This window comes from Duganella sp. AC237 (genome assembly GCF_979254035.1).
In genome coordinates, this window is record NZ_CEEDEW010000003.1 from 1,599,728 (window position 1) to 1,714,090 (window position 114,363).

The window sequence follows — 114,363 nt, forward strand, 5'->3', positions numbered from 1 at the left end:
TGTCGACCTCGGAAGTGCGCGTACAAGTCGTGCACGCCGCAGTCGGCGGCATCACCGAGTCGGACGTCAACCTGGCGGTGGCCTCGAAAGCGGTCATCATCGGCTTCAACGCCCGTGCCGATGCACAGGCGCGCAAGCTGGCCGAGTCGAACGGCGTGGACATTCGCTACTACAACATCATTTACGATGCGATCGACGAGATCAAAGCGGCGTTGTCGGGCATGTTGGCGCCAGAGAAGCGCGAAACCGTTATCGGCCAGGTCGAGATTCGCCAGGTTATCCTGGTCTCGAAAGTCGGCGCGGTTGCCGGTTGCCTGGTCACCGATGGCGTGGTCAAGCGCGCTTCCTCGGTCCGCCTGCTGCGCAACAACATCGTGGTGTGGACCGGCGAGATCGACTCGCTCAAACGCTTCAAGGACGACGCGAAGGAAGTCCGCGCCGGTCTGGAGTGCGGCCTGTCGCTGAAGAACTACAACGACATCCAGGTTGGCGACACCCTGGAAGTGTTCGAAGTTCAGGAAATCGCCCGTACCTTGTAATCGTTACGGACAGTAGTAATAGACAGTAGTACTAGGTAAAGTGGACGGAAGCAGCAGCTCCCGTCCACTTGCCGTTTATGGAAAGCAGTACCGAATCATGGCAAAACACAGTAAAACCATCCCGCAGCGCGGTCAGCGCGTCGCGGACCAGATCCAGCGCGATCTGTCCGAAATCATCGCCTACGAGTTGAAAGACCCACGGGTCGGCATGATCACCATCACCGAAGTGCAGGTCACGCCGGACTATGCGCACGCGAAGATCTTCTTCACGATGCTCAAGGATAGCCCGGAGCAGGTCAAGCAGACCGTCGAAGGCCTGTCGGCCGCCGCCGGCTACATGCGCGGCCAGCTGGGCAAGCGTCTGCACATCCATACGCTGCCGGCGTTGCACTTCGTGCACGACACGTCCACCTCGCGCGGCATGGAATTGTCGCTGCTGATCGACCAGGCCAACGCCACGCGTTCGCTGGACGACGACCAGGCCAAGCCGGCCGACGAGAAAAAAGACGGCGCCGAATAAGCCGTTTTGGCTGCATCCATGAAGCAAAATCATCCTAAAAAAGTCCGCGACCTGGTCGACGGCGTGCTGCTGCTCGACAAGCCGGTTGGCTTCTCGAGCAACGATGCACTGATCAAAGCCAAGCGCGTGCTCAATGCTAAGAAGGCCGGCCATACCGGCACGCTCGACCCGTTCGCCACCGGCTTGCTGCCGCTGTGCTTTGGCGAGGCGACCAAGTTTTCGCAGGACTTGCTGGAAGCGGACAAGACCTACGACACCACGGTGCACCTGGGCCAGACCACCGACACCGGCGACACCGAAGGCGAAGTGATCGACACGCGCGACGTCGACGTCACGTTGGAGCAGATCCACGCGGTGCTGGAAAAATTCCGCGGCCCGATCGCGCAAGTGCCGCCGATGTATTCGGCGTTGAAGCGCGACGGCAAGCCGCTGTACGAATACGCGCGCGCCGGCATCACCCTGGAGCGCGAGGCGCGCAATGTCATCATCCACAAGCTGGAGCTGGTGTCGTACGAGGCGCCGTTCCTGAAATTGTCGGTCACGTGCAGCAAGGGCACGTACATTCGCGTGCTGGGCCAGGACATCGGCGAAGCGCTCGGCTGCGGCGCGCATTTGAACGCGCTGCGCCGCACGCAGGTCGGCCCGCTGACGATGGACAACATGATCACGCTGGAAGCGCTGATCGCGCACGCCGAACCGTTGAGTCTGCTGGCTCCGGTCGACGCCTTGCTGGCCAGTTTCCCGGCCGTGCAATTGAACGCCGAGCTGGCCAAGCGCTTCCTCAACGGCCAGCGCCTGGCGTTGGGCAAAGAGCCGATAAGTGTGCCGGCTGAGCAGGGCAGGGTGCGCGTCTACCTGGACGACAAGCTGCTCGGCACGGCAATGCTAGGCGAATACAGCATCCTCGCCCCGGAACGATTGATCGCTTTCACCGCGCCAGAGGCAGCGACCTAAACCCTCGGGGTCAAGTCTGTCATTCGGACACGGGCTTGACCGTAGAGGGGCTTTACTGCCGGGCTTGTGTCCGAATGACAGACTTGACCCCGGCGGGTTTGGAAAGCAACTCTTTGAAAATACTCGATTTTTTTAAGGAGTTGCAACGCACCATGCTATACTACGCGGTTCCAGAAATTGGCTAAGCAGTTGTAGCCCACGAACATCCCGGAATACCCCCCGTACAGTTTGTACGCACCCGCAGTTTTTCAGCAAATATAACGACCATGTCTACTACAAAACGCGCAATTCGCAACATCGCCATTATCGCCCACGTTGACCACGGCAAAACCACCCTCGTGGATCAGCTGCTGCGCCAGTCCGGCACCTTCCGTGAAAACCAAGCGGTCGATACTCGCATCATGGACTCGAACGACCTCGAAAAGGAACGCGGCATTACGATTCTGTCGAAGAACTGCGCGGTTGAGTACGAAGGCACCCACATCAACATCGTCGACACCCCAGGCCACGCCGACTTCGGCGGCGAAGTGGAACGTGTTCTGTCGATGGTCGACTCCGTTCTGCTGCTGATCGATGCGCAGGAAGGCCCGATGCCACAGACCCGCTTCGTGACCCGCAAGGCGCTGGCGCTGGGCCTGAAGCCTATCGTCGTCGTCAACAAGGTCGACCGTCCGGGCGCACGTCCTGAGTGGGCGATCAACCAGACCTTCGAACTGTTCGACAAGCTGGGCGCGAACGATGAGCAGCTGGACTTCCCTATCGTCTACGCCTCGGGCCTGAACGGCTACGCCGGCCTGACCGAAGATGTCCGCTCGGGCGACATGAAGCCGCTGTTCGACGCCATCCTGGAACACGTTCCAGTGCGCGACGACAATCCGGAAGGCCCGCTGCAGATGCAAATCACGTCGCTGGACTACTCGTCCTACGTCGGCAAGATCGGCATTGGCCGCGTCAATCGCGGCACCGTCAAGGTCGGCCAGGACGTTCTGGTCATCAACGGCCCAGGCGCCACCCCGATCAAGGGCCGCATCAACCAGGTGCTGAATTTCAAGGGCCTGGAGCGCGTGCTGGTCGACGAAGCTGTTGCCGGCGACATCTGCCTGATCAACGGTATCGATGAAATCGGTATCGGTTCGACGCTGTGCGCGCTGGACACCCCGGAACCGCTGCCGATGCTGACCGTCGACGAGCCGACGCTGACCATGAACTTCATGGTCAACAACTCGCCACTGGCCGGCCGCGAAGGCAAGTTCGTGACCTCGCGCCAGCTGCGCGACCGTCTGGACAAGGAACTGAAAGCCAACGTCGCGCTGCGCGTTGCACCAACCGACGACGACACGATCTTCGAAGTATCGGGCCGCGGCGAGCTGCACCTGACCATCCTGATCGAAAACATGCGTCGCGAAGGTTTCGAGATGGCCGTGTCGCGTCCACGCGTGGTGTTCAAAATGGTCGATGGCGTACGCCACGAGCCGTTCGAGCAACTGTCGGTCGACGTTGAAGAAGCCAACCAGGGCGGCGTCATGGAAGAACTGGGCCGTCGTCGTGGCGACCTGCAAAACATGGAATCGGACGGCAAAGGCCGTGTGCGTCTGGAATACCGTATTCCTGCGCGTGGCCTGATCGGCTTCCAGGGCGAGTTCATGACCCTGACCCGTGGTACCGGCCTGATGAGCCACGTGTTCGACGCGTACGCTCCGGTCGACAACACCAAGGGCGAACTGGGCGGCCGTCGCAACGGCGTGCTGATCTCGCAGGACGACGGCGCCGCCGTGGCCTACGCGATCTGGAAACTGCAGGATCGCGGCCGTATGTTCGTGGTCCACAACGACCCGGTGTACGAAGGCATGATCATCGGTATCCACTCGCGCGACAACGATCTGGTCGTCAACCCGATCAAGGGCAAGCAGCTGACCAACGTGCGTTCGTCGGGTACCGACGAAGCGGTGCGCCTGGTGCCGCCGGTTCAGATGTCGCTGGAATACGCGGTTGAATTCATCGACGACGACGAACTGGTGGAAATCACCCCGAAATCGATCCGTCTGCGCAAGCGCTTCCTGAAAGAGCACGAGCGTAAAAAAGCATCGCGCGAATCCTGATCGGTTTCGCCGCACGATAAAAAACCCCGACCTCCACGGAGCGCCGGGGTTTTTTTTTGCGGCAACGGATTCAATTGCCTTTTTACCAGTGCTGGAGTAATTTGACGCATGGCAGCATAAATCAGTATTGAGGAGCATCAAGGTGAGTGACGAAAAGTTGAATCCGTGGTCCGGTTGGCCGACCAATCCTTTCTCCCTCGCGCAGCAGGCGACCGACTATTGGGTCGATGCCTGCCAGCGCAGCGTGTTGTTCATGGATGTGCTGCGCCAGCGCGGCGACGAGCGCAACCTGCGTACCGAGGAGACCGCGCCGCACGTGCTCAGTTTTGCCTTCAAAGTCATCATGGACGGCCGCGACCTCGAGCGCCCGGTCAACTACGGCCTGTGCTACATCGCTCCGCCGGACGGCGTGACCCCCGACCCCACCAAGCGCCCATTCATCGTGTTCGATCCGCGCGCCGGCCACGGGCCAGGCATCGCCGGCATGAAACAGGATAGCGAGATCGGTGTCGTGCTCAAGGCCGGCCATCCGTGCTATTTCGTCGGCTTCCTGCCCAAGCCGGTGCCGGGCCAGACCATCGAAGACGTCTGCCGGGCCGAGGCGAAATTCATCGCCCATGTGGCCGAACTGCATCCGCAGGCTGACGGCAAGCCTGCGCTGATCGGCAATTGCCAGGCCGGTTGGCAAATCATGATGACGGCCGCGCTGCAGCCGGACCTGGTCGGTCCGCTGGTGCTGGCCGGGGCGCCGCTGTCGTATTGGGCCGGCGTGCGCGGCAAGAACCCGATGCGCTACCTGGGCGGCGCGCTCGGCGGGACGTGGACGACGTCGCTGGCGGGCGACCTGGGCAACGGCACTTTCGACGGCGCGCAGCTGGTCGAGAATTTCGAGAAAATGAACCCGGCGAACACGATGTGGAGCAAGAACTACAACGTGTATTCGAAGATCGACACCGAGGCGGCGCGCTTCCTGGAATTCGAACGCTGGTGGGGCAACCCGGTGCTGCTCAACGCCGGCGAGATGCAATACATCGCCGACTCGCTATTCGTCGGCAACAAGCTGAGCGCGGCCGAGCTGCTCGACAGCGAAGGCCACCGCATCGACCTGCGCAACATCAAGTCGCCGATCGTGGTGTTCTGCTCGTGGGGCGACGACATCACGCCGCCGCAGCAAGCGCTCGGCTGGGTGCTGGATTTGTACGAGGACGACGATGCGCTGGTCGCCGGCGGCCAGACCATCATCTACACCATGCACCAAAGCATAGGTCACCTGGGCATCTTCGTTTCGGCCTCCGTGGCCAACAAGGAGCACGAGGAATTCACGGCCGCCATGGACATGATCGACATCATGCCGCCTGGCTTGTACGAGGCGGTGTTCCTCGACAAGGACGAGGAAATGCTGCAGGCCGAGATCGCCGCAGGCGACATGATGGGCGGCGACTTCGTCATGCGTTTCGAGCGGCGCGGCCTGGATACGCTGCGCGCGCTGGGCGGCAACGACGCCGAGGACGAGCGCCGCTTTGCGACCGTGGCGCGGGTGTCGGAAATCAACCAGGGCCTGTACCGCCAGTTCGTCAGCCCGATCGTTAAAAGCATGGTGACGGAAGAGAGCGCCGAACGGCTGCGCGAATCGCACCCGCTGCGCTTGCGCTACACGGCGTTCTCCAGCAAAAACAAGCTGCTCGACGGCATCCCGGCGCTGGCCGAGAAGGTGCGCGTGCAGCGCCGTCCGGTCGATAAGAGCAACGTCTTCCTGCAGATGCAGGAGCACATGTCGAAGCAGATCGTCGCCACGCTGGATGCCTATCGCGATGCCCGCGACGAGGCGACGGAGAAGTTCTTCCTCAGCGTGTACGGTTCGCCGGTGTTGCAGGCGCTGGTGGGCTTGCGATCCGACGCCGGCGCGCCGCGCCGCATCGGCCGCGACCTGGCGCACGAGGCGGCGTTGAACGCGTTCCGCGCGGCGGCCGCTACCAAGACCGCCGAGGGCGGGGTGACGGAGGCGATTATCCGCGGCTTGCTCTACATCTATCGCAGTCCGGAGATGAGCGCGGCCGATGAGCGCGCGTTTGCGACGATACGCCAGCTGCGCCTGCGCACCTCGGACGACGAGGAGTTGAGCGTGACGCAGTTCAAGACCATCGTGCGCGACCAGTATCTGATGTTGCAGGTCGATGAAGAGGCGGCGATGCGCGACCTGCCGCTGCTGCTGCCGGAGGAGCCGGAAGCACGCGCGGCGGCTCTGGGCATCGTGCGGCAGGTGGCGGGCGCGACCGGTACCCTGGTCGGCGACGGCGCGGTGCGGCTCGAGCGCGTGGCCGAGATGTTCGGTCCGCAGGCGCCGAAGCTGGCGGTGGTGCGCAAGAAGAAAAAGGAAGCGTAAGGGAGGGCGGCGCCGATGAACGCAGCCCGATGAGACACGAAGAGACACGTAGGGCGGGTTAGCGGGCGAGGCCCGCTAACCCGCCCTGGGGGCCCATCGAAGAGGCGGCCTACTGCCGTAGGCCTTAAGAGGCGGAACGCCGTAATCCGCCAATGCATGCGCCCCCGCGACGCACACATTGGCGGATTACGCTGCGCTAATCCGCCCTACGTATTTGCGAGGTCCTTCCGCATGAACACACTCATTGGGTCCTCCGGATAATCGCCGAACGCACCGCAGCGCTGGAACCCATGCCGCTCATACAGCCCCATCGCCTCCGGCTGCGATGGCCCGGTCTCCAGCACCATCTGCGCGCAACCGGCTTCCACCGCCGCCGCTTCCAGCAAGCTCAGCAAGCCTCGCCCAGTGCCTTTGCCGCGTCCGGCGGGGTCCACATACAACCGCTTGATCTCGCCAAACTCCGGCGACAGTACGATCGCGCAGCAACCGACGATCTTGCCGGCGGCATCGCCTTCGCGCGCCACGGCAAACTTCACGTGCGGCGCCATCAACGACGGCAAATCCAGCGCATAGACGAGCTCCGGCGGATATAGCGACAGCTGATACGCATCGAGATCGGCGATCAGGGAAATGACTTCAGGCTGGTTCGGGGTTTCAAAGGTGATATGCATCATGGATGATCGGTCATTTTGTTGGATGGCAAATCCAGTATAATGGATGGCATGGATATAAACAAATTAATTGCAGGCCGCGTGCTGGCCTTGCGCGAAGCGCGCCAATTGTCGTTGACGGCTTTGGCGGAACTGAGCGGCGTCAGCCGTTCCAACATTTCGTTGATCGAAAGAGGCGAGAGCAGCGCCACCGCCACCGTGCTCGACAAGCTGGCCGGCGCCCTCGGCGTGACGTTGGCCTCGCTGTTCGAAGCCGACGAAAGCTCTGCCGCGCCGTCGCCGCTGCGCCGCGCGGCTGATCAGCAGGTATGGACCGACCCGGCCTCCGGCTACGTGCGGCGGCACTTGTCGCCGGCGGCGCGTTCTCCGCTGCAACTGGTCGAGGTGGTGTTCCCGCCCGGCCAGCGCGTTGTCTATGAGCGCATGGCGCGGGCGTCGGACATCCACCATCAGATGTGGATGCTCGAAGGCGTCATGGATATCTCGTGCGGCGACCAACAGTGGCGTCTGGAAGCCGGCGATTGCGTGGCGATGCGCGAAGATCAGCAGATCGTCTACGCCAATCCCGCCAGCGCCCCGGCGCGCTACCTGGTCGGTCTGGTGACCTTGCCGTTCGCTCCAGCGGAGCGGTCCGTTGGCCCGCTGCGGGGTTTGGCGATATAATGACGACCCTCATCCGTTTCCCGTAGCAACCGCCATGACCATCATCGACCAGCCAACCACCGATACAGCCGCAGCGCCTGGCATCAAGCCGAGCCGCCGCCTGTCGGTCGCGCCGATGATGGACTGGACCGATCGCCACTGCCGCGTGTTCCACCGCCACATCAGCCGCCACACGTGGCTGTACACGGAGATGGTCACCACCGGCGCGCTGGTCTACGGCGACGTCGAGCGCCACCTGCGCTTCAACGAGGAAGAGCACCCGGTTGCGCTGCAACTGGGCGGCAGCGACCCGACCGACCTGGCCACCAGCGCCAAACTGGGCGAAAAATGGGGCTACGATGAGATCAACCTGAACTGCGGTTGCCCGTCCGAGCGCGTGCAGAAGGGCGCTTTCGGCGCCTGCCTGATGGCCGAGCCGCAACTGGTGGCCGACTGCGTCAAGGCCATGCGCGATGCCGTCAGCATCGACGTCACCGTCAAGCACCGGATCGGCATCGACCAAACCGAAAGCTACGATTTCGTCCGCGATTTCGTCGGCACCGTGGCCGATGCCGGCTGCAAAACCTTCATCGTCCACGCCCGCAACGCCATCCTCAAGGGCCTGTCGCCGAAGGAAAACCGCGAGGTGCCGCCGCTGAAATACGATTACGCCTACCGCCTCAAGCGCGATTTTCCCGACTTCGAAATCATCATCAACGGCGGCATCAAGACCGAGGGCGAGATTGACGAGCACCTGCAACATCTGGACGGCGTCATGCTGGGCCGCGAGGCGTATCACAATCCGTTTGTGATGGCCACGTTCGACCAGCGCTACTATGGCGACGACAACGCCGTCGTCAAGTCGCGCGAGCAGGTGATCGAGGCGATGATTCCCTACATCCGTGCCCAGCTGGCACTGGGCGAGAAGAGCCTCAAGCTCAACAGCGTCACCCGCCACATGCTGGGCCTGATGACCGGCCTGCCTGGCGCCCGCCAGTTCCGCCAAGTGTTGTCCGATTCAAAAAAGCTCGCCGCCGGCGACGCCAATCTCCTCCTCGAAGCGGCCGCCCGGCTGCGTACCGCCGCTTAAGTCTTGCCTATCTGGCACTGATTTCACCAATGTGTTGGTATTTCCACGCAGAAATTCGAGATGCGTAAAATAGTGGCATTTTTTTCTTGCTTTGAGGAAAAATTTGCATCTATAATTCATCAAACACCACACATTTCCAACACCATTCATCGCATATTGCGGCGCAAAAACTACACCCAAGCCTCTGTGTAGCGCTTAATTTTGCATTCGCAGTCATTGTTTGCTAATGTCATGTTTTATTGATTCACGGCAATGAGCGTGCGGATAGTGTTCTCGTAGCAACGAGTCAGTCCAGGGCAAATTCTTATCAACAGTGTCACTTAAGAAGAAGACGAAATGAATTTAGCAAAAATGAAAGTCGGAACGCGCCTGGGCCTCGGATTCGCCCTGGTACTGGTGTTCCTGATCGCCGTGACCACGGTCGGCATCTTCCGCATGGCGCAGATCCAGGATCGCCTGGACCACGTCATCAGCGTCAACAACGTCGTCTCGCGCCTGGTGCTGGACATGCGCACCAACGTCAACGACCGTATCAGCTCGCTGCGCGTGCTGACCCTGATGACCGACCCGGCCGACATGGAACCGGAACTGAACCGCGTCAAGGAACTGGCCGGCAAATACACCGAAGCACAGAACAAGCTGGGCGCGCAATTCGCCATCGAAGCCACCCCTGAAGAGAAGGCCCTGCTGGCCACCATCAAGGAACAGGAAGGCCTGGCCATGCCGGCGATCGCCAAGGCGACCGAGCTGTGGTTGGCAAGCAATGCCGAAGGCGCGACCCGCGTGCTGATCAAGGAAATCCGTCCGGCCCAGAAAAAATGGATGGCCGCGCTCGATCAACTGGCCACGCTGGAAGACAAACTGAACGCGCAGATGCAGGTCGACGCCGCCAACGGCTTCTCCAGCGGCCGCAACTTCATGATCATCATGGGCCTGCTCGCGGTCGGTATCTCGATCGTCGCCGCGCTGATGATCACCCGTGGCCTGCTCAAGCAGCTGGGTGGCGAGCCGGACTACACCGCCTCGATCGCCAGCAGCATCGCCAACGGCGACCTGGCCGTGTCCATCGACACCACCGGCAACGACAAGGACAGCCTGCTGTTCGAAATGAAAGAAATGCGCAACAGCCTGGTGGACATCGTCGGCCAAGTCCGTTCGGGCACCGAAACCATCGGCACCGCCTCGCGCGAGATCGCAGCCGGCAATATCGACCTGTCGGCCCGTACCGAAATGCAAGCGAGCTCGCTGGAAAAAACCGCCTCGGCGATGGAAGAGTTGACCTCGACCGTGAAACAGAACGCCGACAACGCCCGTGAAGCCAACCAGCTGGCGTCGGTGGCGTCGGACGTGGCGATCAAGGGCGGCAAAGTGGTGTCGGAAGTGGTCAACACCATGAGCTCGATCGACGCATCGGCCAAGAAGATCGTCGACATTATCGGTGTGATCGACGGTATCGCCTTCCAGACCAACATCCTGGCGCTGAACGCCGCCGTCGAAGCGGCCCGTGCCGGCGAACAGGGCCGCGGCTTCGCCGTGGTGGCGTCGGAAGTGCGCAACCTGGCCCAGCGCTCCGCTGGCGCCGCCAAGGAAATCAAGATGCTGATCGACGACTCGGTCGAGAAGGTCGGCGCCGGCACCAAGCTGGTCGGCCAGGCCGGCGTCACGATGGATGAGGTGGTCGCCTCGGTACGCCGCGTGACCGACATCATGAGCGAAATCGCCAACGCCAGCCAGGAACAAAGCGCTGGTATCGAACAGGTCAACCTGTCCATCATCGAGATGGACAGCATGACCCAGCAAAATGCCGCGCTGGTGGAAGAGTCCGCCGCCGCAGCACAAAGCTTGCAAGACCAGGCCTCCGAGTTGTCCCGGGTGGTCAGCATCTTCAAGCTGGTGGAAGGCGAGGAGCGCGTTGCCGCTCCGGTATTTACGCCAGCCCCGAAGGCAGTGGTCAAGCCGATCACCGCCGCCCGCGCTCCTGTAAAGAAATTGCCGTCCAAGCCGGCCGCAGCGATCGCCAAACCGAAGAAAGTCGTCAACGGCCCGAGCAGCAGCGCCGCCGACGAGTGGGAAGAGTTTTAAAAGCTTGCCTCGGCCTGCTGTCGCCCTTTGCGACACGTGTGCGGGCCTTGGCGTCTATCTAATCAGTGTCTAAAAATAATTGTTGGGAAATACAAATGAACAAGTTTTCGATCATCGCCGCCGTCGTTCTGTCCGCCGTCTCCGCCGTCACCATCGCCGCCGAAGTGCCGGCCTCGGTCGACGCCAAGAACTGCAAAGCCGAATACCCGAAGGCATCGCTGATGAATGAAGAGCAGGGCGACGTCAAGATGGCCTTCCTGGTCGGCGCCGATGGCAACGTCGTCGAGTCGAAGCTGGAAAAATCGAGCGGTTTCAAGAACCTCGACAAAGCGGCGCTCAAAGCGCTGAGCGGTTGCAAGTTCAAGCCGGGCACCAAGGACGGCGCGGTAGCACAGACCTGGACCAAGGTCGACTATAGCTGGAAGCTGTAACACCTGTCTCAAGTGGCCATGCCGCGGTGGCGTGGCCGATTGCCGAATCCATATACTAGGGGAAATCAGATGTCTACAAATAAGCGTTGGTTGAGTGTGGTTGCAGCAGTGCTCGTGTCGAGCGTTCCAGCGGCGTTCGCCGCCGAAGTGCCGGCCAGTTTCGATGCCAAGAACTGCAAAGCGGAATATCCGAAAGCGTCGCTGATGAATGAAGAGCAGGGCACGGTATCGATGTCGTTCCTGGTCAAGGCTGACGGCTCGGTGTCCGATTCCAAGCTGGACAAGACGAGCGGCTTCAAGAACCTGGACAAGGCCGCCATCAAGGCCCTGAGCGCCTGCAAATTCAAGCCCGGTACCAAGGACGGCGCGCCGGCCGAGACCTGGACCAAGGTCGACTACGCCTGGAAACTGGACTAAGCATAGTCCCGCAAGGCAATACCAGAAGGAGCCGCATTCGGCTCCTTTTTTTTCGCCTGTACTATTACGTGTAACAAGCTGTAATCTGGCTGCGAACGCGCTAAACTTCCTTATATAGTACGATTCTGGAACAAGGAGATTGCCATGAAGATTATCTTTGCCGTTATCGGCGCGATGGTTGCGCTGACCGGGTGCGCCGTGCAGCAGCCGTATTACACCACCGCCCAGGTACAGGATCCCTACCAGTGGCGCACCGTCTCCGTGACGCCGTCGAACCGCGCTCCTGGCAGCGCGCCGACGACCGTCTACACGACCGAGGAATTGCCGGCGCCGAGCTCGCGCGTGGTCTACGCCGAACCGGTGAGCAGCACCACCTATGTGGTCGCGCCTCCGGTCTATTACGCGCCCGCGCCTGTGTATTACCAGCCGGCCCCGTCGTATTACTACCCGCCGGTCTCCATCGGCCTGGACTTCTCGTTCAGCCGCTTCTCGGGCGGCCATCGTGGCGGCTGGGGACGCGGTGGCTGGGGTCGTGGCGGTTATCGCCGGTGATGGCCGGTCGCTGACCTAGCTGCGGACATAAAAAATCCCGCCATGCCTCGTAAGGCCTGGCGGGATTTTTACATTCGTCCGGGAATCTATGCTGCGCCTAGGCGCCGGCATATCACGACGTTAGCGCAGCACGTAAACCGATGCCTGGCCCAGCGCATTACCCTCTACCAACACATAGGTCGAAGCGCAAGCAAGACTGAGCAGTAAAGCGCCGTATGCGAAATGGAGATAGCGTGCCATGACAGACTCCCGGAGGTGGGTGAGGGTTGTTGATGTCTCCAGAATAGTCTTAAGGCCACATTAAGAACATCAGCATAATGTCCGAGGTCGTGTAGGACAACACGCCGTCTCTATCTTTTCGTCAACACTTTATTTAATTTTCCACAGTACCACGGGGCCGGCAGGGGCGGTGTCTGCGGCGTTGGAGACTTCGAGCCAGCGCTGCAGACTGTCGGGCGTCTTCAGGTGGATGCCCATGCCGTCGATCAGGCCGACCAGATCGAGCATCTTGGCGTCGATCTTCGCTTTGGACACGGTGGGCGCGCCCATGACCATGCGGTCGTAGGCTTTGCGCGCCTTGTTTTCCCATTTGTGCAGGCTGCTGTCCTCGAAGCGGTTGGATTCAAAGTAGACGGTCAGCGAGCCGTCCGGGTTGCCGAAGCCGACAATGCCCGAACCGCTGCGGATGGCCGCGTTGTTGCCGGGGTCGAACATTTCCGATGGGACGAACACGCCGGCGCGGCCGTCGATATCCGGACGGCCAACGGGCGTGTCTTTGCTATAGGTACTAACTTCTGAGAGTGATTTTGGTTCAGACATGGCTGCGCGGTAGGTGAGACGTGGATGACGTGATTCGGGGAGCGATGTGGACGCTGATCGGTGCCGAAAAGCAGCCTTATTGTAGCGTTAATCTAGTGCCATCGGGCAATGGCTTGCAAAATATTCCGACTGTGGCAAATCGGTTTTCGTGGGCGGATGTTCGACCGGTGCCTCGCAAGTGATTGAGAGCCCGTCTGCACCGTTCCGGCTGACGATGATTTCGACGTACTGGACGCTTGGGTGCGAGAGCATTTGTTTAAAATCTACGCCGATTGCGCCATCCTGCACCGAATACGGTCGACGCCTGGCCGAAGTAACCATAGGAACAACACATGCAATTTCGCCACCTCGCAGCCGCAGCAGCCTTCATCTTCGCCATGTTCCCCGCGCTTGCGCAGACCGCAGCGCCAGCATTCGGCACTTACCTGCGCCCCTACGCAGCCGACTCCCTGTGGAACTCGCGCCCGGTCGATCCGGTGCTGGGACCTACGAGATACCCAAATCGCGCTACTACCCCGCGATGACGTCGGGGTCGTTCTCGACAGGCCTGTATCTGGCCAAGCCGAGCGACACTCCAATGACCGTCACCGGTTTCGCTGGCACCGCCGGCGTGGTCGACCCCGACAGCCAAGTCTCGCGTTCGGTGACCTTGCCGCGATGGCCCGCGACCGCTGTGCCCGCGTCGGGCACGGACGGCCACATGGATATCTACGATCCGGTGACCAATATCATCCACTCGTTCTGGAAGCTCAAAAAGGTCAACGGCAAATGGAACGCCGCACTGTATGCCTGGTCGCCCGCCGACGGCAGCGGCTGGGGCGATCCGGCCCATCACTATCGTGGCGCGCGCGCCGTCGGCGTGGCGGCCTCGGCCGGCCTGATCCGCGCCGGCGAAATCAAGGACGGCTTGCCGCATTACCGCCACGCCCTGGCCATGTCGCTGACCTTTAACGGCTTGTCGGCCAAGACCCCGTATATCTACCCGGCCACGTCGGCCGATGTCGATGCCGCCACCACCAACAGCGGCCAGATCCCGGAGGGCGCGCTGCTGATGCTGCCGAAGAGCTACGACACCAGCAAGATCGCCAATGACGATCTGCGCAAGTTGGCTGAGACGCTCAAGACCTACGGCGCCTACGTGGTCGACCGCAACGACGGCACACCGTTTGCCATCTATGTGGAGAGTGGCGCACCGTTCGACCTGCACAAGGGCGGCTGGGACAACGCCGTGGCCGCCGAGCTGGACCGCATCCGCGCCAACCTGCGCCAGGTGATCTCGGCGCCGACGTGGATCGACGGCAACGGCAAAGCGATGACGCCGAAACCTGCGGTGAGCAACGCTCTGTCGATGCGCGGCCCGTGGTCGCGTCTGTCGGGCACCGGCAGCGGCAGCTTCGATACCTGGTCGCAGGCGCTCCAATTTACCACCAGCGCCACGCCGACGATCATGACCAACGGCAATTCGAGCGGGATCAGTAAGGTCGCGTGGGGCGCGCCGCTGGTCGGCACCACGCAACAGTTGACCGTCACGGCCACCGGCGGCGCCAAGCTACGCATTGTTGTGTACAGCGGCTCCAAGGCGGTCTACGACAGTGGCTCGCTCGGCAACGAGGGCTCCGCCCGGTTCGTCTGGCCGAGCGGCGCTTGGTATGTGCTGTACGCAACAAGTGGCACCGGCGGGCCGTCGAGTGTCGGCGGAACGTTGGTCGCGGTGCCGGAGTAGGTTGGGTGGGATGCTCGAGGACCACTGCCCCGGACGTGGTCGCGAAGCCGGGCGTTGTGTCACGCGCGGGGACGGATGGGCGCCCATTTTTAGCTCGAGCATGCAGAACGAAAAAAGCCCAGTCAAACACTGGGCTTTGCACGACTACTTTACTGCGCTGGTGCCCGAACCATTGTGGCGCGGATGCTGCCAGTTTGATTCGCGGGGTTCCAGATTTTAATGATCAGCCATGCATCTTTTTCCCAAGTCAATGTGCCGGTTTGTCCGTTGGTCAAGAAAGGAATGCTTGACTTCAACGTCGAGCCGACGTACATCTCGAAAGCAATCTTTGCGTTTCCTTCAGCTACCGAGGTGAAAAGGAATTTCTCGCCAGCCTTGGGATATGCCCAAGTAATTGCGCCGAGGCCAGTACTCGCAACACCGTTGGTAGCGGCCTGTTGAAAGGTTGGCAATGAGCGGGCGGGCAAAACAATACTTGGCGAGTTGGAGTCGTACCGAACAGCTGGAGCATAATTGCCGCCCGGCATCGTCGTCCAATCGCCCCTCATTGAAAGGATGTTCGGATTTCCAACTTTGTCGGCATTCGTGGGCTGCCCATTACCATCGATCCAGCTAGATGCGGACACAACTTGTCGAAGCGCGGCGCGAATCCGATGCAATTCAGGGATGACATCGTTGTAGTTGCCTGTGGATAAGCCGTAGGTAGGATTGGTCTGATCTGCATCGTTCTCGACATAAATATAGAAGGGTGTGTCGCCATTCTCATCGACCACTCGAGCACCGAAAAGTTTGAGGGTGTTCACCACTTTCTCCAACCTCGGATTATCGATCAGCATCCGATAATCAGCTGGAAGCATCATCAGGGCTCCCTCCGGCACGCCGGGAGTCCCTACGTGTATGTATTTTGAATCGACATCTGCAGCTGTGGCGGGGAAAACGTAGGTTGGATCACCGGACTTGCCGGCAAGACCCTGCCTCTCGATAGACATGGCGAGCGCGTGCTTAAAATGGTCTTCGCCATCATCGAACTCATGCAGCCTGATTATCCCGGCTACGCTGGGTACGCCGACCGCGCGCGCACCTTGATAGCTATGGCTTGGATCTGGCCATCCCCGCCCGTCCACCAACGACCAAGCATGTTGTTTTGCCGTCCATTTACCATTGACGAACTTGAGTTGCCAGAAGCTGTGAATTTTGCCGGACACTTCGTCGAAGATATCGGCGTGCCCGTCACCCCCAGCTGCCGGTGTCACGAGCGCAGGCCAGCGGGGAAGCGTCACCGTCGCCGTTGGGAACCTTGCCTCCGGGTCTGCAATGCCGGATTGTCCTTCTATCGGATAGACGGTCATCGGGCCGTCGGACGCAGTCGCCTTGAAGGCTTTCGTCGAATATATACCTTGTGAAACCATCGGGTTTAGCACTTTTGGAATTTCATATGTGCCCAGGACCGGGTTCAGCGGCCGCGAATTCCACAACGAATCAGCGGCGAACGGCTTTTCGAAACTGCCGAACGGAGGTGTGACCTGAGCGAATGCTTGCGACACGAACAGCGCAGCCGCTGTCAGCATGAGAAGTTTCTTCATTTTTTGCTTTCAAGATAATATTGGGCAGAGCCAAAGTTTATCCGATTGAAAGTATTGCAATCTATCCAATTGTCACATGCAAGCTGCGCCCGATTTCGCCGATGCGCTGGCGCGGCTTTACTTCTATGCTGTGTTTCCTGTGCAGCGTCAAGAGCCGCAGACGACGTTGAAAGTTATTTTGGACAATAAAAAACCGCCCTATAGGCGGTTGATTATTAAGGAAGATTTTGGGGTGGCTGATGGGGCTCGAACCCACGACAACAGGAATCACAATCCTGGACTCTACCAACTGAGCTACAGCCACCACTGTCTTACTTCAACTATCCAGCTATTCGCTGAACAGGTGCCGAATTATACAAGCCTGATTTGAATCCTGCAAATCTAAATGCAAAGTTTCCCGCGAAAGATGAAGTTTTGCTCAGACATCAACTTTCTCGACCGGCGGACGCAGCTCCAGCAGCTTGTCGAAGGCGGGCGCCAGGGCGCTGACGTCGGCCGTAGTAAAGCCACGCAGCGTGGGCTCGGCGGTACTGTCATCCTGCAGCACGCGCAGCAGGCGAGCCGCCTCCAGCAGACGCACCAGCTGACGCGCCACCGCGTCGCCGGTATCGATCAAGGTCACATCGGTGCGGGCGTGATCGCGCAGCACGCGTTCGATGCCGGTCTTGATGAACGGATAGTGTGTGCAACCGAGCACCAGCGTATCGGCGCCCTGGTCCAGCAGCGGGGCGACATAGCGCTCCAGCATCGCGCCGATGGCCGGCGTTTCCAGATCGCCCTGTTCGATCAGGTCGACCAGCCCGACGGCCGGTTGCAGCAGGAATTCGGTATTGCTGGCGGCGGAAATCTGCTCGCGCAGTTGCAGGAACTTTTCACCCTGAAGCGTGCGCGCCGTCGCCAGCACGCCGACCTTGCCGCTGCGCGTGGCGCTGACGGCGGGTTTGAGACCCGGCTCCACACCGACCACCGGCAACTCCGGATAGCGCGCGCGTACTGCCTTGATGGCGGCCACGGTGGCGGTATTGCAGGCCACCACCAGCGCCTTGGCGCCGTGCTCCAGCAGGAAATCCGTCACGGCCAGCGCGCGGTCGACGACAAACTGTTCGGTCTTGTCGCCATACGGCGCGTGGCCGGAATCGGCGAAGTACATCAGGTGTTCGTGCGGCAGCTGCGCGCGAATATGGCGCAGCACCGACAGCCCGCCCACGCCGGAATCGAAAACGCCGATGGGCGCTTCAGCCGAAGAGTCGGCCAAAGCGTCGGCCAGACTTCCGGCCGGATGCGGGCGGGCGCTGGTCATCAGGCGGTGACGACCGGGATGTTCAACTGCTCGATCTTGGCTTTCCACTCCGCCGGGCCGGTGTTGTGCACCGAGGTGCCGGCCGCGTCGACGGCCACCGTGACCGGCATGTCGACCACGTCGAACTCGTAGATCGCTTCCATGCCCATGTCGGCAAAGCCCAGCACCTTGGCGCCCTTGATCGCCTTTGAGACCAGGTAGGCCGAGCCGCCCACCGCCATCAGGTAGGCCGACTGGTGCTTCTTGATCGATTCGATCGCGACCGGGCCGCGCTCGGCCTTGCCGATCATGGCGATCAGGCCGGTTTGCTCGAGCATCATGTCGGTGAACTTGTCCATGCGGGTGGCGGTGGTCGGGCCGGCCGGGCCGACGACTTCGTCACGCACCGGATCGACCGGGCCGACGTAGTAGATCACGCGGTTCTTGAAGTCGACCGGCAATGGCTCGCCCTTGGCCAGCATGTCCTGGATGCGCTTGTGCGCGGCGTCGCGGCCGGTCAGCATTTTGCCGTTCAGCAGCAGGGTTTGGCCCGGCTTCCACGAGGCGACTTCTTCCTTGGTCAGGGTGTTGAGGTCGACGCGCTTCGATTTTTCGGTGTCCGGCGCCCACGAGACGTCCGGCCAGGTCGACAGCGGAGGCGGCGTCATGTAGGCAGGACCGGAGCCGTCCAGCACGAAGTGGCCGTGACGGGTGGCCGCGCAGTTCGGGATCATCGCCACCGGCTTTGAGGCCGCGTGGGTCGGATGCATCATGATTTTCACGTCGAGCACGGTCGTCAGGCCGCCCAGGCCCTGGGCGCCGATGCCCAGCGAGTTGATCTTGTCGCACAGTTCGATGCGCAGCTCTTCCAGCTTGTTCTGCGGGCCGCGCTGCTTCAGTTCGAACATGTCGATGTCTTCCATCAGCACTTCCTTGGCCATCAGCATGGCCTTCTCGGCGGTGCCGCCGATGCCGATGCCAAGCATGCCCGGCGGGCACCAGCCGGCGCCCATGGTCGGCACGGTCTTCATGACCCAGTCGATCAGCGAATCGGACGGATTCATCATGATCATCTTGGATTTGTTTTCCGAGCCACCGCCCTTGGCCGCGACCTTGACGTCGACCGTATTCCCTTCGACCAGTTCCATATGGACCACGGCTGGCGTATTGTCCTTGGTGTTCTTGCGGTCGAAATGCGGGTCGGCGACGATCGAGGCGCGCAGTTTGTTGTCGTCGAAGTTGTACGCGCGGCGCACGCCCTCGTTGACGGCGTCGGTGACGGTGCCGCTGAAGCCCTCGAAGCGCACGCCCATGCCGATTTTCAGGAAGACGTTGACGATGCCGGTGTCCTGGCAGATCGGACGCTTGCCTTCCGCGCACATGCGCGAGTTCGTCAGGATCTGCGCGATCGCGTCCTTGGCCGCCGGGCTCTGCTCGTGCTCGTAGGCGCGCGCCAGGTGCTCGATGTAGTCGGCGGGATGGTAGTAGCTGATGTACTGGAGCGCGGCGGCAACGGATTCGATCAGGTCTTCTTGCTTTATGATGGTCATGATGTTCTCGCGAGGGAAGGGTGATACTTGGTGGACTAGTGAGATTTGGAATCTTGGTGCGTCATGGTGGTGAGACGGTCGGTGTAGGCGATCGCCAGCGCCGACACCAGGAAAGCGATATGGATCACGGTTTGCGCGATCAGCACCTTGGCGTCGTAGGAAGCAGCGTTGATGAAGGTCTTCAACAGGTGGATCGACGAGATGCCGATGATGGCCATGGCCAGCTTGGTTTTCAGCACCGAGGCGTTGACGTGCGACAGCCATTCTGGCTGGTCGGGATGGCTCTCCAGGTTCATGCGGGAGACGAAGGTCTCGTAGCCGCCGATGATGACCATGACCAGCAGATTGGAAATCATGACCACGTCGATCAGGCCCAGCACCACCAGCATGATGGTGGTTTCATTGAGTTTGGTCGGCATGGAGCCGCTGTTGGGCACGGCCACGGCCTGGAAGATGTGCTGCAGTGCCGCCTCGTTGCCCATGGCCGCGCCGATCAGGTCTTTCAGCTCGACCCAAAAGTGGAATACGTACACGCACTGCGCCAGGATCAAGCCCAGATACAGCGGCAACTGCAGCCAGCGCGACATGAAGATAAACGCTGGCAGGGGACGCAGCTTGGGTTTAGGATCGGTCATTAAAGCGGAGCTCCTGAAAATGAGGCAGACTAGATAAAGGTTGCCGACATTTTACACGTGCTGCTCAGCAATCGCACCGCCGTGTTGCGGCGCAACGCCGAAGCATAGTGCCGTGGAAATATTGGTAAAATTGAACAGCGCAGCATCGGTTACACAGCGACCGGGGCGGCTAGCAGTCTGTAAGGGCTCAGTAAGCGACAAAGTTTATGTTGGTGCAAAACACTACAACAATGGAGACACGTATGAGCAGCACAACCACGCAGCAAGGCCCACAGGAATCCCGCATCTTCAATCCACCGGCGGCGTTCACGGCCCAAGCCACCGTCGCCGGCATGGAAGCCTACAACGCCCTGTGCGCCGAAGCGGAAGCCGACTACGAAGGCTTCTGGTCGCGCCTGGCGAAAGAACACCTGGTCTGGCAAAAGCCGTTCACCAAGACCCTCAACGAAGACAACGCCCCGTTCTACAAATGGTTCGAAGACGGCCACCTGAACGTCTCGTACAACTGCCTCGACCGCAACCTGCAGAATGGCAACGCCGACAAGACCGCCATCATCTTCGAGGCGGACGACGGCATGTCGACAAACGTCAGCTACCGCGAGTTGCATGAAAAAGTCTGCAAATTCGCCAACGGCCTCAAATCGCGCGGCATCAAGAAGGGTGACCGCGTCATTATCTACATGTCGATGTCGGTCGAAGGCGTGGCCGCGATGCAAGCGTGCGCCCGCATCGGCGCCACGCACTCGGTCGTGTTTGGCGGCTTCTCGGCCAAATCGCTGCAGGAGCGCATCATCGACGCCGGCGCGGTGGCCGTCATCACCGCCGACGAGCAACTGCGCGGCGGCAAGCACTTGCCGTTGAAAGCCATCGTCGACGAAGCGCTGGCGCTGGGCGGCTGCGACACCATCAAGGACGTCATCGTCTACCGCCGCACGGGCGGCACGATCGCCTTCAGGGAAGGGCGCGACACCTGGCTGCACGAACTGGTCGCCAACCAGCCGGCCGAATGCGAACCGGAATGGGTCGACGCCGAGCATCCGCTGTTCATCCTCTACACGTCCGGCTCCACCGGCACCCCGAAAGGCGTGCAGCACTCGAGCGGGGGCTACCTGCTGTGGGCCGCGCTGACGATGAAATGGAGCTTCGACATCAAGCCGAGCGACGTCTACTGGTGCACCGCCGACATCGGCTGGGTGACCGGCCACAGCTACATCGCCTACGGCCCGACGGCGGTCGGCGCCACGCAAGTGGTGTTCGAAGGCATCCCGACGTTCCCGAACGCCGGGCGCTTCTGGGACACTATCGCCAAGCACAAGGTCAGCATCTTCTACACGGCGCCGACGGCGATCCGCTCGCTGATCAAGGCCTCGGACGTCGACCCGAAAGTGCACCCGAAAAACTACGACCTGACGTCGCTGCGCCTGCTGGGCACCGTGGGCGAGCCGATCAATCCAGAAGCGTGGATGTGGTACTACACGCAAGTGGGCGGCGAAAAATGCCCGATCGTCGACACCTTCTGGCAAACGGAAACGGGCGGCCACATGATCACGCCGCTGCCGGGCGCCACGCCGATGGTGCCGGGCTCGTGCACCTTGCCGCTGCCGGGCATCATGACCGCCATCGTCGATGAAGCCGGTGTCGACGTGCCGAACGGGCAGGGCGGCATTTTGGTCGTCAAGCGTCCATGGCCGTCGATGATCCGCACCATCTGGAACAACCCCGAGCGCTTCAAGACCAGCTACTTCCCGGAAGAACTGGGCGGCAAGATGTATCTGGCGGGCGACGGCGCGATCCGCAACAAGGACACCGGCTACTTCACCATCACCGGCCGCATCGACGACGTGCTCAACGTCTCGGGTCACCGCATGGGCACGATGGAAATCGAATCGGCGCTGGTGGCCAACCCGCTAGTGGCGGAAGCGGCGGTGGTCGGCAAGCCGGACGACACCACCGGCGAATCGATCTGCGCCTTTGTCGTGCTCAAGCAAGCGCGTCCGACCGGCGACGAAGCCAAGAAACTGGCGCTGGAGCTGCGCAACTGGGTTGCCAAGGAGATCGGCCCGATCGCCAAGCCGAAGGAAATTCGCTTCGGCGACAATCTGCCGAAGACGCGCTCGGGCAAGATCATGCGGCGCCTGCTGCGTGTGCTGGCCAAGGGCGAGACGATCACGCAGGACGTCTCCACCCTGGAAAATCCGGCCATCCTCGAGCAGCTCAAGGAATCGTCCTGATCGACTGAAACGGCGGCGCGCGCCGGCCAGTCCGGCCGCGCCGCCGGTTTAGCGTGGCGCCAGCATCCGGTCCACGCGTTCGGACAGCGCATCGATATTAAACGGCTTGGTCATCACCTCGATGCCCTCGTCGAGCTGGCCGCCGCCGAACACGGCCGTTTGCGCGTAGCCGGTCAAAAACAGCACGCGCATTGCGGGCCGGTTCACGCGGCCGGCCTCCGCCATCTGGCGTCCGTTCATCCCGCCGGGCAAGCCCACATCGCTGATCAGCAAATCGATATGCACGTCGGACTGCAGCACGGCCAGGCCGCTCGCGCTATCGGCCGCCTCGATCACCTTGTAGCCCATGTCCTCCAGGATATCGACGATCAGCAAGCGCACGCTCGGCTCGTCATCGACCACCAGCACGGTCTCGTGCGTGGCATGATGAACCGGAAGCGACGGCAAGGTCGGCACCGGCGCCGGCTCCGCCACGCCATGATGGCGGGGCAGATAGATGCACACGGTCGTACCGCGTCCCACCTCCGAATAGATGCGCACCAGGCCGCCGGACTGCTTGGCGAAGCCGTACACCATCGACAAGCCCAGTCCGGTGCCTTCGCCGGGCTGCTTGGTCGTGAAGAAGGGCTCGAACACCCGGCTCATCACCTCCGGCGGAATCCCGGTGCCGGAGTCGGTGATGCTCAGCGACAGATATTCGCCCTCCGGCATTTGCTGGGCGGCGGCGGCCCGCTGGTTCAGGCGCTGGTTGGCCGTCGCGATACGGATATGGCCGCCATCGGGCATCGCATCGCGCGCGTTGATGCACAGGTTCAGCAGCGAATTTTCCAGCTGGGACGCATCGACCAGGGCGGTCCACAAGTTCGTCGCGCCAATGACCTCGATCGCCACGGCCGGGCCGACGGTACGGCGCAGCAAATCCTCCATGCCCCGCACCAGGCGGTTGACGTCGGTCGGCTTCGGGTCAAGGGTCTGCTGGCGCGAGAAGGCCAGCAAGCGATGGGTCAGCGACGCCGCGCGCTTGGCCGCGTCGCTGGCGACATCGATATAGCGGGCGATATCGCCGAAGCGGCCCTGGCTGGCGCGCAGCTCCAGCATTTCCAGGCTGCCGGTGATACCGGCCAACAAGTTGTTGAAGTCATGGGCCAGGCCGCCGGTGAGTTGTCCCACCGCCTCCATCTTCTGGGCCTGGCGCAGGGCATCCTCGGCCGAGCGCAGCGCCTCGGCGCTCTCGCGCTCCGACGTGAAATCGCGGCCGACGGCATAGATGCTATCGGCGTCGGGCTGGGTGGACCACGAGATCCAGCGGTAGCTGCCGTCCTTGTGGCGATAGCGGTTATCGAAGCGGGTATGGTAGCCGCCGTCGGCCAGGAGCTGGGCGCCGGCGATGGTACGGTCGATATCGTCGGGGTGGATCAGTTTCAGCAGGCTCACGCCGACCAGATCGGCCTCGTCCCAGCCCAGCACGTCTTTCCATGCCGGATTGGCGGTCTTGATCTGGCCGTCGAAGCCGCAACGCAGCATGATGTCGGCGGACAGCTCCCACAGGCGGTTGCGGTCGCGCGTGGTTTCATCGACGGTGCGTTCCAGCGTCTGCTGGGCGCGGTGGATCGCCTCTTCCTTGCGCACCTGATCAGTGATCTCGATGCCTTGGTTAAACAGGCCGGTGATCGTGCCGTCTTCTCCGGTGATGGGTGCGGCAGAAAAGTTCCAGATGGTTTGTTCCATCTGGCCGTTACGCAGGATCATCAGCTCGACGTTGGTGCTGGAGAAGCCGATGCCGGTCGCCATGGCTTCATGGAATTGCGGCGCGACTTGCTCCCAAGCGCTGCCCCACACCTCGGCCACAGGTCTGCCGAGGGCGGCGGGATGGCGGTCGGCCATCGAAGGGATATAGGCGTCGTTGTAGAGCATGCACATGTCGGGCCCCCACAGGATGGCGCCGAGGATGGGCGAGTTCAGGCAGGCGGACACGACCGAGCGCAGCGATTGCGGCCAGGTGTGGGGATCGCCCAGCGATGACGTCGACCAATCGTGGCTGCGCATGCGGGCGCCCATTTCGCCACCGTTGTCCATGAAAGAAAGCGAAGTCGTCATAGTGTCTTTTGGTGTGGCTTTTTTGCTGTCCGGCGTGGTCTCGTGGACGGTTTTTGGGTGTTGTACTGGTGCTGTTGTGTTTGGAGCTGTGGTGCTTTTGCCGGGGCGCGGTCGGGGGCCAGGCGGAGGGAAATCGGGTCGCCACCACGGGTTTAGCGGGCCGCTTTGCGGCTGCGTGGGGGACGCGGGTTATTGTAGCGTAGGAATTGACCCGGTGGGTTGCATGTGGGCGGGGAAATAAAGTTGGTGGTATGGGGAATGTTTGCTATAATTCGCGGCTTCTCCGAGAGGGGAAGGAATGCAGGAGAGGTGGATGAGCGGTTGAAGTCGCACGCCTGGAAAGCGTGTATAGGGTCAAACCTATCGGGGGTTCGAATCCCCCTCTCTCCGCCAAGAATAGAAATGTGAAAAAGGCCACCTTCGGGTGGCCTTTTTGCATTTCTTTCGTGGCGGAGAGAAGGAGGGCGCCTGCGCGCCCTCCGAGGTCGCCAAGGCGGCCGGTTCGAAGGCCTCGCCCCTGCAGGGGCGTGCCTCTCGGAATCGGCTGCCTGCCGCCGCGTAAGCGGTGGCGCGCCGACAGGCGCAGCGCATAGCGCAAAAATTCCTGCCAACACTGTTTCTCGCGTTCATTTGGCTGATTGTCAGACTTGACCCTCGTTGCGTGACCCTCGTTGCGCAGGCGCGAAGTCGCGCTGCAAAGAAGGTCTTTGACTTTTAGTGGCCGTTCGAGATCGGCGCGCCTATGCTTGCCCATTTTTATAGTTCTATGTGCAGAACACGCACAGGCGGACCTCGTTCGCCTTGAATTACGTTCATCGCGCACCGATTGTCGCGGGAGCAAGCCACCTCAGGGGTGGCTTTTTCTATTGGGGCGCCACTTTCGCGAGGCAGCCATGTCCAGGATCTGCTGCCGCACAACCGCCAGCCCGACGGTGACGACATAGGGCGAACTGGCGGGCCGCGAGATTAACGTGACAATTGGATATAATTTAACATAATTAAATATGCAAAAATTCAATTCCGTTAATAACTGGAATTGTCATGAAAAAACTTTTAGCATTGACCGTATTTGCTGCGATCAGCATAAACGGGATTGCGCAGACCGCTCCGGCGCCGGCGTTCGGGACATTCCTTAAACCTTTTGATGCGGATTCGCTGTGGAACTCTCGTCCAGTCAATCCGGTGTTAGCGGCGCCAGTGTTGACGGCACTGAATGATCCAGTGATTGAATCGGCCCAGCTGTCATTAAAGCCGGCCTTAACAAGCGATACCGATTTGCCGATGGTAGTGTATCCTTTTGCTGGCACCGCTGGTATTGCCGAGCCTGACGCTGGTAATGTACAGTCCGTCAGCCTGCCCCGGTGGCCTGTCGGGGTGGTCCCGGCGAGTGGCACCGACGGCCATGCCGATATCGTCGATCACGTCACCGGCATCGTACACAGCTTCTGGAAATTGCAATCTGTCGACGGCAAATGGCGCGCAGTGCAGCATTCCTGGACCCGTATCGACGGCACCGGTTGGGGAGACCCATCGCACATTCGGCAGGGTTCGCGGGCAGCTGGGGTGCCGGCGATGGCCGGGCTGATTCGCGCCCACGAAATCAATGATGGAAAAGCGAATTACGAGCACGCGTTGACGATGTCGCTGCCCTACGAATTTTTGAGCAAAGGCTACGTTTACCCGGCAACCGCCACGGATGAAGACGCTTACAAGCATAGCGGGACCATCCCGCAGGGTGCGCTGATGATGCTGCCGCCGAACTACCAGATGCGCATCAAAAATCCGCAATTGCTGAAAATCGTTAATACGCTAAAGACCTATGGCGCGCGGGTAGTCGATACCAATCGGGGCACGGCTTATGCCATCTATGTGGAAAGTGGCGCGAACTTCAATCTTCAGGCCGGCTCAACCGCTTTCGATGTGCTGACCGAATTGCGTTCGATTCGCGCCTCGCTTTCACAGGTGGTAACGGCCGACGGCTATCTGAACGGCGACGGCCAACCGAGCAACAACGGACAACCGGGCGGCGAGAATATCCTCTCGATGCGCGGGCCTTGGACCGTTTACGGTTCGGGTGTGGCCCAGCCCTTTAATACCGTAACGCAAGCCATCGAATTCCCTGCAGGCCCACAGGTGACGCAGTTCAACGGCAACTCCACTGGCATCGCCGGCGGCTCGGCCGGCGTTACGTGGGCCCAGCCCGGAGAAGGGGAGCACTACCAGTTTACGAGCGTGGCAACCGGCGGAGCGGCCATCCGTATCCTCATTTATACGGGAAGCTCGACGGTGGTGCATGACTCTGGATACCTCGCCGATGGCGCGGTGTCGAATTTTATCTGGCCTAAAGGCGGCTGGACCTCCATCTTTGTCAAAAGCGCCGCCAATCAAAAAGGCAGCATTCGAGGCACCTTGATCAAGCAGTAACACGCTTGGGGTTGATGATTGTCTTCAGGAATCGCTGATTTGATGGATGCGAGGGTCCAGCCGTTTGAACCTGCAGTGGTGGATGGCTCCCTCGATACATGAATGGGCGCCCGCGCCGACCGAGCCCATGCCGAGTGCATGACTCGGCACGCTGCCGGCGGCATCGACTACATCAGACATTAATCGGAAACAATTGCGCAGAACCATTTGGGCCGCCTTGAGCGGCCCTTTTCTATTTGAGGTACACATGACCGCCGGAGCTTCGGCTGAACAGCTATACCGCGACGCGCGATTTTCACAGTGGCCCGCATAAATCAAGGTACATGACATAAGCTGCGACGTAGCCAAGTTGGGGATGCGCGAATGCTCCAGGGATCGTACCCACCGTCTTGAAATCCAGCGACCGATACAAGGAGATCGCCGCGAGATTGGTGGCCACAACCTGGTTAAATTGCATTGCCCGAAATCCCGCTGCTCTTGCTTCTGCGAGGCAGTGCTTGACGAGCATGCGGCCAATGCCTTGGCCTCGGGCCTGTCCGGCGACTAAAAAAGTGGCTGTGGCAATGTGCGAACCTCGGCCCGGCATATTGGGGCCGTAGCGATACATGCCGAGCAAAAAGCCTTCGCGATAGGCGACGACACATCCATGTGCGCCAAGCCATTGGCTTTCGATGAAGTCGAGATTGACTTCATCGCGGAACGGAAGCGTATCGCCTTCGGACATTACCGAATGAAACAGCGCAAGCATCGCGCTCGCGTCGTCCGGGCGCGCGGCGCGCAAATCGAGCTCGGCCATGAGGTCTCCTTCCACATAGGCCATCAGTTCACCGGATTTTTCATCCAGTTCGCCATCAAATCCACCACTTCTTTTTCCTGGCCGATGAAGCCGTGGTAGTGCATGGCCTCACACACATCTCCGCTCGGGTTGACTCCGCCCGTGACCATTACCAATTTCTTGATGGGTGTATTTTTCAGCCCCTTCATGATCCAGTCCAGGTCGTACGGCTGGCAGATCGGGCAGGCGTCGCTGGCATGATGCACCACCAGCACGGGCAGCTTGAGCACGGCCAGATTTTGCGATGGCACAGCGCCCTGTTTTTTGTAAGCGGTCACGCTGGAGGTCAGTACCAGGCCGGCGATACCGGCGTCGCCAGTGCTGCCGATGGCCGCATAGGTCGCCGAGATGGTGCCGCGACTGGTGCCGACCAGCCAGATCGGCGCCGGACTCTTGGTGCGCACGAATTCCAGCGCGGCGTGAACATCGGCCAGGTGTTTTTCATTGACGCGGTCGCCGTAATCCAGCGCCGGTGTATCGCTGGGCAGCCCGAAGATGGCGACGTTGAAGCCATCCGCCAGGAACAGCGCGACGCTGCGGGCGAGAAAGTTGCGGCTGGTCGGCTTGCCGTCGACCACTTTGCCGTAGCCGCCATTCCCGCCTGTGAACAGGAGCACTGTCGCCTTGGCGCCTTCCTGTGCTTCCCAATAGACGCTGGTTTCAACGCCGGGGCGGGTGGGCAGCTTGAAGGTCTGTCCTTCCGCCTGCGCAGTAAAGCTGCAAACCAGCAGCGCCCATCCAGCCAACCAGCGGATTATCGTCATCGTATATTCTCGGGGAAAAATACGAAAATAGCACAGCCTTCGATCCAATACAAAAAGAAGCGCTACGCTAATCAGAAGAAGGGGAATCACGCGGCGTTCTTCATGGGCATGGGGCCAATCGATCCCAAGACTGGCCGTCCGAGATACATTCTTGTCATGGATCAGTGGAAAGACAAACGGATGATCGGCATGCGGGAAATCTATCCAAGAGCGAAACTGAAAGAGGACGGTGGCGAATAATGAAGACTCCGATAATGCCGAAACCTTCTGGGTTGTTTTTTAGTTTGATCGCGCTCTACCTCACCCAAGCAGCGGTGGCTGCGCCGCTCGTTCTTCAGTGCCCGTTGCGCTACCCTGACGAGCAGCGGTTGCTGGAAATGCGCAACAAGGGCTGGTACGCGCCAGTGACCGACAGGGCCGGTCTGCCACTCAATCAAGCGGGGGCGCTAACAGGACTGGCCGAAGCGAACGGTGAGCTTCGTGGCGACGACCTGCCGAACGGAAGAGGGCGCCGATTTCATTTTCACGGCACAGATGAGGACGGCGAGAAATGGGTCTTCTGCAACTACGAAAATGGCGGTTCAGATCTTCGCCTAATGTATGCCGTACCGGTTAGAATCAGGTTCTGCGAGACTGGCGAAAAGCGCACCGGCCAACGGCTAGCCGCAGCTAGCATCCGCTGCGACTAGTGCGCTTACTAGCGCTAGCGAATCTCATACAACGCCTCGATAACCCAAGCAAGATCGATCCCCGGCTCGTCTCTGAAGGTCAGGAAGAAGGACTGCGCCCATGTCGGATTGAGAGAGGTATTCCAGCGGCAAAACTCAGCTTCCGAGTGCGTGGAAAGGAAAGCCTCGTAAACCAGCTTTTCCGCATCGACAAGCGTGATGACGGCATTCCAGTGCGCAGCGAATTGAGCTGCAAGAACAACTTTTCTCATGGCGCCACCTCCCGTGCATATCAGCAGAAATGCCTCTGTGCTGGAGAGATATACGCGGTGATGGCCTGAACGGTTTCAAACGAGGTGGTGCCTTAGGGGGCGCGTCACGTTGGGGTTGGTCGTTTATCGAAATCTTGATGCTGGGACGTCTGGGTTCCGGTCAACTTGCTGGCGTTGCTGCGATCAAAGGCGAAGTAGCCGATGATTGCCACCAGCACGGCAACGATGACGTACAGGGAGATCTTGTTCATTGTGGAATCCTTTCACGCGAAGTAGGCATTCATCCGTACTACGGCTTCAAGATACCATCGTTTTTGCGCGTTACATTTCATTGCTAAAACATCTGGCGGGCGATCGTTGTGACATGCGGCGCATCTTGCCCGTCCTGAGTGAAGTGGCTGGCCACTTCAGCGAGACGGTGATGTGATGACAGCTCGCGCCGGAGAGGCTAGTGCGAGCCGTGGAGCAGTCATGATGCCGGGGGGGCGTTAGACCTTGTCGCCTCCATGCTTGCGGCGCGCGGCCATGCCCATGCCGGCCGTGACTCGCTCCCGAGCGCGAAGATTGCGCTATCATCCGGCCCGCAAACTGTGGTAATGTTGCCGCTCTCATCTCAATGATTGCGCAAACATGTCCGTCTCGAAGATCAAGGGATTACGCTGGTGGATGATCAGTCTGATCATGCTGGGCGCGGTCATCAACTACCTGACGCGCAGCACCTTGGCCGTCGCCGCGCCCACCTTGCTCACCGAGTTGGGTATCACCACCAAGGAATACTCGTACATCACGGCCGCCTTCCAGGGCACCATCATGTTGCAGCCTTTGTGCGGCTACATCCTCGACGTGATCGGCTTGAAATGGGGCTTCGCCATGTTCGCCGCCGCCTGGTCGGTCATCTGCATGATGCACGGCATGGCCACCAACTGGCAGACGCTGGCCGCGCTGCGCGCCCTGCTGGGGTTGGCGGAGGGTTCGGCCAATCCCGCCGGCATGAAGGCCGTGTCCGAATGGTTCCCGGCCAAGGAGCGGGGCCTGGCGGGCGGCATCTACAACGTCGGCGCCTCGTTCGGCTCCATGCTGGCGCCGCCGCTGGTGGTGTGGGCGATCCTGTATTACAACTGGCAGTCCGCTTTCGTCATCACCGGCGCGCTGGGCCTGGTGTGGGTGGCGGCCTGGCTGCTGCTGTACGACGCGCCGGCGCGCCACCGCCGCCTGTCGTCCGCCGAGCGGGAGCACATCGCCGCCGGCCAGGAAAAACACCTGGAAGGCGACGGCAAGCGCCCGTCCATCGTCAGTATCCTGAAAATGCGCAATTTCTGGGGCATCGCACTGCCGCGTTTCCTGGCCGATCCGGCCTGGGGCACGCTGTCGTTTTGGGTGCCGCTGTACCTGACGACGGTGCGCCATTTCGACCTGGCGCAAATCGCCATGTTCGCCTGGCTGCCGTTCCTGGCCGCCGACCTGGGCTGCATGTTCGGGCCGGTGGTGGTGCTGGCGCTGCAAAAGCGCGGCGTGCGCCTGATCAACGCGCGGCGTGGCGCCTTCACCCTGGGCGCCTGTATGATGATGGGTGTGGCGTTCGTCGGCTTCGTCGACAGTCCCTACGCCGCGATCGCCTTGCTCAGCCTGGCCGGCTTCGCGCACCAGACCTTGTCCGTCACCGTCATCACGATGTCGTCCGATCTGTTCCGGCGCAACGAGGTGGCCACGGTCGCCGGCATGTGCGGCACCTTCGGCAACCTCGGTCTGCTGATCTTCTCGTTGCTGATCGGCGGCCTGATGGCCACCGTCGGCTACACGCCATTTTTTGTCAGCCTGGCCGTGCTCGACCTGGTGGCCGCCGTGCTGCTGTGGACGCTGGTGCGTGAACCGGCGGCGACGATCCCAGAACCCCTCATCATCAAATCAGCATGATCCAGAATCCCATCCTGCCCGGCTTCAATCCCGACCCGTCCATCGTGCGGGTGGGGGACGACTATTACATCGCCACGTCCACCTTCGAATGGTATCCGGGCGTACAGATCCACCATTCGCGCGACCTGGTCAACTGGCGCCTGCTGTGCCGCCCGCTCTCGCGCGCGAGCCAGCTCAACATGCTGGGCGCGCCCGATTCCTGCGGCGTTTGGGCGCCATGCCTGACCTATGCGGACGGCTTGTTCTGGCTGATCTACACCGACGTCAAGCGCTACGGCCGCACCTCCACCGGTGGCGCGGCGGGCAGCGCTTCGCTGCGGGACTTCCATAATTATCTGGTGACCAGTCCGGCCATCGACGGTCCGTGGTCCGATCCGGTTTATCTCAACAGCAGCGGCTTCGATCCGTCGCTGTTACATGACGACGACGGCCGCAAGTATCTGCTGAACCAGCTGTGGGACCACCGGCCGGGCGGCAACCGTTTCGCCGGCATCGTCGCGCAGGAGTATTCGGTGGCGGAAGGGCGTTTGGTCGGCCGCCGCGAGAACATCTTCAAAGGCACGGCGCACGGGCTGACCGAAGCGCCGCACCTGTACAAGCGCGACGGTTATTACTATTTGCTGACCGCCGAGGGCGGCACCGGCTGGAACCATGGCGTGACGATGGCGCGGGCGCGCGAGCTGCACGGCCCGTATGAGCTGCATCCCGACCAGACCATCCTCAGTTCGCGCCACCGGCCCGATGCCGGGCTGCAGCGCGCCGGCCACGCCGACCTGGTCGAGACGCAGGATGGCCAGACGTATATGGTGTATCTGTGCGGCCGGCCGCTGCGCAATCGCGGCACCTGCACGCTGGGGCGCGAGACCGCGATCCAGCCGGCGGTGTGGGGCGACGATGGCTGGCTGCGCACGGCGGACGGGCAGGGGACGGCGCAGCTTGAGGCCGCCGCGCCGGGCTTGCCGCCGCATCCGTGGCCCGTGGAGCCGGTCCGCGAGGAATTCGATGCGCCGCAATTGCCGCTGGCCTTCCAGTGGCTGCGCACGCCTTGGCCGGAGGAGCTGTTCAGCCTGACCGCGCGGCCCGGCCATTTGCGTTTGTATGGCCGCGAGAGCCTGGGCAGCCAGTTCCGGCAGGCGCTGGTGGCGCGCCGCCAGCAGTCTCACTGTTACAGCGCCTCCACCGTGGTCGATTTCGAGCCGGAGCATTACCAGCAGCAGGCCGGGCTGGTCTGTTATTACGGCGGCGCCAAGTTCCACTATCTGTACATTACGCACGACGAGGCGGTCGGCAAGCATTTGCGTGTGATGACGAGCCTGCCCAACCATGTGCAGACGGATACCTTCACCGCGCCGATCGCGCTGCCTGCGGGCGTGCCGGTGCGGCTGCGGGTGGAGGTCGACGAGGAGCGGCTGTATTTCGGCTACCGGATCGCGGATGGCGACTGGCAGTGGCTGCCGCAGCAGTTCGACGCAAGCATCTTGTCGGACGAGGCCAACGCGCCAGGCCAGCCCAACTTCACCGGGGCGTTTGTCGGCATGGCGTGCCAGGACATGGCCGGCAGCGGCATGCACGCGGATTTCGATTATTTCGACTATCGGGAGCGGCCATATTGCGTCGCCCCGACGCGCCCCGCAACGCTTAGTCGATGAACGACACCAGCGCCGGCACCACCTGTTCCGGCGCCTCGTCGATCAGCCAGTGGCCGGAGCCCTTGATGATCAGGCTTTGCACGTTGGTGGCGTAGAGCTTGGCCTGGTTGCCGACGAAGGCGCCGGCCGACTTCTCGCCGCCGATGGCCAGCACCGGCATGGTCAGCTTGGTCTGGCTCATCGGACCGAAATCGGCGGCGTCCTTTTCGAAGTCGCTGAAATAGGAGAAGCCGGCGCGCATGCCGTCCGGCTGCGCGTACGCGGCCGTGTACAGCTTGCGGTCGGCCTCCTTGATCGACTTGCCCTTGTCGGCCGAGAAGTCGTTCCAGAAGTGTTCGAAGTAGATGCGCTCGCGTCCCTTGACGAGCGCCAGCGGCGTGTCGCCGTAGAAGTGGAAATGCCATACCGCCTGCGCCGGGAAGGCGGTGCGCCACTCGCCGACGCCCGGCACGAATGCGTCCATGACGACCAGGCGGCTGGTGTCGGCCGGGAACTGCGCGGCGTAGCCGTAGGCCACCATCAAGCCGATGTCGTGGCCGACCACCGCCGCCGGCCCGCTGCTGACCGATTTGACCAGTTCATGGATGTCGACCGCCATGGTTTTTTTGTCGTAGCCGCCGGCCGGCTTGTCCGAGCCGCCGGCGCCGCGCAGGTCCGGCACGATGACCGTATGCTTCTTGACCAGCTCGCGCATGGCCGGTCCCCACATGTGGCCCGTTTGCGCGTAGCCGTGCAGCAGGACCACCGGCGTGCCCTGGCCGCCGATCTTGTAGTGCAGGCGCACGCCGTTGACGGTGGCGTACTTGTCGCTGAAGCCGGGCACCGGCGTGTCGATGGGCGCGGCGGCCAGGGATGCTTGGGCGGCGAGGACCAGCACGGCGGCGGCCGCGCCGCGCAGGGCGAGGCTGTAGTGGGGGAAGAGGCGGTTCATGGTGGGCTCCTGGAATGCCGACGGTTCTGGATGCCGGCGGCGGGTGGATGGATGCCGTGACGGATTGCGTCGCCGCGGCGCTGAGACGGCACAGCGTATGCCGGCGCGCGGCGCCGGCCTACACCCGAAAGAGTGAGGCGCCGCCACCGGCGCGGCCAATATCATTCGTTCGCTTGGTGATTTTCGCAATTGCGGCGGCTCTTTGCTGCTCGCAGAATAGGTGAAAATACTATCGCTACGAGACAGCTTAATGACGATCACCCATCGGCGGACCTTTGCCGCCATCGCGCTCGCCTGGGCCGCCCAGGCAGGCGCAGCCGCGCCGACCAACGAACTCAATATTTACAGCGCCCGCCCGCTCGGCTCCTTACAGGCCGCCGTCGCCGATTCCGATACGCAAAAAACGCTTGAGGGCGCCAGTGCCGTCATCGCGCCCGCCAACAAGTCGCCGAACGGTAGCGTAACTGTCAGCAAGTCCGGCATGAAGAAGGCCGATGACGCGCTGACCTTGCAATGGAAGGACACCTGGTATGCCAGCCTGCGCATCGATGGCGGCAAGCAGCCGCTCGACCTGCGTCCCTACATGGCCAAGGGCGTGCTGGCGCTGGACGTCAACGTCAAGGAATTGGCCAACGGCGGCATCAATTTCAAGGTCGGCTGCGGCGAAAATTGCGAGCGCGGCGTGCCATACGTGCTGCCGGGGCGCGAGGCGGCGGGCAAGGGCTGGCGGCATCTGGTGTTTGCGATGAGCTGCTTCGCGCGCGACGGCGACGATTTCAGCAGGGTGGCGCGGCCGTTCGCGGTCGAGGGTACCGGCACCGGCGAAATCGCTGTCGCCAATATCAAGATCCTCAGGAGCGGAAAACCGAACGCCAGCTGCCCGGACTACAAGACTGTATCGGTCACGCCGGAAAAGTTGAACGAATCGTGGTCGATCGGTTGGTGGACGCCGCGCCACGAGAAGAAGCTGGAGGAGGCCAAGGCGCTGGGCAAAAAGAACCAGATCGTTTTCATCGGCGACTCCATCACCGAGGGTTGGGAAAAGAGCGGCGCGCCCGTGTGGGAGCGCTATTACAAACAGATGAACGGGCTGGCGCTGGGTTTCGGCGGCGACCGCACCGAGAACGTGCTGTGGCGCCTGCAGCATGGCGAGGTCGATGGCATCGCGCCCAAGGTCGCGGTGCTGATGTTCGGCACCAATAACACCGGCCACCGCCAGGAGGATCCGAACACCACGGCCGCCGGCATCAAGCGCAATATCGAGGAGTTGCGCCGCCGCCTGCCGGAGACCAAAATCCTGCTGCTGGCGATCTTCCCGCGCGGTGAAAAGCCGAACGACCCGCTGCGCCGGATCAACAACCAGGTCAACGCCATCATCGCCGGCTACGCCGACAACGAGAAGGTTTTTTTCGCCGATTTCAATCAGCAGTTCCTGGCGCCGGACGGCACGCTGTCGACCGACATCATGCCGGACCTGTTGCATCCGAACGAAAAGGGCTATGAAATCTGGGCCAGGGCGCTGGCGCCGGAGCTGAAAAAGCTGATGCCGGCGGGCGAGGGTTCCGCGCAACCGTATGCATGGCAGCCGGTGGCCATTGGCGGCAGCGGTTTCGTCTCCGGCATCATCACCAGTAAAACCGAGAAGGGGCTGATTTATCTGCGCACCGACGTCGGCGGCGCCTACCGCTGGGACGCGCCGAACAAGCGCTGGATCGCGCTGATGGACTGGGTGTCGGACCGCGAGACCGGCCTGTTGGGCGTGGAGTCGATCGCCATCGATCCGGGCACGCCGGGCCGGGTGTACATGTCGACCGGTATCGAATATCTGAACGGCGGCGCCAGCGCGATCCTGAAATCGTCCGACTACGGCAAAACCTTCACCAAGATCGACGTCACCCGGCAGTTCAAGGTGCATGGCAACGGCATGGGGCGCGGCAACGGCGAGAAGCTGCAGGTCGATCCGGCCAACGGCAAGATCCTCTACATCGGCACCCGCGCCAACGGCATGTTCAAGAGCGTGGACGAGGGCCTGACCTGGCGCCGTCTCGATGGCCTGGACGTGACCACCACGCCGGTCAACAAGAACGGCGTCAGTCTTGTCGTCCTCGATCTGTCCAGCGTGAAGGATGGCGCCACGCAGCGCCTGTTCGCGGGCGTCTCGCGCTTCGGCAAGGACGGCGCCAATATGTATGTGTCCGAGGACGCCGGCAAGACCTTCAGCGCAATGACCGGCGGCCCGTCCAAGCTGATGCCGCACCGCGCGGTGCTGGCCGGCGGCAAGTTGGTGGTGACGTTCGCCAAAGGCGCCGGTCCCTGGGGCGATGTCGCCCATGGCGAGGGCCTGGAGGAGGGCGGCGTGTGGCAGTACGATGTCGCCGCGAAGATGTGGACCGATATCTCGCCGCCGCTGAACCGCGCCTACGCCGGCATCACCGTCGATCCCGGCAATCCCAAACGCATGGTGGTCACCACCATCAGCTACTACCGCAACCAGACCAACGCGATCCGCGACCAGTTCTTCGAGACGCTGGACGGCGGCAAAAGCTGGAAGAGCATCGTCGACCAGGGCGTGAAGATCGACGCCAATGGCGTGAGCTGGATCGCCGGCAGCTTCATACACTGGGCGGCCAGCGTGGAATTCGATCCCTTCGACACGAAGAAGCTGATGGTCGTCTCCGGCAACGGCATCTTCAATTCGACCGACATCAACGCCTCGCCGGCGATCTGGAAGTTCGAGGACGAGGGCCTGGAGGAGTCGGTGCCGCTCAACCTGGTCAGCATCCCTGGCGGCCCGGTGATTTCGGCGATCGGCGACTATGACGGCTTCCGCCACACCGATCCGACCAAATATTCGCCGATCCACACGCCGACCATGGGCACCACCTGGGGCCTGGACTACGCGGCCGGCAATCCCAACGTGGTGGCCCGCGCCGGCAGCGCCATGTACATCTCCCACGACATGGGCGTGAGCTGGAAGAAGACCGCGGCCATGCACGGCACCAAAGGCCAGCTGGCGCTGAGCGCCGACGGCAAGACGATCGTGCACAGTCCTGAAAAATCGGACACCAGCTACGTCAGCACCAACGGCGGCGATAGCTGGAATCCGGTCAAGGGCCTGGGCGGCGCCCGTCCGGTGGCCGATCCGGTCGACGCGAAGAAGTTTTACGCCATCGGCGGCGACCGTGTGCTGGTGAGCAGCGACGGCGGCGCCAGTTTCGCCCCCGCCGGCGCGCTGGCGTCGGCCAAGCGCACCCGCGCGGTGCTGCGCGCGGCGCCGGGGCGCGAGGGCGACATCTGGGTGCCGCAATACGACGCCGGCCTGGCCCGCTCGACCGATTCCGGCAAGAGCTTTAGCAGTCTGCCGGGCGTCGGCTACGCGGCGGCGGTAGGTTTCGGCAAGGCCGCGCCGGGCGCCAATTATCCCGCCGTGTATATCTGGGGCACCGTCGGCGGCGTGCGCGGCGTGTTCCGTTCGACCGATAGCGGCGCCACGTGGCTACGTATAAATGATGATGATCATCAATACGGCGGTCCGGGCGATGCCCAATTCGTTATCGGTGACATGAATACTTTTGGCATCGTTTTCATGAGTACGGCCGGCCGAGGCATTGTATTTGGGAAACCTACCCCTCTGACAGGAGAAAAATAGCCGAATAGATGGCTTCATTTACAGACGGGAACGTCTTTTTCATCTAAATCGTGACGGAATCATGCCACAATACAAATCGCATCCCAGAGAGGGTGCGATGAGACGAGCCGTTTCCGATTGAGGTAGTTGAAGATGCCGATGAAGTCCCACCGTATTGCGCTGTTATTTAACGCAAACAAGATTTTTGACCGCGAAGTCATCGCCGGTATTGCCGCGCATTTAAGCAGCACCCGCGCGTCCTGGGATCTGTTCCTGGAGGAAGACTTCCGCCTGCGCCTGCCGGGCATCGAACACTGGCAGGGCGACGGCATCATCGCCGACTTCGACGATCCGGCCGTGGCCGCCGCGCTGGCGCGCACCCGCATCCCGGTGGTGGCCGTGGGCGGCTCCTACGCCAGCGAAACCAACTACCCGACCGGCGTGCCCTATGTCGCGACCGACAACTTCAAACTGATTAAACTTGCCCACGATCATCTAATCGAGGCCGGGCTGCGCCATTTCGCCATGTTCAGCCTGCCCGAAGCGCAGGAAAACCGCTGGGCGCAGGAGCGCGAGAACGCCTTCCGCAAACTGATGGCCGACGACAAGATGGAGCCGCAGATTTATCGCGGCCTGGGCACCAGCGCCGCCTCGTGGGACGAGGCGGTCGAACAGCAGATCAAATGGCTGCATAGCCTGCCCAAGCCGGTCGGTATCATCGCCGTCACCGACGCCCGCGCGCGCCAGCTGCTGCAGGCCTGCATCATGGCCAATATCGAGGTGCCGGAGCAAGTGGCGCTGATCGGCATCGACAACGATCCACTGGCGCGCATGCTCACCCGCATTCCGCTCAGTTCCGTGATCCAGGGCGCCCAGGAGATGGGCCGCACCGCCGCCCACCTACTGGACCAGATGCTGCACGGCGTGCGCTTGCAGGGCACGCGCGTGATGGTGCCGCCGGTCGGCATCAACGTCCAGACCTCCACCCGCCACGAGGCGCCCAAGCATCCGCACGTGATGCGCGCGCGCCATTTCATCCGCCAGTACGCCTGCCAGGGCATCAAGACCCACCAGGTGGCGGAGTATGTCGGCATTTCGCGCTCGTCGCTGGAGTCGTACTTCCGCCAGGAGCTCGATTGCAGCGTGCACGACGTGATCCTGCGCTTCAAGCTGGACGCCGCCACCGAGCGCCTGGCGCGCGGCGACAGCAGCATCGCCGAGGTGGCGCTGACTTGCGGCTTCACGTCTGTCCAGTACATGCACGCGGTGTTCAAGCGGGAGCTGGGCTGCACGCCACGCGCCTACCAGGACCGCATGCTCAAATGTCCGGAGGCGGCTGAAGCTGTCGAACCACCGTTGCGCAGCGTCGCCTGAAACCCGCACCCCATGAGAGGGGTCGTACCCCTTGGGGTACGACCCCGCCGCGGATCGCCGTGCGGGTTTAACGTATTTGACCAAAATACGCGTAAATCATGACCGTGCTTGGTGGTTTTCGTAATTGCCCCCACCCCTGAATAAGGTGAAAATCTCCCACGCAGTTTGCTAGCCTGCCTGGAGAGAGAGACCTTGGAAAATAATATAAATTCGATGCTGCCGGACGATGTGAGCCGCGCAGTGCTGGTGGGACGTGTATGGCGTGATGGCGTCATCAATGGTCCTTGTGTGGTCGCCGTACGCAACGGCGAGGTGTTCGACATCACCGGCCACGCCCCGACCATGTCCGATTTGCTGGAGCGCGACGACGCGCTGGAAGTGGCCCGTTCCGCTCCCGGCGAATCGCTCGGCCCCGTGCAGGCCTTGCTGGAAAACGCCATCGGCGCCGCCGGCGACGGCATCCCGCGCCTGCTGGCGCCATGCGACCTGCAGGCGATCAAGGCCTGCGGCGTGACCTTCGCGGTCAGCCTGCTGGAACGCGTGATCGAAGAGCAGGCCGCCGGCGACCCGTCGCGCGCCAACGCCCTGCGCGCCGAAATCCAGACCATCATCGGTTCCGACCTGTCGGCCATCCGTCCGGGTTCGCCGGAAGCGGCCAAGCTGAAGTCGGACCTGATCGAGCGCGGCCTGTGGTCGCCGTACATGGAAGTCGGTATCGGCCCGGACGCCGAGGTGTTCTCCAAGTCGCAGCCGATGTCCGCTGTCGGCGTGGGCGCCGACGTCGGCCTGCACCCTGATTCGAAGTGGAACAACCCGGAGCCGGAGATCGTCCTGGCCGTCAACAGCCAGGCCAAGGTGCTCGGCGCGACGCTGGGCAACGACGTCAACCTGCGCGACATCGAAGGCCGCAGCGCGCTGTTGCTGGGTAAAGCGAAAGACAACAACGGTTCGTGCTCGATCGGCCCGTTCATCCGCCTGTTCGACGAACACTTCACCATCGACACCATCCGCAACGCGGAAGTGAGCATGCTGATCGAAGGCCAGGACGACGACTTCCGTCTGGCCGGCGCCAGCCGCATGCGCGAAATCAGCCGCGATCCGCTGGACCTGGTCAGCCAGGTGTGCGGCCGCCACCACCAGTACCCGGACGGCTTCATGCTGTTCCTCGGTACGATGTTCTCGCCGATTAAAGACCGCGACGCCGTCGGCGGCGGTTTCACCCACCACCTGGGCGACCGTGTCAGCATCTCGACGCCTTCGCTGGGCGCCCTGGTCAACCACGTGCAGCGCAGCGACCAGATCGCACCGTGGACCTACGGCGTGCGCGCGCTGATGAACCGTGCCCGCGCTTCCGCTCCAGTGGCCGCGAAACCGGCTACGCAGACCAAGCCGGAACAGGCGATCTATCCCAGCCTGGCCGGCAAGCGCGTGGTCGTCACCGGTGGCGGCAGCGGCATCGGCGCCGGCATCGTCGAGGCATACGCTCGCCAGGGCGCTCGCGTGACCTTCCTCGATATCGCGGAAGCCGATTCGCGCGCGCTGGAGGCGACCTTGTCGACCCTCGCCGTGCCGCCGAAGTACCTGCACTGCGACCTGACCAATCTCGACGTGCTGGCCAAGACCTTCGCCGACATCGGCACCGTCGATATCCTGATCAACAACGCCGCCAACGACGACCGCCACAACCTGGAAAACGTCACCCCTGAATACTGGGAAGGCCGCATGGCGGTCAACCTGCGCCACCAATACTTCTGCGCCAAGGCCGTGGCGCAGGGCATGCGCGAGCAGGGCGGCGGCGTGATCCTGAACTTCGGTTCGATCTCGTGGCACCTGGCGCTGCCGGACCTGACCCTGTACATGATGGCCAAAGCCGCCATCGAGGGCATGACCCGCGGCCTTGCGCGTGATCTTGGACCTGATAATATCCGTGTCAATTGCATTATTCCTGGTGGCGTACGCACGCCGCGCCAGGAAGCGCTGTGGCACACGCCGGACGAGGAAGCTCGCATCCTGGCCGGCCAGTGCCTGAAAAAGCGCGTGCAAGTGGACGACGTGGCGGCGATAACGCTGTTCCTTTCCTCGGACAGCGCCTCGGCGTGCTCCGGTCGTGAATACTTCGTCGACGCCGGCTGGTACGGCGCATAAAGATATGGGTAATGACATGAACAACCAGCAGCCACGCCGCTACCGCTCGCAAGACTGGTTCGACAACCCGGACCACATCGACATGACCGCGCTGTATCTCGAGCGCTTCATGAACTACGGGATCACGCCGGAAGAGCTGCGCTCGGGCCGGCCGATCATCGGCATCGCCCAAAGCGGCAGCGATATCAGCCCGTGCAACCGCATCCACCTGGAACTGGCCAAGCGCGTGCGCGACGGCATCCGTGATGCCGGCGGTATCGCGATGGAATTCCCGCTGCATCCGATCTTCGAAAACTGCCGTCGTCCGACGGCGGCGATCGACCGCAACCTGGCCTATATGGGCCTGGTCGAGATCCTGCACGGCTATCCGATCGACGCCGTGGTCCTGACCACCGGCTGCGACAAAACCACGCCGTCGCAGATCATGGCCGCATCGACCGTGGATATTCCCGCCATCGTGCTGTCCGGCGGTCCGATGCTGGACGGCTGGTTCGAAGGCGAACTGGCAGGTTCCGGCGCGGCGATCTGGAAAGGCCGCCGCCAGCTGGCCGCCGGCACCATCGACAACGAAAAGTTCCTGCAGATCGCCGCCGCTTCGGCGCCGTCGGCGGGACACTGCAACACCATGGGCACGGCGTCGACGATGAACGCCATCGCCGAGGCGCTGGGCATGTCGCTGACCGGTTGCTCGGCGATTCCGGCGCCTTACCGCGAACGCGGCCAGATGGCGTACGAAACCGGCCGCCGCATCGTCGAGATGGCAAAGCTGGACATCAAGCCTTCTTCGATCCTGAACCGCGACGCCTTCCTCGACGCGATCGTGGTCAATGCCGCCATCGGCGGTTCGACCAACGCGCAGCAGCACATCGTCGCGATGGCGCGCCACGCCGGCGTCGAGCTGCATTCGAGCGACTGGATGGAATACGGCCACAAGGTGCCGCTGCTGCTGAACATGCAGCCGGCCGGTAAATTCCTCGGCGAGCGTTTCCACCGCGCGGGCGGCGTGCCGGCCGTGATGTGGGAGCTGGAGCAGCAGGGCATGTTGCGCTCGGACCGCGCCACCGTCACCGGCCGCACCATGCGCGACAACCTCACGGGCAAAGAGACGCAGGACCGCGAAGTGATCTTCCCGTTCAACGCGCCGCTCAAGGAGGATGCCGGTTTCTTCGTCTTGAAGGGCAACCTGTTCGACTTCGCCATCATGAAGACCAGCGTGATTTCGCCGGCCTTCCGCGAGCGCTATCTGAGCAAGCCGGGCCAGGAGAATGTGTTCGAGTCTCGCGCCGTGGTGTTCGACGGCTCGACCGATTACCACAACCGCATCAACGATCCGGCGCTGAACATCGACGAGGACTGCATCCTGGTCATCCGTGGCGCAGGCCCGGTGGGCTGGCCCGGTTCGGCCGAGGTGGTGAACATGCAACCGCCCGATGCGCTGGTCAAGCGCGGCATCAACTGGCTGCCGACGCTCGGCGACGGCCGCCAGTCCGGCACCTCGGACAGCCCGTCGATCCTGAACGCGTCGCCGGAAAGCGCCGTCGGCGGTGGCCTGGCGTGGCTGCGCACCGGTGACATGATCCGCGTCGACCTGAACGCCGGCACCTGCAACGCGCTGGTGCCGGAAGCGGAATGGGAAGAACGCAAGAAGGGCGCGCTGCCGGCCATCCCGGCCAGCCAGACGCCTTGGCAGGAGATTTATCGCAGCACCGTGGGCCAAATGGAAAACGGCGCATGCATGGAACTGGCTGTACCATACCGGGGCGTGGCGGATAATCCGGCCCGGCATAATCATTAGGAACACTATCTGTAAAAACAGGCATAGACCTGTACGGTAACGAGCTAGAAATGTAGGGCCTGTGTCAGGCAAAACGGCATTCGAATCAGGAGACGAAACAAATGAAGAAATTACTGAGTGCGGCCGCCATCGCGGTCATGATGGTGTGCGCCGGCGGTAACGCCATGGCGGACGCCAAGAATCCTAAAATCGGCTTTTCCATCGACGACCTGCGCCTCGAGCGCTGGGCGCGCGATCGCGACTACTTCGTCGCCGCCGCTGAAAAGCAGGGCGCCAAAGTCTTCGTGCAGTCGGCCGACGCCAGCGAGCAGCGCCAGATCGCCCAGATCGAAAACCTGATCTCGCGCGGCGTCGACGTGCTGGTCATCGTTCCCTACAACGCCACGGTGCTGAACAACGCCGTCAAGGAAGCGAAGAAGGCCAAGATCAAGGTCGTCTCGTACGACCGCCTGATCCTCAACGCCGACATCGACGCCTACATCTCCTTCGATAACAAGGCCGTGGGCGAAATGCAGGCGCAGGGCGTGGTCGCCGTCAAACCGAAGGGTAACTACTACCTGCTCGGCGGCGCGCCAACCGACAACAACGCCAAGATGCTGCGCGAAGGCCAGCTGAAAGTGCTGCAGCCGCTGATCGATAAGGGCGACATCAAGGTCGTCGGCAAGCAGTGGGTCAAGGACTGGAATCCGGCCGAGGCGATGTCCATCGTGGAAAACGCGCTGACCGCCAACGGCAACAAGCTCGATGCGGTGGTCGCCTCCAACGACGCCACCGCCGGCGGCGCGATCCAGGCGCTGGCTTCGCAAAAGCTGGACGGCAAAGTAGCCGTCTCCGGCCAGGACGCCGATCTGGCCGGCGTGCGCCGCGTCATCGCCGGCACCCAGACCATGACCGTCTACAAGCCGCTCAAGCTGATCGCCACCGAGGCGGCCAAGCTGTCGGTTCAACTGGTGCGCGGCGAAAAGCCGGGCTTCAACTCGAAGTACCAGAACGGGTTCAAAGAAGTCGATACGCTGCTGCTGAAGCCGACCATGCTGACCAAGGCGAATATGGATGTCATCGTTGCCGACGGCTTCTATACCAAGGCCCAACTCGCGACCGCGAAATAATCGCCGCTTCATGAAGACCGGGGCGTCGTCCACGCCCCGCCGTGCGTTCGCACTGTCTTTCGCCACGCCCCGTTCCGCTGATTGTGCAGCGGCTTGCGCGTGGCGAGTTCCACCACCTCTGCGAGAACCAGTATGTCCGGCTATTTGCTAGAAATGAAGGGCATCGTCAAAAAATTTGGCGGTGTTCCGGCGCTCGACGGCATCGACCTGCAAGTCAGGGCCGGTGAGTGCATCGGCTTGTGCGGCGAGAATGGCGCCGGCAAGTCGACCCTGATGAAAGTGCTGTCCGCCGTCTACCCGCACGGCACCTGGGACGGCGAGATCCTGTTCGACGGCAAGCCGCTGCGGGCACAGTCGATCCGCGAGAGCGAGGCCGCCGGCGTCGTCATCATCCACCAGGAACTGATGCTGGTGCCCGAGCTGTCCGTCACCGAGAATCTGTTCCTCGGCAACGAGATCACCCTGCCGGGCGGCCGCATGGATTATTCGGCCATGAACCAGCGCGCCGAGGCGCTGCTGAAAGAATTGAACCTGAACGACGTCAACGTGGTGCTGCCGGTGTCGAACTACGGCGGCGGCCACCAGCAATTGATCGAGATCGCCAAGGCGCTGAACAAGAATGCGCGCCTGCTGATCCTGGACGAGCCGTCGTCGTCGCTGACGACGTCCGAGATCCAGGTGCTGCTCAATATTATCCGCGGCCTGAAGGCCAAGGGCGTGGCCTGCGTCTACATCTCGCACAAGCTCGACGAGGTCGAGGCGATCTGCGACACCATCGTCGTGATTCGCGACGGCCAGCACATCGCCACCACGCCGATGGACAAGATGGACGTCAAGCAGATCATCGCGCAGATGGTCGGCCGCGAAATGAACCAGCTGTATCCGACCCTGGAGCGTACGCCCAGCGAGGAAGTCGTGTTCGAGGCGCGCAATGTGATTTGCTACGACGTCGAGAAGCCGGAACGCAGGAAGGTCGACAACGTCTCCTTCGCGCTGCGCAAGGGCGAGATCCTCGGCATCGCGGGCCTGGTCGGCGCCGGCCGCACGGAGCTGGTGTCGGCGCTGTTCGGAGCCTATCCGGGCCGCTCGGAAGCCGAGGTCTGGCTCAACGGCGCAAAGATCGACACCAGCACGCCGCTCAAGGCGATCCGCGCCGGCCTGGCGCTGGTGCCGGAGGACCGCAAGCAGCACGGCATCGTGCGCGACCTGGACGTCGGCCAGAACATCACCTTGTCGGTGTTGGGACGCTTCTCGAACTTCACCCGCATCGACCGCGAGGCTGAACTCAAGGTGGTCAGCGAGGAGATCGCGCGACTGGGCCTGAAGACGGCCAGCCCGTTCCTGTCGATTACGTCGCTCTCGGGCGGCAACCAGCAGAAGGCGGTGCTGTCGAAGATGCTGCTGACGCGCCCCAAGGTGCTGATCCTCGACGAGCCGACGCGCGGCGTCGACGTCGGCGCCAAGTTCGAAATCTACAAACTGATGCTGGAATTGGCCAGCCAGGGCGTCTCCATCATCATGGTGTCGTCCGAACTGGCCGAAGTGCTGGGCGTGTCCGACCGCGTGCTGGTGATGGGCGAGGGCAAACTGCGCGGCGATTTCGTCAACCAGGACCTGACCCAGGAAACGCTGCTGTCGGCGGCACTCGATCATTCGTGATGACTTATCTGTGAACTCCATGAAAACCATAAATCTCAAACAGCTCTTCACGCAGTACAAGATCCTCGCGCTGCTGATCGCCATCGCCATCATCTGGGCCTTCTTCAGCTGGAAGACGGAGGGCGGCTTCATCTCGCCGCGCAACCTGTCGAACCTGATGCGCCAGATGGCCGTCACCGGCATCGTCGCCTGCGGCATGGCGTTCGTCATCATCGCCGGCGAGATCGACCTGTCGGTCGGCTCGCTGCTCGGCCTTTTGGGCGGCGTGGCGGCGGTGCTCGACGTCACCCACCACCTGCCGCTGCCTGCCACCGTCGCGGTGGTGCTGGCCTGCGGCCTGGTGCTTGGCCTGTTCAACGGCTACCTGACGGCCTATAAGCACATACCGTCGTTCATCGTGGGCCTGGGCGGCATGCTGGCCTACCGCGGCATCGTGCTGGGCGTGACCGACGGCGTGACGGTGGCGCCGGTGTCCGAACCGCTGGTGCACCTGGGCCAGGGCTACCTGTCGCCGCAAATGGGCGTGGTGCTGGGTGTCGGCCTGTTCATTCTGGGCGCGGTGCTGACCTGGCGCCAGCGCGCGAGCCTGGCCCGCCATGGCCTGCCGGTGCCGGCGATGTGGCGCGACGGTTTGCGCCTTGCGGCCATCGGTGTGGTGTTGTTCGCTTTCGTGCGCACCTTGAACAGCTACGAGGGCATTCCGCTGCCGGTGCTGTTGTTGCTGGCGTTGCTGGGGATCTTCAGCTACGTCGCCACGCAAACGGTGTTCGGTCGCCGCATCTACGCGGTGGGCAGCAACATGGAGGCGACCCGTCTTTCCGGCGTCAACGTGCAAGCGGTGAAGCTGTGGATCTTCGGGATCATGGGTTTGATGTGCGCGCTGGCCGGCTTGATCAACACGGCCCGCCTGGCGGCAGGTTCGCCGTCGGCCGGCACCTCGGGCGAACTCGATGCGATCGCGGCCTGCTTCATCGGCGGCACCTCGATGCGCGGCGGCTCGGGCACCGTGTACGGCGCCTTGATCGGCGCGCTGGTGATGGCCAGCCTGGATAACGGCATGTCGATGCTCGACGTCGACACCTACTGGCAGATGATCGTCAAGGGCTGCATCCTGACCTTGGCGGTGTGGGTCGATGTGGCGACGCGTTCGGGCCGCCGTTGAATTTGAATACCAAGCCGGATAGCTGAGTCCGGTTTCAGCAATAACACGCGGCCCGCAACGACGGGCCGCGTTGTCGTTTACAGCCGTTTTTTGCCTGCGAGTTTTTGTAAGAGTTTGTTTAAAGTACGAGACGCTTGCGGATTATCATTCCGCCGCTTGGTGAATTTCGCAATTGCCACGCTTTTACGTAACTTGCAAAATGTTTGCATATCATCGTGTGGCCTTGGCACCCCGCCAGTTCAGCCAGAACGAAAAAAAATATCAAAGAGCGAGACGTATCCATGAAGATCGAAAAACCGCGCCTTGTGGCGCCTGCGGGCGTCGTTCGTCCCGCGTCCGGTATCACCCACCCCAGGCCAGTCCCAAGTGCCCCTGAAAAGCACCAATAACAAATAGCCTGAGAGCTATGAAAAATTCATATACCTTTTGGAGAGCATAACATGAAACAGTTTAAAAAAACAGCAATCGCTTTGGGCCTGGCCCAAATGGCGATGATGGCCAGCAGTGCTTCGCACGCGCAGACCGCCCCGGCGCCCGCCGCCCCGACCACCACGCCGGCCGCCGAGCCGGTGGCGGTGGTGATCACCGGCCAGCGCGCGGCGCTGCAGTCGGCCCAGAAAATCAAACAGAACTCCGACGAGGTGGTCGATTCGATCGCCGCCGACGACATCGGCAAGCTGCCGGACCGCTCGGTGACCGAGGTGCTGCAACGCGTTGCCGGCGTGACCATCGACCGCACCATGTCCAAGAGCGATCCGGAGCATTTCTCGGTCGAAGGCTCGGGCGTATCGATCCGTGGCCTGAGCTATGTGCGCTCCGAATTGAACGGCCGCGACTCGTTCTCCGCCAACGGCGGCCGCTCGCTCAACTTCGGCGATGTGCCGCCGGAGCTGCTGGCAGGCGTCGACATTTACAAGAATCCGTCGGCCGAACAGACCGAAGGCGGCATCGGTGGCCTGGTCAACCTGCGCACCGCTATGCCCTTCGATTACAAGGGCTTCCATGGCGCCGTCTCCGGAGAGACCACCTATTCGGAGCTGAAGAAGGGTAAGAAGTCGCCGTCGTATTCCGGCCTGGTGTCGAACCGCTGGAAAACCCCGTTCGGCGAAATCGGTGCGCTGGTCGACCTGGCCTACTCGGAAAGCGGTACCCGCACCGACGCGCTGCAGGTCGAGCCGTACTACCCGTTCGTCGACGCCAACGGCAAGACCACCTATGTGCCGAAGGGCGCGCAGTGGCGCACCTTGCAATTCGACCGCAAGCGCGAAGGCGCGTACGGCGCATTGCAGTGGAAACTCGACAGCACTTTAAGCAGCTCGCTGACGTACTTCAAATCGAAGTACAAGATGACCTGGGACGAGCAGGCGATCTTCTCGGCGGCGAACGTTTCGAGCCTGGGCGTGAGCAACGGCGTCTATGATGCGAACGGCCGCTTCATGTCCGGCACCCTGACCTCCACCGGTGGCATCGATTTCGGCAACGACAACCGCACGGCGACCCGCAATTCGGACACCACCGACATCTCGTGGAACCTGCGTTGGCGTCCAAGCGACGCCTGGACCGTCACCACCGATGTGCAGCGCATTCGCGCCAACACCGACAGCCTCGATTCGACCGTGGCCACCGCCGTCAAGATGCCGTCGCAGAAGCTCGACCTGACCGGATCGCTGCCCAACCTGATCTTCAACGACGCCGACCGCGCCGCGCTGCTCAACCCGGCCAACAACTACTGGAACTTCACCCAGGAGCACCTGGACCGCAGCAAGGGCAAGGAAACCGCATGGCGCACCGACGCCACCTACTCGTTCGACAATCCGGTGCTGCGCGACTTGCGTTTCGGCGTGCGCCTGACCGACCGCGACGCGGTGACGCAAAAGTCCAACCCGGACTACAACTGGGCCGCCATCTCGGCGCCATGGCAGGTCGGCACCGGCGCCGGCCAGATCACGTCCGAGGCGTTCCTGAGCGATCCGCGCTTCGCCGGCAACACCACCATCAAGAACTTCGATAATTTCTTCAACGGCAGAATGAGCATGCCGTCGCTGATCATCCCGGCCAGTTCGACGTCGGCGGGTTATCCGAACAGCTACGCCGCCTTGCACGCCTACCACGACCTGCTGTGCGCGCAGCCAGGCACCTGCACTCCGTGGAAAGCGGCCACCTTCGGCACCGATCCGGCAGGCACCAACCAGCAAAGCGAGAAGACCCAGGCCGCCTACGGCCAGCTGCGCTTCGGTTGGGACGAGCTGAAGTTCCCGATCGACGGCAACGTCGGTCTGCGCTACGTGAAGACCGATTCGAAAGCCGCCGGCTACACCGTGTACAACCCGCCGTCGGGCCAGCCGGCGCCGGGCAGCTACACCGGCGAGACGATCCCCGTGATCGCCGCGTACGCGCAGGCGCAGACCTTCGAGAACCGTTATCACAACTTCCTGCCTAGCCTGAACCTGCGCCTGAAGGCCACCGACGCGCTGCAGTTCCGCTTCGCCTTCGCTTCGGCGATGTCGCGTCCCGACTTCGATCAGCTGCAGGCATACACTTCGCTGTCGACCGGCTACAACACCACCACCATCGGCGGCGCGACCAACGTTTCGAACGTTAGCCTGAGCGGCACCGCCTCGGGCAACCCGAACCTGCGTCCGACCACGTCCAAGCAGCTCGACCTGACCGCCGAATGGTACTTCTCGCCGGTCGGCTCGCTCACGCTGGCGGTGTTCAACAAGCGGCTGAAAGACATCATCGTCAACCAGACCTACAACTTCGCGCTGCCGGACATCAATGGCAACCTGCAGAACTTCGCGGCCACCGGTCCTATCAACGGCGCCCGCGGCCATGCGCGCGGTTTCGAGCTGGCCTACCAGCAGACCTTCGACAAGCTGCCAGGCCTGTTGTCCGGCCTGGGCGTGCAGGCGAACTTCACGTTCGTCGACAGCAAGCGCGATCTGTACAAGAACGTCTTCTCGGAGTACTGCAGCAGCGATTCGTCGGCCGCCAACGTCAACCTGAACATCAACGGTTGCGACACCAACGGCCGCACCTTCGGCAACCTGCCGCTGGAGAACCTGTCGCGCCAGTCGTATAACATCGCGGTGATCTACGATCAGGGCCCGTTCTCGAGCCGCCTGGCGTACAACTGGCGTTCGAAGAGCTTGCAAGGCGTGAACGTCAACGGCACCAAGGGCACCGATGGCGTGGACACCAATCCGGCCAGCGCCACGCCGGGTGCGCGTAACATCGTATGGGGTCTGCCTACCTGGGCCGACGCCTACGGTCAGCTCGACGGTTCGATCAACTACAAGATCAACGACAACCTGTCGCTGGGCTTCGAAGCGCAGAATCTGACCAACGCGCAGTTCAAGCAGTTGATGCAGCAGACGACCGGCATGAACGGCCGCGCGTGGTTCGTCACCGGCCGCCGCTACACCGCGCAACTGCGCTACACGTTCTAATACGAGGAAAGGCTAGACCGCATGAAGATTACCGCCCGCCAGCTTGTAAGCTCCTTTAGTTTTGTTATGTTGGCCGCAGCTGGCGCGGCGGCCGCGCCTATCCCCGAACTGGTGCAAAAGGATGGCCGTCACGCCTTGATGGTGGACGGCGCGCCTTTTGTCATGTTCGGCGGGCAGGCGCAGAATTCGAGTAACTATCCGCTGGCACTGAACAAGGTGTGGGCGGCGATCAAGGACATGAACGCCAACACCCTCGAGATCCCGGTCGCATGGGAGCAGATCGAGCAGGTGGAAGGCAAGTTCGATTTCAGCTACGTTGATACGCTTGTGGCCGAGGCGCGCAAGAACAAGGTGCGCCTGGTGCTGCTGTGGTTCGGCACCTGGAAGAACACCGGCGCCAATTACGCGCCGGAGTGGGTCAAGTTTAACAACGCACGCTTCCCGCGCATGCTGGACAAGGAAGGCAAGCCGATTTACTGCCTGTCGCCGCAAGGCGAGGAGACGCTGAAGGCCGACAAGAAGGCGTTTGTCGCGCTGATGACGCACATCAAAAAGATCGACGAGGCGCACCGCACCGTCATCATGATGCAGGTTCAGAACGAAGTGGGCACCTACGGTTACGCGCGCGACTACGGCCCGAAAGCCGAAGCGGCGTTCAATTCGCCGGTGCCCGAGGCGGTATTGAAGCGTAAGAAATCGCCGGTGGCGCTGGCCGCCAGCGGCACCTGGAAACAGGTCTACGGCGACTACGCCGACGAGTACTTCCACGCGTATTCGATCGCCAGCTACATCGGCGACATCGCCAAGGCCGGCCGCGCGGTGTACAACTTGCCGATGTACGTCAATAACTCGATCCGCGATTCGCTCGAGGAGCCGGTCAAGCCGTGGAACAAGAACTTCGCCAGCGGCGGCCCGACCTTCGACGTGATCGATATCTACAAGGCCGCCGCGCCGGCGATCGACTTCGCCGCGCCGGACATCTACAGCCCGGATTCGAAGAAGTTCGTGGCCACGCTCGACAAGTTCCAGCGTCCGGACAATCCGCTTGCCGTGCCGGAGATGAGCAACGCCGCCGAATACGTGCGCTATGCCTATCTCGTGCTGGGCCGCGGCGCGATCAACTTCTCGCCGTTCGGCATCGACTACGCGGACTACAGCAATTTCCCGCTCGGTCACAAGGCCACCGACAAAACGATGGTCGAGCCATATGGTCGCATTTATTCGGCCTTCCGGCCGATGGAGCGCCAGTGGTCCAAGTGGGCCTTCGAGGGCCGCACCTATGGCGTGGCCGAGGGCGACGACCGCGCGCCGCAGACCATCGCGATGAAGGGTTGGAAGGGCACGATCTCGTTCCGCGAATGGCAGTTCGGCGAACGTGAGTATTTCAAGGAAGTGAAGGACCTGCCGGCCGGCACCGAGAAGCCCAACGGTGGCGTGGCGATCGCGCAGATCGCCGACAATGAGTTCATCATCGTCGGCCAGCATGCGCGCGTGAAGATCGACAACGCGGACGGCAAACCAACCATGTGGGCGCGCGTCGAGGAAGGGTACTATGATCCATCCGGTAAATGGATCATGGAGCGCAACTGGAACGGCGACCAGACGGACTACGGCCTCAATCTGACCGGCAAGCCGGTGGTGTTGAAGGTTAAAGTCGGAACGTACTGAGTATAAAAACAGGAGATAGAGAACATGCGATTCAAAGCGATAGTACCGGCGGCTTCGTGCCTGGCGGTGATGATGTCCGGCCAGGCCCTGGCCGGCACGTTTGAAAAAACCTCCACCGGCGTGGTGGTCAAGCCCGATTCCGGCGCCAAGGAAGTGCGCCTGGAAGTCATGAGCGACAATATCATCCACGTCGTCAAGACCGACAAGGAAGGCAAGGAGCTCACGCCATCGCTGATGACGGTGGCCGCACCTGTTAGCGGTATCTTCAGCGTCACGTCGTCCGGCAAGGACAAGGTCACGCTCAAGGCCAAGAAAATCTCCGTGGCGGTGTCGCTGGCGACCGGCCAGGTGCAGTTCTTCAACGCGGCCGGCAAGGCTTTCCTGAGCCAGGCCTCGGAAAGCATGGACCCGGTCGATGTCGGCGGCAAGCCGTTCATGGCGGTCAAGCAGGGCTTCAACCACGGCACCAAGGACGCCTACTACGGCTTGGGCCAGCACCAGAACGGCCAGATGAACCTGAACGGCGAAGACGTGCTGCTGATGCAGCACAATATGGTCATCGCCGTGCCGTTCGTCGTCTCGGACAAGAACTACGGCGTTTTGTGGGATAACAATTCGATCTCGCGCTTCGGCGACGCCAAGCCATATGGCTTCCTGAGCCGCGACCTGAAACTGGTCGACGCCGAAGGCAAGGCCGGCGGCCTGACCGCGCGCTACTACGTCGACGACAAACTGGTGCTGACGCGCCAGGAAAAGGACATCGATTACCAGTACCTGAAGGACGTGGCCGAGAACTGGCCGAAGGAACTGGGCGATCCGAAGAAGGCCACTGGCGTCAAGGTGGTGTGGGAAGGTACGCTGACGTCCGACAAGGCCGGCGTGCACAAGATGCAGATGTATTCGTCGGACTACGCCAAGCTGACCATGGACGGCAAGGAAGTCATGGACGTGTGGCGCCAGGGCTGGAATCCGTGGTACCACAACTTCGAGCAGAAGTTCGAAGCGGGCAAACCGGTCAAGCTGCAACTGGAATGGAAACCGTCGGGCGGCATGATCGCCATGACCCACAACGATCCGCTGCCTGCGCCTGAGCGTCATTCGCTGACCTTCTCGTCGGAAGTCGCGCAGAGCATCAACTACTACGTCGTCAACGGCGAGACCAGCATCGACAATGTCATCGCCGGCTACCGTCACCTGACCGGCCAGGCGCCGATGATGCCGAAGTGGGCCTACGGCCTGTGGCAGTCGCGCCAGCGCTACGAGACGCAGGAGCAGCTGCTCGGCGTGTTGAAGGAGTACCGCAAGCAGGGCTGGCCGGTCGATAACATGGTGCAGGACTGGTTCTACTGGCCGCAAGACGGCTGGGGCTCGCACGACTTCGACAAACAGCGCTTCCCCGATCCTAAAGGTTTGGTCGACGAGGTCCATAAGAACAACGCCCGCATCATGATTTCGATATGGGGCAAGTTCTACTCGAACACCGCCAACTACAAGGAGCTCGAATCGAAGGGCTACATGTGGACCAAGAACGTCGAAAACGGCGATCTTGACTGGGTTGGCCCTGGCTACAAGAACAGCCACTACGATCCGTACACCAAGGGCGCGCGCGAGATGTACTATCGCCAGATGAAGTCCAAGCTGGTCGACCTGGGCTTCGACGCCTGGTGGATGGACAATACCGAGCCTGACGTGCTGTCGAACACCCGCCTGGAGGACTTCAAGAAGCTGATCGGACCGACCGTCTACGGCGCCGGCGAAATCACCTTCAATCCGTATAGCCTGGTGCATACCGAGGGCTTCTACCAGGGCCTGAAGGGCGACCAGCCGGACAAGCGCCAGTTCATCCTGTCGCGTTCCGGTTTCGCGGGTATCCAGCGCAACGCCACCGCGCTGTGGAGCGGCGACACCGTCAGCCGCTGGAACAACCTGTACGACCAGATCTCGGCCGGCGTGAGCATCTCGATGTCGGGGATCCCGAACTGGACGCACGATATCGGCGGCTACGCGCAGGAAGCGCGTTACCAGGTCGGCGCCACCGGCACCGCGCAGGAAAACCGCGTGGTCGGTGCGGCCGTCGCCAATCCGGAGGACATGAAGGAATGGCGCGAGCTGAATCTGCGCTGGTGGCAGTTCGGCGCGTTGTCGCCGCTGTTCCGCTCCCACGGCGAAGTGGTCAAGCGCGAAATCCACGAGATCTCGCCTGAAGGCTCGCCGATGCGCGACTCGATGGTCTGGTACGACAAGCTGCGTTATCGCCTGATGCCTTATATTTACTCGACGGCGGCGACCACCCACTACGACTCGGGCACCATCATGCGCGGTCTGGTGATGGACTTCCCGAAGGACGACGCGGTCAAGAACATCAAGGACCAATACCTGTTCGGCCACAACCTGATGGTCGCTCCGGTATATGTGTACGGTGGCCGCGAGCGCGACGTCTACATGCCGAAGGGCGCGAACTGGTATGACTTCTATACCGGCGAAGTGCACAAGGGCGGCACCAGGACCTCGATCAAGGCGCCTGAAACCCGTATGCCGCTGCTGGTGAAAGCCGGCGCGATCCTGCCGATGGGTCCTGTGACGCAGTACGTCGACGAGAAACCGGACGCGCCGATCACACTGAACATCTACACCGGCGCGGACGGCAAATTCAGCCTGTACGAGGATGACGGCGTGTCGAATGCGTACCTGCGCAACGAGTTCTCGCGTATTCCGCTGAGCTACAACGACAAGACCGGCACCGTCACCATCGGCGAGCGCGTTGGCCAGTACAAGGGCATGGTCGCCAAGCGTGAGTTCAAGGTACGCTTCATCAAGGCCGGCGTATCGAGCTCGGATAACTTTGATGCCGCCGACAAGACGGTGAGCTACGAAGGCAAGGCGGTCACCGTCAAACGCTGATTTCCGCGCTGACGATGGTTCCTCGATGACGGCGGGGGCGGTACATGCCGCCTCCGCCGTTTTTGTTTCGCTTCACAAGACAATATTCATGAAAATTCTGCTGCGCTCCACATTGTTTTTCTCCTCGGCCCTGGTCGTCGTCGCGGCGGCGGCGGCCCCGGATCTGACGCTGCGCTACAAACAGCCGGCGCCCGATACGCCGGAGGGTTGGGAGCGCGAAGCGCTGCCGATCGGTAACGGCCGTATCGGCGCAATGATCTTCGGCCAGCTGGCGCGCGAGCGCATCCAGTTCAACGACATCACGCTATGGACCGGCGACGACAAGGTGATGGGTTCCTACCAGCCGTTCGGCGACGTGTATGTGAACCTGCCGGGGCATGACCAGGCCACCACCGATTATTCGCGCCGGCTCGATATCGGCCAGAGCCTGCACAGCGTCAGCTACACGCACAAGGGCGTGAAGTTCAAGCGCGAAGCCTTCGCCAGCTATCCGGCACAGGTGATCGCGGTGCGGCTGACGGCCGACAAGCGCGGGCAGTACACCGGCTCGATCGAACTGACCGACGCGCACGGCGCGCAGATCAACGCGCTGGGCAACCGCATCGTCGCCACCGGGTCGATGCGCGGCAAGGGCGATCCGTCGTCGAACGCGATGGACTACGCCAGCCAGGTGCAGGTGCAAAACGAGGGCGGCGCCATCGCCATCGACGGCAACAAGATCACCTTTACCGGCTGCGACGCGGTGACCCTGATACTCGGCGCCGGTACCAGCTACGTGCTCGATGCGGCGAAGAAGTTCCAGGGCGGGCATCCGCTGGCGCGCGTGTCGGCGCAGGTGGGCGCGGCGGCGCGTCCGTGGCCTTCGCTGCTGGCGGAACACCGCAAGGATTTCCAGGCGCAGTTCAACCGCGTCGACGTTGACTTCGGCGCGGCCACGGCGGCGCGGCGCGCGCTGCCGACCGACCAGCGCATCGCGACCTACACCACCGAGGGCAGGGACCCGGAGCTGGAGGCGCAGTTCTTCCAGTACGGCCGCTACCTGCTGATCTCCAGCTCCCGCGGTTCGCTGCCGGCCAATCTGCAAGGGCTGTGGAACAACAACCCGACGCCGCCATGGCGCTCGGACTACCACACCAACATCAACGTCCAGATGAACTACTGGCCGGCGGAACCGGCCAACCTGTCGGAACACGCGCTGCCGTTCCTGAACTTCGTGCAGGGGGTGGCGCCGGTGTACCGCCAGTTGATCGCCGACACGGCGGCCAAGGCGATCGCCGATCCGTCCTCGGTGGTGATGGCCGTGCCGGACCTGAGCGGCGAGGCGGTGCAGAAGGAGGAAACCTTTGTCAGCGCGGCCGGCAAGCCGGTGCGCGGCTGGACCTTGCGCACCGAGTCCAATCCGTTCGGCGCCATGGGCTACATCTGGAACAAGACCGGCAACGCCTGGTATGCCCAGCACTTCTGGGAACACTACGCGTACACGCAGGACAAGACGTATCTGCGCGAGGTGGCGTATCCGGTGATGAAGGAGGCGGTCGCGTTCTGGCAGGACTATCTGAAGGTGTTGCCCGACGGCCGCCTGGTCGCGCCGCTGGGCTGGTCGCCGGAGCATGGCCCGATCGAGGACGGCGTGACCTACGACCAGGCTATCATCTGGGATCTGTTCAACAATACCGTCGATGCGGCGGATGTTCTGGGCGACGTCCAGTTCCGCGATGAGATAGCGGGCTGGCGCGACAGGCTGGCCGCGCCGCGCATCGGCAGCTGGGGGCAGCTGCTGGAATGGATGGAGGAGAAGAAGAGCGATCCGGTACTGGATAAACCGGGCGACACGCATCGCCACGTGTCGCACTTGTTCGGCGTCTTCCCGGGCCGTCAGATCTCGCCGACCAAAACGCCCGAGCTGGCGGCCGCCGCCCGCAAGTCGCTGGAGAGCCGTGGCGACGCCGGCACCGGCTGGTCGATGGCGTGGAAGACGGCTTTCTGGGCGCGCCTGCTGGATGGCGATCGGGCGTACAAGATGCTGCGCGGGCAGCTGGCGAAACCCGGCGCGCGCGCCGCGCAACAGAGCGGCCAGGGCACGGAGTCGAACAACGCCGGCGGCACCTACGCCAACATGTTCGATGCGCATCCGCCGTTCCAGATCGACGGCAACTTCGGCGCGACCGCGGCGATTTGCGAGATGCTGCTGCAATCGCAGACGGGCGAGCTGCACTTGCTGCCGGCGCTGCCGTCGGCATGGGGCACCGGCTCGGTCAAGGGCTTGCGCGCGCGCGGCGGCTACGAGGTCGATCTGGCATGGAAGAACGGCAAGCTGGCCTCGGCGACGATACGCCGCACGGCGGGCGAGGGCGCCGGCAAGGTACGTTACGGCGACAAGGTTATTCCGCTCAACCTCAAGGCCGGGGAGAGCAAACGTCTGGGAGAAAAACTATGATGCGACAGGTCCTTGGAACGCTGCTGCTGGCATTGAGCGGACTGGCTTTTGCGGAAGGTACGCAGATAAGGTATTTGAGCGGCACCGACAAGGACCATCGTGTCGACTGGGAGTTCATGGTCAACGGCGGGCGCAATAGCGGCGCGTGGAAGACCATACCGGTGCCGTCGAACTGGGAGATGGAGGGCTTCGGCACCTACCGCTATTTCAACGACTGGGAAAAAGACCCGGCGCCGGACACCACCGGCATCTACCGCCACCAGTTCGAGGTGCCGGCCAACTGGCAGGGCAAGCAAATCGATATCGTGTTCGGCGCCTCGATGACCGATACGCTGGTGAAGATCAACGGACAGCCTGCGGGCGCCGTCCATCAGGGCGGCTTTTATGAATTCCGCTACGATATCTCCAAGTTGCTGAAGCCGGGGCAGGGCAACCAGCTGGAGGTGACGGTCAACCGCTACTCCGCCAATAAATCGGTCAACCGCGCGGAGCGTAGCTCGGACTACTGGCTGTTTAGCGGGATCTACAGGCCCGTGTGGCTGGAGGCCAAACCCCTGGAAAATATCGACCGCATCAGCCTCGATGCGCGCCACAACGGCGATTTCAGTGCCGATGTCTTCCTGGCCGGCCAGCCGGACGGCAAGGTGGTCGCGCGCGTGACCACTTTGGATGGCAAGGCGCTTGGCAAGGAAATGAGCGCGCATGTCGTCGGCGGCAAGGCCCACGTCAGCGGCAACGTGGCGAAGGTGACGCCCTGGTCGGCCGAGAATCCACAACGCTACAAGGTCAACTTCCAGCTGGTCAGCGGCAGGAAGGTGGTGCATGAAGTGAGCAAGACCATCGGCTTCCGCACCATCGAACTGCGGCCGCGCGATGGCGTGTATGTCAACGGCTACAAGGTGCGTTTCAAAGGATCGAACCGGCACACGATCTGGCCGACGTCGGGCCGCGCCAGCAGCAAGGCGCTGAGCTACCAGGACGCGAAGCTGATGAAGGAAATGAATATGAACGCGGTGCGGATGTCCCATTATCCGCCGGACCCGCATTTCCTCGATGTCGCCGATGAAGTGGGTTTGTATGTGATCGACGAGTTGACCGGCTGGCAGAAATTCTACGACACCGATGTCTCGACGCCGCTGGTGAAGGAACTGGTCACGCGCGACCAGCACCACCCGTCGATCGTCTTTTGGGCCAACGGTAACGAGGGCGGGTTCAATCTGGATCTGGACAAGCTGTATCCGGAGTGGGACACGCAAAAGCGTCCCGTCATCCATCCATGGGCGAATTACGGCGGCATCGATACCGCGCACTATCCGACCTATGACTGCTGCGCCACCTCGCTGTTCCATGGACGCGATGTCTTCATGCCGACGGAGTTCCTGCATGGGCTGTACGACGGCGGCGCCGGCGCGAGCCTGGACGACTGGTGGAAGGATATGCTGGCCAATCCGCTGAGCGCCGGGGGCTTTATCTGGGCATTCGCCGACGAGGGTATCGTTCGCGACGATAAGAATGGCGCCATCGACGTCGCCGGCAATCTGGCGCCGGACGGCATCGTCGGGCCTTACCGCGAGAAGGAGGGCAGCTTCTTCGCCGTGAAGAAGATCTGGACGCCGGTGTACCTGCCGTTGTCGGAGATGGCCTTCTTGCCACCTACCTTCGACGGCAAGATCACGCTGGAGAATCGCTACGATATCTCCAATCTGAATCAGGTGAAGTTGAGTTGGCAATTGGTGAAGTTCGGCAGCGAGACAGGCCATAAGGTTGTAGCCAAGGGCAGTGCAAAGGCGCCCGATGTCGCCGCCGGCATGCGCGGCACCACCAGCATCGCCTTGCCGGCCGACTGGGCGCAGCAGGATGCCTTGTACTTCACGGCGACGGACCGCGACGGCCGCGAGATCTATACATGGTCGTGGATGATCGCCAGCGCGCAGCAGGTGGCGCAGCGCATGCAACCGGTGGCTGCGGCGTCAAGCGCGGCCACCTTGACGGAAGCGGGCGACGGCTTCGAGCTGAAGGCCGGCGCGCTAAGCGCCGTCATCGACAAGAGCACGGGCTATCTGCGTGCGCTGAAGAAGGGCGATACGATTGTGCCGCTGACGAACGGCCCGCGCCTGGTGGCGGGCGCCGCGACGTTGAAGGGCATCGCCGCGCGGCGCGATGGCAACGACGTCGTTGTCCAAGCCGAATATACGGGCAATCTGCGCAAGGTGAACTGGCGCCTCAATGCCGCCGGCACCTTGAGCGTCAACTACGCGTACAACATGGAAGGTGGCAAACCGGCCGATGCGTTGGGCGTGACCTTCGATTATCCGGACGCGCAGGTGAATTCGATGCGCTGGCTGGGGCGCGGTCCTTATCGCGTGTGGAAAAATCGCACGCAGGGCGTGGAGTTCGACGTATGGCAGAAGGACTACAACGACACGATCACCGGCCTGTCGTGGAACTATCCGGAGTTCAAGGGCTTCCACGACAAGGTCTACTGGGCGAAGCTGGCGACCAACACACTGCCGATCACGTTCATCAATCACAGCGACGACATCGCGCTGCGGCTCTTCACGCCAAGGGAGGCCAGCGGCGAAGGCTTCGAGCCGAAGGCCACGCACATGGATTTTCCGCCGGGGGATATCTCGTTCCTGAACGCGATCCTGCCGATCGGGACCAAGTTCCACCCGCCGCATGAACTGGGACCGTCGGCGCAGCGCGGCCGCACGCCGAACCTGGGGATCTGGCTGGAAAATACGATCGATATCGTCGTAGGTGACTAGAAAACCGATCGGGGTCAAGTCTGACATTCGGACACGAGCTGATAGGTAAGGCTCCAGGCATGAAGGATGCGGGGCGCTCAAGGATGTGCTCGTGTCCGAATGTCAGACTTGACCCCCGCCGTCGTTACAGGGTTTTTGCGAGCCACGCGGCGGTGAGATCGATCAGGCGCTGAGCCGCCGGGCTTCCGGCTTCGAACACGTTGAATACGTGATCCGCGCCGTCGATCATTTCCGCTTGCGCGGGCTTGCCCGGGGCGATGCGGATCAAGTCGAAATCCCGCTGGGGCAGGTAGTCCTTGCTGCCACGGACCGTCAAAAACGCGCCCGGATACCTGGCCAGCGATTTGTCCAGGTCCACGCCTTTGAAGCTTTCGTAGAACTCGCGCTTGGTGGTGATGGTTTTCCAGCCTGGCACCACCTCCGATGCCACGCCGTCCCGCACCGCCTTCTGCGCCGCCGGCTTCGACATCATGTACTTGTAAATATCCCCGCTCGGCGTGGACCACAGCACCATGCTGCGGAACCATTCGGGATGCTTTCCACCCACGACCATCGCTGTGGCGCCACCCAGACTCCAGCCCAGCACCGCGCTGTGCGCGATCTTGACGCCGGGCTGCTTTTGCAGGAACGCATAAGCGGCCTCGGTGTCGGCGATCCGGGTGTCGAGCGTCGAGTCGATTTCGCTGCGCATGCGCGCGCCTTCGCCACGGAAGTTGATGCGCAGCGAGGCGATACCCACCTGCGCCAGCTTGGTCGACATGCGTTTGCTCAGGTCCCCGGCGCCATTCAGGTCGTCGGCGAAGCCGTGCAGCAGCAACACGGTCCGGCCGTCCCATGCGCCGTCGGGCGTGACCCATTCGCCGGTGACCTCGGGCGCCACCGTCACCGGCTTGACAGCGGCGTGCGACAGGGCGGCAGCGGCGCTGAACGCCAGTGCCAGCAGGCCGCGTTGAAGGAGCGAGGCCACGCCGCGCGATGGGAGGTTATTTTGCATGTTAGCCTTGGGCCAGGTCTTCACCGCGCAGAAACGCGGCGATGGTGGGGTTGATCGCGTCGCCATGGGTGATCGGTCCCATATGGCCGCCGCGTGTTTGCAGCGCCCGCGCGTTGGGCAACGCGGCCGCCAGTTGCGCCGCCAGCGACCGGGTCGAGGCGGGACTGTGCTGGCCGGACAGCACCAGCGCCGGCATCGTCAGCACGGCCAGGTCGGCAAAGGAGACCGGCTCGCCCAGCAGCGCCTGGAAATCCAGCTTGACCTTGGCGATTTGCGCGATCATCTTGTCCTGGGCCGAAGCCGGCGCGGCGTCGAACGCGCCCGGGCGGTTCCAGTAGTCGATGAAGATGCGGGTGGCGTCGCGGTCGGAGGCGCATGCCATGATGCCGCCGACGACGGTGACGATTTCCACCCGCGCCGCGTCCTGCTCCGGCAGCAGGTGGAAGGCGACCGGTTCGAACAATGTCAATGTGCGTACGCGCCCCGGCATGCGGCGCGCCAGGTGCAGCGCGGAGGCGCCGCCGAACGAGTGGCCGACCAGGTGGAACGCTTGGTCCGGCGCCAGCTGCGCGGCGATGGCTTCGGCGATGGCGTCCGCTTCGTGGGCCAGCGTGTGGGTGTATGCTTCGCCCTGGCCGGCGCCCTGCGGATAGGGCGCGGCGCCGTAGCCGAGCAAATCGAGCGGGATGCAGCGGAAATCGGGCGTGAGCTGTTCGACAAGTGCCGCCCACTGGGCCTTGGAACTCATGGAGCTGTGCAGCAGGACGGTGGCCGGTTTCATAAGAGGCGGAGAGCAAAACGAAGCGCAGATTATACCGGTTCGCCCCTGTTATCTTGAGAAACAGGCGGCCTGCCCGCATTTGATGTTTGCCACGGGCAAATGTATTTGTACGCTGGCGTACAGCAGAGAGTCAAGACGAGGGTAAAGTAGAGGGATGGACAATTCAAAAAAAGTCGCCGGTTTGGCCGGCATCGTCAGCGTGCTGTGGATGGGATTGACGGCGGCGGTCGCGGCCAACCAAAAACGGCTGCTGTTTAATCCTCTCGGCAGCCGCCGAGAGGTGCTCAAACCTTACAGCACCGGCCATCGCACCCGCCCCATCGTGATCCGCGCGAAGGACGGCACGCGTTTGTCCGGGTGGCTTATGACGCCGCTGGTGGCGGGACAGACGCCGGGCGTAATCTATTTCGGCGGCCGCTCGGAGGAGGTGTCATGGGTGGCGCGCGACGCCGGCAAGCTATTCCCCGGCATGGCGGTGCTGGCGGTGAATTATCGCGGCTACGGCGATTCGCACGGCGATCCGGCCGAGGCGCATTTCGTCGAGGACGGGCGCATGCTGTTCGACTGGCTCAGCGAGCGTCATCACGTCGATCCGGCCCGCATCGCCGTCGTCGGCCGCAGCCTCGGTTCCGGCGTGGCGGTGCAGGTGGCGATGGAGCGCGAGGCCAGCGCCATCGTGCTGATTACGCCCTACGATTCGATCCTGGCGATCGCCAAACGCAAATTCAGGACGCTGCCGGTGGAGTATGTGCTGCGGCATAAATTCGAGTCGGTTAAATATGCGCACCAGTTGAAGGCGCCGACCTATGTGCTGCGCGCGGCGTTCGACGATGTGGTGCCGCATTCGCATACCGATTTGCTGGTGCAAAAACTCGGCACTTTGCACGCGGACGAAATCGTGCCCGATTCCGACCATATGAACATCCCCTATCTGGAATCGACGCAGCAGCGCATCGCCAGCTTCCTGACCGAACGCTTTAGCCAGCCGGTTCAGCGCAGCGAGGCCGACCTGCCTGTCCTGCCCCCGGCCATGGCGGGCTAGGCGGGTGACTTGCCGTCGGTGGCGATTGTTGTTTAAGGGTAACAATGTGAAGTTTACGCCTTAGTTTGGGGCTATCATGTTTCGGTTGCTGCACAATCGCAGTGTTTTCCTCACAGGATGGGCCGAATGTTCCAATTGCTAAACAACATTAGTGTTAAACGTCGTCTCGTCCTGGGCTTCGCCAGCATCCTGCTGTTGGCGCTGATCGCCATCGTGATCAGCATCACCCGCTTGAACAGCGTGGCGGCCGCCACCCGCCACATGATCGACGAGCCGATGGCCACCGAGCGCTATCTGCAGGACTGGTATCGCTACATGTTCGCGGCGGTGCCGCGCACCACCGCCATCATTGTCAGCACCGACGCCAGCCTGGGCGACTACTTCGCCGCAAACATCAAGGCATCGTCGGACGCTTCCAGCGCGCTGCAAAAGCAGGTCGAGGCGCGCATGGACAGCGACGCCGAAAAGTCCCTGTTTGCGGAGCTGGGCGCGCGGCGCAAGGCGTTCCTCGCCTCCCGCGACGCCACCCTGGCGCTCAAGAAGGCCGGCAAGGTCGACGAGGCGCAACAGCAAATGCGCGAGGTCTACACACCTGCCAGCGTGACGTATCTGGCCACGGCCGAAGCGCTATTGAAGGAACAGCGCCGCCAGATCGACGAGGCCACCGCGGAAATCGAAGACATCAATGTCGCCAGCCGCAACCTGATGATCGCGCTGGCGGTTGTTATCCTGCTGCTGGGCGGGACGCTGGCCTATGCGCTGGGCCGCTCGATCGCGGAGCCGCTGGAGCGCGCGGTGGCGCTGGCGCGCCGCGTGGCCGAGGGCGACCTGACCTCGCGCCTGGAGAACCAGGCGCGCGACGAGACCGGCCAGCTGCTCGACGCGCTGGGCAAGATGAACGGCAGCCTGTCGCAGCTGGTTGGCGACGTGCGCCTGTCGACCGACACCATCACCGTGGCGGCGCAGGAGATCGCGGCCGGCAACGCCGATTTGTCGGCGCGCACCGAGGCGCAGGCCGGCGCGCTGGAGGAAACCGCCAGCTCGATGGAGGAGTTGACCAGCACCGTGCGGCAGAACGCCGACAGCGCGCGCCATGCCAATGAGCTGGTGGTGACGGCGAGCGGCATCGCCGTGCGCGGCGGCGACGTGGTCGGGCAGGTGGTCGAGACCATGGGGTCGATCAAGGCCAGCTCCAGCAAAATCGTCGACATCATCGGCGTCATCGACGGTATCGCCTTCCAGACCAACATCCTGGCGCTCAACGCGGCCGTGGAAGCGGCGCGCGCCGGCGAGCAGGGACGCGGCTTCGCGGTGGTGGCGTCCGAAGTGCGCAACCTGGCGCAGCGCTCGGCGTCGGCGGCCAAGGAGATCAAGGGCTTGATCGACGATTCCGTCGGCAAGGTCGACGAGGGCGGGCGGCTGGTGGATCGTGCCGGCCAGACCATGAGCGAGGTGGTGGCCAGCGTGCAGAAGGTGGCCGAGATCATGGGCGAGATCACGCAGGCGAGCGAGCAGCAAAGCTCCGGCATCGAGCAGGTCAACCGCGCGATCGGTCAGATGGACGAGATGACGCAGCAGAACGCGGCGCTGGTCGAGCAGGCCGCCGCCGCCGCCGCGAGCATGCGCGAACAGGCGCAGGCCTTGCTGTCGCAGGTGGGGCGGTTCACGGTGGAGGGTGGCGCCGGCGCCGGCAGGCTGTCGACGCGGCTGCGACTTTCGTGATTTGTCAGGCGCTGTTGGCGGCTCATGGCGGATTACGCGCTGCGCGCTAATCCGCCCTACGAGTGTTTGTTAGCCGGGTGTCTTCAGGCCGGATGGCGCTGGGCGGCGGTGCCGCGCGCCGTCAGCTGCTTGTGCACCCGCCGTAGTCCCATCCACACCGCCAGGATCACCACCGGCACGGCCACACCCTGCAGGATGTCCGGATTGACCGGCAGTCCGCCGGCCTTCATCGCCTTGCCCGCATAGCCGATCAATCCCAGCGTGTAGTACGAGATCGCCACCGCCGACAATCCCTCGACCGCCTGTTGCAGCCGCAGTTGCTGGGCCGCGCGCGCGTCCAGCGATTGCAGGATCTTACGGTTCTGGCGTTCCTGCTCGATGCCGACGCGGGTGCGCAGCAGGTCGTTGCTGCGGGCGATACGCTTGGCCAGCGCTTCCTGCCGCTGCGAGACCGAGGTACAGGTGTGGATCGCCGGCGCCAGCCTGCGGCCCATGAATTCGGCCAGCGTCGGAATGCCGGTCATGCGCACCTCGCGCAGCTCGTGGATGCGCGCCTGCACCAGGCTGAAATACGCTTGCGACGCGGCGAAGCGGTAGCTGTTGTTGACCGAGAGCTTTTCCAGCCGCGCGGCCAGGCTGGTGATACGGTGCAGCAGGTTCTGTTCCTCGTGCGCGTCCGGGCCGCGCGCGTCCAGCGACTGCGGCATGTCGGCCTGCACCAGGGTGGCCGTCAGGTCGGCCAGTTCGTTTTCAATACCGTTCAACAGCGGCTGCGAGGCTTCGGCGTGCGGCAGGCCGAGGAGGGCCATCATGCGGTAGTTCTCGATTTCCAGCAGGCGCCCGACCAGGCGGCCGGCCTGGAATTCGCGCAGGCCCAAGTCGCGCACGATGAAGCGGCTGAAGCCATCGGGCTGGATCAGGAAATCGGTCCAGACCTCGGCGCCGCTGCCCACGCTGCTGCCGACCATCGATTTACCTTGAAACAGTTCGGCGATGGCTTGTTCGTCGGCGCCGGCGCTGTCGCCGTTGCGCAGCACCACGTGCGAGGCGACGATGATTTTTCCATGCAGGCCCGCCAGCCATTCCTGCGGCACCTGCTGCAGCGGCATGCGGTCGAACGCCGTGCGGAAGTCCAGTCCCGGCTCGCCGCGTTCGACGAAGGTGTAAGTGGCGAATTCGGTGTGGCATTCCCACTTCAGGCGAAAACGTCCGAAGTCGTGGAAGAAGTAGCGCGCCTGCGGATGCGGTCCCGCCACGCCGTAATGGGTGCACAGCTGCTGCAAAATCTGGTGCTGCGTGCCGCGATGGTATTTTTGCGAAGGCTGGTCCTGCTGCAGGTAGAGCGCGAAGTGGGTCAGGCTTTCCGGCGCCTGCAATTGCAGGAAGGGGCGTGAGTGGATCTCGGCCGACAGCGGCACCCGCATCGGGTGGTTCAACTTGGCGAAATCGGCGGTGGCGCGGTAAGCGAGGGACATGACCTTCTCCGGTGGATCGGTATTGTGCGTAAAGGTGATGTTACCGGGGAAAACGCCGCCGGGTGATCACTTTTTTGAGGATTGCGATGCTAAGTCGGCCGGCGCGCCGGGCGCCAATGCGTTAGCGGTCGGCTCGCCGCGCATGAAGGCCGCCAGGTTGGCGAAGGTGACGGCGGCGATTTCGCGCATCGCTTCGATGGTGAAAAAGCCCTGGTGGCCGGTGACCAGCACATTCGGGAACGTCATCAGCCGCTGGAAAACGTCGTCGTCGATGATGTCGCTCGAATGATCGTGGAAAAACAGGTCGCTTTCCTGTTCGTAGACGTCGATCGCCAGCGCGCCCAGTTGCTTGGACTTGAGCGCGGCGATGACGGCCATGGTGTCGATCAGCGCGCCGCGCGAGGTGTTGACCAGCATCGCGCCCGGCTTCATCAGCGCCAGGCTGCCGGCATTGATCAGGTGGCGCGTGGCGTCCACCAGCGGGCAATGCAGGGAGACGATGTCCGATTGCGCCAGCAGCTGTTCCAGCGTGACGCGCGCGGCGATGGCGCCCAGTTGCAGCTGGAGCTGCGGCGCCGGATCGCTGACCAGCACCGTGCAGCCGATGCCCTTGAAGATCTGGGCGGCGGCGGTGCCGATCTGGCCGGCGCCGACGATGCCGACGGTCTTGCCGTGCAAGGTCATGCCGAGCAGGCCGTCGAGCGCGAAATTGCCTTCCCGGACGCGCGCGTAGGCGCGGTGGGTGCGGCGGTTGAGCGTCATCACCAGCGCCAGCGCGTGTTCGGCCACCGCTTCCGGCGCGTAGGTGGGCACGCGGGCCATGAACATGCCTAGCCGCTCGCCGGCCTGCACATCGACGTTGTTAAAGCCGGCGCAGCGCAGCAGCACGGCGCGCACGCCCAGCGCGTGCAAGGCTTCCAACACCTGCGCATCGAGAATGTCGTTGACGAAGACGCAGACCACGGCGCAGCCGTGGGCCAGCGGCACCGTGTCGATGGTCAGGCGGTTGGCGAAGTAGACGGCGTCGATCGGCGACGCCGGCGTGGTGTCCACCGCCTCGAGCCGCGCCTCGTCGAGGAAGCGGCGGTCATACGGTTGGGCGCTGTAGACGGCGATTTTCATGGGGTTGCCGGTTCCAGGTCGGGTACCCACAACAACAGGTCGGTGACGCCGATGTCGACGCCCGCTTGGGTCAGCAAGGTGCTGGCCTGGCCCCGGTGGTGGGTCTGGTGGTTGAAAAAGTGCGCCAGCACGCTGCCGAAATGCTTGCGGTAGAGATCCCCTTTAGTGCTGCGGTATTCGAAGGCATAAGCCAGATCGGCGGCGGTAAGCTGCGGCACCCAGGCGCTGATGATGGCGTCCAGTTGCTCGCGGTGGCGGCGCAGGGTGGCCAGATCATCGCTGAAGCTGTGGGCCAGGCCACCGGGTTGCGGCATCCCGCTCATCGCGGACAGCGCCGGGAAATTGGCCGGGTGCGTGGCGAAGCGCTTGAGCCAGATGGTGTCGCCGGCCAGCAGGTGGTTCATGGTGCCGGCGACGGAGCCGAAGAAGGCCTTGCGGTCCGCCGTCAATTCGTCCGGCGTCAGTTTGGCCGCCGCAGCGTAGAGGTTGCGGTTCATGTCGGCGTTGTAGGCCGCCAGCAGGACGAAGTGCTCGGGTGTGCTCATTCAATCGCTCATTGAGTGGTTCAATTCGCCGGCAGCGCGTCGGGATCCGATTGCAGGAAGATGGCGTCGTTCACCTTGGACAGCATTTGCGCGCGGTCATAGTCGTCCATGGATTGGCCGCCGTCTTGCGGGTCCAGCGTCGGCAGCAGGTCGCGTGTCATCGCCTTGCCGGACGGGGTGGTGTGGTCGTCCTTGAGTTTTCCGAACATGTATTCCAGAACCCGCGTCGAACGGCTGGCCTGCATCTCCAGCGAGGCCTTCACCAGCTTGCCCTTGTCGTATTCGATGCTGGTGGTGCTGCTGGCCGATTCGTCGATCATCATGTATTTGTAGTTCTGCGACTGCGGCTCCAGGTCCAGCGCCAACGTCGCCGTCGGGGAAACCGGCGCATGGTAGCGCGCCTTCAGGTGCGACTGTTGCTGCTGCGAGAGCGCCAGGTCCATCTGCGAGCGGCCGGAGATCTTGGTCTTTTGCGACAGCTCGTAGGCGAAGCTGTCCTTCTCGGTGGACTTGGCGGGATTGGACGCCACCTCGGTCTGCGTGACGGAGGCGGTGAAGTCGGCCAGGCCGGTGGTCGTGGCGCGATCGCGGTCGGTGAGCAGCATGTCGCGCGGCGCCACCGGCGGCGTGCCGTAGTCGCTGTTCATGTCGACCATCGCGTCCTTGAACATGGTGAGCATGGCGGCGTTGCCCTGGCCGCGCATGCCGGCCTGGTCGACCTGTTGCAGATAGCGGTTGAGCGCCTTTGTCTGCTGCTCCTTGCTGCCCCAGCTGGCCGGCTGGCTGAGGTCCACGCCGATCTTGGCCACGCCATCCGGCCCGCTGAAACTGACGGTGCGCTTGCTGCTGTCGGCATGAAATTCGAGGCGCTGCGTTTCCTTGGGACTGAGCTTGATCTCGCCCTTCAGATCGACCGATGACAGGACCGCGCTGTCGAACTGCGTCAGGCCGGCCAGATCGACGCGCGGCGGGTCTTCGGTCAGGCCGTCGACCGCTTTCTGGAAGGCTTCCGACAATTTTCCCAGCGCCTTGCGTTCCACTTCGGTGAGCTTGCCGCTACTTTTCGCTTCGACCGCGATGCTGTTGTCGCCGGCGTCCAGCGACAGTTCGACCGTGACGCCGCTGCGGGTGGTGATGGTCAGCCCGATGCGGTTGTCGCCCATGCCGTGCTGCGACACCTGCGACGGCGATACCAGCATGTCGTAGGTGTCAGCTTGCACGCCGGTAGGGGCTTGCTGGATCGACTGCGAGAAATCCCCGCCGTCGTAGGCGACTTGTTTCAGCAGTTCGCCGCCGAGGCCTTTGAGGCGTCCCGCAACCGGCTGCTCGCCGAAGTTCCGCGCCATCATCGTGCTGGACGTGCTGCGAGTGCGGTTCTCCCAGACCACGGCTTTGGGCTGTCGGCTATCCTGGCCGCCGCTAAGCGATACCATGGTCGATGCGCCGTCGACACGGGTGGCGGAGCCCTGGCCGCTGGCGGTCGGGGATGCGGCGCGGGAGGTCGATGTGGTGGCGCCGGCCGCCGGGTTGGCGGCCGTGTCCCGGCTTAATGGAGTGATGGTGGTCATGGACCCATTATAGAACGGTTCCCCGGCGCTGGACACCGGGTAGCCTCAACCCGGTATGCCTTTAGCGATACGCTAGCGTCACCACTTAGGGGACGTACCCCGGGGGGTACGTCCCCGTATGGCAGTGCGGGTCTGGCGCTAATGCAATCGCACGGGTGGCAGGATTTTCGCGCGCAGCCAGTCGATCAGCGTGTGGGCCGCCATGCGCAAGCTGCCATGTAGCTGCAGTAGGTGTTTTTGGTACATCAACGTATACAGCAGGCTGGCCGCGGCGCCGCCGACGCGGATGCTCTTGCCGGTGAGGGCGCCGGTCAGCACGCCGACCGCCGCCTGCGGTCCGAGCGAAACCAGCGAGCCGTAGTCGTGGTAGCGGAACTCGGGGCGCGGCCCGTCGTCGCGGCGCGCCAGCAGCGCGGCCAGGAACATGGCTTGCTGGTGTGCGACCTGGGCGCGCGGCGGGGCCGCGCCCTTGATCGGGCAAACGTAACTGGCGCAGTCGCCGAAGGCATGAATGCGGCTGTCGCAGGCCGCGCGCAGGCTGGAATCGACCACGATCTGGCGGATGTGGTTGAGCGTCAGGCCGAGCGTGGCGCACAGCTCCGGCGCTTCGACGCCGGCCGCCCACAAGGTCAGGTCGGCGCGATGGGCCACTCCGGTGCTGTCGATCACCGCGTTGTCGGTGACGTGGGCGACGGCCGTCGCGGTGCGCACGTCGATGCCGAGCGAGCGCAGGTGGTTGCAGGCGCGCTGCGATTGCAGCGGGTGCAGGTGGGGCAGCAGGTTGTCGCCACGCTCGATGACGGTGATGCGGATGTCGCGTTCCGGATCGAGCGTTTGGACCCGGTAGTCGGCCAGCGCGCGGGCGCTGTTGCTCAGTTCCGCCGCCAGTTCGACGCCGGTGGCGCCGCCGCCGACGATGACGACATTGAGCTGCTCCTTGCGCTCGCCGGCGCGGATGCAGCCGTCGACGAAGCGGCGGCGGAAGGCTTCGGCGTCGGCCACGCTGTCCAGGGTCATCGCGTGGCGGGCGGCGCCCGGGACGCTGTAGAAGTTGGTGACCGCGCCCAGGGCCAGCACCAGCTTGTCGTAGCCTATGGTGCGGCACACGCCATCGTCCTGGCGGCCGCCGCGCGGGGTGAGGGTGATGGTTTGGTGGGCGCGGTCCACGCACAGCACTTCGCCTTGCATGAATTCGAAGTCGTGGTCCAGGGCTTGCGCGGTAAAGGCCAGTTCCGTGACCTGCGGGTCGCATTTTCCGGAGGCGACGGTGTGCAGCAGCGGTTTCCAGAAGTGGCCCGGGGAGCGGTCCACCAGCAGGATGCGGGCGCGCTTGCCGGCGCCCAGTGTGTCTCCAAGACGGGTGGCGAGTTCCAGTCCGCCCGCACCTCCCCCTACGATGACGATCGTTTCCATTTTTTTTCTCCAGGTTGGTGAGTCGATTGGTGCTGGTGGCGGAGCTTGGCGGATTACGCGCTTTGCGCTAATCCGCCCTACGTGTTTCCGTAGTCATTCCGCGTTTGCGTCCTATGCGGCCAGGTGTTGGCGGTCTTGCTCTTGCTGCTGGTCGGGGGTGTAGGGGCTGGAGCGCAGTTCGTTCAGCGCTTCGAAGGTGATGAATTGGCGCGGGCGGACCACGTCGGCGCCGTAGGGGGCGACCGATACCGTCCACAGGCCGGCTTCCCCGGCGGCGCGCAGGCTTGGGACGGCGGTGTCGATGGCGATGGCGTCGCCGGGCGTCACGCCCATCGCGTGCAGCGCCCTGGCATAAGGGCCGGTGCCGGACGGGCCGTCGAAAGCGGCGCCGCCGGTGACGACGGTGAATACGCTGTTGACGTGCGCGCCGAAGCTGTGTGCCAGCAGCGCCGAGGTGGCGGGCGCCGGCAGGTCGGTCAGGATGCAGATCTTGCAGCCGGCGGCGATCGCGTCGTCGATCAGCGCGAGGGCTGCCGGCAGCGCAGCCGGCGGGTTGGCGACGATCGCCTGATGGAACTGGCGGTGCTTGTCGGCGTGCAGTTCCGCCGCGCGGCTTTTGTCACGGCCGAAAAGCTCGCGGGGGATGACCGTGCCGATGGCGCGCGCATAGCCGTGGGTGGCGGCGGCCGCGCGCAGGGCCGGCAGGGTCCAGCGTATCGACAGGCCGGCGTTGGCGAAGGCCGCGTTGCAGGCCGCTAGGTGCAGCGCTTCGGTGTCGAACAATACGCCGTCGAGGCCGAGGAAGATCACGTCTATGCTCATATCGTTTCCTCAAAATTTGATCTATCGCATTGACGTAAATATAACGGTAGAATCTACAAAAGAAAAATTAAAGATATTCGATAGTTGATAAGGGAGAGCTTATGTATCACGCCAGTTTCCGCCAGCTGCAATCGCTGGTGTTGGTGGCCCGCCACGAGAGCGTGTCGCGCGCGGCCGAGGCGATGCACGTCACGCAGCCGGCCGTCTCGCTGCAACTGCGCACGCTGGAGGACATCGCCGGCATCGCGCTCACGCGCAAGGTGGGACGCAACATCCAGCTCACCGCCGCCGGCGAGGTGATGGCCACCTTCTCGGAGCGCATCCTGCGCCTGCTGGAGCAGGCCGGCGACGAACTGGCCGCGCTGCAGGGCGTCACCAGCGGCACCTTGCGCATCGGCGCCGTCACCACCGCCGAGCATTTGCTGCCGCCGATGCTGGTGCCGTTCACGCTCGAGCGGCCGGACGTGCGCCTCAAGCTGCAGGTCGGGAACCGCTCGGAGATCGTCAACATGCTGGCACGCCAGGAGATCGACCTGGCCATCATGGGCACGCCGCCGCGCGAGCTGCGCACCAACGCGGCCAGGTTCGCGCGCCATCCGATGGCGTTCGTGGCCAGTCCCGCGCATCCGCTGATGAAGAAGAAAAAAATCACGCTCAACGACGTCATGGCCGCCAACCTGATGGTGCGCGAGCGCGGCTCCGGTACCCGCACGGCGGTCGAAAAGCTGTTGCGCGAGGCGGGACACCCGGCCGAATTCGGCTCCGAGGTGTCCAGCAACGAGGCGATCAAGCGCATGGTGTCGGCCGGGCTGGGGCTGGGATTCCTGTCGGTGCACGCCTGCGGGCTGGAGTTCGAGGCCGGCCTGCTGGCGATCCTGCCGATGCAGGAAAATCCGGTGGAGGCGGACTGGCACATAATGCACCTGAGCGGCCAGCCGATTCCCAAGGTGGCCGCGTCGTTCCAGGATTTCGTCATCGAGAACGGCCAGGACCTGGTGCGGCGCGAGCTGGAGAGCTTCTACAAGCTGCTGGGCCGCCAGCGCAAACCGGCGCAATCCTCGGCCAAACCGAGGGCGCCGAAGGTCGTACCGGCCAAGTGACCAATACACGTGGGTGCATAGTGTGCAGAAGTGTACCGGTACGCGCCAGCACAGTTGTGACTACAATGGACCGGTTACCACCACTGGATAAATCATGTCGCCCGAACTCTTGCTGCCCTTGTGCACCTTCGCCGCCGTCACGTCGATCACGCCCGGACCCAACAACGCGATGATCATGGCTTCCGGGCTGAACTACGGGTTCAAGCGCTCGCTGCCGCATTTGTTCGGCATCACCTTCGGTTTCGCCTTCATGATCTTCGCCACCGGGCTGGGGCTGCACGCGGTGTTCGTCCGGTTTCCGATGTTGCAGCTGATACTGAAGTATGTGGGCGCGATTTACCTGCTGTGGCTGGCGTGGAAGCTGGCCAACGCGGCGCCGATGAACGCCGAGCAGGCGGCGCGGTCCAAACCGATGGGGTTTGTCGGCGCGGCGGCTTTCCAGTGGATTAATCCCAAGGCCTGGGTCATGGCCATCAGCGCGATCACGACCTATCTGCCGCAGGGGTTCGGCGCCGTTGACGTGGCGCAGCTGGCGCTGGTGTTCAACGCGGTCGGCACGTTCGGCGTCGGCGCGTGGGCGATGTTCGGCGTGGCCATGCGCCGCCTGTTGCAGGACCCGCGCTCGGTGCGCATCTTTAATGTGGTGATGGCGCTGCTGCTGGTGGCCACGCTGTATCCGATACTCGTGGGCTGATACCATGGCGGCTTGATTGATTTTGAGGAATGCCCATGTCCCGCCGTCTTGTTTCCTCCGCCGCCCGCGCCGCTTTGCTGGCCGCCGCCGTGTTCGCCGCCCATGCCGGCGCCGCCACCTTGCCGTCGAACCTGATGCTGCCCGACCCCGTGCTGGCCGCGCGCGGCGTCGCGGAGCGCTGGGTGTTCAGCATCAAGCTGGAATCGTTCGATTTGAAGGGCATGGAGCCTTGCCGGCTGATCCTTGCCGAGCGTGGTTATGTGCCGGTGCTGTCGAAGACCGCCAGCTCCACCATGCCCGATTTGCATTTCAAGATCGAGGGGACCAGGGAGTATCCGCTGGCGAGCGAGGAGGCCGACGACATCTTGTCGGCGCTGGTGCGCGCCAAATGCACCGGCACGCTGGCCTGGACGGTGACGTCGAAGCCGGTGCCGGCCGCGAGCGGCGCGGCGCGGTAGACTGAGGTCGTAGTCAGCGCGGCAGCTTGAGGTGGTGCAAGGTGTCGCGGAGCTGGTCCAGGTCGACCGGCTGTTGCGACTGCAGCGCCTGCAGATAGCCGCGCGCGTAGCCGATGGTGTCGGCCGCGTCCGGATGCTGCTCCGCCATTTCCTGCAATAGCCGGTCGGCTGTGATCAGGTCGTTGTGCTGGCCCAGCTCCGACTGGATCGCCGCCAGCGTCTTCAGATACTGGCGCGAGCCCTTCTGCCGGTATAGCGAGTGGAAAAATTCCAGCGCGTAGCGGGCGCGCTTGGCGGCGATGCGGGTGCGGTGGATGGAAGCGGCGTCATCGTCGTCCATGCGGTTGGCGCGCTTGATCAGTTGCTTGTGCAGCCGTTGCATTGTCGAATGTACGAATTTCGGCAGCGGGCTGTCGGGCACGTCCGTGGCGATGTGCTGCATCCACACCCCCATCGATAATAATAGTTGCGTGTAGCGGGGCGACAGCAGCGCTTTCGCGGCCGTTTTGCGGTAGCCGCGCGCGGCGGCCAAGGCCAGCGCTTGCAGTTCCAGCAGCCCGTTCTTGCCACCGGGATTGGACTGGATGCGCGGCAAGGTCGACATCAACAGCACGTCGGCGTCGCGCGCGGCGCCCAGCTCCGTGCCCAGCCACGCGATGTCGGCCGCCAGCGCTTCCGGACAGGGAGCGGCGTTGTCGAACAGTTTCAAGGCCGAACGCAGGCGGCGCAGGCCGACGCGCATCTGGTGCAGGGTTTCGGGATCGTCGCCATGGATGACGGCTTCCTCGTTGCGCTGGATGTGTTGCAGGCAGTTATCGAGGACGGTTTTGAGCGCCTCGCCGACCGTGGCGTCCGGGTCGAGGGTCAGCGCCTGGGCGCGGTAGGGCGCGGTGCCGGTTTGGCGGCACAGCAGGTAGCCCCGTTCGGCCTTGCTGATGTTGCTGAGCCGCAGCGGAATCTGCTGGTGCAGTTCCAGCGCGAAGGAATACAGCGCTGCGGGTTCGCCTTCCTTCAGTTCCAGTTCGATTTCGTTGATGTCGATTTTGCGGCCGTGGCGTTCGATGTGGCCGTGGTCGAGCACCAGCTCGATCGAATTGCCTTCGATCTCCAGATCCCACGTGTGGCGCTCCACTTCCACCAAAAACAGCGGTTCCAGCCGCTCCTTCAGATCCGGCAGGTCCAGCATGTCGCGCCATTGCGGATCGTTGCCGATCAGTTTGCGCAAGCGGCCGAGGCGCGGCCAGGCCCGGTCCACCGGGCACTCCCACTCATTGCGGCTATGCAAGCCGCTTTGCACGCTGCCACCGGCCTTCATCGTCTGACTCCATTCTTCGCCGACCTTGCGCACGCGCAGGCCGGCGCCGTGGTGCAGGAAATGCAGGTCCGGCGTGTCGAAGTAGCGCGCCGTCATTTGTTGCGCGCGCGCGGGACCGCTGGCGTGGGCGGCGATCAGCGGGTGGCGCATTAGCGCCTCGTTGTCGGCGGGGGCAAGTAATAGTTTGAGTTCGACTTCCATGGCGCCAGTGTAGATGAAAAATCCGGGCGGGCGGCGCACGGCTCTGCCGGGCTTGAGCGATGTCGAGACTACTGCGAAATAGGCAGATTCCGCAGAACTTGTGCCCAGGCCGGTGTGGCGGTCCGCCAGAAGCTTTCGATCGTGTCGGCCTGGAAATCCATGCCGAGGAAGCGCGCCGCCGGCAGCAGCGCTTGTTGCAGCAGCAGCTCCGGCGGCGCGCCGTTGTCGAAGGCCATGGCGCCGGTCTGTTTGGATAATTTTTCGCCCAGCTCGTTGACCACCACCGGTACGTGCAGGTAGCGCGGTTGCGGCAGGCCCAGCGCTTGTTGCAAATAGATTTGGCGCGGGGTCGAGTCGAGCAGGTCGGCGCCGCGCACGATATCGGTCACGCGCTGGTCGCCGTCGTCCACCACCACCGCCAGTTGATAGGCCCAGAAGCCGTCGGCGCGTTTGATGACGAAGTCGCCCGCTTCGTCGGTCAAATCCTGGCTGACGTGACCGGCCCAGCGGTCGTCGAAGCCGATCAGGCAGTGCGGCGCTTGCGGCACTTTCAGACGCAGCGCGCGGGCGCTTTTGCCCGGCGCCAGGCCGTGACGGCAGGTGCCGGGATAGATCAGCGCTTGCGCCTGCCTGCCGGTCAGGCTCAGTTGCGAATCGGCGATTTCCTTGCGGGAGCAGCCGCAGGGGTAGGCCAGGTCGCCGAGCCGCAGCAGCGCTTGCTCATACAGACCGGTGCGGCGGCTTTGCCAGGTGACATCGCCGTCCCAGTCCATGCCGCAGCGTTGCAGCGAGGCCAGGATGTGCTGGTCGGCGCCGGCCACGTTGCGGTCGCCGTCGACGTCTTCGATGCGCACCAGCCACCGGCCGTGGTGCACCTTGGCGTCCAGATAGCTGGCCATGGCCGCCACCAGCGAGCCGATGTGCAGCGGTCCGGTTGGGGACGGCGCGAAGCGGCCTACGTAGTTGTCTGCGGTAGCGATGCGATCGGTCATGGCGCCATTTTAACGCGGCGGGCGGATGCTGCGCTGCGCAATGGATGGCGGCCGGCGGCCCCGGCAAATGTCTTACAATGTGCGCGCGCTGAATTCAGCCGACTTCATCATCCACGCCTTCAGGACATCATGCAAAAAATGACCCCATCCTTTGTTGCCTCCGCCTTGGCCATCAGCCTGGCGCTGGCTTTCCCCGCCCTCGCGGCCAGCGGCAAAACCGCTGCCGTGGTGCAGGAAGCGCCGCTGCGCGCGCACCTCGCGTTCCTGTCCAGCGATTTGCTGGAAGGGCGTGGCACCGGTCAGCGCGGCGCCGACCTGACCGTCTCCTACCTGGAAACGCAGTCGCTGGCGCTGGGTTTGAAACCCGGCAACGGCGATAGCTATCGCCAGGCGGTGCAGATCGCCGGCGTCAAAACGCTGCCGGCCGAGAGCACGCTGAAGCTGGAAGCGGGCGGCCAGGCGCTGCCGATCAGCTTTGGCAAGGACTGGGTGTTCGCGCCGGGCGACGCGACCGCCGCGCACAGTTTCAACGCCGACCTGGTGTTCGTCGGTTATGGCATCACCGCGCAGGACGAGCAGTGGGACGATTTCAAGGGCGCCGACCTCAAAGGCAAGATCCTGGTCATGATGGTCAACGATCCGCAGCCGAGCGCCGAGCAGCCGAACCGCTTCAACGGCAAAGGCCTGACTTATTATGGCCGCTGGACCTACAAGTTCGAGGAAGCCAAGCGCCAGGGCGCCGCCGGCGTGTTGCTGATCCATACCACGCCGACCGCGTCGTATGGCTGGAGCGTGATCCAGAACAGCTGGTCTGGTGTGGAGCGCTTCCAGTTGGCGGCCGGCACCCTCGGCACCGAGCTGCAGGGCTGGATGACGGACGACACGGCCCGCACCTTGTTCAAGGCAGCCGGCCAGGACCTGGACGCGTTGCGCACCGCCGCCGAGGGCAAAGACTTCAAACCGGTGCCGCTGGCCGCCAAACTGAGCGGTGAGATGAAAGCGGCCGTGCGCAAGGTCGAGCAGTTCAACGTCGCCGCCGTGGTGCCGGGCACCGATCCCAAGCTGAAAGATGAAGTCGTCATTTACAGCGCGCATTACGATCACCTGGGCAAGCAAGGCGATAGTGGGGATACCATCTTCAATGGCGCGGTCGACAACGCTTCCGGCACGGCCGGGTTGCTGGCGATGGCGCAACAGGCGGTGCGCGCACCGGCCAAGCGCAGCCAGATGTTCCTGTGGGTCGCTGCCGAGGAGCAGGGCCTGCTGGGCAGCGCGGCCTACGCCACGGCGCCGCTGTGGCCGCTGGCGAAGACCGCCGCCAACCTGAACCTGGACAGCCTGAACTTTGTCGGCGCCACGCGCGATATCGGCACCCAGGGTAGCGAGCGCACCGAACTGGGCAAGATGGCCGAGGCCACCGCCAAGAAGATGGGCATGCACATCGCTAAGGCCGAACCGGATCTGGCCGGCGGCTACTTCCGCAGCGACCACTTCAGCTTTGCCAAGCAGGGTGTGCCGGCGTTCTCGATCGACGGTGGCCGCGAGTACATCAAGGACCCGGCCGGTTCCAAGCTGAAGGCGGACGCTTACGGCAAGCGCTATCACCAAGTCAGCGACGAGTACGACGCCGGCTGGGATCTGTCGGGCATGGTGCAGATGGCGCAGTACACGCTGAACCTGGGCCGCATGGTCGCCGACAGCCCTAAGCTGCCTGAATGGAAGGCCGGCGACGCGTTCGCCAAGCCGCGCAACGTCAAGTAAGCGCTGCTTGTTCTGCCGGAAAGCAGCCTTCGTGGCTGCTTTTTTTATGGCTGAACCCAATAAAGTTATATCTTGGCGGTCATTATCAGTTTTACCATTGTCGCAATAAAAATATTGGAGACTTCATGAAAACGATTTTGGCCACCTTGCTGCTGACAGCGGGCGCCTGCGCAGGCGCGCAAACTTTGCTGACGAAAAATTTCGCAGCCGATCCATCGCCGCACTTTTTTGCCGGGCAGTATGTCGTCTACGCGACCGACGATCAAAACAATTCGGGCAAGTATTGGGACTCGACGTCATGGCGGGTGCTGACGTCTCCCGATTTGAAGAGCTGGAAGGATCATGGCCCGATTTTGCCGGCCAGTATCTTCAAGTGGACCAGTGCGGACGCCAAGGCGTGGGCGCCGGAAGCGGTCGAGCATGGCGGAAAATACTATTTCTTCGCGCCGGTGGGTGGCAAGCAAATCGGCGTGGCCGTCAGCGATAGCCCGATGGGGCCGTTTGTCGACCTGATCGGCAAGCCCCTGGTCGAAACGCCGCGCGACGCCAACGCGGGCGACGAACCGATCGATCCGGCGGTGTTTATCGACAAGGACAAGCATATCTATTTGTACTTCGGCACGCGGGTGCCGAAGGTGGTCGAGCTGTCGGCCGACTTGAGGAGCGCGGTGGGCGGCATCAAGAATGTGGCGGTGGACAAGTTTCCGGCCAAGACCGCCTATGGCGAGGCGCCGTTCCTGCATCAGCACAAGGGCGTGTATTACTTCTCGTTCTCGACCGGCTGGCCGGGGCAGATCGTCTACGCGACCGGCAAGTCGCCGCTGGGGCCGTTTGAATATCGGGGCGTGCTGATCGACTTCCTGAAGATCTCGACCAATCACCAGGCGATCCTGGAGCATGACGGCAAGACGCTGCTGTTCTACCACGACAACGTATTGCCGGGCGGCGGCGACCATCGGCGCTCGATCCTGTTGCAGGAGATCGACTACAGCGCCGACGGCAAAATGCACCGTAAATAGAGCCCGCGCGGGCCGTTAGCGATCAGCCCGTGTAGAAAAAGTGGACCTGACCCCGGGTTCGCTGGCGAACACGCACAGCGCCACCAGCGGGAACACCAAGCCCGCCCACAATACGCCGCGCCAGCCGTGCGCGGCGAACATCCAGCCGCCCAGCGACGAGCCGATCGCGCCGCCCATGAAGAACAACGCTATGTAGAGCCCGTTCAGGCGCGCGCGGATCTCCGCCGGCAGCGCGAAGATCGCCCGCTGCCCCGTCACCAGACTGGCCGAGACGCCCATGTCCAGCAAGATCGAAGTGAGCACCAGCACGCCCAGGTCGACGATGCGGTCGGCGTGTATCGCCAGCGGCAGCAGGAACGCCATGGCCGCCAGCGCAAACGCGATGAACGTGGTCGACAGGCTTTTACCCTGGTCGGCACGCTTGCCCGCGATCGGCGAGGCAACCGCGCCGGCGACCCCGACCAGCGCGAAAATGGCGACGCCTGTTTGGCTGAGGTGGAAGTACGGCCCCGTCAGCTCGAGCGATACGCTGGTCCAGAACAGGCTGAAGGCGCCGAACATGCAGGCTTGGTAGGCGGCGCGCCGGCACAGGATCGGGGTGCTCTTGAGCAGGTGCCACATCGAACCCAGCAGCTCAAAGTAGCGCAGGCCGGAGTTCGGATGGCGCTGCGGCAGCCGGGCCCTTAGCAGGAAGGCGAGGGCGGTGGTGGTGACGGCGGAGATGAGGAACACGGCATGCCAGTTCAAGGCGTCGGCGATCAGGCTGGCGACGGGACGGGCAAGCATGATGCCCATCATCAGGCCGCTCATGACCTTGCCGACTGTTTGGCCGCGCGTTTCGGGCCGCGACATGTGGGCGGCGAACGGGACGACGATTTGCGCGGCGACGGTGCCGAGGCCGATGCAGAAGGCGGCCAGCAGGAACAGTGTCGGATCGCTGATGGCGGAGGTGGCCAGCAAGGCGACCGCGCTGGTCAGCAAAGCGATGAAGATCAGGCGCCGGTTTTCCACCAGGTCGCCGAGCGGGGCGATAAACAGCAGTCCGACGCAATAGCCGACTTGCGTGAGGGTGACGATCAGGCCGGCCGCGCTGGGGGCGAGGCCGGTGGCGCGGCCGATCGGGCCGATCAGGGTTTGCGCGTAGTACAGATTGGCGACGATCAAACCGGTCGCGACGGCGAATAGCCAGACCATGCCGGGGGAAAGATCTTGCTGGGCGTGGGACTGGCTCACGTGACGCTCCTTCATTTTGCAGGCCGCGATTTTACCGGCGATTGCAAAATGCTGCTGAGCGCGGGAAATTTCGGGCCACGGGTGCCCCCGTGGCATCCCTCTCGACGGTGGCCTTACAAACCAGCTTCGGCGCGCTTGAGGGACTGGTGCACCTCGGCCGTGATTTCGTATGAACGGAGTCGGTGCTCGTGCTCGAAGATCTGCGAGGTGATCATCAGCTCATCGGCGCCGGTGCGGTTGATGAACTCCTGTAACTGGCGGCCAACCGTCTCCGGCGCGCCGATCGCGCTGCACGACAGCACGGAGTCCAGCATCGCGCGTTCGGGCAGGCCCATCGACTCGAGATAGCCAGGTTGCGGTGGCTGCAGCCGTGACGGCTTGCCGGTGCGCAGGTTGACAAAGGCTTGCTGCATCGAGGTGGCGCGCAGGCGTGCCTCCTCGTCCGTGTCGGCGGCGAAGACGTTGAAGCCGAGCATGACATACGGCTTGGCCAGTTGCGCCGACGGCTGGAAGTTGGCGCGGTACAAGGTCAGCGCTTGCATCATCATCTGTGGCGCGAAGTGCGAGGCGAAGGCGAACGGCAAACCCATGTGCGCGGCCAATTGCGCGCCGAAGGTGCTGGAGCCCAGTATCCACAGCGGCACCTTGGCGCCTTTGCCGGGCACGGCCAGCACGCGCTGGCGCGGCGCATCGGACATGTAATCTTGCAACTCCAGCACGTCCTGCGGGAAGGCGTCCGCGTCCGTTTCCAGGGTGCGGCGCAGTGCGCGCGCCGTGATCTGGTCGGAACCGGGCGCGCGGCCCAGTCCAAGGTCGATGCGGCCGGGGTAGAGCGCTTCCAGCGTGCCGAACTGCTCGGCGATCACCAGCGGCGCGTGGTTGGGCAGCATGATGCCGCCGGCGCCGACGCGGATGGTCGATGTGCCGCCGGCCACATGCGCTATCACCACCGCGGTCGCCGCGCTGGCGATGCCCGGCATGCCGTGGTGTTCGGCCAGCCAGTAGCGCTGATAACCCCAACGCTCGCCGTGCTGGGCGAGGTCGAGTGTGTTGCGGAACGATGCGGAAGCGCTGCTGCCTTCGGCGATCGGGGCGAGGTCGAGTATGGAAAATGGAATCATGAATAATATATCGGGCCAACCCCACAGGTTTCAATGAAGCCCTTGGCGCGCATGTGGTTTTACCGTGTTAAAGCGCCAATATATTTATATTTGCACAGCTTTTTTATTATTCCCCTGCTATTTAAGTGTGTTTAATTTGCCGACACGGGCGCCAAATGTCACAAAAAAGTTTTCTCCAGCGCTTTCCTGATTTACCATAGGAAACAGTAAAGCGCCACGCCGAGCTGCTCCCATCCCTCTTAAATAATGTTATTTCGATGGCATCTCCTGCTATCGTCGGGAATTCGCATGCCTAAGAAACTTGTCATCATGTTTGCGTTGTTGCTCAGCCTTGTCAGCCAGGCGGCATTTGCCGCCGGCGTGAGCGAGACGAGTTCGCAGCGCCGTGGCCAACTGTACCGCATCACCCATGAAGGCAAAGTCAGTTATTTGTTTGGCACCATTCATGTCGGCAAGGACGGTTTTTATCCGCTCGATGCCGAGGCATCGCGGGCGTTGCTCGATTCTAATACCTTGGTCCTCGAGCTCGATATTCGTCAGGATTTGCCTTTCCAGAAGGCGTTGGCGCGTCATGGCCGTTATCCGGACGGCGACATCGTGCAGAACCACCTGAGCCCGGCTACCTTGAACAACATGGTCGCCGCCTTGGCCAAGGCTGGCTTGTCGCTGCAATCGGTGCAGCACTACAAGCCATGGCTGATCGCCAATCTGCTGGTCGGGACGGAGTTGGATACGCATGGATTCCAGCGCAGCCAGGCGGTGGAATACGCGCTGCTGGCCGCCGCGCAGAAGCAGGACAAGAGCGTGCAGGAACTGGAGAGCGCGGAGTATCAACTGGGCCTGTTCGACATGCTGGACGCGCGCCAGCAAGAGCAGTATTTGGTGGAAAGCCTGGCCGATCTGGCGAGCGGTTCGTCGCTGAAAAAATCGAAGGCGTTGATCGACGCATGGAGTTCAGCCGACGCGCCAGGCATCAAGGCCGCGTGGCAATCGGCCACCACCGGCGATTCGATCTCCGCCGGCTTCATGCAGCGCGTGCTGCTGGGCAAACGGAACCCTGAAATGGCCGCCAATATCGAGCGCATCATGCAGCAGGACAAAGTCGCCTTTGTCGGCGTTGGCCTGCTGCATCTGGTGGGTGATGATGGCCTGCCGCAGTTACTCAAGCGGCGCGGCTATCAGGTCGAACAGCTGTATTAAGCAACTGTATTAATACGGCGTGAGGGTGCCGTTGTTGTAGCGGACCCGGTCACCTATTTTGTAGCCAGGCATGGAGTCGACCACCACCAGTTGGCTGCTGCCGTCGTCCATCTTTACGGTGACGCGGTATACGCGGTCGGTTGGCGAACCGCCCATGGTGCCACCCGCCGCCGCCGCGCCCACAGCGCCAGCGCCAACATCCTGACGCTGCATCTGGTCAATGGATTGCACCGTTCCATACGAGGTTTGCGCGGAGCTGGCGTCTCCGGCACTCGCGATGCCGCCCGTCGTGCCGGCGCTGCCCATCGCCCCCATGCTGCCGGTCCCGGTTCCCGCAGTGCTGCTGCCGGTTTCCCCGGTTCCGGTACTGCTTGGACTGCTGGTTCCAGCGGTGCTGGACGCTGCCGTGGTGCCCGGCGCCGTATAGCCAGTGTTGGCACTCGACGAACTGTCGGACGTCCCGTCCGAAGCGCACCCGGCCAACGCCGCCATGCATAAAACTGCAACCCATTTATTTTGCTTAGTGATGTACATTTTTCGCCTCCCCGTTGGTTAATCAAAGTGGGCCAGCCACTTGGGTGAGAGCGACGCGATGCTTATTTGTTCCTGCCTATCCCGTCACAATTGATGTACATCAATTGAAACATGCTACCCGCAGACAATAATTGTTCGGTATCACTTTAAAGGACATCGATATGTTGACGCGCGTGACAGACACTATTATCGAAGAGTTAATCACTCTAGCCTGTGGGGAAAAGCAGGATCCCCGCTGCAGGCATTTGCTCACTCATGCATTGCACGGATTGGTACGCGTGGCCCAAGCCGAGCAATTGCAGCAAATGCGTTTGGATGTGGAATCGGCGACCGGGTGCGGGAGAAGCTTTTCCGCCGATGTCAGCCCTGCTGATGTCAGCGCCAACCTTAAGTTTGCGTCTGGATACGGAAACGCGTCCACAAGGCCCACATGACCAGCGAAGTCAGGATGGCGGCGTTGCAATCGACCAGCCAATCGGAAATGGCGCCGTGGCGGTAGGGCAGGAAGCTTTGCACGACCTCGTCCACGGCGCCCATGGCCGCGATGGTGAGCACGGCTTTGCCCGCACGCTGCATCGGGCTGCCCGTGCCGCCGGTAAAGATCAGGAAGGCCAGGCCGGCGTACGCCATCGAGTGCAGGATGACGCCGGATGCGACCTCGCCGATATCCTTGCGGGCGCCGGGAATCGAGCCGAAGATCAGAATCAGCAGATACAGGAAGATGGCGGTTCGGTAGCGCAGTTTGGCGTGCGATGAAGTCAGAAGTAGTTGCTTGATCATAAACCAGACAATACCACGCACTGCGAGAAATGGGGAGTGGTGCACCGGGTTCCCGGTGCACCTTTCTTCAGTCATGCCTATCGGTTGCATGTACTTAAGATGTAATGAGTATAGGGCGGCAATATGACGCGGCTATGACAAAAAACAATACCAGCGAAAAAAGGGCAAAAAAAAGCCCGCTGGTTAAAGCGGGCTTAAAACTATTTTCTTGGAGGAGAATAGTGGAGACAGGTGTAATTATGGGACTCCACCAGATATGTGTCTAATTGTTGTTTCAGATACCAGACATCAGGCAGGCGCATAACTCTTTATTTATCGCCATTTATTTGACGGGAACGGTGTAATTCAGGGCCAGCCGGCCGCCGTCCACATACAGGGTTTGCCCGGTCATATAGCTGGCGTCGTCGCTGGCGAGGAAGGCGGCGATCGATGCGACTTCCTCCGGCTCGCCGCAGCGGCCCATCGGCGTGCGCGACAAAATGGTGTTGCGCGCTTCCGGGCTGGACATCACTGCCTTCTTTGCCAGTTCCGTCAGGATGGTGCCGGGACCGATGCCGTTGACGCGGATGCCGTGCGGGATCAGGTTGAGCGACATTACCTTGGTCAACTGATTGATCGCGCCCTTGGATACCACATACGGCACCTGGTTCGGGATCGCCAATTCGGCGTTGACGCTGGACATGTTGATGATGCAGCCGCTTTGCTGCTTGACCATCTCGCGCGCGACCGCCTGGCCGCACAGGAACATCGATTTCAGGTTGATGCGCATGACACGGTCGAAATCGTCCTCGGTGACGTCGAGGAAGTCGGCGGCGTGGGTGACGCCGGCGTTGTTGATCAAAATGTCGATACGGCCAAAAGCGGCCATGGTGGCGGCGACCAGCGCGTCCACATCGGCCTTCTGGCTGACGTCGGCGGCGAAGAAGCGGGCCTGTTCGCCCAACGCGGCGGCGGCTTGCTCGCCCTCCGGTTTGATATCGACCAGCATGACTTTCGCGCCTTCGGTGATCAGGCGTTGGGCGCACGCCAAGCCTATGCCTTGGGTGGCGCCGGTCACGATCGCGACTTTTTGGGATAATTTCATAGGAGTGCTTTCTGAGCGTTCTGGGATGGAGCGCAAATTCTAACAGCCCGGTGGGGGCGCGTTACAATAGAGGGTTTGCAACAGATTAAAAGGTGCGTCGTGAATTTCATCAACAAATTGTCTGCCGCGTGGACGGCCAACGACTCCCTGCTGTGCGTGGGCCTGGACCCGGACATGGCCAAGCTGCCGGTCCAGTTCCAGAACGACCCGCAAGGTATTTATCATTTCTGCCGCGAGATCATCGACGCGACAGCCGACCTGGCCTGCTCGTTCAAGCCGCAGATCGCTTATTTCGCGGCGCTCAGCGCGGAAGACCAGCTGGAAAAAATCTGCGCCTATGCGCGCGAGAACTATCCGCATATCCCCGTGATCCTGGACGCCAAGCGCGGCGACATCGGCGCCACGGCGCGCCAGTATGCCCGCGAAGCGTACGACCGCTACGGCGCCGACGCCGTCACCGTCAGCCCGTATATGGGTTCGGATTCGGTGGAGCCGTATATGGAGTGGGCCGATCGCGGCATTATCGTGCTGTGCCGTACCTCGAATGCGGGCGGTTCGGATCTGCAGTTCCTGAACGTCGACGGCAAGCCGCTGTATCAGCACGTGGCGCGGCTGGTGGCGGAAAAGTGGAATGCCAACGGTCAATGCGCGCTGGTGGTGGGCGCGACCTTCCCCGAGGAACTGGCGCAGGTGAGGGCGATCGTTGGCGATATGCCATTGCTTGTGCCGGGTATCGGCGCCCAGGGCGGCGACATCGCGGCCACGGTCAAGTCCGGTAAGACGGCGGCTGGCGCCGGCATGATGATCAACTCGTCGCGCGCGATTTTGTATGCGGCCCCGCAGGCGGGTGAGGATTTTGCGGCCGAAGCGCGCCGCGTGGCGCTGGAGACGCGGGACGCGATCAATTTGCATCGCGGTTGAGGCCATGGAGCGTGCAGTTCGGGGAGACACGTAGGGCGGATTAGCGCAGCGTAATCCGCCATTGCGTGCGCCGCCGAGACGCATGCAATGGCGGATTACGGCGTTCCGCCTAATCCGCCCTACGGTTTTTTACGTGGTTACTGGTTCCTCGGCCGGCTTCGCCAGGCGCGAGGCGATGAAATCCTCAAACCCTTTCTGCACCAATTCGTAGGTCTTGTCGATGTTGCCGGCGACCTCGCCACCCAACACCTTCAATCCCTCCAGCACGTCGCGCGCTTCGCCGAAGCCCTGGTCGACACCCTTTTTCAGGGTGTCGACGAACTTGTTGAGCAAGGTCTCCTCATCCACACCGGGGTTCTGCTGCTTGAACGCGTCGTAAAATGCCGTCGACAACGATACAATGCGGCTCGCGGTGCCTTCCGGGGTATTGTCCTGCGACACGGCGTTCTGGATGGCGTTGTCGCCGAACTGGTCCTTGAGCGCCTCGTCGATGCCGGTCAGCGCCGTTTTCAGCACGACCGACATCGGGTCGTTGGAAGATTTCAACGATACCGTCAAAGAAGCTTGTACGATGGAAGCGTTGAGTTGCGCCTTGGCCTTGGCGCCGACCGACATCGTGCTCTCGTCCTTGGCCTGGACGTCCTTCGCCTGGAGTGGTGCGGCCTTGGCGGCCGTGCTGCCTGATGTGACTGAGACGGGAGTAGCCATGATGTTGCTCCGGTTGGAATACCATTGAATTATCGGCAGTTTTTAGAATAACTGTAGCACCCCTGAATGCGCCTCTATGACCACACAGACTTTTCTCTGGCACGACTACGAAACTTTTGGCGCGCAGACGCGTCGCGACCGCCCGGCGCAATTCGCCGCGATCCGCACCGACGCCGACCTCAACGAGATCGGCGATCCGATCATGTTGTATTGCAAGCCAGCCAATGACTTCTTGCCTGATCCGCAATCTTGCCTGATCACCGGCATCACGCCGCAGCAGTGCCTGGAATGGGGCGTGCCCGAGCATCAGTTCGCCGCCACCATCGAGCAGGCGTTTTCCAAGCCGGGCACCGTCGGCGTCGGTTACAACACGATCCGTTTCGACGATGAAATCACCCGCTTCATGTTCTGGCGCAACCTGATCGACCCGTACGCGCGCGAATGGCAGAACCAGTGCGGCCGCTGGGACCTGCTGGATGTGGTGCGGATGACCTATGCGCTGCGTCCGGAAGGCATCGAGTGGCCGAAGAAGGCCGACGGCAAGCCCAGCTTCCGCCTGGAAGATTTGGCCAAGGCCAACGGCCTGCTGCACGAGGCGGCGCACGACGCGCTGTCCGACGTGCGCGCCACCATCGCGCTGGCGCGCCTGATCAAGCAGAAACAGCCGAAACTGTTCGACTTTTGCTTCGCGCTGCACAAGAAGGACCGCGTGGCCGACGAGATCGGCATGCATCTGGCGCCGCAGCTGCGCGCGCCGTTCCTGCACGTCTCGGGCATGTTCCCGGCCGAGCGCGGCTGCATCGCGCTGGTGTGGCCGCTGGCGACGCATCCGACCAACAAGAACGAAGTCATCGTCTGGGATTGCACCTACGATCCGACCGAGTTGTTCACGCTGGATGCGGACACGATCCGCACCCGCATCTTCACGCGCGCCGATGCGCTGCCGGAAGGCATGTCGCGTTTGCCGGTCAAGAGCATCCATCTGAACAAATCGCCGATGCTGGTGTCCAACCTGAAGACGCTCTCGCCGGCCATGGCCGCGCAGTGGGGTATCGATCTGGAGCAGGGCAAGGCGTTCGCCGCGCTGGCTGCCGCCGGACGCAATATGGATATCGAGTGGGAGCAAGTGTTTTATCGTCCGCCCGGCGCGGAACTCGATGTCGACGAGGATTTGTATAACGGTTTTATCGGCAAGGAAGATCGCCGTCTGCTGGAGTCCCTGCGCAAGGAGGCGCCGGCGAAGTTGGCGGTCGCTTCGCCTTCGTTCGACGATCCGCGCCTGGTGGAATTGCTGTTCCGGTATCGCGCACGCAATTTCCCGGAGACTTTGTCGGAGCCGGAGATGGAGCATTGGGAGCAGCATCGGGCGGCGCGGTTTTACGATGGGGCCGGCGGTGCGCGCAGCATCGATCAGTTCTTCGGCGAGATCGATCACCTGCAGCAGGATGCGGATGAGCGGGCCGAGCAGATTCTGGCCGAGCTCTACGAGTACGTGGAGTTGATCGCTCCGGCGCAGTAGGCGGAGCCTGGCGGATTACGCCAGCTCTTCCTGCACCACCTGATTGCGGCCCAGCTCCTTGGCACGGTACAGCGCGGCGTCGGCGGCGGCGATCAGGTCTTGTTCGTTCTGGTGGGGCTGCAATATCGCGACGCCGAACGAGGCGGTGATGTGCGGCAGCGGCGCGCGCATGTCGCTGAACACCACCGCTTGCTGCATCCGCTCGCACAAGCGTTCGGCGACCGCCAGCGCTACCTTGCGCTGCGTGTCCGGCAGCAGCACCATCATTTCCTCGCCGCCGTAGCGCACGGCGAAATCGGTCGGGCGCAGCGCGCCGCTGAGCACCTGCGCGGCCGAGCGCAGCGCCTGGTCGCCGGCCAGGTGGCCATGGCTGTCATTGAAACGTTTAAAGTGGTCCAGATCGATCATGATCAGCGCCAGCGGCGAATTCGAGCCGTGCGCGGTGGTGATCATCGTCGGCAGCAAATCGTTGAGCCAGGCGCGGTTGTACAGGCCCGTCAGGCCGTCGATCATCGATAGCTGACGGTAGAACTCGCCCAGTTTCTGGCGCCGGCGCAACTGCGCGTTGGCGGCGCGTATGCGGAACGACAACAGGCGCAGCAGATTGCGCGCCAGCACGTTCGATTCGTCGATCAATTGCCAGACGATTTCCGCTTCGATCACCAGCACGTCGCTTTCCTCCAGCGCGGTGATGCTCGACAAATTGGCTTCCTCGTCGAGCACCGATTGCTCGCCCACGCTTTCGCCCGGCAGGATCTTGCTGACCGTGCCGTCGGCCATGCCGGTGCGGGTGTCGGTGGCCACCGACAGCGCGCCGCGCAGCACAATGTAGAGCCGCGCCTTGCTCGAGTCCGTGACCGCTTCGTCCGCTTCCAGCCGCATGACGGGGCAGTGCGCCAGCAATTTGGCGATGGCGGCGTCGTCATTCGCGTTGCGTAACAACTGCAAGTCGCCGATCTGGTGGCTGGAGGCGCCGAAGGTGCTGATTTGTTTCAAGATAATCTTTCAATGGCGCAGCGATTTGTGCTGGCAGGCATTCTTATGACACTCAAACATCATACCCAAACGAGGGGGCCGGGTCACGTAGTTGTTGCGCGTTGTGGTGTGGAGTGCTTCAATATTGCCATTGCTATCAAGACGGAAAACCTTATGACTTATATCGATGCGCTCGGCACCGAGCACCCGGCGGAACCGAATACGCGCATCGTCTCGCTGGTGCCGTCGATTACCGAGCTGCTGTGCGATCTCGGGTTGGCGCAGCAGCTGGTGGGACGCACCGGTTTCTGCATCCATCCGGCCGATGTTGTGCAAGCCATTCCCAAGGTGGGTGGCACCAAGGATGTCAACATTGAAAAGATACGCAAGCTGGCGCCGACGCATCTGGTGGTCAACATCGACGAGAACGAAAAGCCGACCGTCGAGGCCTTGGCTGAGTTTATTCCCAATATCGTCGTGACCCATCCGATGCGGCCGCGCGATAACCTGGCGCTGGCGCGTTTGATGGGAGGCGTGTTCGGCAAAGTCGAGGCGGCGGAGCGCTGGTGCGCGGCCTTCGAGGCGGAATATGCGTTGTTGCAGGCTGCGCCGAAAGGGCCGCCGCAGACGATGTTGTACTGCATCTGGCAGGACCCGTGGATGACGATTTCGCGCGACACCTACATCGCGCGCATGCTCGAGGAGATCGGCTGGAGCGTGCCGGATCTGGGCGAGGTGCGGTATCCGCAATTCGCGTGGTCTTCGGAGCTGGTGGCCGGCGTCGACGGCGTGCTGCTGTCGAGCGAACCGTATCGATTCACGGAGGCTCATGCGTTTGCGCTGGAAAAGCAGCTGGGCAAACCGGTGCTGCTGGTCGATGGGGAAATGATGTCGTGGTATGGCAGCCGGTCGGTGCAGGGGCTGCGGTATTTGCGCGAGCTAAGCCAGGCATAGCCGATGCACTGTGAACCAATCTGAACTACGTAGGGCGGATTAGCGCGAAGCGCGTAATCCGCCATCGTTGAGCCGCCGACGGCGCATGCATGGCGGATTACGCTGCGCTAATCCGCCCTACGTGTCTCCTCGAGGGCTACTCGGTACGAAGCCCGAATTACTCGTCTTCGTCCGTATCGGCCGTGGCCACGACCGGATCGGCCGCGTGGCGCTTGTCCTTGTCGTGCAGGCGGCCCAGGGCGCTGTCGAGCGCGCGTTTGAGTTTGTCGGCGGCGCCGCCGATCGACTGGTGCAAGGTGGCGGCGTGATCGCTCACGGCGATCGGCTTGTATCCGGTAACCCGGGCTTCCATCAGGACGCGGTTGTCGCCATCCACTGATTTTTGACCCACGTTGTCGCTCAAGTGCACTTCCACGCTGGTGATCTGCTCACCAAAGCGATGCAGCGCGTTGCTCACGACTGATTGCACATGCTCGTCCAGACCTGCGTTGCGATCGATGGTTTTGTCGGAATTAATATTGATCTGCATATGCTTGCTCCTGTGTTGTTGAACTGCGAATCCATATTACTCCTTTTTGCCTTAGGTTCTCGTTAAGTAGCTAACCGTTGATGAGAGACGCTGCAATATTGATGGAAAGACCGAGAATCGCCAGGTTGTAGAAGAAGCACAGCACCGATTGGCCCAGCACCACCTTGCGCAGGCGCCGGCAGCGCACCGTCACGTCCGAGGTCTGCACCGCCACCGAGATCGTGAACGAGAAATACAGGAAGTCCCAATAGTTCGGCTTCAGGTGGCGGTCCGGGAAGCCGAGCGCCGGCTCGCCGCCGGGGTGGGTGTAATACAGGTGCGCATAATGGGAGCAGAACATCACGCCCACCATGAACCAGGAGCCCGTCAACGTCAGCACGACGAAGCCGTAGTGCATCGCCAGATCGGCATGCGGGGCGTCCTTGAGCGTGGTCAGCTGCGAAACGATGGCGGCCAGGCTGATCATCACGGCGATCGACAAGGTCGCCAGGATCACCGGCCCCTTCTCGTCCTGGCGGCAGGCGGCGCGTTTGATGTCGTGCTGGTCGGCGCGCAGCATCATCCAGCCCATCGTCGCCAGGTAGATCCAGACCGTCACATCCCACGCGGTCAGTACGCGGCTGAGCCAGCGCCAGTGGCCGGGCAGCAAGGGCAGCACCACCGCCCCGATCACGACGGCCAGGGTCAGGTGCGGGCGGCTGTGTGCGATCTTGGGCAGGAACTTCGACAGGAGCGTCATTTTTTATCCTCGTGCGGGAAGCGGTCCATGCGCGACAGGACCGGGAACAGCCAGGCCCACAGTCCCGTCACGGCCAGGGTGGCGGCGCCGCCGAACAGGATGGCGCGCGTCAGCCCCATCCAGCCGGCGGTGACGCCCGATTCGAACTCGCCCAGTTCGTTGGAGGCGCCGATGAACACCGAGTTGACGGCGCTCACGCGTCCGCGTATCGCGTCCGGCGTTTCGTATTGCACCAGCAGGTGGCGCACGTAGACGCTGATCATGTCGCCGGCGCCCATCAGGAACAAGGCCACCAGCGCGACAATGAAGGTGGAGGTGGCGCCCAGCACCAGCGTACCGATGCCGAACACGGCCACGCCGCCGAACATCCACATGCCGACCCGGCGCGTGATCGGGAAGAAGGCCAGTGCGATCGAGCACAGCGCGGCGCCGGCGCCCGGCGCGGTGCGCAGCATGCCCAGGCCGGTCGGGCCGACGTGCAGCACGTCGTGGGCCAGCGCCGGCAGCAGCGCGGTGGCGCCGCCGAACAGCACCGCGAACAGGTCGAGCGAGATGGCGCCCAGCACCACGGGCCGCGAGCGCACGAAGCGCAGGCCCTCGAGCACCGTGTGCCAGGTGGCCGGTTCGCGGTTGCTCGGCTGCTTGACCGATTTGACCATGCACATCATGACCACGGCGGCCACCAGTAGCGCCGAGGAAATGATATATACCGTTTTCGGCCCGGCCAGATAGAACAGGCCGCCCAGGGTCGGCCCGAGGATCACGGCCACGTGGAAGCTCGACGAGCTCAGCGCGACGGCCTTGCTGAAGCTTTCCGGCGGCACCAGGTTGACCAGGATCGCCTGCGTGGCCGGCCCCATGAAGGCGCGCGCGCTGCCGAACAGCACCAGCACGGCAAACACGGGCCACACGGTACTGAGGCCGGCCATGGTAAAGGCCAGCAAGGTCAGGCCGCACAGCAGCTGGGCGGCGAGCGCGATGGCGATCAGGTTGCGGCGGTCGTAGCGGTCGGCGGCGTGGCCGGCGATCAGGATCAGCAGCAGGAAGGGCGCGAACTGCGCCAGGCCGATCAGGCCGAGGTCGAACAGATTGTGCGTCATCGAATACACCTGCCAGCCGATGGCGACGTTTTGCATCTGGACGGCAAGGGTGGCGAGGGTGCGGGCGCTGAGGTAGAGGGCGAAGTTGCGGTGACGCAGAACGCTGAAGCCATTGCCAGCGCTTGAAGGGGCGGAACTGTCGGACATTGGGGCTTTCTGGGAGCGGGGTCCTGGGACTCCGCATCCCAGTCCGCTCCCGGTTGGATGCTGTTACGGTTTGTTGATGTCGGCTTCTGTAGTGAAGGCGTCGGCGTAGAATTCCTCCTCCGGCAGGCGGCATTGCGCGACAAAGTCCTGCTTGGCCGAGTCGACCATCACCGGCGCGCCGCAGGCGTACACCTGGTGGCCGGACAGGTCGGGCAGGTCGGCCATGACGGCCGCGTGCACGTAGCCGGTGCGGCCGCTCCAGTTGTCTTCCGGCAGCGCGGCCGAGATCACCGGCACGTAGGTGAAGTTGGGCAGGATCGCTTCCCACTGGCGGCACAGCGCGTCCATGTAGAGGTCCTGCGGCCGGCGCCCGCCCCAGTACAGCGTCATCTGGCGCTGCGAGTCCTGCGCGCGCAGGTGCTCGACGATGGCCTTGATCGGCGCGAAGCCGGTGCCGGAGGCCAGCAGCACCATCGGCTTGTCGGTATCCTCGCGCACGAAGAAGGTGCCCATCGGGCCTTCGAAGCGCAGGATGTCGCGCTCCTTCATCGTGGTGAACACCTGGTCGGTGAACAGGCCGCCCGGCAGGTGGCGGATGTGCAGGGCCAGCGGCTGGTCCTGGTCCGGCGGCGACGCCAGGCTGTAGCTGCGGCGCTTGCCGTCGCGCAGCATGAATTCGATATACTGGCCGGCGCGGAATTTCAGCGTCTCGTTGGCCGGCAATTGCAAGGTCATGACGACCACGTCCGGCGCCACTTTTTCCAGGGTCGCGACGCGCGATGGCATCTTGCGGATAGGATAGTCGTCGCTGCCGGCTACTTCGCGCGCCTCGATCACCAGGTCTGCGTGCGCGGTGGCGCAGCAGAACAGCGAGTAGCCGGCCGCTTCGTCTTCCTTGCTCAGCGCGCGTTCCTGGTGGGCCTTGTGCGTCACCGAGCCCGACAGGACCTTGCCGCGGCAGGAACTGCAGGCGCCGTTCTTGCAGCCGTAGGGCAAGCCGACGCCGGCGCGGATGGCGGCCGCCAGGACGGTTTCGTCTTCCTCGCAGCTGAATTGGTGGCCGCTAGGCTGTACAGTAATTTGAAACGTCATACAATCCTTCAGATGAAAAACATCAAGCTAATCAATCACAAACACCATTCCCAGGCATTCAACCGGCCGCGTCTTTTGATCGTCGGCTGCGGCGACGTCGGCATGCGCCTGGTGCCGCTGCTGCGGCGCCATTTCCGCGTGTTCGCCACCACCAGCCAGCCCGAGCGGCGCGCCGAACTGCGCGCGCTGGGCGCCGTGCCGCTGGTGGCCGATCTCGACCATCCCGCCAGCCTGCGGCGCCTGGCCGGACTGGCGCAATACGTGGTGCACCTGGCGCCGCCGCCCGCCGAGGGCGCGCTGGACCGGCGAACGCGTAACCTGACCGCCATTTTACCTGAGCAAGGCCGCATGGTTTATGTCAGCACCACGGGGGTGTACGGCGACTGTGGCGGCGCGTTGTTTGACGAGAGCCGTCCGGTGGCGCCGCGCAACCCCCGGGCCACGCGCCGTGTCGACGCGGAGGGCGTGCTGCGGCGTTGGGCGGTGCGTGCCGGTTCGAACTTGTCCATCCTGCGCGTGCCGGGGATTTATGGGGCCGAGCGGCTGCCGATCAAGCGCTTGCAACAGGGTACGCCGGCCTTGCTGGCCGCCGAGGACGTTTATACCAACCATATCCATGCCGACGACCTGGCCACGATCATCGTCAGCGCGCTGTTTGGTGGCTTGCCAAACCGTACCTACCATGCGGTGGACGACAGCGACATGAAGATGGCGGAGTACTTCGACGCGGTGGCGGACGCTTTCGGCATGCAACGGCCGCCGCGTTTGCCGCGTGCGGAATTGCAACAGGTGATCACGCCGGCGCTGCTGTCGTTCATGTCCGAATCGCGCAGGCTGAGCAATGGACGCATCAAGCGGGAATTGGGCGTGCGGCTGCGCTATCCGACGGTGGCGGGAATGCTGGCGCACATGTGATGGTGGCGGGCGGCAGGAGTGTAAGGCGGGCCGCCCGGTTACCGTTTATTTCTTTTGCTGGACCTTGCGCAACTGCTGCTTGCGTTGCGTCTGATTGCGGTTCTGTTTCGCTTCGTAGAGCGCGGTGGCGTCTTTCTTCGCCTGTTCCAGCGTGCGCATCTCTTCTTTGTCGTCGTGCGCGACAAAATAATCGGCGTCCTGGGCGTCAACCACCAGCTTGATCGCCGCCGCATCGTCGAGGTCGTAGATCTCGTGCAGCAGGGTGGTTACCTCATCGAGGAATTCTTCGTAGGTCATGAGCGCCTTAGTGTTGTTGAATTGCGGTTGTCGGTCCGGCCGGAGGCGGGAAAAACGTCATTTTAAACGACCAGATCATGTCGAGCGTTGCTACCCGCACATAGTAGCTGTGTGCCGCTTGTAGTTGCCCGGCGAAAAGGTGTAAAAAGATAGGGAGACTTATACCAGTGCAAGCCCTATGTCAGCTTTCTGTGTCAAACTATTAAGATGACTTGCTTGACGCGCATCAAACAAAGCAGGGCTTGATGCGATATCGTTGTTATTACTAAGAGGAGCTCGCGTATGCCAGCCACTTTGCATCCGACGAAAGAGCAGGTCCGTGCTTACATGCAGCTGCGTGAGTGCGCCCGCCGTCCTCCGCCAACGCCCGAAGAAATTCGCCGGCAACTGGGCTGGGGCTGCTCGTCCAGCAATCCGGGTTTCGGGTCGGCGTCGACCATTTTCCTGCCAAGCACCATTGCGCAACTGGCCGCCTTGATGGCCGTCGAATGGTGTTTTCTGGCCTCCGGCCTCAGCCGCTCTAACTGAGTTGCTACAAAACTTTACAATGTTTTATACCCTTTCTTGCAACAAATTTCTTCCTAGCATAAGAAATGGGTGTAAAATCTATCAAAATCTCACACAAAAATGGCTCGGGTTAGCCGTTCGTTAACAAAAACGTGTATTATCGCGGCTAGGCACTAAAAACCGGCATAAAAGTTCGCGTTTTGTAGTGCTTCACTGGTAATTGAGCTAAAAATTTTATTTACCCATGTGTCGTTTTTTTGCGAAAGCGGCCACGAACCTACTTAAACATTATGTCTATCAAAGAAATCACCGCCTCCCCGACCTACAATCCGAACCGCGTCCTCGACGCCATCATCGAAAAGCTGCAACTGAAAAACGATGCTGCGTTGTCGCGCGCCCTGGAAGTGGCACCTCCAGTCATCAGCAAAATTCGCCACAATACCCTCCCGATTGGTGCAACCATCCTGATCCGTATGCACGAGATCAGCGATTTCAGCATCCGCGAGCTGCGCGAACTGATGGCGGCCTGATAGGCGACCAACAAAAAAGACAACGGCGCGCACCTCACGGTAACGCGCCGTTGTCTTAGGTGGGTCCGGTTTTGATCGGCCCCGCCGGGGTTCTTTTACGCTGACGTACTGATCGTCGTGCCGATGCGCTGGCCGTTGCTGTTGACGGTGGGCGCGGTTGCTGCCTGCTGAGGCGGCGGTGGCGGTGGCGCCGCTTGCTCGGCAGGCTTGGGCGCGGCCTGGACCGGCTCCGCCTGGCGCGGTGGCGGCGTTGATTGGACTGCGGCGCTGTTTGAGGCGACTGAATTGATGGCCATGATGAGCTCCCGGGACGTTGGAGTTCAGAGTATGCCACTTTTTTAATCATGCCGCCGGTTGGTGTTGCTTATGTTGATGGCAACGCCGGCAGCGCGTAGGTTGTTGGCGGACCGGAGATGGCGGATTACGCTTCGCTAATCCGCCCTACCTGGTTCAGATCACGCTTGGTGCTCCGGCCGCCGGTGGCTTTTTAGCTCAGGGTCGGACGGCCGCTGAACAGGCCAGGCTGGTTCGGGACCTTGGCGGCTATTGCCTTTTCCGGGCTGCCGCAAAAAGCGACTTTCTCTTCAGGAGAGCCGCAAAACGCGTTCGCTTGTTTCTCTGGGGAACCGCAGAAGGCGTTCGCCTGCTTTTCCGGCGAGCCGCAGAAGGCGTTGGCTTGTATTTCAGGCGAGCCACAGAAGGCATTTGCTTGCTTTTCTGGCGAGCCGCAGAAGGCGTTGGCGTGCTTTTCTGGCGAGCCGCAGAAGGCGTTTGCTTGTTTCTCGGGCGAGCCGCAGAATGCGTTGGCCTGCATTTCGGGCGAACCGCAGAAGGCGTTGGCTTGGGTCGCGCCTTCGAAAGCACGCTTTGCCGGACGCACATAGTCCTCGCCGAATTCCGCTTCGTACAATTCCTTCATGCGCTGCCCGATGCGCGCCAGCGCCGCTTCGTCTTCCTCACCGCGCATGCCGACGTATGGGAAATGGTGCAGGAAGTAGCCGAACACGGCCTCGCAATCGGCGGCGTATTTCATCGTATCGAGAATATGGTAGTGCCAGAACGTGTCCACGTCGACCAGCGGCGCGGTCTGTTCGTGGGGGTATTTTTTCATCAGCGTCAGGAAGCGGCGGTATTCCAGCTCGATAGCGTTAACATGTTCCAGCGACCAACCTTCGCCGGATTCTTTATGCATCAGCTTGACCTTGATTGGGTCCAGATCCAGGGCGTTGATGACGTTCATGGACATCTCCTCTTGATTGATACGGGTTAAAAAAACGTTACGAAGCAATTGATTTTTGCTTAACTTTGGCTCGTCACGTTTGATATTTATCAATGTTTCTGAGGAAATTCCTACAATCCGCTGACTTCTCCTAGCCAGCGACGGGGTAAACCGGAAGGGGTCAAGCGATGACGTTGGCGGTCAAGTGGCCGGTGTCGTTGATGTCGGTCAGATCGTCGTTGGAAGGCGGTGGGACGTGGTCGATCGGCACCGAGATGGCGACCGTGGTGCCGGCGTTGGGACTGCCGATGATGGAGCACACGCCTCCGAGCAGGCTGATGCGCTCCTCGATGCCGACCAGGCCGAACGAACCGACCTTGTTGCGATTGCTCGCCCGCATGCCGACCCCATTGTCGGTGATGGTCATGCTCAGCATGCCGCCGGCCTGCCGCAATTCCACCCGGACCAGGCTGGCGTGCGCGTGCTGGACGATGTTGCTCAGCGATTCCTGCAGCACGCGGAAGAAGGCGGTGGCGCAATGGTCGTCGATGCGGATGTCGCGCTGGTGTTCGATCAGCTCGCACACCATGCCGGAGCGCTGGCGGAACTGGGCGATCTGCCATTCGACGGCGGCGTTCAGGCCCAGGTCCAGCACGTTCGGCCGCAGGTCGTTGATGATATGGCGCACGCTTTTGATGGTGCTGTCGATCTGGCTGAGCGTGCTTTTCGCGCGGGCGTGCAGGCGCGGATGGCGGTGGCGGGTACGGGTGGCCAGCATGTCCGCCTCGATGCGCAGCACCAGCAGGTTCTGGCCGAGGTCGTCATGGATTTCGCGCGCGATGCGCTTGCGCTCCTGCTCCTTGATCTGGTCCGCGTGCGCGGCCAGCCGGCGCAGCTTGTGGTGCGATTGCTGCAGCTTGGCCTGGCTGTCGCGCAATTCCTTGGTCATGACTTTGGCCATCTTGATCGCCCGCATGCGCGACGACGACAGCGTGTGGATCAGCAGGTAGAACAGCAGCGAGCCGATAAAACCGCTCAACATGGCCAGCCACGGCAGGAACAGGTCGAAGCGGCTGGACCAGGCTGCCTTGGGCGCGCTGAAGTGGGCATGCCACTGGCGGCCGTTGAACGTCAGCGGCAGCACTATGCCGAACTGGTCGGCCGAGCGCACGTTCTCGCCGCCGTTGACCTTGTTGTCGAACAACAGGGAGGGGGCCGACGCGGCCGAGGAGCGGTCGTTGCTTTCGCCGCCGTCGTACAGGCGCAGGCGCACGTCGCGCACTTGCATCTGGTCCATCGCCAGTTGCACCAGGCGCGGCACGCTGAAGCCGATCCCGACCGAACCCCGGTAGGCGGCGCGGCGCTCCCGGGTGGTGGTCAGCGGCATATCCTTGTGGTACAGCGGCAGCCGGATCGCCATGCCGCCGCCCTGGCCGAAGCTGTCCATGTCGATCTGCTTGCCGGAGGTGCTGATGTCGCCGGTGTCGCGCGCGTTGGCCAGCGCCTGGGCCACCGCCGGCTTGTGCGTGATATCGAGACCGACCCGCCAGCGGAACGCCGCGATCGGCTCGATCATGGTGATGACGGAATAGTCGGCGCGGCGGCCGGTCGGCTGGATCACGTAGTCGGGATAGCCGTTGGCGGTGCCGTCGCCGCTGCGGCGCGCGACCTTTTCGAAATCCCCGCGCTGCGCTTCGGTGATGTACTCCGCGTAATTGATGCTGACCAGCGCGGGAAACTGGGTCGCCAGTTTCAGTCCGCGCACGAAGCGGTGGAAGTCTTCGCGCTCGACCTTGCCGCTGGCGTCGAAGTAGCTGGCCGTGGCGCGCAGCACGTCGGCATAGGTGTCGATGCGCGAGCTGATGTGGTACTGGGCGTTGCGCGCCTGGTGCATGAAGCGCTCGCCGGCGTCGTATTCGACCATTTTATAGGCGGCCACATAGCACAGCGCGCCCACGCCCAGGGACAGCATGACCCCCGCCCACCAGACGGATTTTGGCGGGGAAAACATTTGTCGCTGCGCGAGAAGTACCTCCATTGCGATTGCCTTTCAAGCAACTTCAGTGGTCGCCACTTTACTTGAATATAGAAAATATTACTAATGCTAGTCAAGTAAATTTATAAATAATGCCATTTATCCTGAGCGTTGCCCGCGCGCGGGGACGAAAAAACCGGCGCCTCCTTGCGAAGGGCGCCGGTTTCTCAGGGCTTCGTCGTGTTATTTGGCGACGAAGCTGTCTTTTAGCGTCACGATGCGGTTGAACACAGGTTTGCCCGCGCTCGAGTCGACGCGGTCGGCGACAAAGTAGCCGTGCCGTTCGAACTGGAAGCGCTGGTCGGGCAGGGCGGCGCTCATGCCCGGCTCAAGGTAGGCGGTCACCACTTCCTTGGCGTTTGGATTGAGCAGCGACAGGAATTCCTTGCCGCCGGCGTCCGGCTGGGCATCGGTGAACAGGCGGTCGAACAGGCGCACTTCGGCTTCCAGCGCGGTGGCGGCGGAGACCCAGTGGATGTTGCCCTTGACCTTGTAATTGTCCGAGCCCGGCGTACCCGACTTGGAGTCCGGGAAGTAATTGACATGGACAGCGACGACTTTGCCGTTGTCATCCTTGTCGACACCGGTGCATTCGGTCACGTAGCCGTGGCGCAGGCGCACGCGGCTGCCCGGCTTGTCGTCGATCGGAGGGTAGTAGCGGAAATAGCCTTTGCTCGGCACTTCCATGAAGTCCTCTTCCTCGATCCACAGCTCGCGCGTGATCGGGAAGGTGCGCACGCCCATTTCCGGGTGGTGCGGGTGGACCGGCGACGTGCATTCCTCGCTCTGGCCTTCAGGATAGTTGTCGATGATCAGCTTGAGCGGGCGCAGCACGGCGGTGGCGCGCGGCGCCTTCGGATCGAGATCCTCGCGCAGGCAGCCTTCCAGCGTGCTCATGTCGATCCAGCCGTCTGACTTGGTCACGCCGATGCGCTCGCAGAACAGCTGGATCGCTTCCGGCGTGTAGCCGCGCCGGCGCAGGCCGACGATGGTCGGCATGCGCGGATCGTCCCAGCCGCTGACGATGCCGTCCTCGACCAGCTGGCGCAGCTTGCGCTTGCTGGTGACCACGTAGGTCAGGTTCAGGCGCGAGAATTCGTACTGGCGCGGCAGCGGCAGCTTGAAGAATCCGCCCTCGGCCAGGGTTTCCAGCAGCCAGTCGTAGAACGGCCGGTGATCCTGGAATTCCAGGGTGCACAGCGAATGCGTGATGTTTTCCAGCGCGTCCGAGATCGGGTGCGTGTAGTCGTACATCGGGTAAATGCACCAGGCGTCGCCGGTGCGCACGTGGTGGGCGTGGCGGATGCGGTAGATGGCCGGGTCGCGCATGTTCATGTTCGGCGACGACATCGCGTCCTCGCTGATCTTGGCGCGCAGGATGTGCTCGCCGTCGGCATATTTGCCGGCTTTCATGTCGCGGAAGATTTGCAGCGATTCCTCTTGCGGACGGTCGCGGAACGGCGAATTCTTGCCCGGCGTGTTGAAATTGCCGCGATTGGCCGCCATATCGTCGGCCGACTGGCTGTCGACGTAGGCATAGCCCTTGCCGATCAGGTACTCGGCCATCGCGTACAGCTGGTCGAAGTAGTCGCTGGCGTAGTGCAGGTGGTGCTCGACGCCGCCGTCGGCCTTCGGATAGTCGTAGTCGAACCCCAGCCACTTGACGCTGTCGATGATGGTGTCGACGTATTCCTGCTCTTCCTTGGCCGGGTTGGTGTCGTCGAAGCGCAGGTTGCAGCGGCCCTGGTAGTCGCGCGCCAAACCGAAGTTCAGGCAGATCGACTTGGCGTGGCCGATGTGCAGGTAGCCGTTCGGCTCCGGCGGGAAGCGGGTGATCACGCTGGGCATGCCTTCGCGCACGTGGGCGCCGGCGGCCAGATCGTGTTCCACGATCGCGCGCAGGAAATTCGAAGGCAGGGCGGGTGCGGGGCTGTTTTTATCGTTGCTCATCTGAAAAGTGGGCTTTGCAAGAGTTCGTGTAAAGGGCATTTTACCGTATCCCCTCCGTGGGCTGAGGGGAAATGCTGCGTCGCGGCGGCCGGGCCGGGATGGGCGCTGGTGCGACGGGTATAATTCGCCTTTAATTGTTTCGGCACATGGCCGCGGAGTTTCCAAAATGGAAAATCACTACAACACGCTGGGGATCGCGCCCAACGCCACCGAAGACGAGATCAAAAAGATATACCGCTCGCTGGCGATGCGCTTCCACCCGGACCGCAACCAGGCGCCCGGCGCCGAGGCGCGCTTCAAAAGCATCACCAAGGCCTACGAGATACTGTCCGATCCGGTCAAGCGCGAGGAATACAACCAGAGCGTCAACCACCGCATCATCATCGATTCCGAAGCGGAAGCGTACCAGTTATGGCGCTCGGTCTTCAACCTGCACGGCACCGTGCTGCCGCCAGCGTAATACATTAAAACGAAAGCAAGCAATGAGAAAAGTACACCCCGAATTCGCCTATCAATCGCGCGAACTGGAAGGCCAGATCGAAGGCATTCTGGGCGACCCGCCCGACCGCAAGAACTACCAGCGCATGATCGACGCGCTGGTGTCCGAGTACGCCAGCGGCGGCGGCATCGAGGATGTCAATATGCTGGCCTTCGCCCTGGTCGACCACCTCGAGTTCAGCGACCCGAAAGGCTTGCTGGCCGAAGCCCAGGACTACGAGTTCGGCGACCCGGCGCGCGTCTTCGCGATGGCCTCGTGCAAAGGCGAGGCGGCGCAACAGATGTACGCGGCGCTGGAAGAAAACCTGCCGGAACTGGCGCGCCAGGCCATCATCACCGCCTTCCTGTTCAAGCATCCGCGCAAGTGGGACGACGACGACCAATCGCTGGAACAACTGTCGGCCAACGACGACGGCGACGATATCGAGGACGAGGACAACGCGACCGACGACTTCGCCCAAATGTTCGACAAGGAGGATTAAACCATGTCCGACGACAACAAAAGCAATTTGCCCGCGCTGAGCAAGCAAGTGACCGAACTGGTGCTGGCCGGCTCGCTGGGCCACGCCGAGCAAGCCTTCGCCGAAGCGGCCGACCAGTTCGGCGACCTGGCGGTGGTGGAAGTGTTGAGCAACATCCCGCCGCAAGTGACCGCGCTGCACATGGCCGGCTTCGACGGCGGCAAGATGTCGCTGGCGACCTTGCTGGTGCCGCCCAAGGCCTGGGCCGACAGCCTGGCCTTCTTCGCCGCGACCTGGCAGGACGACCTGATCGAGGACGACCCGGAGCGCATCGCCGAATCGCTGTTCGCGCACGTGCACGGCGTGGTGTTCTCGACCGACGACGAGGAGCGCCGCAGCGAATTGCTGCAGGCCGCGTCGGCGACCGACCACGGCGCCACCATCTTCGCCATCCTGTTCTCGATGGCGCCGAAGGAAATCCTGGAAGTGGCCGGCGAGATCATCGCCAAGGGCCCGTACCTGACCGGCCAGACCTCGTCGGACAACGACGTCGTGCCGCTGGCGATCGCGCTGGCGCAGGCCTCGGAAGACGGCTGGGACCGCTCCTTGTTCGAGCTGTTCCCGGAGTTCCGCCACAGCGCCGACCTGGCCGACGCCGAGTTCAGCGACGACCCGGACGACGAGCCGACCTTCCTGCAGCGTTCGACCAAGGAATTGCTGTACCGCTTGCGCAAGCAGGTACCGTCGACCCGCAGCGCCAAGGCCGGTTCGCGCCGCAGCGTCGGCACCGGCATTTTCTCTTGATGGAAATTTCGAAGGACGCCGAAGCGATGCTGCCAGCATTAGTAGTAGAGAATTTGCCGCGCCTGACGCGCGCGATCCAGCAACTGGCGACCCATCCGGACGATGATGCCGCCTATGCGTTGGCCGATGAACTGACAGGCATCACGGCGATGGTGGCCGAAAAGTTCACCAACGACCGCACCGCCGAGGGCATCCAGAAGGCGCTGCAGTTGACGGTGGGCGGGGTGTCGTTGGGACTCGATCACGTGATTCCGAACGAGACGGACCTGGCGGCGCTCGACTACCTGATCGAGCACGGCGCGGAGCACGCGTTCCAGATCGGCTTCAGGATGATCAAGGAATTGTCGGCGTTGCCGGAGGATACCCTGGTCGGCGAGTACGATACCGATCCGGTGTATTCGGCGCGCCGCTTGCGCGACCTGTTCATCGAGCTGTGCCAGACCGACCCGAACCAGAACTGGAACGGCGGCGACCGCTATTCGGTGATGCTGAAGCAGCGCAAGGAGGTGCAGGCGATTGTGCGCCTGGCCGGCTGGCTGCGCAGGCACAACACCGAGGGTCCGGTCAGCGATACGGATTTGAACGCCGAGGGCGTGATCGCGCTGGCGATCATCTTCGCCATCGAGGGCGGGGGCAGGGTGGTGGCGCGCACCGGGCAGAAGGAGTTCGAGCGTTTCGTCAAATCGGTGCGCAAGAACAAGCCCGATTACGAGGAGGGCTGGGCGGCGCTGGTGGCCAAGGTGCCGGTGCAGCACCATCCGGTGCTGTTGGACCGGATCGAGAGTTATCGACAGACCTGTACCGTGATCCAGCATATTAAGGGACGCACGGCGATGAAGACCTTGTTTGCCGAGTTGGAGAATTATGCCGGGTCCGAACTGGATGCGGATTATTCCTAGGTTCAACCTGCACCCCGCAACCCGAGATGCCGCGGGGTCGTACCCCGTACGGGGTACGACCCCTCTCATGGGGTGGGGGGTTGATTTTCCAGCGCCGCCTCCAGCGCGATCGCCCTGAACGCCGCCACCAGCGGCGATATCTCATCTTTTCGCTGCGCCAGCAGCAGCGCCGTGGTGGCGTCCTGGTCGGCCAGCGGCCGGTACAGCACCCCGCTCAAGCGGATGATGTCGAACGAACTCGGCAGCACCGCGATCCCGAAACCCGCCGCCACCAGTCCCGCCATCGTCGACGCCTCGCCGGCTTCCATAGCGATGGTCGGCTCGAAGCCCGCCGCGCGGCACAGCCGGAAAATCTGCGGATGAATGCCGGTGCCGGCCGTCTTCGGATACATCACCAGCGGCTGCCCCTCCAGATCGCTGATCCGCAACGTTTCCCTGGCCGCCAGCGGATGCTCCTCCGGCAGCACCATCACCAGCGGATCGCGCCGCAACTCGGTCGTCATCACCGCCTCGGGCAGTGCCGACTCCGGCGGCCGCACCAGCCCCAGATCGAGCTCGCGGCTGGCTAGCGCGTTGATCTGCGCCAGGGTCGATCGCTCGTGCAGGGTCAAGGTAACGCCGGGATAGCGCTGGCGGTAGCGGTTGATGACGGTCGCGAACAGCGGCGTCAGCGGCGTAGAAAACGTGAAGCCGACCCGCAATTCCCCGGCCTCGCCGCGCTCGGCACGGCGCGCCGTCTGCACCGCCTGCTCCGACAGCGCCAGCACGCGCCGCGCATCGTCCAGAAATAGTTTTCCCGCCTCAGTCAGGCGCACCCAGCGTTTGCTACGCTCCAGTAACTGCGCGCCCACTTCGGCTTCCAGCATCTGGATCTGATGGCTCAGCGGCGGCTGGCCGATGTGCAGGCGCTCGGCCGCGCGGGTAAAGCTCAGCTCCTCGGCGACGGCGACGAAGTAGCGCAAATGACGTAGTTCCAAGCCGAAGCTCCTTTTTTGTTATCTTTTTAAAGTATGACTAACGAATTAAATATATATTGGACAGTCGTACAGTGCAATCCTAAGATGCATTCATCGAGATTTGCATCGGAACACCAACATGTCTTCAAGCATAGCTTCAGCATCCTCTTTACCCGTAGCGCCGACGCCCTACGGGCCGGCGCCACGCATCGCCGCCGGCAGCGCCGAATTCAAACGCAGCAACCGCGCCATGTTCTTCGGCGGCTTTTCCTGTTTCGCGCTGCTGTACTGCGTGCAGCCGCTGATGCCCTTGCTATCCCACGAATTCGCCTTGAGCGCCGCGCAGAGCAGCATGGTGCTGTCGGTATCGACCGCCGCGCTGGCCTTGTCGCTGGTGGCGTCGAGCGCCATGTCCGAGCGCCTGGGCCGCAAGCCGCTGATGGTAGCGGCGATGGCGATCGCCGCGCTGATGACGATACTGTGCGCGTTCGCCCACAACTATCCGCAACTGCTGGCGATGCGCGCGCTGCTGGGCATCGCGCTGGGCGGCATGCCGGCCATTGCCATGGCTTACCTTGGCGAGGAGATCGAGCCGACCTCGCTCGGGCTGTCGATGGGCCTGTACATCAGCGGCAGCGCTTTCGGCGGCATGGCGGGGCGGGTCATCACCTCTGTGCTGAGCGACCATTTTTCGTGGCGCCTGGCGGTGGGCGCGGTGGGCGTCGCCGGCGTGCTGGCGGCGTGGGAATTCTGGCGCAGCCTGCCGGCTTCGCGTCACTTCGTGCCGTCCGGCGGCGGCCTGCGCTCGATGGCCTCGGGTTTCAAACTGCATCTTTCCGATCGGGGCATGCCGTGGCTGTTCGCGCTGGCTTTCCTGCTGATGGGCGCGTTCGTCAGCCTGTACAACTATATCGGCTATCGCCTGCTGGGCGCGCCGTTCGGCTTGAACCATAGCCTGGTCGGCGCCGTGTCGTTCCTGTATCTGCTGGGGATCTACAGTTCGGTCTGGGCCGGGCGCCTGGCCGATCGATTCGGCCGCCGCCACGTGTTGTGGGCGGTGATGGCCATCATGATCGTCGGCTTGCTGCTGACCTTGTCCAACTGGCTGCCGCTGATCGTGGCCGGCGTGGCGCTGTTCACCTACGGTTTCTTCGCCACGCAGTCGGTCGCCAGCAGCTGGGTCGGCCGGCGCGCGACAACCAGCAAGGCGCTGGCGTCGGCGCTGTACCTGTTCTTCTACTACCTCGGTTCGAGCGTGATCGGTTCGGCCACCGGCGTCATGTGGGGCCGCGGCGGCTGGCCCGGCGTGGTGATGGTGCTGGGCCTGGCGCTGTCGCTGGCGATGCTGGTGGCGTTGCGGCTGCGCCGTCTGGCGCCGCTGGGCGCGGCGGAAAAATAATCAGCGGGGGCAGTCGGTGTAGCTCTTCCTGCCATCCGGATAGATGTTGATGCAATAGGTCAGCAGGGCGGTGACGATTTTGTAGGTACGGGTCTTGTTCTCGCCGTCCGGCGTGCTCAGCTCCACCATCCTGGCCGCTTGATACCATTTTGGCGGGACCGCCTCGTGGGCGGCGTCGAAGCCGCGTTGCAGCCGGGCCTGCTTGCTGTCGGGCGGCGGCAGCGCCTCGGCGATGGGAAACGTCTTGCGGAGTTCCTTGTCGATCTTGCCGGCGTCGCGCCTGGCCTGCGCCAGCATGCTGGCGGTGTTGGTGGGCGGCTGCGGCTCGGCCGGTGTTTGTGCGAAGGGATCGTAGGGCGTTGGCGTTGGCGCCGCTTCGTTAGCGCTTGCCGCGATGGGCGCTGCCGACGCGGATTTGGCAACTGGGGAAATTTGTCGAGGCGCGGCGGTCGGCGTTTTGACACGGGCCGCCGGCGGTCTCTCCACGCTCGGCGCTATCGCCTTCGGCAAAGGCAGCAACCATTGAATCGCGTCGTGCCGCGCACGTGGGGCGTCCTTCACAAGCTGGCTTTGCAAAAGGAAGTAAAGAACCACGAGGTGCGCCACACCCGTCACAAGTAGGCCGGACCAACGGTTTTGGCGTTGTATTCTCATGGCCGGCATTGTAGCCGCGCCGCTGGCCGCGATTTATCTTAATTGCAACTCAATCGCAAGTATCGCCGCGCGGTCCCGATGGTCTAATCCGGCGCTTCGCACACGGCTATGCCGCGTTTACCCGCCCGATTCTTTCTGGTGACGTACCGCTAAAATGACGACCGTATTGGTATCGGGGTCAATTCGGTAGCGCGCTACATAGCCACTGTCGCCAACATCAATTGACCATTCCCGGAACACCTCCTCCATGTCCTCAGTGGGCCGCCCAATTTCTGGACGATGCCCAAGCATCGTGACGCCTTGCCTGACGGCGTGCACTGCGCGTGTCGCGGCGCCCGGATTTTTATTCGCCAGAAATCGGTAAAGGCGCTGCACGTCACGCAACGCGCGGGGCGACCAGATCAGTCGTGACATTCAGGTGGTTCGATGTCGTTGCCATCGGCCAGCTGCGCCAGCCAAGCGTCGGCCTCGTCCGCTGTGACATGCAATCCGGAGGTTTGATACTCCTCCCACGCCTTAAGCGTATCCTGTTTGAATGCTTCACGCTTCTCCTCCCGCTCGACATATTGTGCGACGGCCTCGCGAAGCATCCAGTGCGGAGTCCTGCGGCGCGACTGCGCTAGTTGCTCAAGACGGGCGCGAGTATCGGGGTCAAGCTTGACCGACATGGGGCGGGCAATTGTAGCGGCCATAAGAGCGCTCCCTGTGCGTTTGTGATAAGTAATACCTTATCATACCTTCCCCTGATCGGCATGCAGCAGCCGGTGGTATGCGAAAGCTTCCTGTATGTTTTCTCGCAAGGTCTGGTCGTCCCACGGCTTCGTGTAGAAGCGGTAGATCTCGCCACGGTTGATGGCGTTGAGCACCGATTCCAGATCGGCGGAGCCGGACAGGATGATGCGTATCGTGCCCGGGTACAGGTTCTTGACCCGGCTGAGGAATTCAGTGCCGTTCATGCCGGGCATCTGCTGGTCGCTGATGACCACTTGCACTTCATTCATGGCAAGCAGGTCGAACGCTTGCTCGGGCGTCTCGGCGCTGACGATATGGTAGCCGTCGACCCGGAACAGGCGCTTGAGCGACGCGCGGATCGACGGTTCGTCGTCCAGCAGCAGCAAGGTTTGCTGCGGCCGCGGCGCCACGCTCGGTTGCGGCGCCAGCCCACGCTCCTGCCGCAGCAGTTCGGCGAAGTCGTCCGGCGGCAGCGGCCGGCTGAAGAAGTAGCCTTGCATCTCGTCGCAGCCATGACGCCGCAGGTAGGCCAGCTGCGCCTCGGTTTCGACGCCTTCGGCGATCACCTTGAAGCCCAGGCTGTGGCCGAGCGCCAGCACCGAGCGCACGATCGCGGCCACCTTCGGCTCGGTCAGCATCTCGCGCGTGAAGGATTGGTCGATCTTCAGGTAATCGACCGGGAACTGCTTCAGATAGGCCAGGCTCGAGTAGCCGGTGCCGAAGTCGTCGATCGACAGCGCGATGCCGAGCCGCTTGAGCTGCTCGACCACCGCCACCGCCTCGCCGACGTTGTGCATCATCAGGCTCTCGGTCAGCTCCAGCTCCAGGTATTGCGCCTCCAGGCCGCTGTCGGACAGGGCCGCCAGGATCTCGCCGGCCAGCGCCGGATCGCGGAACTGGCGCGCCGAGAGGTTGACGGCCACCCGCAGCGGCGTCAGCCCGGCCGCTTGCCAGGCCTTGTTCTGCGCGCAGGCGGCGCGCAGCACCCAGCGGCCGATCGCCACGATCATGCCGGTCTCCTCGGCCACGCCGATGAAGCGCGCCGGCGACACCATGCCCATGGCCGGATGGCGCCAGCGCAGCAGCGCTTCCATGCCCACCACGGCGCCGCTGCGCAAATCCACCTTGGGCTGGTACTGCAAACTAAGCTCGTTGCGCGGCAGCGCGTGGCGCAGCTCGGCCTCGATCATCGTGCGCTCGGCGATGCGGGTGTGCATGGCCGCCTCGTAGAACTGGATCTGGTTGCGGCCGGCCTCCTTGGCGCGGTACATGGCGATGTCGGCATGCTTGAGCAGTTGCTGCGGTTCGGCGCCGTCGTTGGGGTAGACGCTGACGCCGATGCTGCAGGTGACGGTGAACAGCTGCTTGCCCAGCGCCACCGGCGCGCCGACGGCGTCGAGCACTTGCTCGAGCAGGAGGGACATGGCGCGGCCGTCGGCGTCCGGCATCAGCAGCAGGAATTCGTCGCCGCCGAGCCGGGCGACGGTGTCGCTGGTGTCGAGGCAGGCGCTCAGGCGCGCGCCGATGGTGCACAGCAGCTCGTCGCCGGCCTGGTGGCCTTCGCTGTCGTTGACCAGCTTGAAGTTGTCGAGGTCGATGAACGCGACCCACACGCTGTGGCCGTAGCGCTGGGCGTAGCTGATCGCCTGCGCCATGCGGTCGCCGAACAGCGCCCGGTTGGGCAGGCCGGTCAGCGCGTCGTGGCTGGCCTGGTGCTCCAGCTGTGCCTGGTAGTTGATGGTTTCGGTCAGGTCGGTCAGCACGCAGACGTGGTGGGTGATCTCGGCGCCGGTGTGCACCGGCGCCAGGTGCAGCTGGGTCCACAGCGGGGTGCCGTCGCGATGGCGCGCGCCCATCAGCAACGTCACCTCCTGGCGCGACTGCAGAGCCGCGCGCAGGGCCTCGCCGTCGTCGTTGTGCTGCTCGTGGCCGAGCATCAGTTCCAGGCGCCGGCCATTGGCTTCGGCGCCGCTGTGGCCGAACAGCCGGGCGAAGGCGGGATTGGCGTAGTCGATCACGTCGCCGTCCGCGCCGTGCGCGGTGATGACGATGGCGTTGACGCTGGCGTCGAGCGCGCGCCCCCGCAGTTGCAGCATCATTTCGTTTTGTTTGCGCTCGGTGATGTCCTCGATCATGCCGAGCACGCCGATGATGTTGCCGTACTGGTCGTGGAACGGCAGCTTGCTGATCAGGAACCAGTGCACCGAGCCATCGGCCAGGGTCATGTGGTCCTGGTAGTCCAGCTGTGGCCGGCCGGTGGCGACGATGGCGGCATCCTCGGCGCGGATGGCCTCGGCGTTGTGCGCCCACGGCATTTGCTCGTCGCGCTTGCCGGGCACTTGCGTGGTGCTGGCGAGCCCGGCCGCATGGGCGAAGACTTGGTTGCCGCCGAGGTAGTTGCCGTCGAGTCCCTTCCAGAAAATCTGGTGCGGGATCTGGTTGATGACCAGGTTCTTCAGTTCGCGCGAGGCGTGCAGCGCGGCCGCCATCCGCAATTGTTCGGTGACGTCGTGCGCGACGACGAAGCGCGACGGATGGCCGGCGATGGTCACCGAATGCGACGAGATTTCCACTTCGATATGGCTGCCGTCGCGCTTGATGTGGGTCCAGCTGCCGGCGCGCTCGGCACCCTTGACCGGGGCGCTGGCCAGGTTGCTTTCCAGCCGTGCGTGCTGTTCGGGCGGACGGATGTCCTTGATCGTCATCTGCAGGAATTCGGCCTCCGTGTAGCCGTAGTGGGCGACGGCGGCGGCGTTGACGACCAGGAACTGCAGCGTATGCAAGTCATACACCCACATCGGTTGCGGGTGGGCTTCGAACAGGTGCTTGAAGCGCAGCCGCGACTCGAACACGTCGTAGTCGTCGAGCGGATACGACAGGCACAGGTAGTGTCCGGGCTGGTGCGGCGTGGCGCGGCGCCATTCGACCGTTTGCGTGACCATGTGCGGCACGCCGCCGGCGCCGACAAGCTCGAGCTCGCCGCGCCAGTAGCCGCGCGCGCGCGCCGTCGGCAGCGCTTCGTCCTTGAACATGGGCACCGACCAGGTCGCATACAGCGCGGCGGCCTGCGTCCCGTCTGCGACGGGGCCGAGGGCCGAGCGCGTGTGGCCGTTGAGCCACAGCAGCTTGCCGCCTTCGTCGATCGAAAAAGCGAAATAAGGACTATGGGCGAAAAACTGCTCCAACGGCTGCTGTTCGGTGTTGCGGAGGTGTGCGGAATACTGGTGGCTGTCCATGTCCGTTCTGGAGGTGCGGGCTTTGTTAATTAATACTAACAGATGCGGCTGGGCCTGCGTAGCACAGCTGGCCCATGTGAAAGTGAAGGCGATTTCGCTGGCGGTCTGACCTGCGTCAATGAGCGGGCGCGGAGGCTGAAACTGCTTGTATGGCCGAGGGTCGAATCTGCACTGGCACGCCTGTGCCTGATTCTACAGGGGAGGAGTCACCATGCTGCAAATGAACGACATCGAGCACCGGTTCCATTTACTTGAGCAAGCGATAGGGCAGGCGGCGCAGGCCAGTTCCGCCGAGCCCAATCTGCCGAGCGAGCTGCGCGACAGCATCCAGCGCGTCGACCGGCTGTCGGACACGGCGCGCGAGATCTTGCTGTCGCAGGACGCGCCGCGCATCAACAAGCTGATCCGCGATATGGAATTGATGGCCGAGCGCGCCAAACGGGTGTGCGTCAACATTCCGCAGTTGTCCGCGCAGATGAAGGGCTCGGTCACCCAGATGCACAGTCAGATCATCGAGTTGAAGCGCGATGTTTTAAGGTGAGGCGGCACCGGCGGATGCGCCGTGTTAATCCGCCACCTTGATCACCGCGATCATCTCGCCGATCTCGTCGAGGCCGGTTTCCTCGAAGCCGAAGCTTTGGTAGAACGTCCGCGCGGCGACGTTGCCCGGCTTGTAGCAGATCGTGATCAGCTTGACGTCCGGCTTGGCCTTGAGCTCGTCCAGCAGCAGCGCCATCGCGCGCCGGCCGATGCCTTTGCCTTGTTGCGGGAAGTCCACCATGAAGCGGTAGATGCCGTACTCGCCCGGATTGTCGTTCGACTGGCGGTCGTACAGCAGGAAGCCGGCCGGCTCGCCGTCGCAATAGATACCGCGCGGGATGTAATCGGCGTAAAACTTGGCTTGCGCGATCGAAAAGGCATTGCTGGCGATGAAGTCGCGCTGGTGCTCGGGCAGCTCCATCTCCATGAACGCCTCGAAGTTGTGACCGGTAATTTCTTCCAACGATACGTTGCTGCTCATACTTAAAGGACTCCTTTGTTGCGCAGGGTGGCGATGTCGGCTTCGCTGTGGCCGAGCAAATCGCGCAGTACTTCGTCGGTGTGCTGGCCCAGCAGCGGCGGTGGCAGGGTCGACGCGTCGTCGGCCGGCGCGCCGGACATGCGCATCGGGCTGCGCACCAGCCTGACCTTGCCGGCGGTCGGGTGCGGCACTTCCATCACCAGTTCGCGCGCCAGCACCTGCGGATTTTTATAGACATCGTCGAGGTTGTTGATCGGGCCGCACGGCACGCCGACCGCCTCCAGCTTGTCGATCCAGAAATCGCGGGGTTGCGTCAGCACCATGGCGGCCAGCAGCGGCACCAGCTCCTCGCGGTTTTTCACGCGCAGCGGATTGGTGGCGTAGCGTTCGTGGAAGGCCAGGTCGCCGCGTCCGCCCGCTTCGACAAATTTTTGATACTGGCCGTCGTTGCCGGTGGCGACGATGATGTAGCCGTCCGAGCAGGCGAAGGTTTGATACGGCACGATGTTCGGATGCGCGTTGCCCCAGCGCTTGGGCGGCTTGCCGCTGTTCAGGTAATTGCTGCCCATGTTGGCCAGCATCGCCACCTGCACGTCCAGCAGCGCCATGTCGATGTACTGGCCGCCGCCGTCGCGGTCGCGCTGGGTCAGCGCGGCCAGGATGGCGATGGTGGCGTACATGCCGGTCATCAGGTCGGTCAGCGCGACGCCGGCTTTTTGCGGGCCGCCGCCGGGCAGGTCGTCGCGCTCGCCGGTCACCGACATCAAGCCGCCCATGCCCTGGATCAGGAAATCGTAGCCGGCGCGGTGCGCGTACGGGCCGTCCTGGCCGAAGCCGGTCACCGAGCAATAGACCAGGTCGGGCTTGATCGCCTTGAGCGATTCGTAATCGAGGCCGTAGCGTTTCAGTTGGCCGACCTTGTAGTTTTCCAGCACCACGTCGCAATGCTTGACCAGCTCGCGCAGCAGCGCCTGGCCTTCGGCGCTGGCGATGTCCATCGTGACCGAGCGCTTGCCGCGGTTGGCGGCCAGGTAGTAGGCGGCCTCGGTGGTGTCGTTGCCGTCGGCGTCCTTGGCGTAGGGAGGACCCCAGGCGCGGGTGTCGTCGCCGCCGCCGGGACGTTCGATCTTGATGACGTCGGCGCCCAGGTCGGCCAGGTTCTGCGAGCACCATGGTCCGGCCAGCACCCGGCTCAGGTCGAGCACGCGGATGTGGCTTAACGCTTTTTGAGCTGTCATGATATGTCTAACCTTTTGAGTAATCCTATCAGGCCGCCAGTGTAGTGTCTGCGCAGCATTCGTGATAGGGTGGGCGTTGGTTTTATAACAAATATTTGCGTGGGAGGCAGAGCTATGTGGCCGTATCCTAAAATTGTTGCACATCGCGGCGGCGGGACCCTGGCGCCTGAAAACACCGTCGCCGGCCTGCGCGCGGGCCTGGCTTACGGCTTCCATGCCGTCGAGTTCGACGTGATGCTGTCGCGCGACGGCATCGGCATGGTCATGCACGACCCCGACTTCGGCCGCACGGTGGCGGGCCGGGGCAGCGTGCCGGACACCGACGCCATCGACCTGGCTGCCATGGACGCGGGCGCCTGGTTCGGCCAGCAGTTCAAGGACGAACCGGTGCCGTACTACACGCAATTCATCGATTACTGCAAGGCCCAGCGTATCTGGATGAACGTGGAAATCAAGCCGGCCGACGGTTTTGAGGTGGAAACGGGCCGCTGGGTGGCCAAGGTAACCCGCGACAGCTACGCCGTCGAGATCGCCGCCGGCGACCCGGCCGCCGTCCCCTTGTTGTCATCGTTCAGCTTTGCCGCCTTGGCGGCCGCCCGCGACGCCGCCCCCGACCTGCCGCGCGGCTACTTGCTGGACCGGATTCCCGACGACTGGCAGGCGCAGGCGCGGGAGTTGGGCGCGGTCGCCATCCATACCAACCACAAGCATCTGACCAGCGACCTGGCGCGGGCGATCAAGGCCGCCGGCTATGGCTTGTTTTGCTATACCGTCAACGAGCCCGAGCGGGGCAGGGAGATCCTGTCCTGGGGCGTGGACGGCTTTTGCACCGACCGCATCGATCTGATCGGGCCAACGTTTGCCTGACAGCCAGCCTGGCAACCCTTCCCCTGGCGGGGTCATATATAATCAACCCTTTGCATTTGCCAGCTACCTCTGCTCACGACATGAAATCATCTGAAATCCGCGACAAATTCCTCAAGTTTTTTGAATCCAAGGGTCATTCGATTGTCCGTTCCAGCTCCCTGGTACCTGGCAACGACCCGACCTTGCTGCTGACCAACAGCGGCATGGTGCAATTCAAGGACGTGTTCACCGGCACCGACAGCCGTCCGTACACCCGCGCCACCTCCGTGCAGCGCTGCGTCCGCGCCGGCGGCAAGCACAACGATCTGGAAAACGTCGGCTACACCGCGCGCCACCACACCTTCTTCGAAATGCTGGGCAACTTCAGCTTCGGCGACTATTTCAAGCGCGACGCCATCAACTTCGCCTGGGAACTGCTGACCAAGGTTTACGGCCTGCCGGCAGAGAAGCTGACCGTCACCGTCTACATGGAAGATGACGAGGCCTACGATATCTGGGCCAACGAAGTGGGCGTGCCGAAAGAGCGCATCATCCGCATCGGCGACAACAAGGGTTCGCGTTACGCTTCGGATAACTTCTGGCAGATGGCCGACACCGGCCCATGCGGCCCGTGCACCGAGATCTTCTACGACCACG

The 114,363-nt window shown here is 62.8% G+C and carries 97 protein-coding genes and 2 tRNA genes (2 of these 99 only partly in view); 53 read left to right on the forward strand and 46 right to left on the reverse strand.

Going from position 1 to position 114,363, the window contains the following annotated elements:
- The 5 genes from infB to AC0IYS_RS07480 all read left to right on the forward strand — a co-directional run.
- Window positions 1-539 carry the end of a translation initiation factor IF-2 gene (infB, locus tag AC0IYS_RS07460; protein WP_471704572.1) on the forward strand. The gene continues 2,332 nt to the left of window position 1, outside the view, so the window shows 539 of its 2,871 coding nt (coding positions 2,333-2,871); its start codon lies off the left edge, out of view; the stop codon is at window positions 537-539.
- 97 nt (window positions 540-636) lie between these two features.
- On the forward strand, window positions 637-1,059 hold the full coding sequence (gene rbfA, locus AC0IYS_RS07465) for a 30S ribosome-binding factor RbfA (protein ID WP_471704573.1): 423 nt from the start codon (window positions 637-639) through the stop codon (window positions 1,057-1,059).
- An 18-nt stretch (window positions 1,060-1,077) separates the two neighbouring features.
- A complete protein-coding gene (gene truB / locus AC0IYS_RS07470) occupies window positions 1,078-2,013 on the forward strand; it encodes a tRNA pseudouridine(55) synthase TruB (protein WP_471704574.1) in 936 nt (311 codons plus the stop codon).
- 266 nt (window positions 2,014-2,279) lie between these two features.
- Complete coding sequence (typA, locus tag AC0IYS_RS07475; RefSeq protein WP_471704575.1) at window positions 2,280-4,112, forward strand: translational GTPase TypA; 1,833 nt, start codon at window positions 2,280-2,282, stop codon at window positions 4,110-4,112.
- A 142-nt stretch (window positions 4,113-4,254) separates the two neighbouring features.
- A complete protein-coding gene (locus tag AC0IYS_RS07480) occupies window positions 4,255-6,495 on the forward strand; it encodes a DUF3141 domain-containing protein (RefSeq protein WP_471704576.1) in 2,241 nt (746 codons plus the stop codon).
- Window positions 6,496-6,701: 206 nt separating this feature from the next.
- Here the strand turns inward: AC0IYS_RS07480 and AC0IYS_RS07485 are convergent, their stop codons facing one another.
- Window positions 6,702-7,166, reverse strand: coding sequence for a GNAT family N-acetyltransferase (locus AC0IYS_RS07485; protein WP_471708817.1), 465 nt, complete (start codon window positions 7,164-7,166; stop codon window positions 6,702-6,704).
- 51 nt (window positions 7,167-7,217) lie between these two features.
- Between AC0IYS_RS07485 and AC0IYS_RS07490 the strand changes: the two genes are divergently transcribed.
- The 6 genes from AC0IYS_RS07490 (at window position 7,218) to AC0IYS_RS07515 (ending at window position 12,380) form a co-directional block, all read left to right on the forward strand.
- Window positions 7,218-7,829, forward strand: a complete 612-nt coding sequence (locus AC0IYS_RS07490) for a helix-turn-helix domain-containing protein (RefSeq protein WP_471704577.1) — start codon at window positions 7,218-7,220, stop codon at window positions 7,827-7,829.
- A 34-nt stretch (window positions 7,830-7,863) separates the two neighbouring features.
- Window positions 7,864-8,898 (forward strand): tRNA dihydrouridine(20/20a) synthase DusA, encoded by a 1,035-nt coding sequence (dusA, locus tag AC0IYS_RS07495; RefSeq protein ID WP_471704578.1) that lies wholly within the window; start codon window positions 7,864-7,866, stop codon window positions 8,896-8,898.
- Window positions 8,899-9,234: 336 nt separating this feature from the next.
- Window positions 9,235-10,980 carry a methyl-accepting chemotaxis protein gene (locus tag AC0IYS_RS07500; protein ID WP_471704579.1) on the forward strand — a complete coding sequence of 582 codons (1,746 nt, stop codon included), beginning with the start codon at window positions 9,235-9,237 and terminating at the stop codon, window positions 10,978-10,980.
- Window positions 10,981-11,075: 95 nt separating this feature from the next.
- Window positions 11,076-11,411, forward strand: coding sequence for an energy transducer TonB (locus tag AC0IYS_RS07505; RefSeq protein WP_471704580.1), 336 nt, complete (start codon window positions 11,076-11,078; stop codon window positions 11,409-11,411).
- Window positions 11,412-11,480: 69 nt separating this feature from the next.
- Entirely contained in the window at window positions 11,481-11,828 is a 348-nt protein-coding gene (locus AC0IYS_RS07510) for an energy transducer TonB (RefSeq protein WP_090315987.1), read from the forward strand.
- A 144-nt stretch (window positions 11,829-11,972) separates the two neighbouring features.
- Window positions 11,973-12,380 (forward strand): hypothetical protein, encoded by a 408-nt coding sequence (locus tag AC0IYS_RS07515; protein WP_471704581.1) that lies wholly within the window; start codon window positions 11,973-11,975, stop codon window positions 12,378-12,380.
- 369 nt (window positions 12,381-12,749) lie between these two features.
- On the opposite strand, the gene AC0IYS_RS07520 is transcribed toward AC0IYS_RS07515, so the two are convergent.
- Window positions 12,750-13,199, reverse strand: a complete 450-nt coding sequence (locus AC0IYS_RS07520) for a hypothetical protein (protein ID WP_471704582.1) — start codon at window positions 13,197-13,199, stop codon at window positions 12,750-12,752.
- Window positions 13,200-13,650: 451 nt separating this feature from the next.
- On the opposite strand from AC0IYS_RS07520, the gene AC0IYS_RS07525 reads away from it, so the two are divergent.
- Complete coding sequence (locus tag AC0IYS_RS07525; protein ID WP_471704583.1) at window positions 13,651-14,922, forward strand: Atrophin-1 multi-domain protein; 1,272 nt, start codon at window positions 13,651-13,653, stop codon at window positions 14,920-14,922.
- 149 nt (window positions 14,923-15,071) lie between these two features.
- Here AC0IYS_RS07525 and AC0IYS_RS07530 read toward each other — a convergent pair whose 3' ends face one another.
- From AC0IYS_RS07530 to AC0IYS_RS07550, 5 genes are all read right to left on the reverse strand, one after another.
- Complete coding sequence (locus tag AC0IYS_RS07530) at window positions 15,072-16,505, reverse strand: Atrophin-1 multi-domain protein (RefSeq protein ID WP_471704584.1); 1,434 nt, start codon at window positions 16,503-16,505, stop codon at window positions 15,072-15,074.
- A 228-nt stretch (window positions 16,506-16,733) separates the two neighbouring features.
- Window positions 16,734-16,809 (reverse strand) — tRNA-His (locus tag AC0IYS_RS07535).
- Window positions 16,810-16,923: 114 nt separating this feature from the next.
- The gene (murI, locus tag AC0IYS_RS07540; protein ID WP_471704585.1) at window positions 16,924-17,805 is read right to left on the reverse strand and encodes a glutamate racemase; all 882 of its coding nucleotides are present in this window, start codon (window positions 17,803-17,805) and stop codon (window positions 16,924-16,926) included.
- Window positions 17,805-19,334, reverse strand: coding sequence for a fumarate hydratase (locus AC0IYS_RS07545; RefSeq protein ID WP_090315975.1), 1,530 nt, complete (start codon window positions 19,332-19,334; stop codon window positions 17,805-17,807). The genes murI and AC0IYS_RS07545 overlap by 1 nt, the downstream gene beginning before the upstream one ends.
- Window positions 19,335-19,369: 35 nt before the next feature.
- Window positions 19,370-19,969: a TIGR00645 family protein gene (locus tag AC0IYS_RS07550; protein WP_471704586.1), complete on the reverse strand. Its 600-nt coding sequence runs from the start codon at window positions 19,967-19,969 to the stop codon at window positions 19,370-19,372.
- 242 nt (window positions 19,970-20,211) lie between these two features.
- Here AC0IYS_RS07550 and acs point away from each other — a divergent pair, with 242 nt between their 5' ends.
- A complete protein-coding gene (acs, locus tag AC0IYS_RS07555; RefSeq protein WP_471704587.1) occupies window positions 20,212-22,200 on the forward strand; it encodes an acetate--CoA ligase in 1,989 nt (662 codons plus the stop codon).
- 48 nt (window positions 22,201-22,248) lie between these two features.
- Here acs and AC0IYS_RS07560 read toward each other — a convergent pair whose 3' ends face one another.
- The gene (locus AC0IYS_RS07560) at window positions 22,249-24,297 is read right to left on the reverse strand and encodes a hybrid sensor histidine kinase/response regulator (RefSeq protein WP_471704588.1); all 2,049 of its coding nucleotides are present in this window, start codon (window positions 24,295-24,297) and stop codon (window positions 22,249-22,251) included.
- 303 nt (window positions 24,298-24,600) lie between these two features.
- On the opposite strand from AC0IYS_RS07560, the gene AC0IYS_RS07565 reads away from it, so the two are divergent.
- A tRNA-Ser gene (locus tag AC0IYS_RS07565) sits at window positions 24,601-24,690 on the forward strand.
- A 648-nt stretch (window positions 24,691-25,338) separates the two neighbouring features.
- Window positions 25,339-26,721 carry an Atrophin-1 multi-domain protein gene (locus AC0IYS_RS07570; protein WP_471704589.1) on the forward strand — a complete coding sequence of 461 codons (1,383 nt, stop codon included), beginning with the start codon at window positions 25,339-25,341 and terminating at the stop codon, window positions 26,719-26,721.
- Window positions 26,722-27,016: 295 nt separating this feature from the next.
- On the opposite strand, the gene AC0IYS_RS07575 is transcribed toward AC0IYS_RS07570, so the two are convergent.
- Both AC0IYS_RS07575 and AC0IYS_RS07580 read right to left on the reverse strand, forming a co-directional pair.
- Window positions 27,017-27,517 (reverse strand): GNAT family N-acetyltransferase, encoded by a 501-nt coding sequence (locus tag AC0IYS_RS07575; RefSeq protein ID WP_471704590.1) that lies wholly within the window; start codon window positions 27,515-27,517, stop codon window positions 27,017-27,019.
- 23 nt (window positions 27,518-27,540) lie between these two features.
- Window positions 27,541-28,410, reverse strand: a complete 870-nt coding sequence (locus AC0IYS_RS07580; RefSeq protein ID WP_471704591.1) for an alpha/beta hydrolase — start codon at window positions 28,408-28,410, stop codon at window positions 27,541-27,543.
- Window positions 28,411-28,428: 18 nt separating this feature from the next.
- Between AC0IYS_RS07580 and AC0IYS_RS07585 the strand changes: the two genes are divergently transcribed.
- A complete protein-coding gene (locus AC0IYS_RS07585) occupies window positions 28,429-28,560 on the forward strand; it encodes a hypothetical protein (RefSeq protein ID WP_471708818.1) in 132 nt (43 codons plus the stop codon).
- Window positions 28,560-29,009 carry an STY0301 family protein gene (locus AC0IYS_RS07590; RefSeq protein WP_471704592.1) on the forward strand — a complete coding sequence of 150 codons (450 nt, stop codon included), beginning with the start codon at window positions 28,560-28,562 and terminating at the stop codon, window positions 29,007-29,009. Before AC0IYS_RS07585 ends, AC0IYS_RS07590 begins: the two co-directional genes overlap by 1 nt.
- Before the next feature lie 14 nt (window positions 29,010-29,023).
- Here AC0IYS_RS07590 and AC0IYS_RS07595 read toward each other — a convergent pair whose 3' ends face one another.
- Window positions 29,024-29,260 (reverse strand): hypothetical protein, encoded by a 237-nt coding sequence (locus AC0IYS_RS07595; protein WP_471704593.1) that lies wholly within the window; start codon window positions 29,258-29,260, stop codon window positions 29,024-29,026.
- Window positions 29,261-29,364: 104 nt separating this feature from the next.
- Entirely contained in the window at window positions 29,365-29,511 is a 147-nt protein-coding gene (locus tag AC0IYS_RS07600; protein WP_471704594.1) for a hypothetical protein, read from the reverse strand.
- A gap of 379 nt (window positions 29,512-29,890) precedes the next feature.
- Between AC0IYS_RS07600 and AC0IYS_RS07605 the strand changes: the two genes are divergently transcribed.
- Window positions 29,891-31,174: an MFS transporter gene (locus AC0IYS_RS07605; RefSeq protein WP_471704595.1), complete on the forward strand. Its 1,284-nt coding sequence runs from the start codon at window positions 29,891-29,893 to the stop codon at window positions 31,172-31,174.
- Complete coding sequence (locus tag AC0IYS_RS07610) at window positions 31,171-32,823, forward strand: glycoside hydrolase family 43 protein (protein WP_471704596.1); 1,653 nt, start codon at window positions 31,171-31,173, stop codon at window positions 32,821-32,823. Before AC0IYS_RS07605 ends, AC0IYS_RS07610 begins: the two co-directional genes overlap by 4 nt.
- Here the strand turns inward: AC0IYS_RS07610 and AC0IYS_RS07615 are convergent.
- Entirely contained in the window at window positions 32,813-33,754 is a 942-nt protein-coding gene (locus AC0IYS_RS07615) for an alpha/beta fold hydrolase (protein ID WP_471704597.1), read from the reverse strand. The two genes, AC0IYS_RS07610 and AC0IYS_RS07615, sit on opposite strands and share 11 nt — an antisense overlap.
- Window positions 33,755-34,004: 250 nt before the next feature.
- Here AC0IYS_RS07615 and AC0IYS_RS07620 point away from each other — a divergent pair, with 250 nt between their 5' ends.
- The 12 genes from AC0IYS_RS07620 (at window position 34,005) to AC0IYS_RS07675 (ending at window position 59,849) form a co-directional block, all read left to right on the forward strand.
- Window positions 34,005-37,403, forward strand: coding sequence for a GDSL-type esterase/lipase family protein (locus AC0IYS_RS07620; RefSeq protein WP_471704598.1), 3,399 nt, complete (start codon window positions 34,005-34,007; stop codon window positions 37,401-37,403).
- 138 nt (window positions 37,404-37,541) lie between these two features.
- Window positions 37,542-38,756, forward strand: a complete 1,215-nt coding sequence (locus tag AC0IYS_RS07625) for a XylR family transcriptional regulator (protein ID WP_471704599.1) — start codon at window positions 37,542-37,544, stop codon at window positions 38,754-38,756.
- A 192-nt stretch (window positions 38,757-38,948) separates the two neighbouring features.
- Window positions 38,949-40,901 (forward strand): SDR family oxidoreductase, encoded by a 1,953-nt coding sequence (locus AC0IYS_RS07630; protein ID WP_471704600.1) that lies wholly within the window; start codon window positions 38,949-38,951, stop codon window positions 40,899-40,901.
- 4 nt (window positions 40,902-40,905) lie between these two features.
- On the forward strand, window positions 40,906-42,696 hold the full coding sequence (locus tag AC0IYS_RS07635) for an IlvD/Edd family dehydratase (protein WP_471704601.1): 1,791 nt from the start codon (window positions 40,906-40,908) through the stop codon (window positions 42,694-42,696).
- Window positions 42,697-42,797: 101 nt separating this feature from the next.
- Window positions 42,798-43,805, forward strand: coding sequence for a D-xylose ABC transporter substrate-binding protein (xylF, locus tag AC0IYS_RS07640; protein WP_471704602.1), 1,008 nt, complete (start codon window positions 42,798-42,800; stop codon window positions 43,803-43,805).
- A 132-nt stretch (window positions 43,806-43,937) separates the two neighbouring features.
- Window positions 43,938-45,464 (forward strand): D-xylose ABC transporter ATP-binding protein, encoded by a 1,527-nt coding sequence (xylG, locus tag AC0IYS_RS07645; protein ID WP_471704603.1) that lies wholly within the window; start codon window positions 43,938-43,940, stop codon window positions 45,462-45,464.
- A 19-nt stretch (window positions 45,465-45,483) separates the two neighbouring features.
- Window positions 45,484-46,626 carry a sugar ABC transporter permease gene (locus AC0IYS_RS07650; RefSeq protein ID WP_471704604.1) on the forward strand — a complete coding sequence of 381 codons (1,143 nt, stop codon included), beginning with the start codon at window positions 45,484-45,486 and terminating at the stop codon, window positions 46,624-46,626.
- A 440-nt stretch (window positions 46,627-47,066) separates the two neighbouring features.
- On the forward strand, window positions 47,067-50,075 hold the full coding sequence (locus AC0IYS_RS07655; RefSeq protein ID WP_471704605.1) for a TonB-dependent receptor: 3,009 nt from the start codon (window positions 47,067-47,069) through the stop codon (window positions 50,073-50,075).
- Window positions 50,076-50,096: 21 nt separating this feature from the next.
- Window positions 50,097-51,743, forward strand: coding sequence for a DUF5597 domain-containing protein (locus AC0IYS_RS07660; protein WP_471704606.1), 1,647 nt, complete (start codon window positions 50,097-50,099; stop codon window positions 51,741-51,743).
- Window positions 51,744-51,767: 24 nt separating this feature from the next.
- Window positions 51,768-54,644 carry a glycoside hydrolase family 31 protein gene (locus AC0IYS_RS07665; protein ID WP_471704607.1) on the forward strand — a complete coding sequence of 959 codons (2,877 nt, stop codon included), beginning with the start codon at window positions 51,768-51,770 and terminating at the stop codon, window positions 54,642-54,644.
- 88 nt (window positions 54,645-54,732) lie between these two features.
- On the forward strand, window positions 54,733-57,081 hold the full coding sequence (locus AC0IYS_RS07670) for a glycoside hydrolase family 95 protein (protein WP_471704608.1): 2,349 nt from the start codon (window positions 54,733-54,735) through the stop codon (window positions 57,079-57,081).
- Window positions 57,078-59,849, forward strand: coding sequence for a glycoside hydrolase family 2 TIM barrel-domain containing protein (locus AC0IYS_RS07675; RefSeq protein WP_471704609.1), 2,772 nt, complete (start codon window positions 57,078-57,080; stop codon window positions 59,847-59,849). The genes AC0IYS_RS07670 and AC0IYS_RS07675 overlap by 4 nt, the downstream gene beginning before the upstream one ends.
- Before the next feature lie 124 nt (window positions 59,850-59,973).
- Here AC0IYS_RS07675 and AC0IYS_RS07680 read toward each other — a convergent pair whose 3' ends face one another.
- Window positions 59,974-60,843: an alpha/beta hydrolase family protein gene (locus AC0IYS_RS07680; protein ID WP_471704610.1), complete on the reverse strand. Its 870-nt coding sequence runs from the start codon at window positions 60,841-60,843 to the stop codon at window positions 59,974-59,976.
- A gap of 1 nt (window position 60,844) precedes the next feature.
- Window positions 60,845-61,624: an alpha/beta fold hydrolase gene (locus AC0IYS_RS07685; RefSeq protein ID WP_471704611.1), complete on the reverse strand. Its 780-nt coding sequence runs from the start codon at window positions 61,622-61,624 to the stop codon at window positions 60,845-60,847.
- A gap of 154 nt (window positions 61,625-61,778) precedes the next feature.
- On the opposite strand from AC0IYS_RS07685, the gene AC0IYS_RS07690 reads away from it, so the two are divergent.
- Together AC0IYS_RS07690 and AC0IYS_RS07695 are read left to right on the forward strand one after the other, a co-directional pair.
- Window positions 61,779-62,666, forward strand: a complete 888-nt coding sequence (locus tag AC0IYS_RS07690; RefSeq protein WP_471704612.1) for an alpha/beta hydrolase — start codon at window positions 61,779-61,781, stop codon at window positions 62,664-62,666.
- A 126-nt stretch (window positions 62,667-62,792) separates the two neighbouring features.
- A complete protein-coding gene (locus AC0IYS_RS07695) occupies window positions 62,793-64,388 on the forward strand; it encodes a methyl-accepting chemotaxis protein (protein ID WP_471704613.1) in 1,596 nt (531 codons plus the stop codon).
- Between the two features lie 83 nt (window positions 64,389-64,471).
- On the opposite strand, the gene AC0IYS_RS07700 is transcribed toward AC0IYS_RS07695, so the two are convergent.
- The 6 genes from AC0IYS_RS07700 to AC0IYS_RS07725 all read right to left on the reverse strand — a co-directional run bounded on the left by AC0IYS_RS07700 (window position 64,472) and on the right by AC0IYS_RS07725 (window position 71,333).
- The gene (locus tag AC0IYS_RS07700; protein WP_471704614.1) at window positions 64,472-65,863 is read right to left on the reverse strand and encodes a DUF3422 family protein; all 1,392 of its coding nucleotides are present in this window, start codon (window positions 65,861-65,863) and stop codon (window positions 64,472-64,474) included.
- Between the two features lie 66 nt (window positions 65,864-65,929).
- A complete protein-coding gene (locus tag AC0IYS_RS07705; RefSeq protein ID WP_471704615.1) occupies window positions 65,930-66,985 on the reverse strand; it encodes a 2-hydroxyacid dehydrogenase in 1,056 nt (351 codons plus the stop codon).
- Window positions 66,982-67,530, reverse strand: a complete 549-nt coding sequence (locus AC0IYS_RS07710; protein WP_471704616.1) for a DinB family protein — start codon at window positions 67,528-67,530, stop codon at window positions 66,982-66,984. The genes AC0IYS_RS07705 and AC0IYS_RS07710 overlap by 4 nt, the downstream gene beginning before the upstream one ends.
- A 20-nt stretch (window positions 67,531-67,550) precedes the next feature.
- Complete coding sequence (locus AC0IYS_RS07715; RefSeq protein ID WP_471704617.1) at window positions 67,551-69,098, reverse strand: hypothetical protein; 1,548 nt, start codon at window positions 69,096-69,098, stop codon at window positions 67,551-67,553.
- 138 nt (window positions 69,099-69,236) lie between these two features.
- Window positions 69,237-70,511, reverse strand: a complete 1,275-nt coding sequence (locus AC0IYS_RS07720; RefSeq protein ID WP_471704618.1) for an NAD(P)/FAD-dependent oxidoreductase — start codon at window positions 70,509-70,511, stop codon at window positions 69,237-69,239.
- A 111-nt stretch (window positions 70,512-70,622) separates the two neighbouring features.
- Window positions 70,623-71,333 (reverse strand): HAD family hydrolase, encoded by a 711-nt coding sequence (locus tag AC0IYS_RS07725; protein WP_471704619.1) that lies wholly within the window; start codon window positions 71,331-71,333, stop codon window positions 70,623-70,625.
- Window positions 71,334-71,434: 101 nt separating this feature from the next.
- On the opposite strand from AC0IYS_RS07725, the gene AC0IYS_RS07730 reads away from it, so the two are divergent.
- The 3 genes from AC0IYS_RS07730 to AC0IYS_RS07740 all read left to right on the forward strand — a co-directional run bounded on the left by AC0IYS_RS07730 (window position 71,435) and on the right by AC0IYS_RS07740 (window position 73,585).
- A complete protein-coding gene (locus tag AC0IYS_RS07730; protein ID WP_471704620.1) occupies window positions 71,435-72,433 on the forward strand; it encodes a LysR family transcriptional regulator in 999 nt (332 codons plus the stop codon).
- Window positions 72,434-72,527: 94 nt separating this feature from the next.
- Window positions 72,528-73,127, forward strand: coding sequence for a LysE family translocator (locus AC0IYS_RS07735; protein ID WP_471704621.1), 600 nt, complete (start codon window positions 72,528-72,530; stop codon window positions 73,125-73,127).
- A 35-nt stretch (window positions 73,128-73,162) separates the two neighbouring features.
- Window positions 73,163-73,585, forward strand: coding sequence for a hypothetical protein (locus AC0IYS_RS07740; protein WP_471704622.1), 423 nt, complete (start codon window positions 73,163-73,165; stop codon window positions 73,583-73,585).
- A gap of 13 nt (window positions 73,586-73,598) precedes the next feature.
- On the opposite strand, the gene AC0IYS_RS07745 is transcribed toward AC0IYS_RS07740, so the two are convergent.
- Complete coding sequence (locus AC0IYS_RS07745) at window positions 73,599-75,101, reverse strand: CYTH and CHAD domain-containing protein (protein WP_471704623.1); 1,503 nt, start codon at window positions 75,099-75,101, stop codon at window positions 73,599-73,601.
- Between the two features lie 68 nt (window positions 75,102-75,169).
- Window positions 75,170-76,093, reverse strand: a complete 924-nt coding sequence (gene gluQRS / locus AC0IYS_RS07750) for a tRNA glutamyl-Q(34) synthetase GluQRS (protein WP_471704624.1) — start codon at window positions 76,091-76,093, stop codon at window positions 75,170-75,172.
- Between the two features lie 129 nt (window positions 76,094-76,222).
- Here gluQRS and AC0IYS_RS07755 point away from each other — a divergent pair, with 129 nt between their 5' ends.
- Together AC0IYS_RS07755 and AC0IYS_RS07760 are read left to right on the forward strand one after the other, a co-directional pair.
- The gene (locus tag AC0IYS_RS07755; RefSeq protein WP_471704625.1) at window positions 76,223-77,854 is read left to right on the forward strand and encodes a M28 family peptidase; all 1,632 of its coding nucleotides are present in this window, start codon (window positions 76,223-76,225) and stop codon (window positions 77,852-77,854) included.
- Window positions 77,855-77,979: 125 nt separating this feature from the next.
- Window positions 77,980-78,873, forward strand: a complete 894-nt coding sequence (locus tag AC0IYS_RS07760) for a family 43 glycosylhydrolase (RefSeq protein ID WP_471704626.1) — start codon at window positions 77,980-77,982, stop codon at window positions 78,871-78,873.
- Window positions 78,874-78,888: 15 nt separating this feature from the next.
- Here AC0IYS_RS07760 and AC0IYS_RS07765 read toward each other — a convergent pair whose 3' ends face one another.
- Together AC0IYS_RS07765 and AC0IYS_RS07770 are read right to left on the reverse strand one after the other, a co-directional pair.
- Entirely contained in the window at window positions 78,889-80,067 is a 1,179-nt protein-coding gene (locus tag AC0IYS_RS07765; RefSeq protein ID WP_471708819.1) for an MFS transporter, read from the reverse strand.
- Window positions 80,068-80,219: 152 nt separating this feature from the next.
- Window positions 80,220-81,227 (reverse strand): LLM class flavin-dependent oxidoreductase, encoded by a 1,008-nt coding sequence (locus tag AC0IYS_RS07770; RefSeq protein WP_471704627.1) that lies wholly within the window; start codon window positions 81,225-81,227, stop codon window positions 80,220-80,222.
- Between the two features lie 288 nt (window positions 81,228-81,515).
- Here AC0IYS_RS07770 and AC0IYS_RS07775 point away from each other — a divergent pair, with 288 nt between their 5' ends.
- Window positions 81,516-82,427, forward strand: a complete 912-nt coding sequence (locus tag AC0IYS_RS07775) for a TraB/GumN family protein (protein WP_471704628.1) — start codon at window positions 81,516-81,518, stop codon at window positions 82,425-82,427.
- Window positions 82,428-82,436: 9 nt separating this feature from the next.
- Here AC0IYS_RS07775 and AC0IYS_RS07780 read toward each other — a convergent pair whose 3' ends face one another.
- The 3 genes from AC0IYS_RS07780 to AC0IYS_RS07790 form a co-directional block, all read right to left on the reverse strand.
- Window positions 82,437-82,961, reverse strand: coding sequence for a hypothetical protein (locus tag AC0IYS_RS07780; protein WP_471704629.1), 525 nt, complete (start codon window positions 82,959-82,961; stop codon window positions 82,437-82,439).
- 387 nt (window positions 82,962-83,348) lie between these two features.
- A complete protein-coding gene (locus AC0IYS_RS07785) occupies window positions 83,349-83,741 on the reverse strand; it encodes a VanZ family protein (protein WP_471704630.1) in 393 nt (130 codons plus the stop codon).
- A gap of 322 nt (window positions 83,742-84,063) precedes the next feature.
- Complete coding sequence (locus AC0IYS_RS07790; RefSeq protein WP_315220628.1) at window positions 84,064-84,825, reverse strand: SDR family NAD(P)-dependent oxidoreductase; 762 nt, start codon at window positions 84,823-84,825, stop codon at window positions 84,064-84,066.
- 99 nt (window positions 84,826-84,924) lie between these two features.
- On the opposite strand from AC0IYS_RS07790, the gene pyrF reads away from it, so the two are divergent.
- Window positions 84,925-85,746 (forward strand): orotidine-5'-phosphate decarboxylase, encoded by an 822-nt coding sequence (gene pyrF, locus AC0IYS_RS07795; protein WP_471704631.1) that lies wholly within the window; start codon window positions 84,925-84,927, stop codon window positions 85,744-85,746.
- 129 nt (window positions 85,747-85,875) lie between these two features.
- On the opposite strand, the gene AC0IYS_RS07800 is transcribed toward pyrF, so the two are convergent.
- Complete coding sequence (locus tag AC0IYS_RS07800; RefSeq protein WP_471704632.1) at window positions 85,876-86,454, reverse strand: DUF5610 domain-containing protein; 579 nt, start codon at window positions 86,452-86,454, stop codon at window positions 85,876-85,878.
- Between the two features lie 76 nt (window positions 86,455-86,530).
- Here AC0IYS_RS07800 and sbcB point away from each other — a divergent pair, with 76 nt between their 5' ends.
- Window positions 86,531-87,973, forward strand: a complete 1,443-nt coding sequence (sbcB, locus tag AC0IYS_RS07805; RefSeq protein WP_471704633.1) for an exodeoxyribonuclease I — start codon at window positions 86,531-86,533, stop codon at window positions 87,971-87,973.
- A gap of 15 nt (window positions 87,974-87,988) precedes the next feature.
- Here sbcB and AC0IYS_RS07810 read toward each other — a convergent pair whose 3' ends face one another.
- Window positions 87,989-88,969, reverse strand: a complete 981-nt coding sequence (locus AC0IYS_RS07810) for a GGDEF domain-containing protein (protein ID WP_471704634.1) — start codon at window positions 88,967-88,969, stop codon at window positions 87,989-87,991.
- 153 nt (window positions 88,970-89,122) lie between these two features.
- Between AC0IYS_RS07810 and AC0IYS_RS07815 the strand changes: the two genes are divergently transcribed.
- On the forward strand, window positions 89,123-89,902 hold the full coding sequence (locus tag AC0IYS_RS07815) for a helical backbone metal receptor (RefSeq protein ID WP_471704635.1): 780 nt from the start codon (window positions 89,123-89,125) through the stop codon (window positions 89,900-89,902).
- 157 nt (window positions 89,903-90,059) lie between these two features.
- On the opposite strand, the gene AC0IYS_RS07820 is transcribed toward AC0IYS_RS07815, so the two are convergent.
- The 4 genes from AC0IYS_RS07820 to AC0IYS_RS07835 form a co-directional block, all read right to left on the reverse strand.
- The gene (locus tag AC0IYS_RS07820; RefSeq protein ID WP_363503703.1) at window positions 90,060-90,431 is read right to left on the reverse strand and encodes an HPF/RaiA family ribosome-associated protein; all 372 of its coding nucleotides are present in this window, start codon (window positions 90,429-90,431) and stop codon (window positions 90,060-90,062) included.
- 70 nt (window positions 90,432-90,501) lie between these two features.
- Entirely contained in the window at window positions 90,502-91,170 is a 669-nt protein-coding gene (locus tag AC0IYS_RS07825) for a DUF1345 domain-containing protein (RefSeq protein WP_471704636.1), read from the reverse strand.
- On the reverse strand, window positions 91,167-92,417 hold the full coding sequence (locus AC0IYS_RS07830; protein WP_471704637.1) for an MFS transporter: 1,251 nt from the start codon (window positions 92,415-92,417) through the stop codon (window positions 91,167-91,169). The genes AC0IYS_RS07825 and AC0IYS_RS07830 overlap by 4 nt, the downstream gene beginning before the upstream one ends.
- A gap of 63 nt (window positions 92,418-92,480) precedes the next feature.
- A complete protein-coding gene (locus tag AC0IYS_RS07835; RefSeq protein WP_471704638.1) occupies window positions 92,481-93,509 on the reverse strand; it encodes a CDP-6-deoxy-delta-3,4-glucoseen reductase in 1,029 nt (342 codons plus the stop codon).
- A 12-nt stretch (window positions 93,510-93,521) separates the two neighbouring features.
- On the opposite strand from AC0IYS_RS07835, the gene AC0IYS_RS07840 reads away from it, so the two are divergent.
- Complete coding sequence (locus AC0IYS_RS07840; RefSeq protein ID WP_471704639.1) at window positions 93,522-94,424, forward strand: SDR family oxidoreductase; 903 nt, start codon at window positions 93,522-93,524, stop codon at window positions 94,422-94,424.
- Window positions 94,425-94,469: 45 nt separating this feature from the next.
- On the opposite strand, the gene AC0IYS_RS07845 is transcribed toward AC0IYS_RS07840, so the two are convergent.
- Window positions 94,470-94,721 carry a hypothetical protein gene (locus AC0IYS_RS07845; protein ID WP_471704640.1) on the reverse strand — a complete coding sequence of 84 codons (252 nt, stop codon included), beginning with the start codon at window positions 94,719-94,721 and terminating at the stop codon, window positions 94,470-94,472.
- A 282-nt stretch (window positions 94,722-95,003) separates the two neighbouring features.
- On the opposite strand from AC0IYS_RS07845, the gene AC0IYS_RS07850 reads away from it, so the two are divergent.
- Window positions 95,004-95,249, forward strand: a complete 246-nt coding sequence (locus AC0IYS_RS07850; protein ID WP_471704641.1) for a hypothetical protein — start codon at window positions 95,004-95,006, stop codon at window positions 95,247-95,249.
- Between the two features lie 269 nt (window positions 95,250-95,518).
- Window positions 95,519-95,758 carry a hypothetical protein gene (locus AC0IYS_RS07855; RefSeq protein ID WP_008445950.1) on the forward strand — a complete coding sequence of 80 codons (240 nt, stop codon included), beginning with the start codon at window positions 95,519-95,521 and terminating at the stop codon, window positions 95,756-95,758.
- A 95-nt stretch (window positions 95,759-95,853) separates the two neighbouring features.
- Here AC0IYS_RS07855 and AC0IYS_RS07860 read toward each other — a convergent pair whose 3' ends face one another.
- From AC0IYS_RS07860 to AC0IYS_RS07875, 4 genes are all read right to left on the reverse strand, one after another.
- Complete coding sequence (locus AC0IYS_RS07860; RefSeq protein ID WP_471704642.1) at window positions 95,854-96,054, reverse strand: hypothetical protein; 201 nt, start codon at window positions 96,052-96,054, stop codon at window positions 95,854-95,856.
- Between the two features lie 191 nt (window positions 96,055-96,245).
- Window positions 96,246-96,998, reverse strand: coding sequence for a glycine-rich domain-containing protein (locus tag AC0IYS_RS07865; protein ID WP_471704643.1), 753 nt, complete (start codon window positions 96,996-96,998; stop codon window positions 96,246-96,248).
- Between the two features lie 160 nt (window positions 96,999-97,158).
- On the reverse strand, window positions 97,159-98,988 hold the full coding sequence (locus tag AC0IYS_RS07870; RefSeq protein WP_471704644.1) for a CHASE domain-containing protein: 1,830 nt from the start codon (window positions 98,986-98,988) through the stop codon (window positions 97,159-97,161).
- A gap of 207 nt (window positions 98,989-99,195) precedes the next feature.
- Window positions 99,196-100,962: a glutamine--tRNA ligase/YqeY domain fusion protein gene (locus AC0IYS_RS07875; RefSeq protein ID WP_471704645.1), complete on the reverse strand. Its 1,767-nt coding sequence runs from the start codon at window positions 100,960-100,962 to the stop codon at window positions 99,196-99,198.
- A gap of 166 nt (window positions 100,963-101,128) precedes the next feature.
- Here AC0IYS_RS07875 and AC0IYS_RS07880 point away from each other — a divergent pair, with 166 nt between their 5' ends.
- Genes AC0IYS_RS07880 through AC0IYS_RS07895 form a run of 4 tightly spaced genes read left to right on the forward strand, consistent with a single transcriptional unit; the run spans window position 101,129 to window position 103,624 of the window.
- The gene (locus AC0IYS_RS07880) at window positions 101,129-101,422 is read left to right on the forward strand and encodes a DnaJ domain-containing protein (RefSeq protein ID WP_315220665.1); all 294 of its coding nucleotides are present in this window, start codon (window positions 101,129-101,131) and stop codon (window positions 101,420-101,422) included.
- A gap of 22 nt (window positions 101,423-101,444) precedes the next feature.
- Window positions 101,445-101,942, forward strand: coding sequence for a hypothetical protein (locus AC0IYS_RS07885; protein ID WP_471704646.1), 498 nt, complete (start codon window positions 101,445-101,447; stop codon window positions 101,940-101,942).
- A gap of 3 nt (window positions 101,943-101,945) precedes the next feature.
- Complete coding sequence (locus tag AC0IYS_RS07890) at window positions 101,946-102,725, forward strand: hypothetical protein (RefSeq protein ID WP_090315812.1); 780 nt, start codon at window positions 101,946-101,948, stop codon at window positions 102,723-102,725.
- Between the two features lie 26 nt (window positions 102,726-102,751).
- Window positions 102,752-103,624 carry a hypothetical protein gene (locus tag AC0IYS_RS07895; protein ID WP_471708820.1) on the forward strand — a complete coding sequence of 291 codons (873 nt, stop codon included), beginning with the start codon at window positions 102,752-102,754 and terminating at the stop codon, window positions 103,622-103,624.
- 65 nt (window positions 103,625-103,689) lie between these two features.
- On the opposite strand, the gene AC0IYS_RS07900 is transcribed toward AC0IYS_RS07895, so the two are convergent.
- Entirely contained in the window at window positions 103,690-104,601 is a 912-nt protein-coding gene (locus AC0IYS_RS07900) for a LysR family transcriptional regulator (RefSeq protein ID WP_471704647.1), read from the reverse strand.
- Between the two features lie 118 nt (window positions 104,602-104,719).
- On the opposite strand from AC0IYS_RS07900, the gene AC0IYS_RS07905 reads away from it, so the two are divergent.
- Entirely contained in the window at window positions 104,720-105,979 is a 1,260-nt protein-coding gene (locus tag AC0IYS_RS07905) for an MFS transporter (RefSeq protein ID WP_471704648.1), read from the forward strand.
- Here the strand turns inward: AC0IYS_RS07905 and AC0IYS_RS07910 are convergent, their stop codons facing one another.
- The 4 genes from AC0IYS_RS07910 to AC0IYS_RS07925 all read right to left on the reverse strand — a co-directional run bounded on the left by AC0IYS_RS07910 (window position 105,980) and on the right by AC0IYS_RS07925 (window position 110,601).
- Window positions 105,980-106,465, reverse strand: a complete 486-nt coding sequence (locus AC0IYS_RS07910) for a hypothetical protein (RefSeq protein ID WP_471704649.1) — start codon at window positions 106,463-106,465, stop codon at window positions 105,980-105,982.
- Between the two features lie 285 nt (window positions 106,466-106,750).
- Window positions 106,751-107,047 carry a type II toxin-antitoxin system RelE/ParE family toxin gene (locus tag AC0IYS_RS07915; RefSeq protein WP_471704650.1) on the reverse strand — a complete coding sequence of 99 codons (297 nt, stop codon included), beginning with the start codon at window positions 107,045-107,047 and terminating at the stop codon, window positions 106,751-106,753.
- On the reverse strand, window positions 107,035-107,325 hold the full coding sequence (locus AC0IYS_RS07920; RefSeq protein WP_471704651.1) for a CopG family ribbon-helix-helix protein: 291 nt from the start codon (window positions 107,323-107,325) through the stop codon (window positions 107,035-107,037). Before AC0IYS_RS07920 ends, AC0IYS_RS07915 begins: the two co-directional genes overlap by 13 nt.
- Window positions 107,326-107,364: 39 nt before the next feature.
- Window positions 107,365-110,601 (reverse strand): EAL domain-containing protein, encoded by a 3,237-nt coding sequence (locus AC0IYS_RS07925; protein ID WP_471704652.1) that lies wholly within the window; start codon window positions 110,599-110,601, stop codon window positions 107,365-107,367.
- 211 nt (window positions 110,602-110,812) lie between these two features.
- Between AC0IYS_RS07925 and AC0IYS_RS07930 the strand changes: the two genes are divergently transcribed.
- Complete coding sequence (locus AC0IYS_RS07930) at window positions 110,813-111,142, forward strand: hypothetical protein (protein ID WP_471704653.1); 330 nt, start codon at window positions 110,813-110,815, stop codon at window positions 111,140-111,142.
- 24 nt (window positions 111,143-111,166) lie between these two features.
- Here AC0IYS_RS07930 and AC0IYS_RS07935 read toward each other — a convergent pair whose 3' ends face one another.
- A complete protein-coding gene (locus AC0IYS_RS07935) occupies window positions 111,167-111,622 on the reverse strand; it encodes a GNAT family N-acetyltransferase (protein ID WP_471704654.1) in 456 nt (151 codons plus the stop codon).
- Between the two features lie 2 nt (window positions 111,623-111,624).
- Entirely contained in the window at window positions 111,625-112,860 is a 1,236-nt protein-coding gene (locus AC0IYS_RS07940; RefSeq protein ID WP_471704655.1) for a CaiB/BaiF CoA transferase family protein, read from the reverse strand.
- 114 nt (window positions 112,861-112,974) lie between these two features.
- On the opposite strand from AC0IYS_RS07940, the gene ugpQ reads away from it, so the two are divergent.
- Together ugpQ and alaS are read left to right on the forward strand one after the other, a co-directional pair.
- Window positions 112,975-113,727: a glycerophosphodiester phosphodiesterase gene (gene ugpQ / locus AC0IYS_RS07945; protein WP_471704656.1), complete on the forward strand. Its 753-nt coding sequence runs from the start codon at window positions 112,975-112,977 to the stop codon at window positions 113,725-113,727.
- Window positions 113,728-113,807: 80 nt separating this feature from the next.
- Window positions 113,808-114,363, forward strand: partial view of an alanine--tRNA ligase gene (alaS, locus tag AC0IYS_RS07950; RefSeq protein WP_471704657.1) — the 5' end (the start) only. Its footprint extends 2,063 nt past the window's final position; only the first 556 of its 2,619 coding nucleotides appear in the window; its start codon is at window positions 113,808-113,810; its stop codon lies beyond the right edge, outside the window.

Excerpts from the sequence above, each read along its gene's own strand:
- AC0IYS_RS07730 (WP_471704620.1), top strand. The coding sequence starts at position 71,435 with ATGTATCACGCCAGTTTCCGCCAGCTGCAATCGCTGGTGTTGGTGGCC.
- AC0IYS_RS07710 (WP_471704616.1), bottom strand. The coding sequence starts at position 67,530 with ATGAGCACACCCGAGCACTTCGTCCTGCTGGCGGCCTACAACGCCGAC.
- AC0IYS_RS07590 (WP_471704592.1), top strand. The coding sequence starts at position 28,560 with ATGAAGACTCCGATAATGCCGAAACCTTCTGGGTTGTTTTTTAGTTTG.
- AC0IYS_RS07745 (WP_471704623.1), bottom strand. The coding sequence starts at position 75,101 with ATGGAAGTCGAACTCAAACTATTACTTGCCCCCGCCGACAACGAGGCG.
- AC0IYS_RS07620 (WP_471704598.1), top strand. The coding sequence starts at position 34,005 with ATGACGATCACCCATCGGCGGACCTTTGCCGCCATCGCGCTCGCCTGG.
- AC0IYS_RS07820 (WP_363503703.1), bottom strand. The coding sequence starts at position 90,431 with ATGCAGATCAATATTAATTCCGACAAAACCATCGATCGCAACGCAGGT.
- AC0IYS_RS07830 (WP_471704637.1), bottom strand. The coding sequence starts at position 92,417 with ATGTCCGACAGTTCCGCCCCTTCAAGCGCTGGCAATGGCTTCAGCGTT.
- AC0IYS_RS07790 (WP_315220628.1), bottom strand. The coding sequence starts at position 84,825 with ATGAAATTATCCCAAAAAGTCGCGATCGTGACCGGCGCCACCCAAGGC.
- AC0IYS_RS07925 (WP_471704652.1), bottom strand. The coding sequence starts at position 110,601 with ATGGACAGCCACCAGTATTCCGCACACCTCCGCAACACCGAACAGCAG.
- AC0IYS_RS07490 (WP_471704577.1), top strand. The coding sequence starts at position 7,218 with ATGGATATAAACAAATTAATTGCAGGCCGCGTGCTGGCCTTGCGCGAA.
- xylF (WP_471704602.1), top strand. The coding sequence starts at position 42,798 with ATGAAGAAATTACTGAGTGCGGCCGCCATCGCGGTCATGATGGTGTGC.
- AC0IYS_RS07485 (WP_471708817.1), bottom strand. The coding sequence starts at position 7,166 with ATGCATATCACCTTTGAAACCCCGAACCAGCCTGAAGTCATTTCCCTG.
- AC0IYS_RS07735 (WP_471704621.1), top strand. The coding sequence starts at position 72,528 with ATGTCGCCCGAACTCTTGCTGCCCTTGTGCACCTTCGCCGCCGTCACG.
- AC0IYS_RS07860 (WP_471704642.1), bottom strand. The coding sequence starts at position 96,054 with ATGGCCATCAATTCAGTCGCCTCAAACAGCGCCGCAGTCCAATCAACG.
- AC0IYS_RS07880 (WP_315220665.1), top strand. The coding sequence starts at position 101,129 with ATGGAAAATCACTACAACACGCTGGGGATCGCGCCCAACGCCACCGAA.
- AC0IYS_RS07530 (WP_471704584.1), bottom strand. The coding sequence starts at position 16,505 with ATGAAGAAACTTCTCATGCTGACAGCGGCTGCGCTGTTCGTGTCGCAA.
- AC0IYS_RS07775 (WP_471704628.1), top strand. The coding sequence starts at position 81,516 with ATGCCTAAGAAACTTGTCATCATGTTTGCGTTGTTGCTCAGCCTTGTC.
- AC0IYS_RS07940 (WP_471704655.1), bottom strand. The coding sequence starts at position 112,860 with ATGACAGCTCAAAAAGCGTTAAGCCACATCCGCGTGCTCGACCTGAGC.
- AC0IYS_RS07690 (WP_471704612.1), top strand. The coding sequence starts at position 61,779 with ATGGACAATTCAAAAAAAGTCGCCGGTTTGGCCGGCATCGTCAGCGTG.
- AC0IYS_RS07560 (WP_471704588.1), bottom strand. The coding sequence starts at position 24,297 with ATGACGACTTCGCTTTCTTTCATGGACAACGGTGGCGAAATGGGCGCC.
- AC0IYS_RS07870 (WP_471704644.1), bottom strand. The coding sequence starts at position 98,988 with ATGTTTTCCCCGCCAAAATCCGTCTGGTGGGCGGGGGTCATGCTGTCC.
- AC0IYS_RS07635 (WP_471704601.1), top strand. The coding sequence starts at position 40,906 with ATGGGTAATGACATGAACAACCAGCAGCCACGCCGCTACCGCTCGCAA.
- dusA (WP_471704578.1), top strand. The coding sequence starts at position 7,864 with ATGACCATCATCGACCAGCCAACCACCGATACAGCCGCAGCGCCTGGC.
- AC0IYS_RS07920 (WP_471704651.1), bottom strand. The coding sequence starts at position 107,325 with ATGGCCGCTACAATTGCCCGCCCCATGTCGGTCAAGCTTGACCCCGAT.
- AC0IYS_RS07595 (WP_471704593.1), bottom strand. The coding sequence starts at position 29,260 with ATGAGAAAAGTTGTTCTTGCAGCTCAATTCGCTGCGCACTGGAATGCC.
- murI (WP_471704585.1), bottom strand. The coding sequence starts at position 17,805 with ATGACCAGCGCCCGCCCGCATCCGGCCGGAAGTCTGGCCGACGCTTTG.
- AC0IYS_RS07895 (WP_471708820.1), top strand. The coding sequence starts at position 102,752 with ATGCTGCCAGCATTAGTAGTAGAGAATTTGCCGCGCCTGACGCGCGCG.
- AC0IYS_RS07845 (WP_471704640.1), bottom strand. The coding sequence starts at position 94,721 with ATGACCTACGAAGAATTCCTCGATGAGGTAACCACCCTGCTGCACGAG.
- gluQRS (WP_471704624.1), bottom strand. The coding sequence starts at position 76,093 with ATGACCGATCGCATCGCTACCGCAGACAACTACGTAGGCCGCTTCGCG.
- AC0IYS_RS07930 (WP_471704653.1), top strand. The coding sequence starts at position 110,813 with ATGCTGCAAATGAACGACATCGAGCACCGGTTCCATTTACTTGAGCAA.
- AC0IYS_RS07720 (WP_471704618.1), bottom strand. The coding sequence starts at position 70,511 with ATGGAAACGATCGTCATCGTAGGGGGAGGTGCGGGCGGACTGGAACTC.
- AC0IYS_RS07705 (WP_471704615.1), bottom strand. The coding sequence starts at position 66,985 with ATGAAAATCGCCGTCTACAGCGCCCAACCGTATGACCGCCGCTTCCTC.
- AC0IYS_RS07515 (WP_471704581.1), top strand. The coding sequence starts at position 11,973 with ATGAAGATTATCTTTGCCGTTATCGGCGCGATGGTTGCGCTGACCGGG.
- AC0IYS_RS07770 (WP_471704627.1), bottom strand. The coding sequence starts at position 81,227 with ATGATTCCATTTTCCATACTCGACCTCGCCCCGATCGCCGAAGGCAGC.
- AC0IYS_RS07665 (WP_471704607.1), top strand. The coding sequence starts at position 51,768 with ATGCGATTCAAAGCGATAGTACCGGCGGCTTCGTGCCTGGCGGTGATG.
- AC0IYS_RS07695 (WP_471704613.1), top strand. The coding sequence starts at position 62,793 with ATGTTCCAATTGCTAAACAACATTAGTGTTAAACGTCGTCTCGTCCTG.
- AC0IYS_RS07520 (WP_471704582.1), bottom strand. The coding sequence starts at position 13,199 with ATGTCTGAACCAAAATCACTCTCAGAAGTTAGTACCTATAGCAAAGAC.
- ugpQ (WP_471704656.1), top strand. The coding sequence starts at position 112,975 with ATGTGGCCGTATCCTAAAATTGTTGCACATCGCGGCGGCGGGACCCTG.
- AC0IYS_RS07835 (WP_471704638.1), bottom strand. The coding sequence starts at position 93,509 with ATGACGTTTCAAATTACTGTACAGCCTAGCGGCCACCAATTCAGCTGC.
- rbfA (WP_471704573.1), top strand. The coding sequence starts at position 637 with ATGGCAAAACACAGTAAAACCATCCCGCAGCGCGGTCAGCGCGTCGCG.
- AC0IYS_RS07545 (WP_090315975.1), bottom strand. The coding sequence starts at position 19,334 with ATGACCATCATAAAGCAAGAAGACCTGATCGAATCCGTTGCCGCCGCG.
- AC0IYS_RS07550 (WP_471704586.1), bottom strand. The coding sequence starts at position 19,969 with ATGACCGATCCTAAACCCAAGCTGCGTCCCCTGCCAGCGTTTATCTTC.
- AC0IYS_RS07650 (WP_471704604.1), top strand. The coding sequence starts at position 45,484 with ATGAAAACCATAAATCTCAAACAGCTCTTCACGCAGTACAAGATCCTC.
- AC0IYS_RS07765 (WP_471708819.1), bottom strand. The coding sequence starts at position 80,067 with ATGGTCTGGCTATTCGCCGTCGCGACCGGTTTGATCGTCGCCAATCTG.
- AC0IYS_RS07865 (WP_471704643.1), bottom strand. The coding sequence starts at position 96,998 with ATGAACGTCATCAACGCCCTGGATCTGGACCCAATCAAGGTCAAGCTG.
- typA (WP_471704575.1), top strand. The coding sequence starts at position 2,280 with ATGTCTACTACAAAACGCGCAATTCGCAACATCGCCATTATCGCCCAC.
- AC0IYS_RS07585 (WP_471708818.1), top strand. The coding sequence starts at position 28,429 with ATGGGGCCAATCGATCCCAAGACTGGCCGTCCGAGATACATTCTTGTC.
- acs (WP_471704587.1), top strand. The coding sequence starts at position 20,212 with ATGAGCAGCACAACCACGCAGCAAGGCCCACAGGAATCCCGCATCTTC.
- AC0IYS_RS07605 (WP_471704595.1), top strand. The coding sequence starts at position 29,891 with ATGTCCGTCTCGAAGATCAAGGGATTACGCTGGTGGATGATCAGTCTG.
- AC0IYS_RS07575 (WP_471704590.1), bottom strand. The coding sequence starts at position 27,517 with ATGGCCGAGCTCGATTTGCGCGCCGCGCGCCCGGACGACGCGAGCGCG.
- AC0IYS_RS07760 (WP_471704626.1), top strand. The coding sequence starts at position 77,980 with ATGAAAACGATTTTGGCCACCTTGCTGCTGACAGCGGGCGCCTGCGCA.
- AC0IYS_RS07675 (WP_471704609.1), top strand. The coding sequence starts at position 57,078 with ATGATGCGACAGGTCCTTGGAACGCTGCTGCTGGCATTGAGCGGACTG.
- AC0IYS_RS07815 (WP_471704635.1), top strand. The coding sequence starts at position 89,123 with ATGACTTATATCGATGCGCTCGGCACCGAGCACCCGGCGGAACCGAAT.
- AC0IYS_RS07510 (WP_090315987.1), top strand. The coding sequence starts at position 11,481 with ATGTCTACAAATAAGCGTTGGTTGAGTGTGGTTGCAGCAGTGCTCGTG.
- sbcB (WP_471704633.1), top strand. The coding sequence starts at position 86,531 with ATGACCACACAGACTTTTCTCTGGCACGACTACGAAACTTTTGGCGCG.
- AC0IYS_RS07685 (WP_471704611.1), bottom strand. The coding sequence starts at position 61,624 with ATGAAACCGGCCACCGTCCTGCTGCACAGCTCCATGAGTTCCAAGGCC.
- AC0IYS_RS07600 (WP_471704594.1), bottom strand. The coding sequence starts at position 29,511 with ATGAACAAGATCTCCCTGTACGTCATCGTTGCCGTGCTGGTGGCAATC.
- AC0IYS_RS07840 (WP_471704639.1), top strand. The coding sequence starts at position 93,522 with ATGAAAAACATCAAGCTAATCAATCACAAACACCATTCCCAGGCATTC.
- AC0IYS_RS07915 (WP_471704650.1), bottom strand. The coding sequence starts at position 107,047 with ATGTCACGACTGATCTGGTCGCCCCGCGCGTTGCGTGACGTGCAGCGC.
- AC0IYS_RS07725 (WP_471704619.1), bottom strand. The coding sequence starts at position 71,333 with ATGAGCATAGACGTGATCTTCCTCGGCCTCGACGGCGTATTGTTCGAC.
- AC0IYS_RS07625 (WP_471704599.1), top strand. The coding sequence starts at position 37,542 with ATGAAGTCCCACCGTATTGCGCTGTTATTTAACGCAAACAAGATTTTT.
- AC0IYS_RS07570 (WP_471704589.1), top strand. The coding sequence starts at position 25,339 with ATGAAAAAACTTTTAGCATTGACCGTATTTGCTGCGATCAGCATAAAC.
- AC0IYS_RS07610 (WP_471704596.1), top strand. The coding sequence starts at position 31,171 with ATGATCCAGAATCCCATCCTGCCCGGCTTCAATCCCGACCCGTCCATC.
- AC0IYS_RS07935 (WP_471704654.1), bottom strand. The coding sequence starts at position 111,622 with ATGAGCAGCAACGTATCGTTGGAAGAAATTACCGGTCACAACTTCGAG.
- AC0IYS_RS07850 (WP_471704641.1), top strand. The coding sequence starts at position 95,004 with ATGCCAGCCACTTTGCATCCGACGAAAGAGCAGGTCCGTGCTTACATG.
- AC0IYS_RS07615 (WP_471704597.1), bottom strand. The coding sequence starts at position 33,754 with ATGAACCGCCTCTTCCCCCACTACAGCCTCGCCCTGCGCGGCGCGGCC.
- AC0IYS_RS07885 (WP_471704646.1), top strand. The coding sequence starts at position 101,445 with ATGAGAAAAGTACACCCCGAATTCGCCTATCAATCGCGCGAACTGGAA.
- AC0IYS_RS07500 (WP_471704579.1), top strand. The coding sequence starts at position 9,235 with ATGAATTTAGCAAAAATGAAAGTCGGAACGCGCCTGGGCCTCGGATTC.
- AC0IYS_RS07700 (WP_471704614.1), bottom strand. The coding sequence starts at position 65,863 with ATGTCCCTCGCTTACCGCGCCACCGCCGATTTCGCCAAGTTGAACCAC.
- AC0IYS_RS07670 (WP_471704608.1), top strand. The coding sequence starts at position 54,733 with ATGAAAATTCTGCTGCGCTCCACATTGTTTTTCTCCTCGGCCCTGGTC.
- AC0IYS_RS07660 (WP_471704606.1), top strand. The coding sequence starts at position 50,097 with ATGAAGATTACCGCCCGCCAGCTTGTAAGCTCCTTTAGTTTTGTTATG.
- AC0IYS_RS07680 (WP_471704610.1), bottom strand. The coding sequence starts at position 60,843 with ATGCAAAATAACCTCCCATCGCGCGGCGTGGCCTCGCTCCTTCAACGC.
- AC0IYS_RS07785 (WP_471704630.1), bottom strand. The coding sequence starts at position 83,741 with ATGATCAAGCAACTACTTCTGACTTCATCGCACGCCAAACTGCGCTAC.
- AC0IYS_RS07905 (WP_471704648.1), top strand. The coding sequence starts at position 104,720 with ATGTCTTCAAGCATAGCTTCAGCATCCTCTTTACCCGTAGCGCCGACG.
- AC0IYS_RS07875 (WP_471704645.1), bottom strand. The coding sequence starts at position 100,962 with ATGAGCAACGATAAAAACAGCCCCGCACCCGCCCTGCCTTCGAATTTC.
- xylG (WP_471704603.1), top strand. The coding sequence starts at position 43,938 with ATGTCCGGCTATTTGCTAGAAATGAAGGGCATCGTCAAAAAATTTGGC.
- AC0IYS_RS07855 (WP_008445950.1), top strand. The coding sequence starts at position 95,519 with ATGTCTATCAAAGAAATCACCGCCTCCCCGACCTACAATCCGAACCGC.
- truB (WP_471704574.1), top strand. The coding sequence starts at position 1,078 with ATGAAGCAAAATCATCCTAAAAAAGTCCGCGACCTGGTCGACGGCGTG.
- AC0IYS_RS07890 (WP_090315812.1), top strand. The coding sequence starts at position 101,946 with ATGTCCGACGACAACAAAAGCAATTTGCCCGCGCTGAGCAAGCAAGTG.
- AC0IYS_RS07655 (WP_471704605.1), top strand. The coding sequence starts at position 47,067 with ATGAAACAGTTTAAAAAAACAGCAATCGCTTTGGGCCTGGCCCAAATG.
- AC0IYS_RS07825 (WP_471704636.1), bottom strand. The coding sequence starts at position 91,170 with ATGACGCTCCTGTCGAAGTTCCTGCCCAAGATCGCACACAGCCGCCCG.
- AC0IYS_RS07505 (WP_471704580.1), top strand. The coding sequence starts at position 11,076 with ATGAACAAGTTTTCGATCATCGCCGCCGTCGTTCTGTCCGCCGTCTCC.
- AC0IYS_RS07715 (WP_471704617.1), bottom strand. The coding sequence starts at position 69,098 with ATGACCACCATCACTCCATTAAGCCGGGACACGGCCGCCAACCCGGCG.
- AC0IYS_RS07740 (WP_471704622.1), top strand. The coding sequence starts at position 73,163 with ATGTCCCGCCGTCTTGTTTCCTCCGCCGCCCGCGCCGCTTTGCTGGCC.
- AC0IYS_RS07780 (WP_471704629.1), bottom strand. The coding sequence starts at position 82,961 with ATGTACATCACTAAGCAAAATAAATGGGTTGCAGTTTTATGCATGGCG.
- AC0IYS_RS07800 (WP_471704632.1), bottom strand. The coding sequence starts at position 86,454 with ATGGCTACTCCCGTCTCAGTCACATCAGGCAGCACGGCCGCCAAGGCC.
- AC0IYS_RS07755 (WP_471704625.1), top strand. The coding sequence starts at position 76,223 with ATGCAAAAAATGACCCCATCCTTTGTTGCCTCCGCCTTGGCCATCAGC.